At 61.5% G+C, this 83,863-nt stretch carries 78 protein-coding genes and 4 pseudogenes; 37 read left to right on the forward strand and 45 right to left on the reverse strand.

The window, feature by feature from the left end; genetic code table 11:
- Positions 1-104: 104 nt before the first annotated feature.
- Positions 105-1,184, forward strand: a complete 1,080-nt coding sequence (locus IVB27_RS26400; RefSeq protein ID WP_345946920.1) for an efflux RND transporter permease subunit — start codon at positions 105-107, stop codon at positions 1,182-1,184.
- A 126-nt stretch (positions 1,185-1,310) separates the two neighbouring features.
- Here the strand turns inward: IVB27_RS26400 and IVB27_RS26405 are convergent.
- The 5 genes and pseudogenes from IVB27_RS26405 to IVB27_RS26420 all read right to left on the reverse strand — a co-directional run.
- Positions 1,311-1,688 (reverse strand): annotated as a pseudogene (locus IVB27_RS26405) (NAD(P)/FAD-dependent oxidoreductase); the annotation flags it as partial.
- Positions 1,689-1,731: 43 nt separating this feature from the next.
- Positions 1,732-1,899: pseudogene (locus IVB27_RS43705) on the reverse strand (bile acid:sodium symporter); the annotation flags it as partial.
- A gap of 30 nt (positions 1,900-1,929) precedes the next feature.
- Positions 1,930-2,106 (reverse strand): hypothetical protein, encoded by a 177-nt coding sequence (locus tag IVB27_RS43710; RefSeq protein ID WP_524536507.1) that lies wholly within the window; start codon positions 2,104-2,106, stop codon positions 1,930-1,932.
- A 149-nt stretch (positions 2,107-2,255) separates the two neighbouring features.
- Complete coding sequence (locus IVB27_RS26415) at positions 2,256-2,597, reverse strand: CidA/LrgA family protein (protein WP_247446027.1); 342 nt, start codon at positions 2,595-2,597, stop codon at positions 2,256-2,258.
- A gap of 115 nt (positions 2,598-2,712) precedes the next feature.
- On the reverse strand, positions 2,713-2,904 hold the full coding sequence (locus tag IVB27_RS26420; RefSeq protein ID WP_247446028.1) for a hypothetical protein: 192 nt from the start codon (positions 2,902-2,904) through the stop codon (positions 2,713-2,715).
- A 395-nt stretch (positions 2,905-3,299) separates the two neighbouring features.
- Here IVB27_RS26420 and IVB27_RS26425 point away from each other — a divergent pair, with 395 nt between their 5' ends.
- Positions 3,300-3,542: a hypothetical protein gene (locus IVB27_RS26425; RefSeq protein WP_247446029.1), complete on the forward strand. Its 243-nt coding sequence runs from the start codon at positions 3,300-3,302 to the stop codon at positions 3,540-3,542.
- A 1,714-nt stretch (positions 3,543-5,256) separates the two neighbouring features.
- Here the strand turns inward: IVB27_RS26425 and IVB27_RS26430 are convergent.
- The 3 genes from IVB27_RS26430 to IVB27_RS26440 all read right to left on the reverse strand — a co-directional run bounded on the left by IVB27_RS26430 (position 5,257) and on the right by IVB27_RS26440 (position 6,457).
- The gene (locus tag IVB27_RS26430) at positions 5,257-5,430 is read right to left on the reverse strand and encodes a hypothetical protein (RefSeq protein ID WP_247446030.1); all 174 of its coding nucleotides are present in this window, start codon (positions 5,428-5,430) and stop codon (positions 5,257-5,259) included.
- A gap of 317 nt (positions 5,431-5,747) precedes the next feature.
- Positions 5,748-6,164, reverse strand: a complete 417-nt coding sequence (locus IVB27_RS26435; protein WP_247446097.1) for an efflux RND transporter periplasmic adaptor subunit — start codon at positions 6,162-6,164, stop codon at positions 5,748-5,750.
- Entirely contained in the window at positions 6,062-6,457 is a 396-nt protein-coding gene (locus IVB27_RS26440) for an efflux RND transporter periplasmic adaptor subunit (RefSeq protein ID WP_247446031.1), read from the reverse strand. Before IVB27_RS26440 ends, IVB27_RS26435 begins: the two co-directional genes overlap by 103 nt.
- A 295-nt stretch (positions 6,458-6,752) precedes the next feature.
- Here IVB27_RS26440 and IVB27_RS26445 point away from each other — a divergent pair, with 295 nt between their 5' ends.
- Both IVB27_RS26445 and IVB27_RS26450 read left to right on the forward strand, forming a co-directional pair.
- Positions 6,753-6,941, forward strand: coding sequence for a hypothetical protein (locus IVB27_RS26445; protein ID WP_247446032.1), 189 nt, complete (start codon positions 6,753-6,755; stop codon positions 6,939-6,941).
- A gap of 96 nt (positions 6,942-7,037) precedes the next feature.
- Positions 7,038-7,415 carry a hypothetical protein gene (locus tag IVB27_RS26450; protein ID WP_247446033.1) on the forward strand — a complete coding sequence of 126 codons (378 nt, stop codon included), beginning with the start codon at positions 7,038-7,040 and terminating at the stop codon, positions 7,413-7,415.
- A 155-nt stretch (positions 7,416-7,570) separates the two neighbouring features.
- On the opposite strand, the gene IVB27_RS26455 is transcribed toward IVB27_RS26450, so the two are convergent.
- From IVB27_RS26455 to IVB27_RS26470, 5 genes are all read right to left on the reverse strand, one after another.
- Positions 7,571-8,842: an efflux RND transporter periplasmic adaptor subunit gene (locus IVB27_RS26455; RefSeq protein ID WP_524536509.1), complete on the reverse strand. Its 1,272-nt coding sequence runs from the start codon at positions 8,840-8,842 to the stop codon at positions 7,571-7,573.
- Positions 8,843-8,847: 5 nt separating this feature from the next.
- Positions 8,848-12,036 (reverse strand): efflux RND transporter permease subunit, encoded by a 3,189-nt coding sequence (locus IVB27_RS26460; protein ID WP_247446035.1) that lies wholly within the window; start codon positions 12,034-12,036, stop codon positions 8,848-8,850.
- Positions 12,037-12,709: 673 nt separating this feature from the next.
- Positions 12,710-12,904 carry a hypothetical protein gene (locus tag IVB27_RS26465; RefSeq protein WP_247446036.1) on the reverse strand — a complete coding sequence of 65 codons (195 nt, stop codon included), beginning with the start codon at positions 12,902-12,904 and terminating at the stop codon, positions 12,710-12,712.
- 385 nt (positions 12,905-13,289) lie between these two features.
- Positions 13,290-13,457: a BA14K family protein gene (locus IVB27_RS43715; protein ID WP_354049459.1), complete on the reverse strand. Its 168-nt coding sequence runs from the start codon at positions 13,455-13,457 to the stop codon at positions 13,290-13,292.
- 213 nt (positions 13,458-13,670) lie between these two features.
- A complete protein-coding gene (locus IVB27_RS26470) occupies positions 13,671-13,916 on the reverse strand; it encodes a hypothetical protein (RefSeq protein ID WP_247446037.1) in 246 nt (81 codons plus the stop codon).
- Between the two features lie 888 nt (positions 13,917-14,804).
- Between IVB27_RS26470 and IVB27_RS26480 the strand changes: the two genes are divergently transcribed.
- Positions 14,805-15,059: a DUF3551 domain-containing protein gene (locus IVB27_RS26480; RefSeq protein ID WP_247446038.1), complete on the forward strand. Its 255-nt coding sequence runs from the start codon at positions 14,805-14,807 to the stop codon at positions 15,057-15,059.
- 760 nt (positions 15,060-15,819) lie between these two features.
- Here IVB27_RS26480 and IVB27_RS43720 read toward each other — a convergent pair.
- From IVB27_RS43720 to IVB27_RS26535, 11 genes are all read right to left on the reverse strand, one after another.
- A complete protein-coding gene (locus IVB27_RS43720) occupies positions 15,820-16,746 on the reverse strand; it encodes an N-acyl homoserine lactonase family protein (protein WP_524536508.1) in 927 nt (308 codons plus the stop codon).
- Entirely contained in the window at positions 16,724-17,650 is a 927-nt protein-coding gene (citG, locus tag IVB27_RS26490) for a triphosphoribosyl-dephospho-CoA synthase CitG (RefSeq protein ID WP_247446040.1), read from the reverse strand. The genes IVB27_RS43720 and citG overlap by 23 nt, the downstream gene beginning before the upstream one ends.
- Entirely contained in the window at positions 17,622-18,173 is a 552-nt protein-coding gene (gene citX / locus IVB27_RS26495) for a citrate lyase holo-[acyl-carrier protein] synthase (protein ID WP_247446041.1), read from the reverse strand. Before citX ends, citG begins: the two co-directional genes overlap by 29 nt.
- 2 nt (positions 18,174-18,175) lie before the next feature.
- Positions 18,176-19,696, reverse strand: a complete 1,521-nt coding sequence (citF, locus tag IVB27_RS26500) for a citrate lyase subunit alpha (RefSeq protein ID WP_247446042.1) — start codon at positions 19,694-19,696, stop codon at positions 18,176-18,178.
- 31 nt (positions 19,697-19,727) lie between these two features.
- Entirely contained in the window at positions 19,728-20,594 is an 867-nt protein-coding gene (locus IVB27_RS26505; RefSeq protein ID WP_247446043.1) for an aldolase/citrate lyase family protein, read from the reverse strand.
- Complete coding sequence (citD, locus tag IVB27_RS26510; RefSeq protein ID WP_247446044.1) at positions 20,591-20,887, reverse strand: citrate lyase acyl carrier protein; 297 nt, start codon at positions 20,885-20,887, stop codon at positions 20,591-20,593. Before citD ends, IVB27_RS26505 begins: the two co-directional genes overlap by 4 nt.
- The gene (citC, locus tag IVB27_RS26515) at positions 20,884-21,939 is read right to left on the reverse strand and encodes a [citrate (pro-3S)-lyase] ligase (protein WP_247446045.1); all 1,056 of its coding nucleotides are present in this window, start codon (positions 21,937-21,939) and stop codon (positions 20,884-20,886) included. Before citC ends, citD begins: the two co-directional genes overlap by 4 nt.
- 14 nt (positions 21,940-21,953) lie before the next feature.
- The gene (locus IVB27_RS26520; RefSeq protein WP_247446046.1) at positions 21,954-22,901 is read right to left on the reverse strand and encodes an AEC family transporter; all 948 of its coding nucleotides are present in this window, start codon (positions 22,899-22,901) and stop codon (positions 21,954-21,956) included.
- Between the two features lie 34 nt (positions 22,902-22,935).
- Entirely contained in the window at positions 22,936-23,883 is a 948-nt protein-coding gene (locus IVB27_RS26525) for an HpcH/HpaI aldolase/citrate lyase family protein (protein WP_247446047.1), read from the reverse strand.
- A gap of 947 nt (positions 23,884-24,830) precedes the next feature.
- A complete protein-coding gene (locus tag IVB27_RS26530) occupies positions 24,831-25,094 on the reverse strand; it encodes a hypothetical protein (protein WP_247446048.1) in 264 nt (87 codons plus the stop codon).
- A 57-nt stretch (positions 25,095-25,151) separates the two neighbouring features.
- Positions 25,152-25,640, reverse strand: a complete 489-nt coding sequence (locus IVB27_RS26535) for a DUF305 domain-containing protein (protein ID WP_247446049.1) — start codon at positions 25,638-25,640, stop codon at positions 25,152-25,154.
- Between the two features lie 333 nt (positions 25,641-25,973).
- Between IVB27_RS26535 and poxB the strand changes: the two genes are divergently transcribed.
- From poxB to IVB27_RS26560, 5 genes are all read left to right on the forward strand, one after another.
- Positions 25,974-27,707 (forward strand): ubiquinone-dependent pyruvate dehydrogenase, encoded by a 1,734-nt coding sequence (gene poxB, locus IVB27_RS26540; RefSeq protein ID WP_247446050.1) that lies wholly within the window; start codon positions 25,974-25,976, stop codon positions 27,705-27,707.
- A gap of 25 nt (positions 27,708-27,732) precedes the next feature.
- A complete protein-coding gene (locus IVB27_RS26545) occupies positions 27,733-28,341 on the forward strand; it encodes an FUSC family protein (RefSeq protein WP_247446051.1) in 609 nt (202 codons plus the stop codon).
- A gap of 64 nt (positions 28,342-28,405) precedes the next feature.
- Entirely contained in the window at positions 28,406-30,034 is a 1,629-nt protein-coding gene (locus tag IVB27_RS26550) for an NAD-dependent malic enzyme (RefSeq protein WP_247446052.1), read from the forward strand.
- Positions 30,035-30,211: 177 nt separating this feature from the next.
- A complete protein-coding gene (locus IVB27_RS26555; RefSeq protein WP_247446053.1) occupies positions 30,212-30,889 on the forward strand; it encodes a response regulator transcription factor in 678 nt (225 codons plus the stop codon).
- A complete protein-coding gene (locus tag IVB27_RS26560) occupies positions 30,876-32,249 on the forward strand; it encodes a sensor histidine kinase (protein WP_247446054.1) in 1,374 nt (457 codons plus the stop codon). The genes IVB27_RS26555 and IVB27_RS26560 overlap by 14 nt, the downstream gene beginning before the upstream one ends.
- A gap of 370 nt (positions 32,250-32,619) precedes the next feature.
- Here the strand turns inward: IVB27_RS26560 and IVB27_RS26565 are convergent, their stop codons facing one another.
- A complete protein-coding gene (locus IVB27_RS26565; RefSeq protein ID WP_247446055.1) occupies positions 32,620-33,129 on the reverse strand; it encodes a hypothetical protein in 510 nt (169 codons plus the stop codon).
- A gap of 45 nt (positions 33,130-33,174) precedes the next feature.
- Here IVB27_RS26565 and IVB27_RS26570 point away from each other — a divergent pair, with 45 nt between their 5' ends.
- The 8 genes from IVB27_RS26570 (at position 33,175) to IVB27_RS26605 (ending at position 41,842) form a co-directional block, all read left to right on the forward strand.
- Positions 33,175-34,344, forward strand: a complete 1,170-nt coding sequence (locus IVB27_RS26570) for an efflux RND transporter periplasmic adaptor subunit (protein WP_247446056.1) — start codon at positions 33,175-33,177, stop codon at positions 34,342-34,344.
- Positions 34,341-37,442: an efflux RND transporter permease subunit gene (locus tag IVB27_RS26575; RefSeq protein WP_247446057.1), complete on the forward strand. Its 3,102-nt coding sequence runs from the start codon at positions 34,341-34,343 to the stop codon at positions 37,440-37,442. Before IVB27_RS26570 ends, IVB27_RS26575 begins: the two co-directional genes overlap by 4 nt.
- A gap of 59 nt (positions 37,443-37,501) precedes the next feature.
- A complete protein-coding gene (locus tag IVB27_RS26580; RefSeq protein ID WP_247446059.1) occupies positions 37,502-37,669 on the forward strand; it encodes a hypothetical protein in 168 nt (55 codons plus the stop codon).
- Positions 37,656-38,594 carry an RNA polymerase factor sigma-32 gene (locus IVB27_RS26585; protein WP_247446060.1) on the forward strand — a complete coding sequence of 313 codons (939 nt, stop codon included), beginning with the start codon at positions 37,656-37,658 and terminating at the stop codon, positions 38,592-38,594. The genes IVB27_RS26580 and IVB27_RS26585 overlap by 14 nt, the downstream gene beginning before the upstream one ends.
- Positions 38,582-40,012: a cytochrome ubiquinol oxidase subunit I gene (locus IVB27_RS26590; protein WP_247446061.1), complete on the forward strand. Its 1,431-nt coding sequence runs from the start codon at positions 38,582-38,584 to the stop codon at positions 40,010-40,012. The genes IVB27_RS26585 and IVB27_RS26590 overlap by 13 nt, the downstream gene beginning before the upstream one ends.
- 10 nt (positions 40,013-40,022) lie before the next feature.
- Positions 40,023-41,030, forward strand: coding sequence for a cytochrome d ubiquinol oxidase subunit II (gene cydB / locus IVB27_RS26595; protein ID WP_247446062.1), 1,008 nt, complete (start codon positions 40,023-40,025; stop codon positions 41,028-41,030).
- Positions 41,030-41,170, forward strand: a complete 141-nt coding sequence (locus tag IVB27_RS26600; protein ID WP_247446063.1) for a DUF2474 domain-containing protein — start codon at positions 41,030-41,032, stop codon at positions 41,168-41,170. Before cydB ends, IVB27_RS26600 begins: the two co-directional genes overlap by 1 nt.
- Before the next feature lie 159 nt (positions 41,171-41,329).
- On the forward strand, positions 41,330-41,842 hold the full coding sequence (locus IVB27_RS26605) for a hypothetical protein (RefSeq protein WP_247446064.1): 513 nt from the start codon (positions 41,330-41,332) through the stop codon (positions 41,840-41,842).
- Positions 41,843-42,086: 244 nt separating this feature from the next.
- Here the strand turns inward: IVB27_RS26605 and IVB27_RS26610 are convergent, their stop codons facing one another.
- From IVB27_RS26610 to IVB27_RS26675, 14 genes and pseudogenes are all read right to left on the reverse strand, one after another.
- Complete coding sequence (locus IVB27_RS26610) at positions 42,087-43,265, reverse strand: LPD7 domain-containing protein (protein ID WP_247446065.1); 1,179 nt, start codon at positions 43,263-43,265, stop codon at positions 42,087-42,089.
- Positions 43,249-45,195 carry a type IV secretory system conjugative DNA transfer family protein gene (locus IVB27_RS26615; RefSeq protein WP_247446066.1) on the reverse strand — a complete coding sequence of 649 codons (1,947 nt, stop codon included), beginning with the start codon at positions 45,193-45,195 and terminating at the stop codon, positions 43,249-43,251. The genes IVB27_RS26610 and IVB27_RS26615 overlap by 17 nt, the downstream gene beginning before the upstream one ends.
- Entirely contained in the window at positions 45,161-46,174 is a 1,014-nt protein-coding gene (gene virB11 / locus IVB27_RS26620; protein ID WP_247446098.1) for a P-type DNA transfer ATPase VirB11, read from the reverse strand. The genes IVB27_RS26615 and virB11 overlap by 35 nt, the downstream gene beginning before the upstream one ends.
- Positions 46,175-46,188: 14 nt before the next feature.
- Positions 46,189-47,334: a type IV secretion system protein VirB10 gene (virB10, locus tag IVB27_RS26625; protein WP_247446067.1), complete on the reverse strand. Its 1,146-nt coding sequence runs from the start codon at positions 47,332-47,334 to the stop codon at positions 46,189-46,191.
- Positions 47,335-47,345: 11 nt separating this feature from the next.
- On the reverse strand, positions 47,346-48,197 hold the full coding sequence (gene virB9, locus IVB27_RS26630; RefSeq protein WP_247446068.1) for a P-type conjugative transfer protein VirB9: 852 nt from the start codon (positions 48,195-48,197) through the stop codon (positions 47,346-47,348).
- On the reverse strand, positions 48,194-48,865 hold the full coding sequence (locus IVB27_RS26635; protein ID WP_247446069.1) for a VirB8 family type IV secretion system protein: 672 nt from the start codon (positions 48,863-48,865) through the stop codon (positions 48,194-48,196). Before IVB27_RS26635 ends, virB9 begins: the two co-directional genes overlap by 4 nt.
- Positions 48,866-49,214: 349 nt before the next feature.
- Positions 49,215-50,174 carry a TrbL/VirB6 family protein gene (locus tag IVB27_RS26640; protein WP_247446070.1) on the reverse strand — a complete coding sequence of 320 codons (960 nt, stop codon included), beginning with the start codon at positions 50,172-50,174 and terminating at the stop codon, positions 49,215-49,217.
- Positions 50,175-50,212: 38 nt separating this feature from the next.
- On the reverse strand, positions 50,213-50,440 hold the full coding sequence (locus IVB27_RS26645; RefSeq protein WP_247446071.1) for an EexN family lipoprotein: 228 nt from the start codon (positions 50,438-50,440) through the stop codon (positions 50,213-50,215).
- Between the two features lie 14 nt (positions 50,441-50,454).
- Positions 50,455-51,177 (reverse strand): P-type DNA transfer protein VirB5, encoded by a 723-nt coding sequence (gene virB5 / locus IVB27_RS26650; RefSeq protein ID WP_247446072.1) that lies wholly within the window; start codon positions 51,175-51,177, stop codon positions 50,455-50,457.
- Positions 51,174-53,540: a VirB4 family type IV secretion/conjugal transfer ATPase gene (locus IVB27_RS26655; protein ID WP_247446073.1), complete on the reverse strand. Its 2,367-nt coding sequence runs from the start codon at positions 53,538-53,540 to the stop codon at positions 51,174-51,176. Before IVB27_RS26655 ends, virB5 begins: the two co-directional genes overlap by 4 nt.
- Complete coding sequence (locus tag IVB27_RS26660) at positions 53,533-53,871, reverse strand: VirB3 family type IV secretion system protein (RefSeq protein WP_247446074.1); 339 nt, start codon at positions 53,869-53,871, stop codon at positions 53,533-53,535. Before IVB27_RS26660 ends, IVB27_RS26655 begins: the two co-directional genes overlap by 8 nt.
- Positions 53,871-54,166: pseudogene (locus tag IVB27_RS26665) on the reverse strand (TrbC/VirB2 family protein). The gene IVB27_RS26660 and the pseudogene IVB27_RS26665 overlap by 1 nt, the downstream one beginning before the upstream one ends.
- Before the next feature lie 77 nt (positions 54,167-54,243).
- Positions 54,244-54,813, reverse strand: a complete 570-nt coding sequence (locus IVB27_RS26670) for a lysozyme family protein (RefSeq protein ID WP_247446075.1) — start codon at positions 54,811-54,813, stop codon at positions 54,244-54,246.
- Between the two features lie 38 nt (positions 54,814-54,851).
- Positions 54,852-55,487, reverse strand: a complete 636-nt coding sequence (locus IVB27_RS26675; RefSeq protein ID WP_247446076.1) for an acyl-homoserine-lactone synthase — start codon at positions 55,485-55,487, stop codon at positions 54,852-54,854.
- A gap of 425 nt (positions 55,488-55,912) precedes the next feature.
- Between IVB27_RS26675 and IVB27_RS26680 the strand changes: the two genes are divergently transcribed.
- From IVB27_RS26680 to IVB27_RS26755, 15 genes are all read left to right on the forward strand, one after another.
- Positions 55,913-56,638, forward strand: a complete 726-nt coding sequence (locus IVB27_RS26680; RefSeq protein WP_247446077.1) for a LuxR family transcriptional regulator — start codon at positions 55,913-55,915, stop codon at positions 56,636-56,638.
- A gap of 742 nt (positions 56,639-57,380) precedes the next feature.
- Positions 57,381-57,557 carry a hypothetical protein gene (locus tag IVB27_RS26685; protein WP_247446078.1) on the forward strand — a complete coding sequence of 59 codons (177 nt, stop codon included), beginning with the start codon at positions 57,381-57,383 and terminating at the stop codon, positions 57,555-57,557.
- A 203-nt stretch (positions 57,558-57,760) separates the two neighbouring features.
- Positions 57,761-58,660: a DUF3991 and toprim domain-containing protein gene (locus IVB27_RS26690; protein ID WP_247446099.1), complete on the forward strand. Its 900-nt coding sequence runs from the start codon at positions 57,761-57,763 to the stop codon at positions 58,658-58,660.
- A gap of 303 nt (positions 58,661-58,963) precedes the next feature.
- The gene (locus IVB27_RS26695; RefSeq protein WP_247446079.1) at positions 58,964-59,569 is read left to right on the forward strand and encodes a DUF1419 domain-containing protein; all 606 of its coding nucleotides are present in this window, start codon (positions 58,964-58,966) and stop codon (positions 59,567-59,569) included.
- Between the two features lie 135 nt (positions 59,570-59,704).
- Positions 59,705-64,807: a helicase-like domain-containing protein gene (locus IVB27_RS26700; protein WP_247446080.1), complete on the forward strand. Its 5,103-nt coding sequence runs from the start codon at positions 59,705-59,707 to the stop codon at positions 64,805-64,807.
- 255 nt (positions 64,808-65,062) lie between these two features.
- Complete coding sequence (locus IVB27_RS26705; RefSeq protein ID WP_247446081.1) at positions 65,063-66,739, forward strand: ParB/RepB/Spo0J family partition protein; 1,677 nt, start codon at positions 65,063-65,065, stop codon at positions 66,737-66,739.
- A gap of 91 nt (positions 66,740-66,830) precedes the next feature.
- Positions 66,831-67,307: a UCP036055 family protein gene (locus IVB27_RS26710; protein WP_247446082.1), complete on the forward strand. Its 477-nt coding sequence runs from the start codon at positions 66,831-66,833 to the stop codon at positions 67,305-67,307.
- Positions 67,304-68,170 carry a DUF7007 domain-containing protein gene (locus IVB27_RS26715; protein ID WP_247446083.1) on the forward strand — a complete coding sequence of 289 codons (867 nt, stop codon included), beginning with the start codon at positions 67,304-67,306 and terminating at the stop codon, positions 68,168-68,170. Before IVB27_RS26710 ends, IVB27_RS26715 begins: the two co-directional genes overlap by 4 nt.
- A 193-nt stretch (positions 68,171-68,363) precedes the next feature.
- Entirely contained in the window at positions 68,364-68,615 is a 252-nt protein-coding gene (locus tag IVB27_RS26720) for a hypothetical protein (RefSeq protein WP_247446084.1), read from the forward strand.
- Between the two features lie 714 nt (positions 68,616-69,329).
- Positions 69,330-69,917: a hypothetical protein gene (locus IVB27_RS26730; RefSeq protein WP_247446085.1), complete on the forward strand. Its 588-nt coding sequence runs from the start codon at positions 69,330-69,332 to the stop codon at positions 69,915-69,917.
- Positions 69,918-70,208: 291 nt separating this feature from the next.
- Positions 70,209-71,135 carry an ArdC family protein gene (locus IVB27_RS26735; protein ID WP_247446100.1) on the forward strand — a complete coding sequence of 309 codons (927 nt, stop codon included), beginning with the start codon at positions 70,209-70,211 and terminating at the stop codon, positions 71,133-71,135.
- Positions 71,136-71,804: 669 nt separating this feature from the next.
- Entirely contained in the window at positions 71,805-72,116 is a 312-nt protein-coding gene (locus IVB27_RS26740; protein WP_247446086.1) for a DUF736 domain-containing protein, read from the forward strand.
- A 111-nt stretch (positions 72,117-72,227) separates the two neighbouring features.
- Entirely contained in the window at positions 72,228-72,530 is a 303-nt protein-coding gene (locus IVB27_RS26745) for a type II toxin-antitoxin system RelB/DinJ family antitoxin (protein ID WP_247446087.1), read from the forward strand.
- Between the two features lie 3 nt (positions 72,531-72,533).
- A complete protein-coding gene (locus IVB27_RS26750; RefSeq protein ID WP_247446088.1) occupies positions 72,534-72,830 on the forward strand; it encodes a type II toxin-antitoxin system RelE/ParE family toxin in 297 nt (98 codons plus the stop codon).
- Positions 72,831-73,315: 485 nt separating this feature from the next.
- On the forward strand, positions 73,316-73,627 hold the full coding sequence (locus IVB27_RS26755) for a DUF736 domain-containing protein (RefSeq protein WP_029083789.1): 312 nt from the start codon (positions 73,316-73,318) through the stop codon (positions 73,625-73,627).
- 144 nt (positions 73,628-73,771) lie between these two features.
- Here the strand turns inward: IVB27_RS26755 and IVB27_RS26760 are convergent, their stop codons facing one another.
- From IVB27_RS26760 to IVB27_RS26780, 5 genes and pseudogenes are all read right to left on the reverse strand, one after another.
- Positions 73,772-74,686, reverse strand: coding sequence for a nucleotidyl transferase AbiEii/AbiGii toxin family protein (locus IVB27_RS26760; protein WP_247446089.1), 915 nt, complete (start codon positions 74,684-74,686; stop codon positions 73,772-73,774).
- On the reverse strand, positions 74,683-75,420 hold the full coding sequence (locus tag IVB27_RS26765; protein ID WP_247446090.1) for a type IV toxin-antitoxin system AbiEi family antitoxin domain-containing protein: 738 nt from the start codon (positions 75,418-75,420) through the stop codon (positions 74,683-74,685). Before IVB27_RS26765 ends, IVB27_RS26760 begins: the two co-directional genes overlap by 4 nt.
- 204 nt (positions 75,421-75,624) lie before the next feature.
- Positions 75,625-76,800 carry an RHE_PE00001 family protein gene (locus IVB27_RS26770; protein WP_247446091.1) on the reverse strand — a complete coding sequence of 392 codons (1,176 nt, stop codon included), beginning with the start codon at positions 76,798-76,800 and terminating at the stop codon, positions 75,625-75,627.
- 234 nt (positions 76,801-77,034) lie between these two features.
- A pseudogene (locus IVB27_RS26775) lies at positions 77,035-77,351 on the reverse strand (type II toxin-antitoxin system VapC family toxin).
- Positions 77,348-77,593 (reverse strand): type II toxin-antitoxin system VapB family antitoxin, encoded by a 246-nt coding sequence (locus IVB27_RS26780; protein ID WP_247446092.1) that lies wholly within the window; start codon positions 77,591-77,593, stop codon positions 77,348-77,350. The pseudogene IVB27_RS26775 and the gene IVB27_RS26780 overlap by 4 nt, the downstream one beginning before the upstream one ends.
- Positions 77,594-79,385: 1,792 nt before the next feature.
- On the opposite strand from IVB27_RS26780, the gene repA reads away from it, so the two are divergent.
- From repA to IVB27_RS26800, 4 genes are all read left to right on the forward strand, one after another.
- The gene (gene repA / locus IVB27_RS26785) at positions 79,386-80,600 is read left to right on the forward strand and encodes a plasmid partitioning protein RepA (protein ID WP_247446093.1); all 1,215 of its coding nucleotides are present in this window, start codon (positions 79,386-79,388) and stop codon (positions 80,598-80,600) included.
- Positions 80,597-81,616, forward strand: a complete 1,020-nt coding sequence (repB, locus tag IVB27_RS26790; protein WP_247446094.1) for a plasmid partitioning protein RepB — start codon at positions 80,597-80,599, stop codon at positions 81,614-81,616. Before repA ends, repB begins: the two co-directional genes overlap by 4 nt.
- 198 nt (positions 81,617-81,814) lie before the next feature.
- Positions 81,815-83,047 (forward strand): plasmid replication protein RepC, encoded by a 1,233-nt coding sequence (gene repC, locus IVB27_RS26795; protein ID WP_247446095.1) that lies wholly within the window; start codon positions 81,815-81,817, stop codon positions 83,045-83,047.
- A 104-nt stretch (positions 83,048-83,151) separates the two neighbouring features.
- Positions 83,152-83,571, forward strand: a complete 420-nt coding sequence (locus IVB27_RS26800) for a hypothetical protein (RefSeq protein ID WP_247446096.1) — start codon at positions 83,152-83,154, stop codon at positions 83,569-83,571.
- A 147-nt stretch (positions 83,572-83,718) separates the two neighbouring features.
- Here IVB27_RS26800 and IVB27_RS26805 read toward each other — a convergent pair.
- A partial coding sequence (locus tag IVB27_RS26805) for a transposase (protein ID WP_247442991.1) occupies positions 83,719-83,863 on the reverse strand: 145 nt, incomplete at its 5' end.

The raw sequence follows: 83,863 nt of genomic DNA on the forward strand, positions 1-83,863 counted from the left end.
GCGCGGATGGAACATGCTCGAAACATTGTCCCGATGCCCCACACAACTCATCCACAAACTCAGCGTCGCCTAACCGAGCAAACGGACCTGGGCAGTTACCCGAATTGTATCAATGGGCCGAGACCATGGCGGCTGAGCTGCGCAAGCTGCCTGAGATTCGCGATGTCGCGAGCGATCTTCAGTCGGCCGCCCCCCACGCTAGCATCGTGATCGACCGTGACACGGCCGCCCGTCTCGGCGTCACCCCACAGGCGATCGACGATACACTGTACGATGCGTTTGGTCAGCGGCAAGTCGCGACCATCTTCACCCAGCTCGACCAGCACAAAATCGTGATGGAGGTCGATCCCAGGTTCAAGGTCGATACCGGCGCGCTCGATAACATCTACATCGGAAACAATGCCGGCAAGCAGATCCCGCTCAGCACGTTCGCGACGGTGGGCACGTCCGTTGCGCCGCTCGCGATCAACCATCAGGGCCTGTTCCCGTCCGTTACGCTCAGCTTCAATCTCGCTCCCAACGTAGCGCTTGGAGACGCGGTAACAGCCGTGAACGCGATGAAGACCCGGATCGGCATGCCCGCTACTATTCAGACCGGATTCCAGGGGACCGCCCAAGCGTTTCAAGCCTCGTTGGCCACACAGCCCGTGCTGATTCTCGCCGCCTTGGTGGCGGTCTACATCGTGCTCGGCGTACTTTATGAGAGCCTGGTGCATCCAATCACGATCCTCTCGACGCTCCCCTCGGCCGGCGTCGGCGCTCTGGCAGCCCTCATTCTGATGGGGGGACAACTCGATGTCATGGGTCTCGTCGGCATCATTCTCTTGATCGGAATCGTCAAGAAGAATGCCATCATGATGATCGATTTCGCGCTCACGGCGGAGCGAGGTGGGATGTCGCCGAGGCAAGCCATCATCCAAGCCTGCATCCTGCGGTTCAGGCCCATCACCATGACAACGCTCTGTGCGTTGCTCGGTGCCCTGCCTCTGGCACTCGGCACCGGTGTCGGATCGGAACTGCGGCGTCCGCTCGGCATCGCGATCGTCGGCGGTCTCTGCGTCTCACAATTGTTGACGCTGTACACAACGCCGGTGGTCTATCTCTACATGGAACGGATCGCCAACTTCATGGCTACGATCAGGACCAAGGCGTTCAAGCTGAAACAACCATTGCCGACGGAATGACAACGCTCCACCTCAAATGGCCTCCCATAGTGTTGTGAAAGGCCTTCGCCATTCATGAACTCCGATCTGCACAAAGAGGCGAACCAATGACGGTCCGCCCCTGTCTCTTGCATCAGATCGGGCCGATCAGCCGAGGTGATGCACCTTCTGAAGGCCGTACACCGGCGTCGGAATGCCTTCCATTCGCGCCTTGAGCGGGAGCGAGAGAAACTGCGAATAATGGCGTGATTGATGCAGATTTCCGCCATGGAACCGGAGCGCCTCCTGCTGCGTCGGCTTCCACATAGTTCGTTGCTCGCATGCCAGGGCCCAGGGTCCTTGGTTGTATTCGAGCCGAGCCCAGACTTTGCCGACTTTGTTAGCGACCTCATTCGAGATCAGGTCGGCCGCCCAGCCGTTCATGGAACCGTAACCCGTGGCGTAGACGACCAGATCCGCCGGAAGCTCTGTCCCGTCGCTCACGATGACCAAATGCTCGGTGAGCTTCGAGCGGTGTGACGGAGATGCCGATGATGCTCGAAGCCGACGCGCTGCAAATCGCCGCCGGAACGTTGCCCTTCGCGATGGCGGTGAAGGCGATCGAGGATTGGACCGTGGACGGCAGGGCACAGAGAAACAAGATGCCGGCGTAGAGCGTCGGAGTCACAAGCGGCGACAGGATCGGCCTGAACGCCAGGCCCAATAGCGGAAACAGCACGAACGTCGTCAGCAGCACCAGTGCATGCCAGTGACTTGCCTGCCGCGATCACAGCTTCGCGCGACAGCTTTGCTCCATGCAGGAAAAACAGCAGGCAATGGCAAAGTCGGTGAGACGATCAACCGCCAGCGCCGCCGCGCCGCGGCAAGGCAGGATACTCGCCGCGACAACGGTCGCGACCAGCGCCAGGGTGAAATTCTCAGGCAGAAACTTGGGTTGGGACATGCTGGTGGTCCGTTCGCCAAGTCAGCGCGCTCTTCGACGCACTGGAAACATGCCCCAGTGAGAACAACTGACCCACTCATCGCGCTCGTTCGCGTATGCAGATGCGGATGTCATAGAGGTCATGGTCGTTTCCTACATTGTATGAACGATCAAGAAGTAGGAAGCGGCCGACCTTTCACCACTAAAACTCGATTTAGGGATCGTGACGGCAGACATGCTTCCCAGGCAGCAAAGCGCCCAGACCCGCTGGCCGCGACCAATCCGGTGACAGCCAGGCTCAGCAACGTCGATCCGATGAGGCCCGCAACAATCGGCAACCATTGCGACCGCAATACTGCGATCTCCGCAATGATACCTACACCAGCCGGCACGAACAGAAGCCCCATGTGACGGATCAAGGTTTCAGCGGTGCGCTCCAGGCCATCGGTGATCGCCCGTTTCGCAGTCGACCCTTCCCCTCTGAAGACCAGCGCGGCGGCCAGAATTGACATACCGGTCCGGGTACGGGGAGTGCAAGGATTAGGCGAAGCAAATCGCCGGCGAGTTCACACGCCAGCAAAGCAAGAAAAGAGGGTATCATCATTTGGCCCGGCGACGTGCGCGAGTTCAACATCCGCGACAGATCGACCCTTCCAGCAACTTTTCAACCCGCGCATCCTCCTTGTCGATAGCGGCGTTCGTGCCGAGCAGCGGACCTTTCATCGCGTGGCCGCCTGTACCGGATGATGGCAGCGCGGTGCCCAGGGAATTCGTTCCTGGTGCGGCAGCACTCGTTCCGAGCGCGCCACCCATCGACATGTGCGATCCCATGGATCCCATGCCGCCACGGGCAAATGCCGCGGTGGCAGAGAGGACGAAGCAAATTGCAAAGCAAAACAGTGATAACGGCCTCATGATTCATGCTCCACGCGCTGAGGTGGTCTTAACCAGAATCTAGGTGTCTGGCGCGCGCCGGCCGGGCACGATCGCGAGAGCGATCGTAACAACGAATACAGAATCGGCCTTTGCAGAGATCCAAGCTCTCCAGGCGTTTCGCCGTCTCGCAAGAGTGATCCGCAACAACGCACGATCCCGTGCGGAAATGCCTACATCTGTCTCGTTCGAGAAAATTCCATTCGGGAAACGCCACCGACAGAGCAGCAGTGATCGCGAGGCGCGAATTCTCCGCACGAGTGAAACAACGGAGAATGATGATGACTGTATTCAAGACACTGGTTGCTGCGGCGCTGATCTCGACGGCGACAATCCCGTCTGCGTTTGCAGCGTGGTCCTTCGCGGACCAGGAGCCCGCGGCCTTCGCGTCGATGTATCCCAACCGAGACGTCCTGAATGGCGGCGCCTTGACGCCGGCGGGCAGGATGGGCCTCGAGCGTGCCGGCGGCGCGGCTCCCGTGTTCGCGGGCAGCAACGTCCATAACGGGGCAAGGCATCGTTGAGCACAGGCCCTGCAAAGCGTCATACGGGGTGCTGCCGCGGCCTGCGGTGCACCCTGTTTGCCGTTTGATCGCTCACTGCAACGTCAGATCCCGCCGCAATTGCAGCAACCGAGAGTGCTTCCCTCTGGACTGAGACGGCACATATTTGCCGCCGAGGCGAACGAACGTTTGTACACAGCTGGTGCTTTCACAATGTTCGGGCGCTTTCGGACACTGGAGGAGTGAATAGTCGAGCCGAACGACGTTTGAGGTCGTCGTATGTTGCAAAGTAGTGGCCGGCCTCCGCACTGGCGCCACACCTCGCCAGAACAATCCTCCTGAGCTCGGACGGGGACTGAGCAATCCTTTCGGCGCTCATTGGAGGATCAGAGGGTACGACCGGTACCGCGTAGCCTGGCGACCAACAGCCGGAGATTGCCATGCACATCAGTGTGAATGTGGTTCGTCACATCTTGTACCTCTTCAGACAGCAGCTCCTCCAGGAGGCATTCCCGGCGATCACAGATTTTGATTGGATCGGCGTAGCCTGAATCTAGGCTTTGGGAGCGCTCCAGCCGCTATAGTGACAACGAATTGACAATCACTGTATCAAGAGCCTGCGATGCCACAAAATTCTAAACTCAGGATCCATCCGCGGATCACGTGCGCCATTGACACCAGGCCGCCTGGCGCAATCAAGCTCCACTCTCGAAAGTGAATTGGACTTGCCGGCCCACGGCTTACGTTTCACCTCGACGATCGAACGTCGGAGAGTTGAATGCGTATACACGTCTGTGCGGCGGCCGCGCTCCTGCTGAGCAGTGGCGCCTGTCCGGCGCAAGTCTCGACCATGGGCACGACGGCCATGGCGATACCGATAGCACCCGGCGCTGTTGTGTCGTCTCCACTGGCCGGACCGGGCCGTTTACGAGCCTTTTCTCGGCCACAACCGTTCCAGGTGCGCCAGCAACCACTCTGGCTTCACCTCCGCTGGCGCAAGACCCGACACTTCCAGGAACGAGCGTGAGTTGCGCGCCGACCGAGGTGGCGCTTTCGCCTTCCGTGGAGAGCATCACCTCCACAACCACCAGTGTTTCTGCCAGTCCCACTTCGGCGTTGAGCGCCTTCGGCACGATCCGCAGCATGTCAGGGCCGGCCGCGCCGACGAGTTCAAGCCTGTCGCCGACCTTGCCGACGGCCACGCCCGTGACCATCGTGTGCACGGTACCGGCAGCACGACAGGCACGATCGCACCGGCGCCGGTGCTCGGCAGCTCGACACCACCGGGAAGCTCGTGCACGTCGGCACCTGGAAACACGCTGGCCAAAGCTGCGGCCTTGCCGGCCTCCACGCCCGATGTCCCGCAGGGCCCTCCACCCGGAACCATTCAGTCGCCGACGGTCGACGCCGACACGCTCAACACCAGCATCAGCCCCGCGCCGAGCGTGATGCCGACTCCGAACACGGCTGCATGTAGCGAAAGCATTTTCGATGGACCTCGCCAATCCGGCAGCGGCGGATTCCAGCACGAGTGGCAGTGCTGCCGCCATGCAGGTCGCGTCGCCGGCTACGGGATGCTAAGGAGACTGTTCTCGCTCGAACGAACGTTTTGGGACAGCTCGCTCAGCCGTCTTCCTGCTGATCATCGACGCGCCCGCCGACCCGGACAGGCCTTCAGGTTCGCTAGCGGCCCTGAACGCATGCCGGGTCGATCGCGCATCGGGCGACAAGCTCCTCAGCATATCTGCGGATTGTCGCCATGGTCACAGATGCCGCCCGGCTGCTCCGAGGGCGTCGTGGAATAGGCGCCGACGGGGGGTCCAGACATCCAGGGATGGCGGTCGAATTCATCGGCGAAGGGCGAGATGCTCCCAGGATGGGCGTGCTCCACGGCGTGCCGTTTATGCATGGGGTTCTCATATGCACTCGCAGCCGTCGTCAACATCGTGGTGGCGATCAGTGCAGCCGATAAGATCTTCAACATTGTCATCAACCTTCTCCATTCAAACACAAAGAGCATTTACTCTGTGAATGAGGTGCGGATTGATGCGGGAGATCCGAATGCAAGACTTGCTCACAGCCCGTCAATCCGCTGTGACCCGCTTAGGATACTACCTGATCCGCAGCGGCGTGCTCGCGAGCCCAAATTGGAGACGGCTATTCACCAAGCCGCGCCGCTGATCGGCCTCTCCTCGAGCTCGGAGCACCCGGGGCCTACCGCATCGATTAGCTCGTCTGCGGCCCGCGAACAGAGACCCGGCTTCCTTCCACCACGTTCAGCATCGGGTTGAGGATCACCTGATCGCCCGGCTTGACACCCTGGTGCACCTCGACCTGCGTGCCAAAATCACGCGCAATCGAGAGCTTGTGCATGTGAACCACACCGTTCTCCACGACTGCGACATGCAGGCCATTCTCATCGAACACGGCGGCGTCCGCAGGTATCACCATTGACGACGACTTGCGTGGAATGAATAGCTCAACAGTGCAATAGATGCCCGGCTGAAGCGCACCATCCGGATTGGGCACGTCGATCTCGGTCAGCAGCGTGCGACTGCCGGGCTGCAACGCGGTGGCGATCCGCGTGACCTTTCCTGGAAACGCTCGCCCGGGAAGCTCCGGGACCCGGACGACTGCATCGATACCGACTGAACACCCAACGCCTCGTCCTGGGGCACGAACACCTGTGTGCGGATGACATCCGCATGCATCAGCGTGAACATGAATGTCGAACCGGCCTGCACCAGGCTGCCGTTATCGATGTTGCGCTGGGTTGTCACGCCGTCGAATGGAGCGACCACGCGCTGATAGGCCTTGTCCTGCTCCAGAACCTTGATCTGAGCTTGCTGGACCGCGATGTTCGACTTCGCCACTGCCTCCGCCGCCTGCTGCGCGCGCAGTGTCAGGAGGTCATTGTCGCCCTGCTGGGCGGTCAACCATCCCTGCTTGACCAGCCGCTGTCGCGCGCACTGGTGACCTCTGCGAGCTCGCGGCTCGCCTGTGTCTGCTGCAGGCTTCCCCGGCTCTGCGCCAACGTGGCCTGGGCTTTGTAAGGGACAGAAAACGCCGGGATCGTGGGACATGTCGGATAGACCCAGAACGGACTGCAAATCCGATTGACAAGTCGCCGTAACCAAACATGACGTGACCTCAAGGTCCACCCCCAACTTTCCTGAATTGGAGCTATCAGTTGCAAAGCCAATCTGGGTTCCAATTCGGGAAAGCCCCGTTTTGCCAGGTCAGCAACCTGGTGGCGATGCAGGCGATACGCCCGGCGTTGCCGCGGAGGCTGGTGCCATCGTTCCCGGCGTTGCCAGATTCATCGTCGTGCTCTCGGCGCAAGCCGACGTATTCGGCGTCGGCACTACGATCATCGTCGGATCGATGCTGGTGCCGGCAAGCTCCGCGACCGTGGATTGAATCGTGCCAAGCGGGGGGCTGCTCGGCACTTCGGGGGTCGAGAGCGGCAAAGCCGCACCATTGGTCGGCGGACCTCCCGGCGTCGAGCTGCATACGGTGGTCGATGAGCTGCCGAGCGGGGACACCGGCGAAATGGTCCCGGTCGTGCTGCCGGTGATTGACGTTGGAATGGTCCCCAACGGGTTCGCGGGCATTTCTGCGGTTGCGTTACCAGTTGTGGACGTGGCAGAGGTAGGCGGTACTGCCGATATGGTCGATGGCGTGGAAACTGATGGCGTCGTTCCGGTTGTGCTGCCAATTGCCAACATGGAAGTAACTGGCACCGACGGAGTTCCAGGCGCGATTTGCCCTATTGGTGTGAAGCAGATGACGACGGTTCCCGGCGTAGCAGGATCAGAAGCCAGAGGCACCGGCGCCAGCGTCGTGTCAGGAGCGCCCGGCTCGGTCGTCGCCGAAAACGGGCTCGGGCCATAGAGCGGGGACGTCACGATCGTAGCCGGTGTCGATGGAAGGCCCATGGCTGTGGTGCCCATGGTGGAGATCTGCGCCAGGCAGGCGTTGCAGCCTGCTAGCAGGATGGACGTTGTGAATAGCAAGCGTCGCATCGCAATTCCTTCCTCCGCGGCGGTTTAGCTTGTTTGCGCTTTGCGTACTGTGCGCACCGCGACCTTGCTGCCCTCCGCCAGGTTCACCATCGGATTGAGGATGACCTGATCGCCCGGCTTGACGCCGTCGTGCACTTCGACTTCCGTGCCGAAGTCACGCGCGATCGTGATCTTTTGCAGACGGGCGGTGCCGTTCTCGACCACCGCGACATGCAGGCCATTCTGATCGAATACAACCGCGTCGGCCGGTACGATCATCGAAGGCGTCCTGCGCGGAATAAATAATTCGACGGTGCAATAAATCCCGGGACTGAGCGCGCCGTCTGGATTGAGAATGTCGATCTCGGTCAGTAGCGTCCGGCTGCCGGGTTGCAACGCGGTAGCGATTCGCGTGACCTTGCCGGGAAAGGTGCGATCCGGAATCTCGGGGACACGGACCACTGCCTCGACGCCGGGCCCAAGCCCGAAAGCCTCGTCTTGGGGAACGAACACCTGGGTCCGGATCACATTGGGGTGCATTAGCGTGAACATGAAGGTCGATCCGGACTGCACCAGGCTCCCGTTGTCTATGTTGCGCTGTGTGATGACGCCGTCGAACGGCGCCACGACGCGCTGGTAGGCCTTCTCCTGCTCGAGTATTCGAATCTGGGCTTCCTGGGCGGCAATATTCGACTGAGCCACTCCCATCGCTGCTTGCTGCGCCTGCAGGGTCAGGCGATCGTTGTCGCCCTGCTGAAGCGTGAGCCATCCCTGCTTGACCAGATTGCTGTCGCGCGCATTGGTGAGCTGGGCGAGATCGCGACTTGCCTGGGTCTGCCGCAATGTCGCCTGGTCTTGGGCCAGCGTCGCCTTGGCCTGCGCAATCTGGTGGTCAAGCTCGGGGGCGGTAATGTCCGCCAACGGGGCGCCGGCCTTGACCCTATCACCGATGTCGACGTAGCGCTTTTCAATATAGCCGCTGGTGCGCGCAAAAATATTGGCCGCCTCGAATGCCGTGGTGGTCGCCGGCAAACTGACCGTAATCTTGCTGTCGCTGGCGCGGACCGCCGCGACGCGAACGTCGGGGACAAAAGTCCTGCTCTGTTGCGTGGTGGCCGCGACCTCGAGGCCGGCCTGGTAGTGGCGCAAGCCCCCTATTCCAAGGGCGCCCAGCAATAGCAGCAGCGCGCTTCCGCCGAACAGCACTCCTCCGTAACGACGTCGCCCCTCGCGCCCCCCATCGGGCAGCTCGACAACCCGATAGGTTTCCGGATCAACGCGATCCTCGACATTTTCACTTTTCGGCTGCACACGAATCTCGGTCACTCCGGAATCTCCTCGAATACGCCATGGTGAGGCTTTCCATCGTTACCCTTGCGCAGCATGGCGAACAGGTAAGGCACGATCAGCAATGTTGTCGGCGTCGCGAACAGCAGGCCGCCGATCACGGCGCGCGCGAGCGCAGCGTTCTGTTCCTCGCCGGCGCCGCCGATCGCCATCGGGATCATACCGACGATCATCGCGGCCGCCGTCATCAGCACGGGGCGGATTCGGGTGTGACCGGCGCTCAGCGCGGCCTCAAAGGCGGAGTGACCTTTCAACTGCTGCTCGCGCGCGAAGGTCACGAGCAGAATCGAGTTCGCCGAAGCAACGCCGACCGCCATGATCGCCCCCATCAGCGAGGGTACGTTCAATGTGGTACCGGTGATGAACAGCATCGTGACGATGCCGCAGAGCGTCGTCGGCAGGGCCAGGATCACCACGAATGGATCGCCGAAGGTCTGATAGTTCACGACCATCAGCAGATAGACGAAGACCGCGGCGAACAGCAGGCCGATGCCCAGATTCCGGAACGCGGCGTTCATGCTCTGAATCTGGCCAACCACCTGAATTGCATTGCCTGGCTTCAGCTTCTTCTGCAGCTCCTTTGTAACCTTGTTGATGTCGGCCGCCACGCTGCCGAGATCGCGGCCCTGCACACTGGCATAGATGTCAAACACCGGCTGGATATTGGTCTGGTTAGAATTGGTGGCGACCTTGTCCCGCTTGAACGTCGCGACATTGGTGAGCATGCCCGGAACCGTTTGGCCGAGTCTCGTCGCCAGAGACGCGGAAACCGGCGTGTTTCCTAGCGCATTCAGCGAGTTGACTTTGTATTCCGGTGTTTGCACGGCAAGATAATACGGAATCCCCGAGGTCGGATCGGTCCAGAAGTTGGGCGATACCTGCTCCGACGAACTGAGGCTGACATTGATATTGGTGGCCACCGTGCTTGCATTGAGGCCAAGCTGCGCCGCGCGGGTCCGGTCGATGTGGGCGAAGAACGCCGGCGCGTCGACTTCTTGCTGCAGATGGGCGTCGACGATACCGGGTATGGCCGCAAGCCGCTGCCGGAGCTCCCTTGCAACCGAAAGATTGTTCTTGTCGTAGCCCACCGTCCGAACGTCGATCTGAGCCGGCAGTCCGAAGTTCAGAATCTGCGTTACCATATCGGCCGCCTGGAAATAGAATGTGTCCTCCGGGAATGCGGCCGGCAGTACCTCACGCAATTTTTTGACGTAATCAGCGGTCGGCTTGTGGCCCTCCTTGAGCGCCACCTGGATGACACCATCATTGGTTCCGATCGTCGAACCGTCGGCGAATGCCAGATTATAGGCTCGCGCCGGCAGTCCGATATTGTCGACGATAAGGGACCGATCGTTTTCCGGAACGATCTCGCGAATCTTGTCCTCAACCGCCTGGAAGATCGCCTCGGTGCTTTCGATGCGGGTGCCGGCGGGAGCGCGAACGTGAAGCTGGATCTGGCCACCGTCGATGAGCGGGAAAAAGTCCCGGCCAACGAACACCAACATCACCGCACCGAGACCGAGCATCAACACGGCGACGATCGGCACGATGAATCGCCGGCGAAGCAGAGTCGCCAGGAATGTCGAATATCCGTCACGCAGGCGCTCGAAGCCGCGCTCGAATGCGGCGGAAATCCGCGAGAAAATGCCCCCGGGGGGAGTGCTTTCGTCCGTGTGATGACGTTCGCTCCTGAGCAGCAACCCGATCGTGATCGGAGTCAGGGTCCGCGACAATCCATAGGAAGCCAGCATCGCAAATACGACGGCAAGTCCGAGCGGCGTGAACAAGTACTTGGCCGGTCCGTCGAGGAACACCACCGATGTGAACACGCAACTGATAGCAAGCGTCGAAACCAGCGTCGGGACCGCGATTTCCGCAGCACCGTGCAGGGTCGCGTCGGCAAGCGGCATACCCTCTTCGGTCCATAGACGGTGGGTGTTCTCGATGGTCACGGTCGAATCATCCACCAATATGCCGACCGCCAGCGCAAGACCGCCCAGCGTCATGGTGTTCAGCGTTTCGCCCAGAAAGTACAGCACGATGAGCGACGACAGGATCGCCAGCGGAATCGAAATCATTACCACCAGGGTCGACCGCCAGGAGCCTAAGAAAATCAGGATCATCAGCGCGGTGAGAGCAGCCGCGATGGCGCCTTCGCGCAGTACGCCATTGACAGAGTTCGTGACGAACACCGACTGGTCGAACAGCTGGCTGACCTTAAGTCCGGCCGGCGCGGCGGCGCGGATCGCCTGCAGAGCGTTCTTCACGCCGTTGACGACCGCCAGCGTCGAGGCATTGCCGTTCTTGATCACGCTAAGCAAAACCGAGCGGCGGCCATCCTCGCGCACGATGTTCTGTTGTACTAGTGATCCGTCACGGACCTGTGCCACGTCCTTCAAGAGGATGGTGGCGCCGTTGGCGAACTTGACCGGGATCATGTCGAGATCATTGATCGTCGCCGGCGTCGCATTCGTTCGCACCGTATACTGGGTGTCTCCGATCTTCGCCGTTCCCGATGGCAGCGTCAGGTTCTGCGTATTGACTGCGTTCACGATGTCGAGGGGGGTCAGCCCCCGCGACAGCAGCTTGTCCGGGTCGATATCCACCATAATCTGACGATATTTGCCGCCGGCCGGCGTCGGCAGAGTGACGCCAGGTACCGGCGCCAATTGTTGCCGAATGCGGTACATGCCGAAATCGTAAAGCTGTTGCTCGTTCAGGCTGTCCGAACTGAGACTGAGCTGCAGGACCGGGACGCTCGACGCATTGAACTGCACGACAATCGGCGGCTGGATGCCAGGGGGCATCAGAGCGCGAATCGAATTGGTGGCGGAAACGATCTGCGCGATAGCGAGGTCAACATTGACATTCGGCTGAAAGTAGATCTTTTGGATCGACAGACCATTGAGGGTCTGCGCTTCCATGTTCTTGATGCCGTTGACGCTAGAGCTGATGGAATATTGGCTGTAAGTGGTGACGCGCTGCTCCATTTCCGGCGTGGTGAGACCGGTGTATTGCCAAATGACCGTCACCACGGGGATGCGGATTTCTGGAAAGATATCCGTCGGCATTGACCTGACGGCGGCAACGCCAAGAAACACAATCAGCGCTGCCAACACATAGAAGGTGTGCGGAAATCGGAGAGCGAAACGAACGATGCCCATTATCTTTCCTTGCTGCGTGCCCGGTTATTCCATTTGCCAACCGGCTCCGTCCGCTATTTTGATTGTATCTGCACAACCGGACCGAGCATGTCGGCATGCCAGTCTGTCGGGTAAAGGCGCGTGAGGAACAAGATCATGTTTTACCTCCGAGATAGCTGGCCCTTGCGTGCGCAGACTCTTCGATGTCCGTGCCTGTCTCGTTTTCGAAATATCTCCGTGCAAGGCTGATCCAACAAAGCTCTCATCAGAGCAGCGAAAGCTCCGGTTACCCGAAACATGACCGCCATGCGCAACGATCCCAATTAAACTCCAATTTATGTTTCTGAATTGATCCCAGTCATCAATGTACGCATGTCGGCGGCCAAAACGAGATAGACACCCTCTCATCCACTCACGCGGGATTGGAACAAACAACTCCTCAGCAGCAGGCGCCGCTGCAAGCGCGGTTCGATGGGATGTCAGACGGGCTGGACGCAAATATCAGCCTCCGAAAGCAACGGATCTTCGCCGGCTTGCGCACGTAGGCGCCCGCTACGTTTGGGCCATTAATCGCGCGGGCACGACCGCCCTCCAGCGCCGGAGCATTTACTCCTCCCACCAGCGCAGCACTGGCAATTCGATGGGCGGGGCTTCGGTAGGCGCGCTGCGCTTACCTGTGTCCCGATAGACGTACTTATTTCTTGACGAAGATTTCGCCGATGGACGCTATCGACGTTGGATGGGTTGCCGCCCATTGTTCGATTTCCGCGATCTCCAGATAGTACTTGGCCATCCTCAGCAAGCGCTGACGCGTTCCTGGGTCGTCTTCGTGGTCAGCAAGTTCGGTCAATTCGGAAGCGCGTCGGGTCAGGTCTGATGGATCTATCATGTTTAGGTACCTCGCGGCTCGTGACCGTGACTTCCGCAGGCCATCTCATGCCGCGCGCTTTATTGCCACGCTGCATCGCCAATGTTGCGCTGGGTTGGCCATCCACGAAGGGCAAAGCGGTTCACGTCAGCGGTATATTTGATCGCGCTGCGTCATGGCAATTCTGACTTGGTCTCCATCGTCGTACGGGCAGCGGCGAACCAAGCGTCGCCAGCCGCGCAGCAATCCGTGCAAAACTTAAATTCGGGAGTTACGATGTCTTGACCCGTGGCCGACGCTGAAACGTGCGATGTTATAGCGGACGTTCTCCCATGGTCAGCCTTTGACCCCGAGCGAAACGGGTCAGTCGCTCGTCCTGTGTTCTGGTTCACCTTGTGACTCTCATTCACCGACATGGATGGTGGCGACCATAATAGCCGAGGAAGGTGTCCGGTGCGGAGTCGTAAGAGTGGTAGCGCTGGGCGCGGAATGTGGGACTAGCGCGGCCCATTCCCGCATAAGCACTGTTTGCCGGATAAACACTGGCCGCGCCACCAGGTAGCTCCGAGCCCATAGCGATTCTCCATTTTCCTCTTCTGCGCGAAAATTCGCGCTAGCGACTGCTGCTCTCGCGGGCGCTCCCCCCAGATTTTTCTACACAACGACTATCTCGGCATTGCAGGTGAAAACACATGCAGCATGAAGATCACTGTTCGCCGAATGCGCAAATGGTTCCCCAGAGATGCGCCTAATTTAGCCGGGCCGATCCATTCTCTGCGCAGCTTTTTCAGCATACACGCGGGTTATCGCCGACGTCGCAATTTTCCCCGTCCGGGGGCGCCGTAGAAAATGCACCGATGCGCGGTGCTGTAATGCCGACACGGCCGTCATTATAGCGGGCGGTCGGGGAGGCGTTCGCATTGGCGTCCTCTGCGAGGTGCCGCGAGGTTACATGGCTCGTGCGAGCCATGGCGGGCGTTGCGAGCATGGCGGCAGCGATCAATCCAGCCGAAAAGAGCTTGATTGTGGTCATTGAACTTCTCCTTTGGATGCAGCAAGCCAAAGTCGTTTGGCTTCTCCAAGTGACATGTGGGCAGATACGAATTTCTGAACGCAACACTAGCTCACAATCGTTCAACGCGCCGTGAGCCTCTTGCACGATGATCAGCCACTCGATTGAGAGACGGCCAGAATGACTGGCTCGAATTTTGGAGCTATGGACCGCGTTTTGGAATGCGCACGAGTTGCCGATCAGCGGAGTCGTTTTGCATCGGCCACGGATTGGCAGACAATCCTCTTTCTCACGCGTTATCATCATGCGATGCGCGAACTCGCGCTATTTTGAAAAGACGTGAGAAAGTTTTGGCTGTGAGGACTCGTAACCCTTCCCACTTCGATAGCGAGGCCAAAACGTTGGTCTCTCGTATCCAATGGAGAAACTGAAATGACCAAATTTAAGCTCTTATCGGCGGGATTAATCACCGCCGCTATGCTGGCAAGTCCGGCCATGGCTCGCGAGAATCATATCACTTCGCACCGGGATAACGTCGACGTTGCTGCCACTGGGCATTACGCTGACGGACGCGTCTGTCAACTAGCTCCCCGCGTCGGCTCATTTGCGGGCGAGCCCTGGGACAACGGCCCGCCTTGTGAACCCGAGACAGGTTTCTGATCTGTCCTGATCGCAGAGCGCCGGCGCAACAACGAAGCAGACTGATGTTGTGTGGGCCCGAGGCCGGCAGCCGCGACCGCGAAAATGTTGGGCCGGAGAACAATGCTCCGGCCCGACTTCTTGCATGAACATCACTTCTGCATTGGCCCAGGTGCGACGCCACTCCCAGCAAACATGAAGGTTTTTATAATCGATTTCATCCACGTCAGATCTCACTTCAATGAAGGCAACTGATGATGGAGGGTCAATATGAAATCGATTCCAATACTCGTACTCGTCTCGGCAACTGCGCTGTCCGCACTTGCCTTGTCCGGCTCCGCCGCGACGGCGGGGCCCATTGTCCCGCCCGGACACTACTGCATATCCTATGACGAAGGCGGCACGGATTGCAGCTTCACGAGCTATGCACAGTGCCTGGAGACCGCGTCTGGAATTGCCGCGGAATGCTATGGCAAGACCGCTCGCGACGACGAAAATGATCGGGCTTATATCCCGCATTGGTAGCGGTCCTATTTTCCGACACCGCTTCACAAGAGAAGGAACGTCACGATGAGACGAATTATGACAATGCTGGTGACCACCATGCTCGCCGCAAGCATGCTTGCGGCTAGAGCAGAAGCGCGTGGTGGCGGTGCCCACATCGGCGGCTTCGGGGGGGGGGCCGCGTCAGCTTCGGTGACCACGTGGCCTACGGCTCAGGCTTCCGTCACTCCGCAACGCACCGTTTCGGGGGTATCTGGCCTGGCTATGGTGGCCTGTTTGACTATGGCCTGGACTGTTACAATCCCCACTACCAATATCCGCCATATCACCGGCCGCCCTACTGCGGTTGATCCTCTGGTGCAGCGGGCTTTGACGGCGCAGATTCGAAAGTCGGTGCTTGAGTGATCCGTCGTCCCTCCGGTACTTCGGCATGGGAAATCCACGTCAACTGCTTAAGCGCGATAACTCGCGGGTGAAAGCACAGTGGCGAACTCGTCGCGACCGATTCAGCCGCTTTCCTTGCGCTTTCCTTGGCGTGTTCGGCAACGACCGAAAGCGCGCCGAAGCAATATCCCTTCACCCCCCGGCATAGGTTACTGCTGTCACCTGCCAAAATGATGCCGGCCCGAACGATTTCGCGCCGGAGTTTTTGGCTGAAATTTGTTAGGCTTCATCCGCTGGCGTTGCGTGCAGTACAACGAACCACCGCGAGTTAATCATGCTCAGCGTGTCATCCGGCGCGGTCTCTCCCCAAGTTCAGTCGCTCTGCGCGGCCTGATGCTTACGATAGACCTACCAGCTGTCTGTTTGCGAGGCGAACAGCGGATTGGGGATCGTGCGTCGGCAGATATACCGTCGGATGGACTTGGGCGAAAACTCTAATCGAGTCCAACGTTGCGCAGGAAATGCCCTCGTGCGCACTGACGCCGTCCACCCTGCCGGCGAGCATCAGGCGCTCATTGTAGGAGGTATCGCCAGCAAGAAAATGCGTTGTGCCGTCCTCCTGGCGTACTAGTACGGAGGCATGATCCGCAGTGTGACCTGGAGTGGTCACCGCGACAATGTCCCCGGCATGTGTCAATCGTCGGCTGCGAGCGAAGGGCCCAAACGGTTCCGCGGCGAGTTCAAGCGCTGTTGGATCAAACCAGGAGGGCCAACGATGAGGAAGGTATCCGCGTATTCGCCCCGCCCATCCACTTGCCGTGCGAAGTTCGCCGGAGGCAACAAGGATTTCACTATTTTGGAAATGTGCCAGGCCGCCATCATGGTCCATGTGCAAATGAGTGAGAACGACCTGTTTTACATCACGTGGTCCAATGCCCAGCGCACGCAGTTGCGGACCGATTTCTTCTTCCCTATCGATTCGAAAAGCGACTTCCCATCGGGCAAAGGGATGATACGACGCTCCGGTTTCGAGCAAATGCGCTCCCTGGCCAGTATCGACTACGATAACACCTTCCTTGTGCTCGATCGCCCAAGCGTACGTCGGCAACCACTCGGTCCAGTTCCGGTCGGTGAAAATGGCAAGCCGTCGTGCCAACCCGTGTCCGTGTCCTTCGACCTGCGCACGTTTTATTTTAACGAAGCCGGTTTGGATTGCATGAATTCGCATGGCTGCTTCCGCCCTCCGTGTCATCAAAAAAATTGTCCGATGTGATTTGACGTGGCTTCTGTTTCGTTCTGTATCATTGTGCTTCCACCGCTTCATGGATGGGAAACCGCGCCAAGAACCAGGTGATCCCTATCAAATCTGCTGTCCCTCCCGGACTTAAGTGGCGCGCGATCAGCGCATCATCAAACGCGGCCATCTTGCGCAATCCGTCCGGCGCCAGAACGCCACCCTCCTCGAGGAGCCTTCTGGCGTAGGCGCGGACATAGTCCCGGCCGGCGCCACCGCCGCGTGACAGAAGATTGGTGTCATTATTGACGGCGAGCAGATTCAATAGCACTTGCAGGAGCATCAGCTCCTCGTTGGTACCGCTCGACCGCAATTGGTCGTAGACCGGTAGCGCGGCCTCGCGCACCGTCGCATATCCCGAAGCGGCCTCGCCCCTTGCGCCGACGACCCCATAGCGCCGGAAGACGCGTTCGCCCGCCGTACGCGCCTCTCCCCTGGCCTTCAGCTCGCGATCCACTAGCCCGACGCAGATACTGGCAACCTCATCGCACAGACGCTCGCGCGTTATGGAGATCCCACGCCCTAAAAGACGACCAGCCCCGAAACAGAGCAAGCCAAGCGAAAAGATGCCGCCCTTGTGCGTGTTAACGCCGTCGGTCGCCCGCAGCATCGCTTGTTCGCAGAGCACGCCGACCGGACGTACCAGCGAGAGCGATGCACTCGCGGCGATATAGGCACAAGAATTACCGATCTCCACAAAACGCGGCCACCAAGGTGCAATGGCGCGCGCGCTGGCCAGGAACGTGTGCATGTCCATGTCATGGTGAGCGCCGCAATTTCGTCGATCGACCAATCCGGGTTTGGGCGTGAGCATCAACTCTGTGAGCAATGCCCGATCCGCATACGCGGCGAGCGCGCTGGCAGTCCTCTCCAGAGGCTCGTACCCCGCCGATGATGTCAGCGGACTAATTGACTGAGCGCAGATCATAGTCATGAACGATCCTGGCTATCGTGCTCAGTAGTTCTTCGAGCGGATGCAAGCGCGAGCGGCCGCAGGCATGGGCAGGCTGCCCGCATAACAGGCAGCTGCGCGGCGAAAAGCTCAGCTCCCGACGGGACAGCGGGCCACTTCCAGGCGCGATAACGTCGAGATCCCAAAGACGCCCGATCGGGTGACAGTCTTCCAGAGCGACGGTGACCGACTTGACGATCCGCGCTTCCGCATCAATGACGTAGAGCGCTTCGGGACCGGTCTCCCGCCACAAGACCTCGCGCGACAATACGTGCCACCCGCGCTTATCTGAGATGGCCTCCAACTGCTTGAGCGCCTCGCTCAGTACCCGTCGGGGCAACCAGCCATCCTTCACCGGGCCGGGCATCACCACAGTCATGGATACGAGCGGTTTGCTAAAGCACGCCAAGGCAGCGGCTTGACGCGCGGCTCGCTGCTCTCGAGCCGCCAGCATCTGTTCGAGGCTGACGGCGCGCGCGACGGCGGTCTCGGTCAGCGCACACATGATCAGTTCCTCACCTGCCGCACGACATCGATCACGCTACCGTCGCGATAGCGGATGACACCGACAACGCGCTCGGTGAATTCGAGGGGCTCGGGCTCGCCCGTTAGCGCCACAGCTTTCTGGCGCAGCTCCTCGATTTTCATGACGGGCAAGCGGGCGTCACGCAGCCGCTGCTCGACTTCCGGACGCTTGGGGTTGACTGCGATGCCATGATCGGTCACCAGGACGTCGACCGATTCACCTGGTGTCAGAAGCGTGGTGACCCGGCGCACCACCGTCGGGATACGACTGCGCACGAGTGGGGCAACGACGATGGTCAAATCGGCCGCCGCCGCGACGTCGCAGTGTCCTCCGGATGCGCCGCGCATCACGCCGTCGGAGCCAGTGATCACGTTGACGTTGAAGTCGACATCGATCTCCAGCGCACTTAGAATAACCACATTGACCCGGTCGACGTAGGCTGCCTTCGACGTGGGATTGGCATATTCGTTGGCCGAGATTTCGATATGCGCGTTCGAGCTACGCAGCGATTCCGCGGCATCGGCGTCGAATGACTGGACATCGACCAGCGCCTTGATCAGCCCCTTCTTGTGCAACTCGGCAATGCTTCCGGTGATCCCGCCCAGTGCAAAGCTGGCCTTGATGTCCCTGCCTGTCATGCGCTCTTCGAGAAAGCGGGTGGCGGCGGTGGATGATGCTCCAGAGCCCGTCTGAAGGGAAAAGCCATCCGTGAAGTAACCGGAGTGCTCGATGACGTCCGCGGCGTGGCGAGCGATCAGCAGATCCCGCGGATTATTGGTGACGCGCGCCGCGCCGACACTGATCAGCGCGGGATCGCCGACTTGATCGACCTTGACGATGAGATCGACCCGATCCTGCGAAATGCTCGCCGGATGGTTCGGAAACTCGACCAATTCCTGGGTCAGCAGCACCACCTGTCGAGCATATTCGGCATCGACCTTCGCATAACCGAGCGAACCGCAGCTCAAACTGCCGTGCGAGCCGTTGGCGTTGCCGAACTCATCACAACTGGCCACGCCCAGGAACGCGACATCGATCTTCAATTCCCCTGTCTGCAGAAGATGAACCCGGCCCCCGTGCGAGTGGATCTGCACCGGTCGCTGCATCAACCCGTTCGAAACCGCTTCGGCAAGCCGGCCGCGCATCCCGGACGTATAGATTTCTGTGATGACGCCGTTCTTGATGTGCTCCACCAGAGGGTCGTGGCAATTCAGAAGCGAGCTCGAGGCGAGTGTGAGGTTCTTGAAGCCGAGCCGGGCCAGAGTCTCGACAACCTTGTTCACCACCTTGTCGCCTTCCCTGAAGGCGTGATGGAACGAGATTGTCATCCCGTCCTTGAGTCCAGATCGCTGGATGGATTCTTCGAGCGAGCCGCAGAGCTTGCGGTGCAACTTGGTGTCGAGGGCTGAGAGATAGGGAGTCTGGGCGTTCGCTCCTGCAAACGGCGCCAATTTCGCGAGCGAGGCGTCCTGTGTAGCCAGGTTCTTTGATGCGGTGTTCATGACATCGTCCTTCGTATTATTGTGGTTTTAGTCAGGATGCCTCGGCAAGTTGCAGCGCCATTTCAGCCTCTTCGATCACAGGCGGGTCGACCATCTTCCCATCGAGTGACACGACTCCAAGCCCCTTGCGCCGCGCCTCCGCCGCCGCTGCAATGACGCGCTTCGCATGACTCACTTCCTCCTCGGTCGGCGCGTAAGCTCGATGCAGAAGCTCGATCTGCTTCGGATGGATCAGGGACTTCCCATTGAACCCGAGCCGTTTGGCGATCTTGACTTCGCGCAAGAAGCCAGCGTCATCGTTCACGTTGCCGTACACGACATCAAACGCGTCGATCCGCGCCGCGCGTGCGGCATGCAGCACCGCAGCCCGGGCGTAGAACAGCTCAGGCTGCCAACCCTTGCTGCGCTTCGTGTGCATGTCGACGAGGTAATCAAATCCGGCAAGCGCGATTGCGATCATGCGCGGCGAAGCCGTCGCAATCGATACGGCGTTGACGACGCCGGAGGCCGACTCGATGGCTGCCACGATCTTGGTATCCCCGACCGGGCGGCCACAGGTACTCTCAATCCGCGCCACGTGAGCCTCGAGATCGTGAATCTCCTTTGCATTCTCGGTCTTGGGCAGGCGCACGACATCCGCGCCACCTCTGACCGCGGCCTCCAGATCCTTGAGGCCGAACTCGGTGGCAAGCGAATTGACACGTACGACAGTTTCAATGTCGCGATAGGCCGGATGATGCAGCGCCTGAAACACCAACAGTCGCGCAGAGTCCTTCTCTCGCGGCGAGACGGCGTCTTCCAGATCGAACATGATCGAATCGGGCTTGTATACGAAAGAGGTGCTCAGCATCGCCGCGTTGTCGCCGGGGACGAAGAGCATGCTACGCCGTAGTTTCATGACAGCCTCCGCCAATCCAGTTCTGGCGCCTCACAGCCGCGCAATACCGCCGCCTGAACTCGTGCACGGATCACGCAATCGAGCGCGCCCTTGTCCTCGATGGATATCGCTCCGGCGCTCACCGAAAGGCTGTCGAGCGTATCGATGACGACCAGCATGATCTGCTTGCCGAACTGCTTCATCACCTCGCTCTTGAGGACAACCTCGCGAGTTTCCTTGTCGCTTGGTGCAACCTTGACCAGCACGTCGCTGGATTCCAGGGTGCCGGCGATCGCTTCCTTGATGACTTTCATCGCGTTTGGACCTCCAACTGTGTGATGTATTCGACGGGATATTTTCGCCTCAAGAACTGCAAGGTCGTCATGGGAACGAGTTCCTCGATGAGGGAGAAGTCGCGCCGCGACAGCAATCCTCTGACCTGGGATGCAGAAATCGGCACGCCGCGGACGGACGCCCTAGGCAGCTCGGCGACCGCAATCGGCGGGGCCGCAGAGGCTGCATACTGCAGCCAGTGCTTCATCTCGGCGTTGTAGCTGCTGGTAACGGGATCGAAGGGCTCGGTTCCCACGTAACGGTGCGTGATGTTCAGCGCCGGCGCGATATATTCACGGAACATGAGCACGTCGATCGCGGCCCGGCTGCTGTCGATCAACGCCTTTTCCTTCAGAAAATAGCCGGGAAAGGTAGCGCGGGAGATGATGTAGTCGGAGCCGGGATGGAGCGTCAGGTTGTCGATGTGCCTTACGCCTGCCGCCACGAGCGCGAAGCGATCGTCATAAGACAATAGCGACGCGTCTTCTCCGACCACGAACACATGGAGCCAATCACACGCGTGCGCGGCCTGCTCGACCAAATAGCGATGGCCGAGCGTAAAGGGGTTGGCGTTCAGGACGACGGCGCCGATCCTGCGCCCCGGCCGACGCCGCTCACGTAATCCGTCGCAATATCTTTGAATCGCGACTGGACTGTTCTCCATCAGGATGACCAGCCGCGGCACCTCGACCAGCGGATAAAAGCCCCAACCGCGAAAAAACGGCAGATTGTGAGGCGGAGAGTACAGGAAGAGATGAAACTGTCCTCGCTCAGCTGCCAGTTTTACAACCGCACTGCCGAGCCGCAGGCTGAGTGACTCCCCGCGAAGATGTTGGGCGATGGCGACACACTTGATCGTATAGTGGTCCAGACCGGCACAGGCGACAACATGTCCTTCTCGTCGATACACGACGAATAGCTCGACCTGGCCATCCAGTTCGAGATTGTTTGCAGCAAGCAGCGTTTGGACCTCTTTCATCTCGTGAGGCGCATCCGTCGGGTCTACCGTGTAGAAGTCCGCTTCGATATTCATAGGTGCAGCCTCTTTCACGCGGTCATCAGATGGTGGGTCGCCACGATCATGATCGGGATGGTTGCGAAGGCGAGCACCCTCGTCACCAAGATCGTGGTGGAAGATTCGGATTGGAGAAGGCCGTATTCTTCAGCAAACATGGTCGTGATCACGGCTGAGGGAAGAGCCGCAAGCAGAATTGCTTCCTGCGCGACCACGCCAGCGACCCCGAACGCCAGGACAGTCAGGAGCATGGCGACGGGGTGCACGAGGTTCTTGATGAGAGCGTCTACTGCCACCGTCTTCGTGAGCTCAACTTTCTCCTCAGCAATGATGAGGCCTGCCACGAAGAGCGAAATTCCTGTCGTTGCACTGCCAATGAGGTGCAACGAGCTGATGACGAACTTGGGCATGTGAAAATCGAGAATGACCGCCACGATCCCAAGGAAAGGCACCCAAACACGCGGTTCACGCATTGCCTTGACGAGCGTTTTCGTGAATGCCGCCAGACCGCGGCTCTTCCCGTTGTCCGAACCAAGCTCGAGCAATACCGTTGTGAGGGGAAGGATGATCAGCGACGGAACGAGGTTTGCGATGAGGATCGGATACAGGCTCGATGGGCCAAACAACTGCCCGAGGATCGGAACGCCCATGAATACCATATCGGGGAAAGCGAGCAGGCTCGCCTTCAATGTCGACGTACGCAGGTCGTAACGCCAGACGAACCGGCAGCCGAGCAGCACCACGAGGTATGGGACCATGAGTCCCACGACGAACAGCAACGGTATTCGGTAGTCAACCAGGTCGGCTCGGGGCGTTTGCAGAATCCCAGCGAGCAGCAACGGCGGCAACAGCCAAGCGAGAACCAGCCGCGTCAGCAAGGCCCGGTCAGTACTCCCGAAGAACTTCAGTCGACCGGCGCGGTAGCCGAGATAGATGACGAAAGCGACGGGTACGAGGGTGGCGGCGATGGTGTTTAGCATGCGCTGCTCCGATAATTAGACTGAGCGCCGACCCTCACGCATTCGCGCCGTCTTCGCGTGATCGTTCTCGTTCGGATGCCTGCGCGCCGATGCCGAACCTGTTTGCGATCGCGAGCACCCGCTCGGCCTCTCGCTCCATCGCCGGCTCGACGACATGTCCGGCGATCACGGGCGTGCTCGTGCCGGCTGCGGCCCGAGCGGCGGCGACGGAGCGAGCGCGGGTCACGGCATCCGCTGAAGGCGTAAAGATGGTGTTGATGGCGGCGAGCTGTTCTGCCTGGAGAGCCGACTTTCCTGTCATGCCGAGCTTCCGGCTCGCCATCGCTTCTCGCCGCAAGCCGGCGGCATCCCCTTTGAAATAAGGTACGTCGATGGCCGCGATGCCCGCCGTAGCGGCGGCCGCGACGACCACGGATCTCGCGAACAGGAGACTCTGCCAGGAACCCTCCGCGCCAAGGTCGGCCGCCAAGTCACCCCCGCCCAGAAAAAGCCCGTAGACACGGTCGTGCGCCTGCGCTATCCGATCGGCGACGAATACAGCCTGCGCTAGCTCGATCATCGGGATGACGCCGACGCTCGACAGCGGACCATCCAGGATGTCGATCACGAGTCCGGTCTCGTCGGCGGACTGGCACTTCGGGATGATAAGCGCGTCGGGTCTGGCGTTGGCTTCCTTTAGCGCAAGCAAGTCATGAAGCCCGGTCACCGAGCGCGGGCTGTTAATACGCAGGATACGTACGAAGTCCGCTTCGGCTGGCTGACCCAGAAAGGCAAATGCGGCCTCTCGCGCCTGCCGCTTGTTGTCGGGAGCGACGGTCGACTCGAGATCCACGATGATGGAGTCGGCACCGGCGGCGCGGGCGCCGTGAAGGGAGTCGGGCCGAGAGCCGGGCGTGAGCAGGAAGCTGCGGCATGCCCGGACCTGGCTGCGAAGCGAAGCGGTGGATTTCTGCGTGGTTGGCACAACAACGTTGATTGTCATATAGGCTCCTTTTCCGACTGCTGGGGCAGGCTCGAGGGCGCGGCCCGGTTCACTCAGCGATCGATAGGATGAAGGTAAGCTGCGCACGGATTTGGACGATTAAAATGGCTGCTCAGGTGACTAAATTTGCGTTTAAGGCTGAGAACCACGCGAGTATGCATTCGGAGACGCCGGCATATTGCGCCACGGCGGTTTGCGGTCTCGCGGGATAAAGGCGAACGGGCGACCGACACGCAAGTCACCAATCCGGCGTCTTGCCGCCGACTTACAAGCCCCGCGCCCACCAGAACCGCGCGCCGCGGCAGCCTATTTCGGGCATCGCGCCATTCATCGCGAGCGCCGTTACTCAAACACAGATCTTCTTTATCTTTTTCGGTGATGCACGTTCGCCGGCGCTCACGTTTCATTGTGCCGAGACGCTCACAGCGGTGGGTGCGATGATGCTGCGCGGGGGCTTCACCGTTTTCCATCGCCGCATAGGTTTCGCAAACGGCTGGAGGCTGCGACGCCAAGGCGGCTTCCGGGGTGGGCGCGCCTCCGTTCAGGACGTCGGCGTTCGGATGGTAGAAGGCGAAAGCGCCCGGCTCTTGAATTGCCGCCCTGTGCGAAGACAGGTGTTGCTGCCGCCCCGAACAAAAGGACGGCTGCGGTGAGAGTTTTGAATAAGGTCATGATGATGTTCTCCGATCGCGACCGAAGCGAGGGTTCGTGGAGAGCACCCGAAGCTCAGTCACGCTCCGGTCAACGCGCGCATTGTCGGGCGACACGAACTTCTTGCTTTCGGTCGCATCCGAACTCTTCGGATGCTTCGAGCCGGATGTAGGATGGCAGCGGCACGGACCCATTAAATTGCCATTCACAAAGCTCACTTCAGCTTGAGACGACCACGTCAGCCGAATTGTCCTTAAAGAGCGCCCTGAGATGATTTGGCGCGGCACCCGGCAAGGTCAGCAACGGAAGATATTGAGACTTCTATCGAGTTCTCTGTCCAATCCCTGTTGCTTGGCATTGAAACTCGTAATACTTGTCTGCTCGGCCTGATCTGCGGACGAACCAGGTGAAAACTGCGGCGCATGAGGTTGCAAGTGGCCGATCGGGGCATTGCCAAACGCGGTGATCCCGCGATCTCCAGGAGGACTACCGAGCGCGGCTTCTCCGCTCCAGATCAACGCGGCGCTGAGACCCGCGACGATGATGAGACTGGATCGCATTCGATTTGCTCCATCAACACTATCGGAAACATCTGGAGGCGGGCGCCTCTGGCAGTGTCAGTTCAGTTTCGTTGTATTTGTCGCAGCCGACGAGCGCTTCGAATCTGACTCCGTGCTGGGTTGCGGCGCCGGCGGTTCGCCGGACTGCGTGGCCGGCGCTTCTCCGACTGCATGACGCATCACCGCAATCTCATGCTGCTGTTGCGTGATGATGTTCTCCGCAAGGCGCCTGAGCTCATCGTTGTGACCGTATTTGAGCTCGGCGCGCGCCATGTCGATCGCACCTTGATGGAGAGGTATCATAATCACCACGAAATCTCGATCGATATCCCCCGTCGGCTTGACGAGCATCTCCCTGGTAATGTTGCTCATCGCCAGATCATTCTCGAACATGAACCGTTGTTCGTTGACGTCGGAGGCTGCTGCGTCGACATGTTGAGAACTTGCTGTATCCCGTGCGAAGGCAAACGAGGTCGCCGATACCGTTAACGCCGCCGCCAACGAGATGACTCGCGTACGAACAAATGAGCGCGACAACAGAGCCATATTGACCTCCAACGGAATCGATTGCGCAGGTGGATTGCTGCCGCAGCGAAGCGGCGATTTCCTTCGAACTGGTGGGGCGAGGTGACGTTCTCAACTAAAAATAAAGTTAGGATTGAATAACCATCTTGCGAGCAGATATCTCTTTGTCCTGAACCCAGATTGCTTTCCTGAGTACGTTTTGGCCCGCGCGCTGCTTAGCCTTAGATCCAAGCGTGGCGGGCTATCCAAAACATCCTGAATTCTGACAAATAATATATTGGGAAAGTACCCACTCCATTCCTAGGTCCAAGCTCAGAAACGACGACGTGATGTCGTCACTTGAAGGAGCGGACCATGCCGACTACCGTCGCTGATCAATTCGCCGAGACGCTGGCGGCGTCAGGCGTAAAACGAATTTACGGAATCGTTGGCGACAGTCTGAACGGATTGACCGACGCAATCCGCCGCCAGGGCAAGATTGAATGGGTGCACGTGCGCCACGAGGAAGTCGCCGCTTTTGCGGCCGGTGCCGAGGCGCATCTTACCGAAAGTATCGCGGTTTGTGCCGGGAGCTGCGGACCCGGCAACCTGCATCTCATCAATGGTCTCTTCGACTGCCACCGCTCGCGCGTGCCGGTGCTGGCGATCGCGGCTCATATTCCCTCGGCCGAAATCGGTTTCGGCTATTTCCAGGAGACCCATCCGGAGAACCTATTTCGCGAATGCAGCCATTACTGCGAGCTCGTCTCCAATGCGAACCAGATGCCGCGCGCTGTAGAGATCGGGATCCGTGAAGCCCTGGGCAAGCGCGGGGTTTCCGTCATCGTGATCCCCGGTGACGTCGCGCTTCAGCCTGCGGCAGAGACGACCAAAGTCCCCCAGCTCGATCTCGTGCCGCGGCAGCCCACGGTGGTGCCCAGGCCCGATGACATCCGGGCGCTGGCGGACCTTCTAAACGGTGCAAAGCGCGTCACGCTGCTTTGCGGCTCGGGCTGCGCCAAAGCCCATGACGAACTGATCGCGCTCGGCGAGAGGCTGAAATCGCCGATGGTACACACCATGCGCGGTAAGGAGCACGTCGAATGGAACAATCCCCATGACGTCGGAATGACCGGGCTGATCGGCTTCGCTTCGGGCTATTACGCGATGAATGATTGCGATGCGCTGCTGCTGCTCGGCGCCGATTTCCCCTATCGTCAGTTTTACCCGCAAGGAGGGGCGCGCATCGCCCAAATCGATATTCGCGCTGAGAATCTCGGTCGCCGCACGCCGATCGAACTCGGTCTGGTCGGCGACGTCGGCACGACTTTGCGCGCCCTGCTTCCCCTGCTTGAGGACAAGGAGGACCGCCGTCATCTCGATCGGTCGCTGACGCATTATGCCAAGAGCCGCACCTCGCTCGATGAGCTTGCGACCGGCACGCCCGGGCGCACGCCGGTGCATCCGCAGCAAATCGCGAAGGCGCTGAGCGATCTGGCCGCTGAGGATGCTATTTTCACCTGCGACGTCGGCCTGCCAACGGTTTGGGCGGCGCGCTATCTCACGATGAACGGCAAGCGGCGCTTGTTGGGATCGTTCTGGCATGGCTCAATGGCCAACGCGATGGCGCAGGCGATTGGCGCGCAGGCAGCCTTTCCAAAACGCCAGGTTATTTCGCTGTCGGGCGACGGCGGTTTCACCATGCTGATGGGCGACTTTCTGACCCTGGCCCAGCTCGGCATGCCGGTAAAGGTCGTCGTCTTCAATAATGGCTCGCTCGGCTTCATTGAGCTTGAGCAGAAATCGACCGGCATCCTCGGCTTTGGGACGGAGCTGAAAAATCCCAACTTCGCCGCGATGGCCGAAGCGGCGGGCATAGTTGGCCTCCGGATCGAAGATCCAGCCGATGTCGAGCCCGCCCTCCGTGCTGCTCTTGCGCATAACGGCCCGGTCCTGGTGGATGCCGTGGTGAACCGCCAGGAATTGGCGATCCCACCCAAGATCACGGCCGAAATGGCGAAGGGGTTCACCCTCTACATGATCAAGGCTGTGCTCAGCGGCCGAACGGATGAGGTCGTCGAGCTCGCGCGTACCAACCTGTGGCGATGATTGCGCCGAAAGGAGGAGATGGGCTATGGCCGTCCCGATACGGTTTCTCGCCTTGGGAACACACGCGTTTGACCGATGGTTCAGCAGCGTCGGCGCCTTAAAGCAGGGTGCCATTTGTGCAGCCGACCGAAGTCGCTTTGTCATCCGCTGCGCGACGGCTGCCTCACTCGCGTACGAATTGGCCAGGCTTGTCGGACTACAACATCCGGTCTGGGCACCGATCTCCGCCCTGATCGTATCCCAGGAGAGCGTGACGGCAACGCTTGACTCGATCCATGGGCGCTTCTTGGGCACGTTCATCGGACTAGCCGTTGCGCTGCTGGTCAACTCGGTTGGCCGCAGGATCGGAATTCCTCTGGTGCTACAGATCGGCATCGGCGTGGCCCTGTGCGCGAGCGCGGCAATGGGTCGGCCGCTGATCCGGGTCTGCCTATGGACCTGCCCTCTCATCCTCGTGGCAGCGGCCCCCGGTCCCGCGCCGGCGCTTGTTGCGGTCATAAGGGCATCGGAAGTGGTGCTGGGCGCCCTGGTCGGCGGCGTGACGCACATCGTCGAGGAGAGGATCGGAACCTCTGCCAACGCACGCACACCCGGCAAGCCGGAAACAGAGCCTGACGAGGGATCGGCCCCCTGAATTCTGCGCATTCGCCCTCGCTTCCCCTCTTCGTTTGTTGAAACAGTTCAACAAGGTTAGCATCATGTCCTTCGAAGTCGCCGATGCCGGTTACGAGCTTCTCCGCAACCCGCATTTGAACAGGGGTACGGCCTTCACACTCGCCGACCGGCGCGAGCATCGTCTGGAAGGACTACTGCCGCCTGTGCCGAGCACGCTTGAGCTGCAGGTCGCGCGTATTCATTCCGAACTCGCAAGCCTCGATGACGACCTGCAGAAGTACCTTCTGCTGTCCGACCTGCAGTCTCGAAACGAGACATTGTTCTATGCCGTGCTGATGTCGGATCCGGCAAGCTTCATGCCGGTCGTCTATACGCCGACGGTCGGAGAGGCTTGCCAGAAGTTCGACCACATCTTCAGGGCACCAAGAGGCGTCTATCTCCCCATCATCGCCCAGGGTCGGTTGAAGCGACTGCTTGCCAACTGGCCGGAGAAGGATGTCCGCTTTATCGTTGTCACCGACGGCGAGCGCATCCTGGGTCTCGGCGATCTCGGCATCGGCGGCATGGGCATTCCGATCGGCAAGCTCGCGCTTTACACCGCCTGCGCCGGCGTCCCGCCGCAATATTGCCTGCCGGTGACGCTCGACGTCGGCACCAACAACCAGGATTTGCTTGATGACCCGCTTTACCTTGGGCTGCGTCAGCACCGTGTACGCGGCGAAGACTACACAGCTTTCGTCGATGAATTCGTGGACGCTGTACGGTCTCTCTATCCGAGGTGCTGCATCCAATGGGAGGATTTTGCCAACATCAACGCAGTCCCGCTGCTTGCTCGTTATCGCAACTCAGTTTGTACCTTCAACGATGACATCCAGGGTACGGCAGCGGTTGCCCTTGCGGGCATCTACGCAGCGCTACGCATATCCGGGCGGCCGCTTCGAGAACAGCGCTTTCTATTTCTGGGCGCCGGCTCGGCGGCAACCGGGATCGCCGAGCTGATCAGCCGGGCAATGGTGCCTGAGAGCATGAGCATCGCCGAGGCCCGGTCCCGCAATGCGCTGTTCGACGTCAACGGTCTTTTGGTCGCGTCGCGCAGCGACCTCGCTGATTTCCAGAAGCCGTTCGCCCTGGATCATGCGCCTATCTCGAGCTTCGCTGAGGCGGTGAAGGCGCTGCGGCCGACCGGCATCTTCGGCGTCAGCACCGTGCCGAAGCTGTTCAATCAGCAGGTCATCGAAACCATGGCCGCGATCAATGAACGGCCGATCATCTTCCCCTTTTCCAACCCGACCTCACGCTCGGAATGCACGGCGGAAGAAGCCTACCGCTGGAGCAACGGTCGAGCGATTTTCGCGAGCGGTAGCCCTTTTCCACCGGTCGACATTGACCGAAAGACCTTCATGCCGAGCCAAGGCAATAATGTCTACATCTTCCCTGCAGTTGGCATGGCCATATTCGCAACCGAAGCGACCCGCGTTAACGATGAAATGTTCATCGTCGCAGCGAAGGCCGTCGCAGAGCAAGTGACCGATGAGAACCTTGCAACCGGGCTGATCTATCCGCCGCGCGGCCAGATCTTCGCCGCCTCTCTTCACGTCGCGACGCGTATCGCCGAGTACATTTTCGAAAACAATCTTACGCGAAAAGAGCGTCCCAAGGACGTCGGCGCGCTGGTCCGTTCGCAAGTCTATCGGCCGGTCTATGCGGCTTGAAGTTAAGAGCTGCGGCACGCTATAGCCAAATTCCCAGATTAAACGGTAATTTAATGGCGGCCTGCCATGTGGTAGAAGTACTTCGTCTTGTAGCGAATGCCTGCGAGAGGCCTCAGGCAGGATGGCTCCTGCCTCCCGACGGCAACGCAATACGCTTAGAGCGCCAGGAAACCTGCGATGCCGAAGGTGCTGCTGATTGAGGATCATAACGAGACGGCCAGCCAGATCATGGCCGAGCTGGTCAATCGCGGATTCGACGTTGACTGGGCGGCCACGGGGGTCGAGGGTCTCGACAAGGCACGCACGTGCGAGGCCGACGTGATGATCGTAGACCGGCTTTTGCCCGGCATTGATGGTCTGACCATCATTGAGGTTGCCCGCCAGGAGCAGGTTCAGACTCCCGTTCTGGTGTTGAGCGCTCTTGGCGCGGTGGATGACAGGGTGCGCGGATTGCGGGCCGGCGGCGACGATTATCTTACGAAACCGTTCGCGATCGTCGAGCTGATTGCAAGGATCGAAGCTCTGCTGCGCAGGCCCGGTGACAGCCGCGAAACCGTGTTGCACGTGGGCCCCCTAGAACTCGACCTCCTTCAGCGGACTGCCAAACGCGACAAGCGCACCCTCGAGTTGCTTCCGCGCGAGTGTCGTCTACTCGAATACATGATGCGTCGGGAGGACCAGTTGCTCACGCGAGCAATGTTGTTCGAGGAAGTCTGGAACTACAAGTTCGTGCCACAGAGCAATCTCGTCGATGTGCATATGGGACGCCTGCGTCGAAAGGTTGACGCGCCCGGTGAGCCGCCGATGCTTCTAAACATTCGTGGAGAAGGATTTATCTTGCGTGCGCCTTCCTGAGTTTGCCCGTACGAGAACGTTTCGCTGGACACTCCTTCGCGGCATCGTCGTTGCAGCGGGCGCGTTCGCAATCTGCGTGGGATTGATGATCGGCTTTATCTATTGGCCGAACTCGACCTATGTGATCGACAGCGTGGACCGCCTGATTACCGATCGCGCCGACACCTTCTCCGCTCTTCCATCGGAACAGCGGCTGCAGGCGCTTCAGTGGCATATCGACCAGGATCCCCGTCGTGTAAAGCTCGTTGCCTTGTTCGATCCGCATGGCAATCGGATCATGGGCAATATCGAGAGCCTGCCGCATGGTCTTGAGTTGGGCGCTCGTCCGCGCGAAACATCAATCGTGCGAATTGATGCCCTCGGACGGGAGAAGGAGAGCGTTCGTGCCACAGCACGCCGGCTTGCTGACGGACAAATCCTTGTCGTAGGGCGGAATGTCGATGAGGTGGCGCAGATGGGAAATTCGGTGGAACGAGTCCTGGCGTGGGGCATCATTCCGGCTCTGTGCCTCGGGCTTGCCGTCGGAGCCTATTTGAGCATCAGGACACAACGACGGATCGACGAGGTAAACCAGCTGGTTCAGCGGATCGTCGCGGGTGAACTGCGCGAACGCCTGCCGGTGCAAGGCACCAATGCCCCCTTCGACGAACTCGCAACGCTCATCAACGGAATGCTGGACGAGATAGAAGTTCTCCTCCGGAGCGTGGCTGGCGTCGGAGACGATATTGCCCACGACTTACGAACTCCGCTAACCAACGTCAGGATGACGCTCGAGCGTGGCCGGCACAATGCGACCAAATTCGATCAACTGCAGGCGTCCGTGGATCAGGCGATCATGGGCCTTGACCAATCGTTGACAATGATTACGGCGCTACTCCGTATCGCCGAGATCGAGCACAGCCGTCGGCTCGTTGGCTTCCGCGATGTCGAGCTGGCGGAGCTCGTACGCGACGTCGCAGAGCTTTATGAGCCAATCGCCAAAGACAAGGGCGTGGCTTTGACGGTGGAAGCCAAGGAGGAAATCGTCACGCGGGGAGACCGTGACCTCCTGTTCGAGGCGGTGGCGAATCTGGTCGATAACGCCGTGAAGTTCACCCCCGAGTGCGGCCAGATCGAACTTAAGCTGAGCCTGACTGAGGACGGCGGCACCGTACGCGTTAGCGATACCGGGCGCGGAATTCCGGCAAGCGAACGCGATCTCGTCACCCGGCGTTTCTATCGGTCAGACAAGAGCCGCGGAGAGCCCGGACTGGGATTGGGTCTCAGCCTGGTCACCGCAATCGTAAAGCTGCACGGCTTTCGCTTCACTCTCTCTCCGGCACCCGGCGGCCCGGGCTGCATTGCGCAAATCGCGTTCTGATCGACTGCGCGGCAATGGTACCGGCCCGGCATTCCTATTCCGGCGATGCTCGCTGCTTTCCGGCACGACATCGGCTCTCGTTGCTGAGCGACGGTGGCTTGTTGCCTAACCGTCGTCTGGTTCCCTAAATTCAAATTTAGACTCGTGCCGGGCCAATTTAGTGGCCTCGGAGCGCCGGCCTCGTATGTTTGATACGAAGATACGGTCGGCCACGTCTCCCGGAATTCAAAGAATCAGGATTTCGTACCGACACTTCTGGTGAAGCCCTGGGAGCGGGAGGAACCGTCTGCCAGACGACAGCGGGAGATTACATGCGAAAAGGATTGGCGATAGCGGCGCTCGCAATGCTTTGGAGTTGCGCGGTTCAAGCTCAAACCTCCGTCAGCCCCTCGGCGATAGGAGCGACTTCTCCACTCGGTGTGTTGGGCACGAATGGAACGAGCGGAACGACTGTCTCCGGGAGCCCGCTTGGATCAACAGAGATCGATCCGGGCGGCCTTAGCCCAGCACCTACTCCGTCCTGCGGCGCCAGTGGCTCGACCGGTTCGCAGTCCTCTGGAACGAACAATACGACATCAATGACAGCTGCCGGCACGACCTTCGACGGCGGTGGATTGGATATGACCTCCGGCTGCACTTCGTCGTCCGCGGGCGCGACTGGTTCGTCAACACCGGGAGCGAGTTCGAGCGGGTCGGTCATAGGAAGCTCGATCCCGCTCGGCGCCACGGAGACAGGTAGCACCGGCGTGAGCCCGTTGGTTACGGTCCCGCTGCCCAGCACCTCCACAATGACGTACGGCTCGACCATACCGGGGACGACGTCGCCATGTTTGAGCTCGACGACGAGTGACTCCTCTTCGACCGCGGGCACCAGCGCCAACGCGGTTACACCGGCATCCGGCTGCTAAAGGAATCGGAGGGGCGCATGCGCAAACTATGGATCGCACTTGTCGTCGGCTTGATTGGTGCCGGCGGCGCCGCTTTCGCCGCGCGACAATTCCGTCAACCTGCGACAACGCAGCTGAGTGCCATCCCGCAAGCTGTGCCGGTCGTTGCGGCAACGGTACTCAGCCACGACGTGCCGATCTACATGCGTGGCGTAGGTACGGTGATTGCCCACAACAACGTAATCATGCGCAGCCAGATCACCGGACAGCTCGTCAAGATCAGCTTCAAGCAAGGCCAGACCGTCAAGAAAGGCGACGTACTCGCCGAGATCGACCCGCGGCCGTACCAGGCGCAGCTTGATCAGGCGATCGCAAATCGCGACCGGGATCAGGCACAGGTCGTCAATGCCCAGGCTAACCTGAACCGATACGAACCACTTGCTCAAAACGGCTGGGCAAGTACCCAGCTGGTCGATACCACAAAGGCTCAGCTGGCCCAGCTTCAGGCGATGGTGAAGTCAGATGAGGGAGTTATTGCGCAGGCAAACACGAACCTAAGCTACACGCAATTGACTTCGCCGATCGATGGCGTGACCGGCATTCGCCAAGTCGACAACGGAAACATCATCCATCCAACTGACGCAAATGGCCTCGTCGATGTCACGCAAATCCAGCCGATCTCGCTGATCTTCTCGCTCCCGCAGACGGATTTCGTAGAAATCCAGCGCCAGATGACGAACCGGCCGCTCAAGGTGCTTGCCTACAGCCAGGACGACAGTACTGAACTCGATGAAGGCAAACTTGACCTAATCGACAACCAAATCGTCCAGACGACCGGGACGATAAGGCTGCGGGCGGAATTTCCGAACGCCAAGCGCTTGCTCTGGCCAGGCGAACTTGTCAACGCACGGCTGCTTCTCGAAACCCGCCACAACGGGCTGACAATCCCGGCCTTCGCAATCCAGCAGGGACCGCAGGGCTCCTTTGTCTGGGTCATCGGACCCGACGATTCCGTGGCAACGCGTTCCGTCAAGGTTGCCTCGATCAGCGATGGCGACGCGCTGATCGATTCGGGCCTTCAGGCCAACGAGAGGGTCGTGGTTGACGGTCAATATCGTCTTCAGGCCGGTACACATGTGACGGAGCTGGTCGGCGCGGCTGCGCAAGGAGCCAATCTGCAGAGCTCCGTCGAGCAGGAAATCCCATGAACATTTCCGCACCATTCATTCAGCGGCCAATCGCGACCGCGCTGCTCATGATAGCCCTCCTGCTCAGTGGGCTTGTCACCTACCGACTGCTTCCTGTCGCTTCTCTGCCGAACGTCAATTTTCCGACGATTCAGGTACAGGCACAGCTGTCGGGCGCCGATCCGCAAACCATGGCGTCCTCCGTCGCAACGCCGCTTGAGCAGCAATTCTCGCAGATTCCCGGAGTGATCCAGCTCACCTCCGCAAGCGTGCTCGGGGCCACCCAACTTACCGTGCAATTTGACCTTAGCCGCGACATAGACAGCGCTGCTACCGACGTTCTTGCGGCGATCAATGCCGCAAGTCCGTATCTGCCCCAAGGCATTCCCTACCCACCGACGATCCGGAAAGTAAACCCCGCGGACACGCCGATCCTGGTGCTTGGCCTGACATCCGAAACCTTGCCGCTGACGACCGTCGATGCCTATGCCGAGAACATTCTATTGCCGAAGATTTCGCAAATCGCGGGCGTGGGCATCGTAGGCATCGGCGGCCAGCAGAAACCCGCCATCCGCGTTCAAGTGGATCCCCAGGCGCTCGCCAATCGCGGCATCGGCCTGGAAGACGTCCGCAACGTCCTTACGCAAGCAAATGTCGATCAGCCAAAGGGCACGCTGACCGGTCCGCGGCAAAGCTTTACGCTCGGCAGCAACGATCAGCTACTCAAGCCCGACGCTTACAAGGATCTCATCGTCGCCTACCGGAACGGCTCGCCGGTGTTTATACGTGACATCGGCAACGTCATTGAGGCCGCAGAGAACAATCTGGTCGCCGGCTGGTTCAACAAGCAGCGCGCGATCATCCTGTCTGTTCAACGTCAGCCCGGCGCCAACGTTATCGCGACGGTCGACCGCATCAAATCGCTTTTGCCGCAGCTGCAGGCATCGCTCCCGCCAGCGATCAAGGTGAATGTCATCTCCGATCGGACGCAGACGATCCGCGCGTCCGTTGCCGACGTGCAATTCACGCTGCTGCTGACGGTTGCGCTGGTCGTGATGGTAATCTTCATATTCTTGCGCAACTTCTGGGCGACCGTCATTCCGGCCGTCACCGTGCCACTATCGTTGATCGGCACTTTCGCGGTGCTCTACGAAATGGGCTACAGTCTCGACAACCTGTCCCTGATGGCGCTTTCGATCGCCATTGGCTTCGTGGTGGACGACGCCGTCGTCGAAATCGAGAACATCACACGCCATATCGAGGGGGGTCTCTCGCCGTACGATGCGGCGATGATGGGGTCCGGCGAGATCGGCTTCACTGTGATGGCGATCACGTTCTCGCTCATCGCCGTGTTCATTCCCCTGTTCCTTATGGGGGGCTATGTCGGATTGCTGTTCCGCGAGTTCGCGATAACGGTAAGCGTTTCTCTCGTTCTCTCGCTGGTGATCTCGCGGACGCTCACGCCGATGATGTGCGCATACCTCCTCAAGCCGCAGAGCCATGAGCACGGCTGGCTCTACAGATTATCTGAGCGTGGCTTCGATGGCCTGCTCTCGGTGTATGAGCGCGGACTAAAGGTAGCGCTGCGGCATCGCCTCATCACGCTGATGACGCTGTTTTTCGCCATTGGCCTCACCGGTTATCTCTATACGGTGATTCCAAAGGGCTTTTTTCCGCAGCAAGATACCGGCATGATCGCGGGGATTGCGGAAGCTGCACAGGACATCTCTTATCCGGCAATGGTTGAGCGCATGCAAGCTGTGATCGACACCGTTCTGAAGGATCCCGCCATCGCCTCTGTCGGCGCCCAGATCGGAGGCACCACCACTCTCAACCAGGGACGGATGTTTATTGCACTCAAGCCTCAGGACCAGCGCAAGGCAAACGCGAACCAGGTGATCGCCCGACTCCGCACCAAGCTTGCGGCCGTGCAGGGCATCACCCTGTACATGCAGGCCGCACAGGACATCACCGTGGGCGCGCGACTGTCCAAGACCCAGTATCAATATACTTTGACCGATGCCGATTCCAACGAGCTCAATCACTGGTCAGCCATTTTCCTGGAAAAACTCAGGAACATTCCCGGAATTATAGACGTAACCACCGACCAGCAGAACGCTGGACCACGCTTGAACGCGACCGTCAACCGTCGGGTCGCGTCGAGCTTCGGCATCTTGCCCGCGAGCGTGGATAACACGCTCGATGACGCCTTCGGTCAACGCATCGTCTCCACGATGTTCACCGCGCTTAACCAGTACCATGTCGTGTTGGAGGTACTCCCGCGCTTCCGAGCCAGCCCCACTGCGCTTCAGCAGATCTATCTCAACTCTTCTAGCGGGCAGCAGGTCCCGCTGAGCACGCTTACCAACAGCACGATCACCGCAGCGCCGATCGTGATCAATCACCAGGGAATGTTTCCATCGACCACCATCTCGTTCAACCTGAAGCCTGGCGTGGCGCTGGGAGACGCGGTGGCAGCCATCCAGCAGTTCGAGCAGCACAGCGGCAAGCCGGCTTCGCTAACCGCTACATTCCAAGGCAACGCGAACGCGTTCCAGGCGGCGCTGGGTGGGGAGTTGGTTCTGGTGCTGGCGGCGTTGGTGGTGATCTACATCATACTGGGTGTGCTGTATGAAAGCCTTGTTCATCCGATCACAATTCTCTCCACCCTGCCCTCGGCCGGCATCGGAGCACTGCTCTTGCTGATGGCGGCCCATATGGATCTGAGCGTGATCGCCATCATCGGGATCATTCTCCTGATCGGCATCGTTAAAAAGAACGGCATCATGCTGGTTGACTTCGCGCTTGAGGTCGAGCGTAACGAGGGCGCAAGTTCAGAGGAATCCATCTACCGGGCCTGTATGCTACGCTTCAGGCCGATCCTGATGACGACGATGGCAGCAATCTTGGGCGGCGTACCATTGATGCTCGGCACCGGCGCCGGATCCGAGATACGACAGCCGCTCGGCTATACGATCGTTGGCGGCCTCATTCTTTCTCAAGTCCTGACGCTGTTCACGACGCCAGTCGTGTACCTCTACCTTGATCGGTTGCAGCAGTTCATCGCCAGCAGGCGCAGCCGCGAGCCGCAGGCTGCTCCGACCGTTCACACGACGTGATTAGCAGAGTGCTATGAGCCCCTGCTGCGCCTTGCAATGAGCCGAGGCGGAGAACGTCGATGATTGTGATGGCGCAAGAGTATCTGGCCAACATTAAAGGCAAAGTTAATCTGCCAAATTCCTATTTAGTGGCACCTCCCCTGCGCTCGTTCCTACAGTCCATTTGCCGGGCTGAAACTATCGGAGCAAAGTATGCAGGAGAGCAGCATAGCTATGGCGCCCAATGAGTTTGAAATCAACGGAATAGCGCGCAGCAATTCGAACGGATACACCGCGGCGATCAAGCGATACGACCTGCTTGAGGAAGAGCAAGAGCAACAGCTTGCACGTCGCTGGCAGGATCTGGGTGATCGCGCGGCAGCGGACGCTCTCGTCACCAGTCACCTGCGGCTCGCGGCAAGCGTGGCACGGCGCTACAGGCGATATGGTCTTCCCCTCGCGGATATCATCTCTGAAGCAAACCTCGGTTTGGTTCTTGCCGCGCAGCGTTTCAAGCCTGAGCGCGGCTCGCGTTTTTCGACCTATGCACTCTGGTGGATAAAAGCCAGCATACACGACTACATTCTGCGCTCCTGGTCGCTGGTCAAGATTGGAACAACAGCTGCACAGAAGAAGCTGTTCTTCCGTCTCCGAACGGAAATGAACAAGCTTGCGAGCGGGACAACCGAACTGTCTACGCAGGCAGCTGAAGTCATTGCTCGGCGGTTGACAGTCGACGCCACTGAAGTAATCGAGATGGACCGTCGCCTGCGCGGCGACCTGTCGTTGAACTCGCCTGTCAATGACGGCGAGGGTAGCGCCGAATGGCAGGATCTTCTGATTGATCATTCGTCGAACGCGGAGTTGATCCTGGCGCAGCATGACGAAGGCGCCCGGCAAGCCGGCGCGCTTCGGGCAGCGCTCGATCTCCTGACCAAGCGCGAACGACGAATATTTGAGGCGCGGCGCCTGAGCGAGAACCCTCCCTCGCTCGAGGAGCTTGCGCGGGAGTTGTCGATTTCCAGCGAGCGCGTGCGCCAAATCGAGATTAGTGCGTTTGGCAAGGTCAGGAGCGCAGCCAGGAAATGTTTCAAAGGGGAGAACCCGGCACCGCGCTATCGCCCGCGGCCCGCCCTGGGAGTTACGGAGGGAGTGCTCGCATGTTCGCGATAACTCCACTGCAGCTTGCGCGCATCCAGTTCGGGTTCACGGTTTCCTTCCATATCATCTTCCCGGCGATCACCATCGGGCTTGCGAGCTATCTCGTTGTTCTCGAGGCGCTATGGTTATGGCGGAAGGACGAGGTGTACCGCACGCTCTATCATTTCTGGTCTAGAATCTTCGCGGTGAACTTCGCGATGGGCGTGGTTTCCGGCCTCGTCATGGCCTACGAGTTTGGTACGAACTGGAGCCATTTTTCGGCTGCAGCCGGCAGCATTACCGGTCCGCTGCTCGCCTATGAAGTGCTCACCGCCTTCTTTCTGGAAGCCGGATTTCTCGGCGTCATGTTGTTTGGCTGGAACAAGGTGGGACCCGGCCTGCATTTCTTCGCAAGTCTCATGGTGGCGATCGGCACGCTCATCTCGGCGACCTGGATTCTTGCATCGAACAGCTGGATGCAGACGCCTCAGGGCTTTGAGATCGTCAACGGCCGGTTCGTGCCTGTCGATTGGCTGAAAATCATTTTCAATCCGTCGTTTCCTTTCCGGCTCGCCCACATGACCGTGGCCGCTTATCTCGCCACCGCCCTCTTCGTAGGCGCGGCGGGCGCATGGCACGTGCTGCAGGGCCGTTCGAGCCGGGCTATCCGCACCATGCTGTCGATGGCGATGTGGATGGTGCTGATCGTGGCGCCCCTCCAGATCGTGCTTGGCGATGCGCACGGGCTCAACACGCTGAAATACCAGCCTGCCAAGATCGCGGCGTTGGAAGGTCATTGGGAAAACACCCCCGGCCAGAGCGTTCCACTTACCCTGTTCGGGTTGCCGGACATGAAGGCCGAGACGACCCGCTACGCCGTACAGGTACCCTATCTCGGAAGTCTCATTCTTACCCATAGCCTGCATGGGCAGGTGCCGGGCTTGAAGCAGTTCGCGCCGGAAGACCGCCCCAATTCGACAATCGTGTTCTGGACCTTCCGCGTTATGGTCGGACTCGGCCTGCTAATGGTCCTGCTCGGCGTCTGGAGCCTGTGGCTGCGTTGGCGCCGGCGCCTGTTCAAGTCGAGCTTGTTCCTGCGCTTTGCCTTGCTCATGGGACCGACAGGGCTGATTGCGATTCTTGCCGGCTGGATGACGACGGAAATCGGGCGCCAGCCCTGGGTCGTCTACGGACTGCTGCGCACGAAAGATGCCGTATCGAACCATTCTGTCCTGGCCCTTTCACTAACTTTGATCGTCTTCGTCGTCATGTACTTCGCCGTGTTCGGCGCAGGCATCAGCTACATGCTGAAGCTGGTCGCTAAGGGGCCTGACGAAGCGGAAGCCGGAGGTGCGCCGCACCGGCGCGGGCAGTCGCTGCGTCCAGCACGGCCCCTCTCGGCGGCTCCCGACGATGTCGATCTTGCGATTGAACCCCCTAAACAGAAATAGGTCTAGCGAGATGGGCATCGATCTTCCCCTTCTTTGGGCACTGATTATCGGCTTTGGCCTGATGATGTATGTCGTGATGGACGGATTCGATCTGGGTATCGGCATTCTCTTTCCGTTCATTCCTGATCGCGAGCATCGCGACGTGATGGTCAATACGGTCGCGCCAGTCTGGGACGGCAACGAGACGTGGCTGGTTCTGGGCGGCGCGGCGATGATGGCGGCCTTCCCGCTCGCCTATTCGGTCATCCTGAGTGCCCTCTACCTTCCACTGATGTTCATGCTCGCTGGCCTAATCTGGCGTGGAGTCGGGTTCGAATTCCGCTTCAAGGCGGACGCATCCCATCGACCGTTTTGGGACAAGGCTTTCGCCTTTGGCTCGTACCTCGCCACCTTCTGCCAAGGCGTTGCGTTGGGCGCCTTCATCAACGGCATTGCCGTCACGGACGGCTCCTATGCCGGCGGCACGTTCGATTGGGTCACACCATTCAGCCTGTTCACCGGGTTTGGCCTCCTGGTGGCCTACGCGCTGCTTGGCTCGACCTGGCTGATCATGAAAACCGAAGGCGCGTTACAGCGTCGCATGAAGGTTCTCGCTAGAGCCGCAACACTTGTCCTGTTGCTCACGATAGCCATCGTCAGCCTTTGGACGCCGCTCTCACATCCTGATGTGGCGGCGCGATGGTTCAAGTTACCGAACTTCCTGTTCTTCTCACCCGTTCCGCTCCTCGTGTTGCTTGTGGCGTGGGCGATCTTCCATACGCTGAAACGCGACACTCATGCTACGCCCTTTCTGCTGGCGCTGCTCCTGCTCTTTCTCGGCTACAGCGGGCTCGCCATCAGTCTGTGGCCGCACATCATCCCGCCGGCGATTTCCATCTGGGACGCCGCATCGCCGCCCCAAAGCATGGGTTTCGCCCTGCTAGGTGCGCTGTTCGTTATTCCCTTCATCCTCGGGTACACGGCTTGGGCCTACTACGTGTTCCGCGGCAAGGTGAGGATCGGCGAGGGTTATCACTGATGGAGCGGCGAACTTCCTTGCCAACCTGGCCGTGGCGGATCGGCTGGCTGGACCTGATCTGGACGGCGAGTGTCGTAAGCTTGGCGATCTTGTCGATCGCATTTCGCATGTTGATGAACCTTGCCGGGCTAACGGGATGACCGCTGTTCGAGCCCGCTCATTTAGCCCGCATGCCAGATGCACAGGTGTGATCTCGACAATGGTCTACTTGTGGATGCCGAAAAATGTTGAATTTCGTAGAGATTTGCAGAGAATTAGGCTGCTTCCTATCTCTTGTTGACCGTGGTGAGGGATTGAGGATGGTCAGTAACAAAGACTTGGAAGCCGGGCAAAAGGCAATGGCTGAGGATTTCCATCTTCCTGGAGGAGGGCGGAAGAAGCTCTCGCAACTGGTCGCCGGACACTTACACTGGTTTGACGCTGCGGAGCGCCGCGGCATGGGCTGGCGGGACATGATCAGGGCTTTGACCACCGCCGGCGTGACCGGCAAAACCGGAAAGCCTTTGAGCGTCGGCACGCTGTCTGCAACGGTCTGGCGCAAGCGCGCGGAAGCCGAGGCGGGGAAGATCGACGCCTTCGTGCGACTGATGAACGCGAAGCTGGATGCGGGCGACACTAACACCTGCAAAGGCTATATCCGCTCAATCATCGACGCGGTCGAGATCGACGACCAAGCCATCCGGATTATTGGCAGCAAGGACATCCTCCAGGCGGCCATTGCCGGCAAACAGACCGAGAACGGAAATGTTCGTGGTTTTGTACGCAAATGGCGCGCCCGAAGAGATTCGAACTCCTGCTCCACAAATCGATAGCCCCTCCTTTTTTACTGAGGGCGCGAGGGAGTGGCTTCTTGGGGCGCCTACGCCGCGCGAAGAAGTCCTCCGCACTTCATTCTGGATGCACCGGGAAGCGCTGCGCGACTGAACCGGCTCCCTCGCCCGGTTGCTTTATAAGATCAGTCCCGGCGGTTAGACCAGGACGTGAGTGATTATAACAAAAGTGGTCGCGGGGAGAGGAGTTGAACCGACCACTTCACGCGGGAGAAAACCCTCGCCATCAGCGCTCTCGTTGCGAATTTCTTACGCGTTCGCTGTTCCGGGTTTGCAAAGCATCACCTTTATCGCCTACCGATTGATGACGGTCCTGTGCTGGTTCCATAACGATTGCTCGGCCGAATGAGTGTCCCTGCCCAAGATGATGCGCAATGCGTTCTCTCGCCGCTTCGATGATGCTGTGACGCGCGCGTACATCCTTGGGAAACGCACGTTCTAGCGCCTTCTCAATAATCACCATTTGCGATTGCGCCGCGACCAGATCGGCATCACGCGCCGCGGTCTGCCGATCGGCTGAGCGAAACTTCTCCGCCGTTACTCGCCAACGGTTGCGTGGCACCTGCCGCCGTTCGATACGCGCACTCCCGCTTGCTGCATCTATGATCTTGATCTCTTTGGTGACGCGTTCGACGCCATCCCTGCGCACCTGGATGCGATCGCCAGGCCTTGCCTTACTATCGGCGGTCGCCTTTTCAAGACCGACGCCCCAAACCTGATGCTGTCGACCGTTGTCGAGCTCGATGGCCACATAGGTGGATGGCTCGGCATCGTTCCGATTGCCATAGGGTGCCCGGCCGACCTCGATCAAGCGACCTGAGACACCCTTGTCGTAGTCAAGTCGTTCCGCGCGCCTGTCCCCGTCAGGAATCGGACGGACCTCCACCTCATGCGTGCGGGGATGTGTTCGGTTCCAGACTTCCTGCCGATCGGCAAGTGCCTGCCGATCGAGATCCGTTGGCCGATAGCCATGAACTTCGATGCCGCGGGCGCCGGCCTCAAGCCAGGCCTCGCGCCGGAATTCCGCGGAGCCGCGGACCTGGAGTGCGTCCCACCCTCGATGTCGCGCCACGCTGACCATGTCACGGATCACCTCGGCCGCGGTCAGCCGCGTGACCAGACGAACTTCGGTGATCTTGAAGGCGAGATACTCGCCGCGCTCGTCGGCGTAAAGGCGCACTTCGCCGTTTGGCCCGTCTCTTTCAGACTCATTGGCCACAACGTAGTATTTGGCGCGGATACGATCGGGCAGCGCCTTGCCGTCGACCGTCGCGGAGAATGACTTGTCGGCCGACACCGACTTCGCGTCGATATCCTCGCCCCGCCTATCGATCCTCGGATCGCGCCCGGTGCGATCCTGCCGTATGAGGCTGAACTCTTCGCTATCGTCAGGCACGCCGTTCATGCTGTCGTCCGTTCTGCTTGCGGCTGGAACGCCGGGCCGGGGGGATAGCCTGGGCGTCGATGTAATTCAGGGTCCAGGCTTTCATGTCGTCCTCCGAAAGGCCTTCCAGATTGACGTCCACGTCACCGAAATCGAAGGAGGCGTCGGCGGGAATTGTGGTGGGATCGGCCACCTCCTCATCGGTCATCGGGCGAGACCGAAATACCGCACGCAGCTCAGCGACCTCGGAGCGAAGCTCCTTGATCTCGGCGTCAAGCAGCGCGGTCGAGCGGCCCCTGGGCATCTCCGGGACAGGTGCCGGTAGCAGACGCCTCCGGAACCCCTTGTCTTCGTAGTATACGATCTTGTCAGCGATAACCGGAGGAATTCCGGTGCCCAGGATAAATGCCTTCGACTTTGGAAGAAGCTTCAGCTCTTGCGGGAGCATCAGGGCACGCCGATGTTCGGAGATCGTCTCGCTGGTCGAGCGCATCGCCAGCCCTTTCGGTCCGCTGCGGCTGCGCGCTTTCACGGTGTCGTAACCGATGCGCTCCGAGAGCTCATTTGCGACGTCCTGTTCCTTTGGGGCGAAGACGACCTCGACGGCATGGTTGGTCATGAAGTTGCGGGCGGCGTCGATCCCGTAGATCGCGCGGAGTTGAGCCGGGCTCTGAACCACGGTAAGCAGGCGGATGCCGTAACCGGCAATGAATGCCACGGATTTCGCGAGTACGTTGACATTGCCCAGCGCCGGAAATTCATCGAGCAACAGCAGCACCTTGCAATTGAGTCTGGGATTTTGTTCCGGCAGCTCGCGAGTATTGAGATCGACCACCTGCTGAAAGAACAGATTGAGAAGCGGCGCCATGCGGTCGAGATTGTCAGGGGTCACGCCGAGATAGATCGACATCGGCCGTTGCCGCAGCTGCCGCAGGTCGAAATCGTTGGTTGCGGTTGCCGCGTCGATGCGGGGATTGAGCCAAAGGCCAAGCCTCGCGGTCACGGTCTTACGAACCGAGTTCATGGTGTTTTCGGAAGCGGCGAGGAAGTCGTTTAACGCCGTGATGCAATGCCGCGACAGTGGCGAAGGGCCGGACTTGCGCGCGGCGATGAGTTTCTCAAAATGTGCCTTGAGGTCACTGGCCACTGACAGCTGATGCAGGATCTCACCGATCGTCAATGGCAAGCCAGGCGTTTCCGCGACATACCCGCCGATTGCCACAAAGGCCGAGCGTGCTGCCTCGAACCAGAACGGATCGCCGCGGCTTTCGGCCGGAAACAGCATGACGGAGATGCGTTGCAGATCGTCATAGAGGTCCGCAGGATCGCTGCGCACATAGCCCAGCGGATTATAGCGCGCCGTGCGACCGTTCTCCTCAAGCGGGTCGAACAGATAGACCTCCTGCCCATGGGCTGCCCGAAATCCGGCGGAGCGGTCCCAGTTCTCCTTCTTCACATCCAACACCACGACTGAATCCGGCCAATTGAGCAGGTTCGGAATGACGTAGCCGACGCCCTTTCCGGCGCGGGTTGGAGCGTAGACCAGGACGTGTTCCGATCCGCCGAAGCAGAGCAGTGCACCGTCCTTGCGGCCGAGAAGCACGCCATCCTTGGATCGCAGGCCAGCGGCCTTGATTTCGCGCTCGGACGCGAACCGAGCGCTGCCGTGCAGCGGGAGAGGACGGTGCCGGAAGATAGCGCCGAGCAGGCCAAAGACCACAACCGCGCCGGCGAGAGTCGAGAGGGTCAGCCAGCGGTCGAAACGTGGGTCGGCACCGTAACGGGGCCAGCCCGTGGCGATCTCCGACCAGTGCAGGCCGCCATCGTGAAGCCTGAGCCCCAGCAGCAAGACATTGGAGGCAACCAATAGGAATAGCGCGGAAGCCGCGAGCGCGATCGCAAGGCCTTGCGCCGCCCTAACGGAGGTGGTCGCGTTTGCGAACGGGGTCATAGTAGATCTCCGAAATGCGGTAGCGACCGTCCCGCTTCTGCATCTGGATGACGACGTCGACGAGAAGCAGCAGCAGCGACCGGATGTCGTCGCGATGTAGGTCTCGGCCTTCCGCACTTTCCTTCACCAACAACGTCAATTGCTCGAAAGCGAGCCGGGCGCTGTCGGCATGAACCGTCGTGATCGATCCTGGATGACCCGAGTTCACATTCCTCAGATAGAAGAATGCCGTTCCATCCCGCAGCTCCTGCAGCAGGATACGATCTGGCCGCATCCGCAGGCAGGACTCCAGAAGTTCGCGCGGACCAATTTTGGCGACGCCCTGCCCGTCCTTGGCGTACAGCAGCCGCACGCAATTCTGATGCGGGATGACAAACTCGGCGGTGTCCTCGATGGTGATGAGCCGCTCGTGTGCCGGGATCGCCGCGATCAACGCCTTGGACAGCGTCGTCTTTCCCGAACCAGTCGCCCCGGAAATGATGATATTGCGGCGGGTCGAGACGGCAAGCTGGAGGAAGTCGCGCCAGGCGCCCGCTTCTTTCAGGGCCAGAAGACGATTCTCGTCGGGAGTGAGTTCGTCATCGGCGATACGGACCTCATCGAACAGTTTTGTCCGCTCAAAGGCCTCCAGTGTCATCGTCAAAGCCGACGGCTTGCGGATCGTGAGACTGACCGTGCCGGCTGGCACGGCCGGCGGGGCCACGATCTGGCAGCGCTCCTCGCCAGTCAAGGTCGTCGACACCACTGGATGCTCCGGACCGATGTCCTGGCGGGTGTGACCGGCGGCCGCGGTCGCAAGATGCAGAAGGTAAGCATGGGTGAGTGCTGGTGCTTCATGGCGGGTCCAACCGTCAGGTCCTTCCACGAAAATCTCGCCGGGGCGGTTGACGACGATTTCGGTCAGGGAGTTGTCTGCCAGAAATGGAGCCAGCGGCTCCAGATAGCGCGCCAGCACGAGCCGGCTGCCATCGCGTTCCATGGCGTGTACGGCGCTCACTTTGTCACCACGGCCGGGGCCGCGATGCCCCCGGGGATGGTGCGGTCCAAAATCTGCGTGCGGGTCTCGGTCCGCCGGAGTTGATAGACCGAGGAGAAATCGACATCGCGAGCGACAAAGATATTGACCAGTTCGCCCTGATTTTTGTTGAGCGTCGGCGGAATGTTGATCGACTGCTCGACAGCGATACCGGCGGCGGTGTTGGTGGCGCCGGTGGTGTTGTTGATCTGGATGGAGCTGTCCTGCAGCTGCTGACGTCCGATCGAGGAGGCATCGCTAACGATCGACAGCAACAGCGCCGAGCCGAACCGTTCGAAGAAGTGGGTGTCGATGTCGCCGTCGAAGCCCGCGCGGCCCAGCGCATCGGTGGCCGGCGAGGCCAATGCCGCAATGACGCCGGTCGGCGTCTTGGCGCGGGTCCACAGCACGAACAGGCGTTTTGAGCCGCGTCGCACGTTGCCGCGATATTCACCGACCACTTGCGTGCCCTTTTCCATCAGCACCACGTTGCCGGAATCCGACATCACGTCGCGCACCACGACGCAGGAGACGAAACCCGCCACGTCTGAGGACATCGCCGTCTCCAGCACGCACGGGATCGAGGTGCCCTGGGTGATGAGCAGATTGCGGTTGGGAAGCCGCGCTGCGCGCACGCCCTCGATCGGCGTGGGCTTCAGCTTGTCGGCAAGGTCGTTGCGCGGCTCCCCCCGGCCAAATCCATAGGGGTCGGTGACGACACTTCCGGTTACGCTGTCGTGGGCCGCGCGTCCTGCAGAATTCGGCCGGTTATAGGCCAGCACGGGCGCGCGCCGGGCGCTCTCCAGAAGCTGGTCCGAGGCGGGCGCAGGTGCCGCCGGCGTGGCTGCGACCGGCGCGGCTCCAATTGAGGCCGTGGTAACAGGTGCGGCCGGCGCTTCCGGGATCGGCTCGAACGCTGCCGCCTGGCGGATCACCAGCCTGCGGGCGGAATCGCTGACCGGCTTATCGCCTTTCCAGGTCCCCCAGATGATCAGAGCGGCAAATGCGGTGAGCGCCAGCGCTCCGAAGCCGCGTTTGAGCATCGCCGCGCGAGCGTTGTCCCCTCCTCCCACAGGCGTAATGCCGCGGTCGCCGGCGATCGTCTCATCGTGATGTTCGGTCATATCGCGCTCGCCTATCGTGGCCTTAGGGTTGGTGGTGATTTCTTCGCTCGCCGTTCGATCGAAGGGCTTGTGGTGTTGGTACCCGGGTTAATCCCCACCGGGTCGAACGCTTCGTTGAAAATGCAGAGCACGGTATCGCCTTTGCGCAGCCGAAATTCCCGGGCCGTGGCGTGAACAACCACGAGCTCGCCGCGGACATCCTTGGGCACCAGGCTTTCCGAGCCGTCCGAGTTGATCAGATAGATCGCGGGGATTTCGCGGTTGCCCGCAAAGCGGAACGTGGTCTCTTTGCCATCGTCGAAAACGGCTTCGGGCTCGAGGTCGACCGAGCCCTGCGCGGAGAAGCGCCAGTTGCGCGCGCCATAGGCATGATGCAGGTCAAAAGTTTGTTCGATCAGCGCGCCTTCCCGCTCGGCGCCGCGGGCGGCTGCTTCAGTGCGCCGACGCTCGATCTCGTCGCCGGGATAGGTGAAGCGGACGACAAAGTAGCTGTCCGCAAGCGTCGTCTCGGCGATCGATAACTCGAATTGATACGAGCGCTTGCGGCCATCGGGGCGCGTGGTAACGACCTGTAGGTTGGTCGGTGGATGTTTTTCCCGCGGCTTGAGGAACAGGATTGAGCCTGCTGGTGCGACCTCCCATGCAATCGAATCGCCGATCGCGACATGCGCGACCTCTTCGTCATCGGCAAACAACACCTGGGTCGACGCCCGTATTACGCCATTGACCCGGACGACGTTGGCTGGATCGTAGGTCACGGTTCGCACGCGCGCATCATGTTGTCCCGGTGACGGCTGTTGCAAGGCCAGCACCGGCTCCGCGAATCCCAGGGCGAACGTCATCAAGAGAACGAAAGCTTTCATGGCACGACCTCCGGATCGGCGCGATATTCCGAGACCAGGAAGCCGAGAGGATTGATGAGACGGTCGGCGGAGGACATTGGCGCATTGGCGTAGGAAAACGTCAGGGTGGAGACCCAATGGGTCACGCGGGTTTCCTCGCCCTTGCGGCTTTCTTTCATGAAGCGCACGGAGGCGACATTATCGGCCAGGAGCGAAATCGCCTTGATCCGCACCGTGGCGACCCCGAAACGGCCCTGAACGACTTGCGGGCTTTCGGGATTGGAGCCGCGGTACCATGCCGCGAAGCGGGCCTGTTCGCCCTGCGCCGAGAGCAAGGAAATAGTGCGGAAATTGGTCTCGGCCTCCGGAAAGCTGTAACCTTCACGCGCGCGAACGTAGCGTCCGAGAAAATACTTGGTGACGGCTTCGTCATAGCGCGCCGGCGTCGAGGTGAGGGCGGAGACGGTGTCCACAGTGCCGGTGGAATTATCGACCCGGATGACGAACGGCTCGACCGTCTTCAGGGGAGCTAGGGCCGCGACTGCACTGAGCGAGGCAACCGCCAATACGCAGGCAACCGCGGCAATCACCCATGCCGTTCGCCGCGAACGATGCGCAGATAGCAGCAGATCCTGTTCCCATCGACGCGCATTGGCGAAATAGGCTTTGAGGTCATGATGTCCGACCATCTCACGCCTCCTTGCCGCAGGCGCGGTAAGAGGCTGCGATGGTGGCCTCGTGGCCTGATGCGGCGAGTTGGGCCGAGGTGGCTGCCGGGCCGGTCTCGCCTTTGCGGATGACTGGTGCCGCCGCGGATGGCGGAGGTGCTGACTCCGGCGTGGCCAATGGCGTACCCGTCTCCCAATCCCACAGCGAGCGATTGAGCGGCCGCCGAGCCTGGCCATCGCACGATGGTGGCCCCTTTGACCAGTTCGCGCACCCGCCAAGTTGAACTGCGATGACGCAGATGATGAATAGTCGACGCCACATCGTTCTGATGCCCCTTTGTCTTTGTCGCCTGCTGCCGACGATGATTGCCTACGCCGCCGTGGTCCCCGGCGATCGGGTGCGCCGCATACTGCCGCCCTGCCGGCTGGCTCTTATGGCGGCGAGACCGCGGTTGGCTGACCAGCGGGCTCCAGCATAAGCGCCGCCGGCTGCGGCCGTCGCGTTGGCGATCATTGGGCTCGTGACCAGCCGGCTTGCGAGCGAAGCGCCACCCCCCGCGAGACCGCCTGCGATGATCGGCAGTTGAAGCGCGATGTATCCGGACAGACCGAGCACCGCGCTGATCGCGACCGCGGCCACCACCATCTCTCCGGCCGTGCCTGCGTTTGCTGCGAACCTGTCGATGAAGCCGCTGACGGTGGTCAACATCAGCCCGACCAGCGCCACCACCAGCACCAGCAGGATCACGAAGTTCGCGACCTGCCGAAGCCAGGCTTCCGTAAAGGGCCGCGTGGCCTCAAATAATCCAAGTGCAATGAAGAGCGGCCCAAGCGCGATCACGACGCCGAGACCAACTTTGGCATAGAGCAGGATGGCGAACTGCAAGAAGGAGCCAACGGCGACAAAAATCAGGAGAATGGCGGCAATCAGTGCCGGAGCCACGTCGGTTATTCCTGCTTGATCGTAGATCTTATTGGCGACGTCAATTCCCTTGGACAGAAGCTGATCGAAAGGAGCTCCTGAACTCGTGTTCAGCCCGGAGCCCGCTAACGCGTTACCGATCTCCCTCGGCAAGGAATCAAAGAAAATGCCCGTGACGTACTGCTGGAACGCGCCTGAATTGGTCGCGAGCATAACCACGACAACAATCCGCATCGCCCGCCAGGCAAATTCCATGACGGGCTCGGAGATTGCGCCCCTCATCACTGCAAAGCCGTAGAGAATCACATAGAGCATCACGGCCGTGCGGAGCGGACCATCAATGTAGGAGGCAAGATTCGATACCGAGGTCGACACGAATGTCGTGATCGGCTGCTCGAACTCCTTCAAGAAGCTGTCAAAGACGTCTATGGCCATCGCCGCGATCCTTACTTCAGGGCGTCTTTCATCTCTTGGACGGTGATCTTCTTGCGAGCTTCGTTGGCGTTGATGCAGTCGGCCGTATTCCCGCGTTCGCCTGGGTTATCGCGGCACGCCTTGAGCGTTGCCTGAAGCTCATCCCGATGATTAAAGAACCAGCTGACGGTCTTCGTCGACTGTGCATTGTCGGAATCCTTGCAGCCGGTAAGAGCAGCCGCAACAGCGATCGCCAGCATAGATGCCTTCATTGTCATTGTAGGGCCGCCTTCATTTCGTCGACCAATTGGTGCCGCTTCTCGCGCTCCCGCTGGCCATCCATGTCCGTGCGGGCTTGCTGGATCATCGCGAGCCCCTGCATCCGGAGCACATCATTCTGCAGCAGAGCCTGTTCGGCTTGCAGCCGCGCCGAGAGATCGAGTGTCTCCTTGACATCGGTCGCCGAGCTGATGCGCGTTCTCAACTTTTCGAGTGCATCGATACGCTGCGAGGCCGTGTCGTAGACCGCCTGGCCCATGGAGTGCTTGGCGCCGGTCTGCCGCGCGATCCGGTCGAGCTCGCTCTGGTAATAGGAATTGCCGCTGTTACCTGCATAGGCGCGGTTCTGCGAAAGATAATGGTTCATCGCGTCGGCGAAGTTGCCGCCACCCTGCCCCGCCACGAGACGTTCGATGTCAGAGAATTGTTGGGGCAGGACTTTCCGGAGCTGGGGCGTGTTTAGCAGCGCGCCGATGTCGTTGGCGTTGGTCCGCTTGTTGAAACTGTCGTAGAGCTGCTTGGCCTGGTTCAATTGATCCTGCGCCACCCTGAGCTGGGACGTCAGGGTATCGACCTGCTTCTTCAGCTCCGTTAGTTGCTCGAATTGCCGGGCATAGACGCTGGGATCGAACACGATCTCCGCTTCTGCGGGAAATGGCGTCAGGAGGGCCACGATAGATACGCAGGTGAAGATCGCCGGGATACGCTGAACCATCATCGGACGTCGCTCCGCTCCGCGTGAAATACCGGAAGCCATTGAACCGGATCGTCGCCGACCTCCGCCCGGACGCGGTCGAGCAGTTCGACCGTTTCCGTTCGTCCTGACAGGACGGCGAGCGCATCGTCGAAGCCGCCGAGATCAAGCTCCGCCACCACCGAATTGTGGCCTTGCTTGACGAGGAAACGTCGGCTTTCGGGCGCGATCTCCTCTTTGATCAGACGGAATTCAGTGTCGGTCAGATGGAAACCGTCGACATAGTCCGAGCGCGTCCCCCGCGCATTCGGCAGGAAGATTTGCGTCGGGCATTGCTCGACGATGGTGTGTGCGATCGGAGAGGCCAGCGCGTCGCGCGGTGACTGCGTCCCGAACACCATGACGCCGTTCTGTTTGCGGATGGTTTTGAGCTTGTTGTTGGCGAGATCACGGAATGCCTCGTCGCCAAGCGCTTTCCAGAACTCATCGATGTCGATGATCAGGCGTCGGCCGTCGATCAGGCGCTCGACCCGGTGGAACAGATACATCATGAGCGGCGTGCGAACGGCCGGATGATCCAGCAGATCGGTCATGTCGAAGCCGATGAACCGGGCCTCCAACCCGATGGCATCCTGCTCGCCATCCAGCACCCAGCCGAAGGGAGCGCCCCGGCACCATCGCTCCAACCGTGCGCCGATCCCTTCGCGATCCTGTTGGCCGAGAAAGGCCCGCAGCGCCCCGAACGAGCGCTCCGGCTGCCGAAGTTGGGCGAGGGCCCGCAATCCGGAATCGATCCGCTCCTCCTCGGTCACGGTCAGCGGGCGGTTTTCCGGTGTGACAAGCTTCCGGACGAGTTCACCCAGGAAAGAAAGATTGCTCGGCGTCAGCTCCAGCGCCTTGAGCGGCGCGCAGCCGGTTGCGACGCCATTGCGGAGTGTCAGATAGGTGCCGCCGGCGGCGCGAACGAATATCTCGGCACCGCGGTCCTTGTCGAAGAAGACGTAGGTGGCGCCGAGCCGCTCGGCCTGCGATAGCAGGAAGTTTTGAACGACGGTCTTTCCGGAGCCCGACGGGCCGCAGATGAAGGTGTTGCCGAGGTCGCCGTGATGGAACGAGAAGTAGAACGGCGAGCCGGAGGCGGTTTTGAGCATCGCGACCGCGGGTCCCCAATGGTTGCCGGCAGGCTGTCCGGTGGGATAGGTGTGGAACGGGGAGAATGCTGCGAAATTGCGTGAGCTGATCGCCCCAGTCCGTGCCCGATACTTGAACAGCCCGGGGAGTTGCGCCCAATAAGCCGCTTCAAGTCCGAGATCTTCGCGCGCCACCACGGCACCCGCATCCGCCAGGGCGCGTCGCGCCACGCTCATGTGATCCTGCAGTTGCGAAGGCGTCTCGGCATAGATCAGTAGCGAAAGGTGATGATCTCCAAGCGCGAACCTGTTGGATTCGAGATCGTCGAGCGCGTCAGCGAGTTCGTCGATCTGCGAGGCCGCCGGATCCTGAGCCGAGACCAGTTGGTTCTGCTTACGCGTCAGGACCGTCTTGGCGTCGGCTTTCGACAAGAACGCGAAGGATTGCGTGAGGATAATCTCGAAAGGCGCCGAAAGCAGCGCGTTCAGCAGGCCGGGCCTGGTGGACGCCGGATATTCCTTGAGTCCAAACATGCCAGCGAAGCGCGATCCACCGGCGCCTCGGATTTCGATGGCTTCTCGGCCGAAGATGACGCGGTTTGAATAGAGCGCAGGACCAATCGGGCCTTGCGGCAATGGCATGGGCATCCACTCGCCGGAGGCGACGGCGTGGAGCAATTCCATTGGCTCCGAGAACACGATGCCATCGCGCTCAGCCAATCCGAGGGCATGAGCGCCGTAACGCTCCAATGCCGCGACCATATCCCGCCTGGCATCGTTGAGCCGCTTCAAGGCGTGGCTGTCGACCTCGAGGGAAGCCGCAGCGCTCCGGCCAAGCCGTTTGAAGAACGCAGCTGCGGCGTCAGCGGGGGCGCGGCCGGGATGCCAAACCAGCGTCAGATAGAGATCGTTGCGAAATAGCGCTGCCTCGCAAAGCCGGTCGCGATATTCCGCGTCGAGGGAGGCTGCAAATGTCGATCGGAACGCACCGTCCGGATAGTCCGACGTCCGGTGCCGTACTAGATGGGTCCAGAGGGCCAGCCGCGGATCCGCAACATTGCGCAGCGTGAGGTTCAGCTTGGCGTGAAGTCCGTTCAGATCAGCCGTCTCGGCGGTCTCGAACGAGGTGCCGTCGAGCCGGATCACCGTGAGCAGGGCCCGTGTTGTAAGACTAATCACCGTATCGGTGACATGCCGGCCGAACGGCAGGTAGACATCGGGCCCGATCTCTCGGGTTTTAAGCGCTGCGTCACGCATAACGAAGGTCTCGTGTTTGATATCGCCGAACGAGCTTGAGCGGCGTACAGGACGATCCGCCCCAGAATGACGCGTTGCGCGTGCGCCCGCGGGTTTCGATCCAGGCGAGCAGAATCCGGAACATATTGGGATCGTGCCGGCAGATGATGCGGCAAAGACCATGGATCGGAATCGCGACCAGGCCGTAGATGATGCTTCCGGCCACCAGGAACAGGATGCAGGAAAACATCACGTTGAGCGCCATGGCTTCCATGGTAACGCCGGCAATCATGGCCGGACGCGTGCAGGCGAGGAACAGGGTATCCTCCGTAAGACGCGCGGCCTCGATCATCAGCGACCTCCGGTCAAGGTCGAGACCACCTCGGAGGCGCCGAACGTGATGGCGACACCGAGCACGACTAGGCGGCCTTGCGCAGGTCGAGATAGCCGAACATCCAGGCGATGCCGACGATGATGACCGCCAGCGTCGCCAGCAGGCGCGCGACATTGCCGGTTAACATGTTGACGATGTTTTGCAGCACGCCCTCGATGTTCGCGGTCTGCGCGAGGGCAGGCTCGACCAAGGCGATGCTGAGAACGGTCGCCATGCAGAGGAGTGCGGCGGAGTTCTTAAGCGAAGAGGTCATGACACGGCTCCGATTAGCAGTGCAGCCGGACCAGCCCGGACCGCGGTGTTGGGTTGAGACAAAAGAAAAGAGGTCCTTCAGCGTTCATAGACAAAGGCTGACGAGCCTAGTCCCGAGCGATAGACGTCCCAGGGCCGGCGCTCGCTGGCAGAGGCGGTGGGGTGATTGATTGTCGTATCACCGGTGGGGCGATCACGCCCGGTGGTCGCCATCGGCTCTATACGGGGCTCCGAGACTTGACCGGAAGCCTTGGGCGCGAAGCTCGCGACAACCTTGGCAATCGCCTGGTCGTGATCTGTGCTTTTCATGCGCGCCGCTTGCAACCGCGCATCGAACAATCTGCCAAGGCCAGCAATGTGCTGGCACGCATCGAACGTGGTGCCGGCCGTCAGCCCGGCCCTCTTTGTTTCCTCAGCATCAAGTTGAGCGAGACCGGTCCGAACCTGCTGGCCGGCGGCGATGGCCTCCGTCGTGAGCTGGATGGCTTCGTCACGATCGGTGGCCTGAATTGGAATCGGTTTGCTCCCTTCGATCGTGATGAGCAGCGGCTCGAACGAACTCGCCTGCCGCACGATTGCCGTTAGCGGGCGGACCATTGTCGTCGGGGCGCATCGCTCGACAAGAGCCGCGAATGCAGCTGGATCCATGTTGAGAGCCTTTTTGTGAGGAGCTGAGACGTTCGATGCTAGGCGGCGATCGTCAGGTTCGACGGCGCGTCAATTGCTCCCCCTGAAATCTGCCCGGCCGCTCGGATCGCGCCGAGCGCCTCCTCGCTGATCGGCAGCAATCCAGCGATGGCGTTGGTCGTCCCGATTTGACGAGGCGTGCCGAGGCGATCGAGACGCCATCCGGCCCGGCGCAGGATGCGTTCCATACGCAGATCAGTGACCGTTGCGATGGCCTGAAGGTCGCGCTGCTGAGCCCACTCGATCATTGCTGCAAATAGCAGGAACGTTGCTTTGCGCAGACCGTTCTCCGCCGTAGCCGCAACAGTCTTTGTGTCAACGCAAAAGCGTGAGCTCTCCCAAATTCTGGCAGCCCTCGGCGCCGGGTTGCCATCTAGCAACACCGGAAACGTATCCGCCAGCATGTTGCGCCCGGTGGTTGGCAGCAGGCGAACACAACCAGCAACGTCGCTCTGCTCAACGGCGAGGAGATACGTCGGATTAAATGTGTCGTACTGATCGATCTCCAATCCGTCGGAGACAGGGACGTCCCAGTCAAGCCGTTCCTTGAACACGCGACCTCGCAGGCGATGCATTCCCGTTGTCAGTTCAGAATCTTGCAGGAGCGCTGTACGGGGACGCACAATGACTTTCATTCTTAACCTCCGGCTTACGAATCAGTAGCTTCGAGATCAAGAAAGCAGGCGCGGTCGCGGCGTTGCGCTGTCAGTTCTGACAGGACGTTATGGTCCTGTTGGGGTCGCGAACCGGATTTGCAGGCGTGGCCATCCGCGCGCACTTTGGAAACTCTATAAGTTCGCGACGCGCGGATCTGACAGCGCAGGGAATGGAATTCCTAAACCTCTAGAAACGGAGAAAAATAGTTGCTTTGAGTGGCCGCAGTCCAGAGGTTGTTTCTCCTCCGTCAATGTTCGCGTTGCTGCTGTAGTTTTGACAGGGCGATATGGAATTGTTCTTGCCGCAAAGCTGCCGCAACGCCGCAATACACGCTCACACGCAGCGCGCGAATCAAGCGCGTTGTTCGCGTAATGGACCTCAGGACAGTTCAAAAAGGGGCACAATGAAAGGTGTCAAAAGAGCATGCGATGAATTTGTCGATTGTCTTCACTCTGCCCATACGGAAGATGATTTTCGGCGAGTCGCGGAACGAACTGCGCATGGGTTGGGATTCCGCTGGTTCGCCTATTTTGGCCACCGCGCGAACGGCCCCAAACTGATCTCTTCCTATCCGAAAAATTGGACAAGTCACTATTTTCGCGAAGGGTACGACAACATCGACCCCGTTCTTCAGGAACCGCGAAACACAAGCCGGATGCTGCTGTGGGATGGCCGTGAGGCGCGAAGCGCAAAGTCGCCGAAGGAACGCCGTCTGTTTGACGATGCGCTTAGTTTCAAGATCAGGACCGGCCTTACCGTTCGCATTCCCTCGAGCCAAAACCAGTTCGCGGCATTCACTTTGGCGGTGGACGACCGCAGCCTTGGACTCGATCGTTTCATCGAGACCTCACAAGACATGTTGGAAACGGTGGGTCTCAACTTCCATGCCCACGTGAGTGCCAAGATAGGACGTACGTCATCAGGCGGGATAGGAAGCCCACTAACCCAGCGCGAGCGGCAGTGTCTCGCGTGGATCTCTGACGGCAAGACGATGCAGGACATTGCGGAGCTTCTTGACGTCACGCCGCGAGGCGTGAAGTTTCATCTGGACAATGCCAGGCGAAATCTTGCCGCACTAACCCTTCCACACGCTGTGGCCCTCGCGCTTCGGCAGGGATTGCTGCCGTAATGTGTAGAGCAACCGTGCGGGTCAGCAAGCGCGGCCCCAAGCTCGGCGGTTAACGGAGAGTGAGCTTGCCAAGGAGGTGCAACGGTCTCGTCAACTGAGCTCGGCGCCATCATTTGCAGTATTCAGCTAAGAGCGGATCGCTGCTCGCAATTCATCGTACCCATGTCTTCGCGGAATCTTCCAGCGCGGAATTGGGCGTCGCCCTGCGGGCCCGGGCTATTGGCTACGCTGAAGCCCCGCAAGCGGGTCTTCCCCCTTGCGGGCGGCCATCCCTGACGCAAACGGCCCGAATCCCTGAACAACCGTACCGGCTGATCGATCGGAAGCAGCTTCACGCCTGCTCGGATCGGGCGCTAATCCCTAAGTGCGCGCAATGCTGATGGCCTTGAGTACGTCGAATGGAAACGACGCTTTCGCGACGCTGCCGCCGTGTGGTCGGCAAACAGCTTTCGTTGATGCCGAGGTTCAGGACGACGTCGCTCTGGCTGTCGATCAAGGCAGCAAAGGCCGCGCGGACGAAAGACGTGCACTTGACACACCATGCTTCCGGTAAAGGACCAACCCCGCTCTCGAATCGGCTTTCCTTGGTTCAGGTTCGGCCTTCTACGATCAACCCGCAAGGGGTTCGCTACGCAAGCGTGCGACCTCTTCGGCTTCGCCTGCGAGGTGACCGCAGCCGCCCCCGAACACGTCGGCGCCTGTCGAGCGGGGATGGTCCCCGCCGCAAGACGGGAGCCTTTCAATGTCGCACAATCTCACTCTCGCTCAGAACTATGCCTTCGATCTGGCTCGCACGCTCATGGTGCCGGTCATTCTTTTCCAGGCTGACAACGAATTCGGCGTGATGGTCTCCAGCGAGTACGACGGCGATCAAGACGCCATCGTTCATGAGTATGACCCCTGGAGCCCGGCTCATTGAGCCGGGTGACCGGCTGCCGCTGGCGCCATGCCGGCTGCAAGGGAGGCTTCGCCGCGCCTGACGATGCGACGACTGACCGTTGGTCAGCGCGCCCTTGCATTCGGCAGGCTTCGCGGCCGGTCGGGGATGTTCCGCATGGCGAGAAACAAGAGAGACTAACAGAAGAAGGGGCGGACCCGCCTGCGCGAGTCCGGTGCAAGCAAATGGACAAGAGAGAAATCGAAGAGCTGCGCCAAAAGGTCGGCTGCGCGGCCCTGCTGGAGAAAGACGGCTGGAAGGTCGACGTCAAGGAAAGCACCCGACGCGCGATCAAATATCGCCGTCACAGCAATATCATCATCGTCATCCACGAAGGCCGCGGCTGGTTCGACCCGTTGTCGCCGGCGAAAGGGGACGTATTTTCGCTCGCCGAACATCTTGGATCTGTCGGTTTCTCTGACTCATGCGACCGTGTTGCGGATGCGGTTGGCTTCCTTCCCAGCACACCTGTGTGGCAGCGTCCGGCAAGGCCCAAGGCGCTTGGGTCTATTGCTGAGCGGTGGGGACATCGTGTCACGCCGCGCCCGGGCTCGCCAGCCTGGCGCTATCTCACCGATGATCGCGGGCTGCCGGCCGACATTGTGAAGCAGGCGGCCGCCTGCAATCGTTTGCGTGAGGGGCCAAAGGGCAGCATGTGGGCGGCACATAGCGATTCTGCTGGAGCGCTCACGGGCTGGGAGGAGCGTGGGCCGGCATGGCGCGGCTTCGCCAGTGACGGCGCCAAGGAGCTGTTTCGCTTCGGACCGGCCAGGTCCGAGCGGATTTGCATCACTGAGGCGGCCATTGATGCCATGAGCCTTGCCGCGATCGAGATCCACCGCTCCGACACCCTCTATGTCAGCACCGGAGGCGGCTGGTCCCCGGCGACGGATCATACCATCCGCAATCTGGCCAAGCGCGCCAACGTCCGCCTCGTGGCGGCGACCGACAACAATCGGCAGGGTGACGTCTATGCCGATCGCATTCGTGCCATCGCCGGGGACGCCCGCGCGGAGTATGCGCGATCGCGATCGCGCACCGACGATTGGAATGATGATCTGAAGGCCCTGATTGCGACATCTTGATGCGGCCCGCGAAGGTGACGCGCAGGCCGCGAGCGCCGCTAGGATCGCCGCATGGGTGTGGATCTGATGCTGCCGAGAGTGGGAGGGGAGGAGATCGCATGAGGAGGGACAATGAAATGGGAATGAAGCGCTGCCGCATGCCCGGCCAGCGCGTCAAGGGTGAAGCTTCGCCCGCGTTCCGCGGCCCTTGACCCGCCGGACCTTCGATGCGGCCGGCGAGGAGGTGTGATGAAGGACTGAAGTGACGAAGAGATCAGGCGGATCGCTCGCGCTTCAGTCCGGCCAGGCCGAAAGGAGCCGCCAATGCACACCTCACCCACCATCCGCAAAGTCTTCGAAGGCGTCGCGACGCGCCCCGAGATGCACCGTATGTTCAACCGCCATCGCGGCAATCCGGCCATGGCCGAGGGGGAGGCATGGCACCTCTTCGCCGGCGAGTGGTTCGAGATCGCGGAGTTCGAGTATGATTACATGCTCGAAATCCTGCCGCCGCTATGGATGCGCGCCGACATGTTCGCGATGCGCGAATTCATGACGGCAAGCGTGACAAGCGTTTTCCTGTCACTTTTGATTGACGGCCAGATGCGCTGGTTCCACGGCTACTGCGACCTGTCGGACGGAGCGTCGCCGGAGCGGATGAAGGCCGCGATCGTCGAGCGCGAATCTCGTCCTGTCCGCGCGATGACGCGCGAAGAGCGGCTCGAGCACATCTGGTCGAGCACGCACGACGACTACCGCGGCTATGCCGGCGAGCGCTGGCCCGCCGCCGTGCGCGGCCGCCGCACCGTGATCGTCTACGCCGGCCAGCATGGCACCGCGCTGAAGCTGCTGGACGACCTCACCGAAGCGGAGATCGCAGCGAAACTGCCGGTGCAGCTCCGCCACCTGCCGGAGGCGGTCGCGGCCTAGCGGGCCGCCCGCCCTCCTTGACCTGCAAGCAGCCCGGCCTCCCGCCGGCCCTCCCCTCAACCCGAAACGCCGTGCCGTCCGCCAAAGCCCGCTCGGGTGCGCGGTCGCGCGCGCCCAGCAGAAAGGACATTTCCAATGGCTCAGGACGACCCTTTCACGATCGACCTCCTCGGCGACACCGCCCTCTCCTCGGGCCTCGGCCTCGGCGTCACCGCCTTCGCCTCCGATTTGGATGGCGACGACCACGACGGCGACCCGCTGCCGTCGGCCCCGGCCCCGGCCCCGGTCGTGCCGGCGCTCGCCCCCGTGCGGCCTTGCGCGCCGCGGACTCGCACGCGCGGCGACAACTTCCACCTCGCCGGCGACCGCCGCCTGGCAAAGGGCTGGAATCAGCGCGCCCGCGACAGCGTCGCGGCCATTCGACTGGCTGCGCAGATCGAGGCGGAGCAGCGGCCCGCCTCGCCGGACGAGCAGCGGCAGTTGATCCGCTTCACGGGCTTCGGCGCCTCCGAGCTCGCCAACGGCGTCTTCCGCAGGCCGGGCGAATCCGAGTTCGCGCTGGGCTGGGGGGAGATCGGCACCGACCTCGAGGACGCGGTCGACGACGCCGGCTACGCCTCGCTAGCGCGATGCACCCAGTACGCCCACTTCACGCCCGAGTTCATTGTCCGCGAAATCTGGTCAGGCCTGCAGCGCCTCGGCTGGCGCGGCGGCCGCGTGCTCGAGCCCGGCATCGGCACCGGGCTGTTTCCGGCGCTGATGCCGGAGGAACTACGCGAGACCTCCCACGTCACGGGCGTCGAGCTCGACCCCGTGACCGCACGCATCGCCCGGCTGCTGCAGCCGCGGGCGCGGATCGTCACAGGCGATTTCGCACGCACCGAGCTGCCGGCCAGCTTTGATCTCGCCGTCGGCAATCCGCCGTTCTCGGACCGGACCGTGCGCTCGGATCGCGCGTACAGGTCGATGGGCCTGCGGCTGCACGACTACTTCATCGCGCGAGCAATCGACCTCCTGAAGCCCGGTGCTCTCGCCGCCTTCGTCACGAGCACCGGCACGATGGACAAGGCGGACGCCTCGGCGCGTGAGCACATCGCGAAGTCGGCCGACCTGATCGCAGCCATTCGCCTGCCCGCGGGCAGCTTCCGCGCCAGCGCCGGCACCGACGTCGTCGTCGACATTCTGTTCTTCCGCAAGCGCAAGATTGGCGACGCAGAAGGCGACCTGTCGTGGCTCGACATTGACGAGGTTCGGCCGGCGGCGGAAGACGAGAGCGCGATCCGCGTGAACCGATGGTTCGCGCAGCGCCCGGACTTCGTGCTCGGCGCGCACGCGCTCGCGTCCGGTCCCTTCGGCGAGGCCTACACCTGCCTGTTGCGCGAAGACGAGGATCTCGAAGCGAGGCTCAAAGCCGCGATCGGCCTCCTTCCGGAAGCCGTCTACGACGGCGAGCCCGAGGTAATCGATCCCGACCTGGAAGAAGCCGGCGATCCATCTGACGTCGATTGGCCTGTCGATCGCCATGTGCGCGAGGGCAGCTACTTCTTCGACAAGGCCCACGGCTTGATGCAGGTCGTCGACGGCGAGCCCGTCGCGGTGAAAACGCGCCAGAGCCGCAGCGCCGACGTCATCCCGGAAAAGCACGTGCGCATCATCAGGAAGCTGGTTCCGGTCCGCGACGCCGTTCGCGAGGTGTTGAAAGCGCAGGAGCTCGACCGGCCGTGGAGGGACGCGCAGGTCAGGCTCCGTATCGCCTGGTCGAACTTCGTCCGCGACTTCGGCCCGATCAACTTCACGACCGTCTCCATGACGGAGGACGAAGAGAGCGGCGAGGTGCGCGAGACGCACCGCCGGCCGAATATCCAGCCCTTCCTCGACGACCCCGACTGCTGGCTGGTCGCCTCGATCGAGGACTACGACCTCGAGACCAACACCGCGAAGCCCGGGCCGATCTTCACCGAGCGGGTGATCGCGCCGCCGGCGGCCCCGGAAATCACCAGCGCGGCAGACGCGCTCGCCGTCGTCCTCAACGAGCGCGGCCGCGTCGACATCGACCACATCGCCGAGCTGCTGCACCGGGACCGCGACGACGTCGTCGCCGAACTCGGCAGCGCCGTCTTCCGCGACCCCGCGAACGGCTCGTGGCAGACGGCGGACTCGTACCTGTCGGGACACGTGCGCGAGAAGCTGAAGGCTGCTGCTGCGGCGGCCGCGCTCGACCCCTCCTACGAGCGCAACGTCACCGCGCTGCAAGCCGTGCAGCCCGCAGACCTCAAGCCCTCCGACATCACCGCGCGTCTGGGCGCGCCGTGGATTCCGGCAGTCGACGTCGTCGCCTTCGTCAAGGCGACAATGGACGCCGACATCAAGATCCATCACATGCCCGAACTCGCCTCCTGGACCGTGGAGGCACGTCAGCTGGGCTGGATGGCGGCCGGCACGTCGGACTGGGGCACCGACCGCCGGCACGCCGGCGAACTTCTCGCCGACGCGCTAAACAGCCGCGTCCCGCAGATCTTCGACACGGTCAAGGATGGCGACAGCGAGCGCCGCGTCCTCAATATCGTCGACACCGAAGCCGCCAAGACGAAGTTGCAAAAGATCAAGGACGCGTTCCAGCACTGGATCTGGTCCGATCCCGACCGCACTGACCGCCTTGCGCGGGTCTACAACGACCGCTTCAACAATATTGCGTCGAGAGCTTTCGATGGCTCGCACCTGAAGCTCCCGGGCGCCTCTGGCGCTTTCGTTCTTTTTGGACACCAGAAGCGCGGCATTTGGCGAATCGTCTCGGCCGGCTCGACCTACTTGGCGCACGCGGTGGGTGCCGGCAAGACCATGACGATGGCCGCCGCCGTCATGGAGCAGCGCCGGCTCGGCCTCGTCGCCAAGGCGATGCTGGTCGTTCCGGGGCACTGTCTTGCGCAAGCCGCACGCGAGTTTCTCGCGCTCTACCCGAATGCCCGCATCCTCGTCGCCGACGAGACCAACTTCATCAAGGACAAGCGGCACCGCTTCCTGTCGCGTGCTGCGACCGCGACCTGGGATGCGATCATCATCACGTACAGCGCCTTCCGCTTCATCGCGGTGCCGTCGGCGTTCGAGCAGCAGATGATCCAGGACGAGCTCGAACTCTACGAGACCCTGCTGACCAAGGTCGAGAGCGACGACCGGGTCTCGCGCAAGCGCCTCGAGCGATTGAAGGAAGGCCTGAAGGAGCGGTTGGAATCGCTCGCGACGCGCAAGGACGATCTGCTGACGATCTCCGAGATCGGCGTCGACCAGATCATCGTCGACGAGGCGCAGGAGTTCAGGAAACTCTCCTTCGCGACCAACATGTCGACCTTGAAGGGCGTCGACCCGAACGGTTCGCAGCGCGCATGGGACCTCTACGTCAAGTCGCGCTTCATCGAGACGAAGAACCCGGGCCGTGCGCTCGTGCTCGCCTCCGGCACGCCGATCACCAACACGCTCGGCGAGATGTTCTCGGTGCAGCGCTATCTCGGCTACGCGGCGCTCCTTGAGCGCGGGCTGCACGAGTTCGACGCCTGGGGGAGTACATTCGGCGATGTCACGACCGAACTTGAGCTGCAGTCTTCCGGCAAATACAAGCCGGTGACGCGCTTCGCTACCTTCGTCAACGTGCCGGAGCTCATCGCCATGTTCCGTTCTTTCGCGGACGTGGTGATGCCGGAGGACCTGCGTCAGTACGTGAAGGTGCCGGCGATCTCGACCGGAAAGCGCCAGATACTCACCGCAAAGCCGTCGCCGGCGTTCAAGCGCTACCAGACCCTGCTCGGCGAGCGCATCAAGGCGATCGAGGAGCGCGACCGCGCACCGGAGCCCGGCGACGACATCCTGCTGTCAGTCATCACCGACGGCCGCCACGCCGCAATCGACCTGCGTCTGGTGGATCCGGATAGCGACAACGAGGCCGACAACAAGCTGAACCTGCTGGTCGGCAACGCCTTCCGCATCTGGAGCGAGACAGCCGAGAGCAGCTACACGCGCACGGACGGCAAACCCTTCGAGTTGACTGGCGCCGCGCAGATGATCTTCTCCGATCTCGGCACCATCAGCGTCGAGAAGAGCCGCGGCTTCTCCGCCTACCGCTGGATCCGCGACGAGCTGGTCCGCCTCGGCGTGCCACCGGGCGAGATCGCCTTCATGCAGGACTACAAGAAGTCGGAGGCGAAGCAGCGCCTGTTCGGCGACGTGCGCGCCGGCAAGGTCCGCTTCCTGATCGGCTCCTCTGATACGATGGGCACCGGCGTCAATGCGCAGCTTCGTCTGAAGGCATTGCACCACCTCGACGTGCCCTGGCTTCCGTCGCAGATCGAGCAGCGGGAGGGCCGCATCGTGCGGCAGGGCAACCAGCACGACGAGATAGACATCTTCGCCTATGCGACCGAAGGCAGCCTCGATGCGCAGATGTGGCAGAACAACGAGCGCAAAGCCCGCTTCATCGCTGCCGCGCTCTCCGGCGACACCTCGATCCGTCGGCTTGAGGACATGGGAGAGAGCCAGGCCAACCAGTTCGCCATGGCAAAGGCCATCGCGTCGGGCGACCCGCGCTTGATGCAGAAAGCCGGCCTCGAAGCCGACATCGCGCGGCTCGAGCGGCTGCGGGCTGCGCACATCGACGATCAGCACGCGGTACGGCGGCAGATGCGCGACGCCGAACGGGACATCGAGCTTTCCGTCCGTCGCATCGGCGAGATCGGCCGGGACATCGAGCGTCGTATCCCGACCGCCGGTGACGTCTTCACCATGGCGGTGACGGGAGATCCTCACGTCGAGCGCAAGCTCGCCGGCCGCGCGCTGATGAAGGAGATCCTGACGCTGGTGCAGCTTCAGCACGAGGGCGAGACCGTCATTGCCTCGATCGGTGGTTTCGACATCAAGTTCAGCGGCGAGCGAGGCCGGGACGGCTATCGCTACACCACGATGCTGCTGCGGACCGGCGCCGAATACGAGATCGAGTTGCCGGTGACGGTCACGCCGATCGGCGCGATCGCCCGTATCGAGCACGCGGTGGCCGAGTTCGAGGGCGAACGGGAGCGCTACCGCCAGCGCCTCGCCGACGCCCGCGGACGGCTTGCGTCTTACGAGTCCCGCGATGGCGGGGACTTCGCCTTTGCCACCGAGCTTGCCGAAAAGCGGCGGCAGTTGGCCGAGGTGGAGAAGGCCTTGGCGGAGGACAGCGAAAGCGCTGGTGAGCTGGCCACGGCCGCATGATAAAAAGGGAGGAGAGAGGAAGGGAGAAGGCCCGCTCGCAGACCGGGCGGGCCGCCGACGCTGGCGCTCAACTGCCGCCTGCGCGATCCCAGCCCGTCGTCCTGCGCAGGGCTTTGCCCCGCTGGCCCTGCCGGCCAGGGATGCTCAACCGCAGTTGCACCGGCCCGTCCGCTCCGCAGGGCCCAGGGGTGTCTTCGGGAAGAAGACGAGCAAGGGCCGGCGGCGCCGATCCGCAACCCCAAAAGGAGCTTTTCCATGCAACTCATCAAGGTCGATCCGCGCGCGCTGAAAGAGAACCCCGACCGCATGCGTCAGACGAAATCGACTCCCCAGGCCGACGCTCTACTGCTGGCCACGATCAAGGCCGTCGGCATCGTCCAGCCGCCAGTCATCACGCCTGAGACAGGCGGCGGCAACGGCTACGTCATCAATGCCGGCCACCGCCGCGTGAAGCAGGCGATCGCCGCCGGCTTCGAGGAGATCGACGTGCTCGTCGACGAGGCGGCGAACGACAACGGCGCCATGCGCTCGATGGTCGAGAATATCGCCCGCGAGGCGCTGAACCCGGTGGACCAGTGGCGCGCAATCGAGCGTCTGGTCGCGCTAGCTTGGACGGAGGAGGCGATCGGCGTCGCGCTCGCGCTGCCGGTGCGTCAGATCAGGAAACTACGTTTGCTGGCTAACGTGCTGCCGGCGATGCTCGACCACATGGCCAAGGGCGACATGCCCGACGAGCGCCAGCTCCGCACGGTCGCTGCCGCATCGCTCGACGAGCAGAAGGAGGTCTGGAAGAAGCACAAGCCGTCGAAGGCCGATCCGCAGGTCTCCTGGTGGAGCGTCGCCCAGGCGTTGCTGAAGACCCGGATGTTTGCTCGTCACGCCAGCTTCGGCGACGACCTCGCGAAGGCCTACGGCATTCATTGGGTCGAGGATCTCTTCGCTCCCGCCGACGAAGACAGCCGCTACACCACAGACGTCGAGGCGTTCCTCGGCGCGCAGCAGGAGTGGATGACGGCCAACCTGCCGAAGAAAGGCATTATCGCCGAGACCACCAACTACGGCGAGGTGAAGCTGCCGCCGAAGGCTGAGCGCGTCGACGGCAAGCCGGCGAAGTCGGACTGCACGGCGATGTATCTCGACCGCGACGGCCGCGTGCAGACGGTGCACTACCGCATGCCAGCGGCGAAGAATCCGAAGGGTAAGACCGGCTCAGGTTCTGACAGCGGTCCGGACGATGTTGGCGAAGTCTCGAAGCCACGTCCCGACGTGACGCGCAAGGGCGTCGAGATGATCGGCGATTACCGCACCGACGCGCTACGCGAGGCGCTCGGCCGCGCGCCGATCGAGGACGATACGCTGATGGCGCTGCTGATCCTGGCCTTCGCGGGCCAAAACGTGTCCGTGACGACGGGAAGCGGTAGGACCTATTGCGGCCACAGCCGGCTTGCGAAGAACGCAGCGGCACTGTTCGACGGCGCCGGCAAGCTCTCCTTCGACATGGACACGCTTCGTGTCGCGGCGCGCACCATGCTGGTCGACGTATTCTCGTGCCGGGAGAACGCTACCAATAGCGGCATCGTCGCCCGCGTCGCGGGCGAGGTGATCGGCGCGGACACTTTCCTGCCGAATATGGGCACGGAGGACTTTCTCTCCTGCCTGTCGCGCACAGCGCTCGAGGCCTCGTGCAAGGACACGCCCGTTTTGCCGCGCCAGCGCGTGAAGGACACGCGCGCCGCCCTCGTTGAGCATTTCAAGGAGGGCCACTTCGTCCATCCCGCAGCGCTCTTCGCGCCGGACGACATGAAGCTTTCGCAATGGTTGTCGTCGAGCGAGACGACGGCAGACGCCGACGAAGCTGAAGAGGACGCCGCCGGCATGGGGGATGACCTCGCTGACGAAGAAACCGAGGCATTCAGGGAGGCGGCCGAATAGAGGGTCGCGCCTTTTCTTCCGAACGATCCACCGCCGCCGGCCCAGCCGGCGGCGGCTTGGTTTCCACGCACACGCAAATAAGGAGGACACGATGTCCGCGCACACGATCTTCGACAACGCACCCATCGGCTCGATCGTCGCCTGGTCCAACGGAACGCCGCAGCCGCCGACGCGCTTCAGGAAGAAGCTCGCCGCTTGGCAGTCCAGCAACAGCAGGGGCCGCCTGATCCGAAAGCGGGGCGGACGAGGCGTAGGCAATGTCTCGCTGTCGGCCTGTTTCACCCTGCACGAGGTCGACTATGGCGCCGGCGGCGTCATCGCCATCCGCGTCCATCGGACGTTCTCGCTGGAGTCGATGCTGCACTTCACCATCGTGGAACGTCCGGCCGCCGGCTCGGTCTGCGTGCTCGACCGCCCCGGCGACGACGCCGAGCTGGTCTATCTCGCGACCAACGAGGCCGACGCGAAGGAATGGCTGACCCGCCACGGCTATCCGCACGCCGTGCTGGAAGAAGTGACGGCCGACGAGGCAGGCGCCGGCCTCATCGAGGGGAGGACCGCGGCATGAATGCGTCATCTCGCGCGCCCGACGAAGCCCCTGAAACCCCGGGGATCTCGTTTGGCCGCAGCGCTGACGGCCTTCTCGTCGCGCTTGTCGGCGAGAAGGCCTTCGCCTTGGCTCCGGCCCAGGAAGGCCGGCATTTTCTCGTCACAGCTTGGCGCATCTCCTCCCCGATGGACGAATGGACGCGCGGCGATTTCTACGGACATTCCGGCGAGCTCGCCGACGAGGCGGCGTTTCGCAGCGCCGTGCTCGAAAACGCCGAGCATCAACGCGAGCGCAGGATGCTCGGTCGCGTCGAAGTCCATTCGCGCGACCACACGCCTTGGGGCGCCTCGCAGGGCGCGACCGTCTACGCTGAAGGCGTTACGGCGCATTCTACGGCTGGGCATGGCGGTTTCAAGCTCTCGGCCGAGCAAAACCGCAAGGTCCACCCCCTGCTGCGCTCGAAAGCTGGCTGGTACGAGGAAGATGCCGAATGGGCGATCGTGGCGATCACCTTCCCGCAACTCTTCACTGCGTTCGAACGCCGCTGCGCCGAGAGAACGATCAAGGACAGTTGGCCGGACGCCTGGGAAACGATCTTCGGCGCGATCCTCAAGCCGGGCGAGTCCAACGAAAAGGACCGCCGTGCCTTCGAGCAGGCGCACGCGCGGGACTGGATCGTCGTTTCGGCGATCACCTCGAAGCACGCGCCCGGCTTCGTCGAAACCGTCGCCACGCCGGGCGGCAAGCGCGGGCCGGGGACTGAGGAGCGTCGCTTCCTCGTCCCTTCCGACGAATATCAGGTGGGCCGCTTCGGCTTCGTGATCGACGAGGCGCGCCACCAGGTCTACGGCGGCCCCTCCGACTTCGTCGGCTGGAGGTGACCCATGCCCTGGCGCCTCATTGCCAAAGCCTTCGGCTGGCGCGCGGCCACTGACGAGGACGGCGAAACGCCGGTCCTCGTCGTCTGGCATCCGCGGCTCAGACGGCATTTCACCGGCACCGACGCTTGGAGGCGCGCCGTGTGCATATCCATCCACGCGCCGAACCTGACGTCGACAGAAAGGAGATCTAGACATGAAGGCCTACCTCTGCACCGTCAATCTCCTCGTGCACGCGCACGATCATCCCGAGAGCGCCATCGCCGACGACCTCGGCGGCATCCTCGCGCCTGACATGCGCAAGCACGCCGGCGCCAATTCGGCGCTCATCGACGAGGCGGTCTCCGGCGACGACATCGCCTCATCCATCGCCGCTGTCTCTCTCCCGGACGACTGCATGCCGGACGAGTCCGCCTCCCCCTTGTGGCCTGTGGGGACGGAGCGATGATCGAGCCCCAGGATCGACGTCTCCTGCTCACGCGCTTGGAAGCCGCGCAAGCCGAGACGCAGCGCCATCTCGGCGTCATCGAACGCCAGATCGCGGCGCCCGCCGAAGGCTGACGATCACCGACCGGGCGAAGCGACGGCAGCACGGCCGGAGCGCGTCGAGCTGGACGAATGCGGATGAGCGGCTGTTTCAGCAGCATGTCGCGGAGCTCGCCTTGGCCCGTCGCGGCGAGATCGACTCTCTCACGCGCAAGCTCGATCGGCACGAGACGGCGATCGCCGAGTTTCGGACGCGTCATCGCGTTTCCGCTGCGTGGCGGTGAGAGGCGAAGGACCCACCGATTGGAACGCGAGCGGCGCGCGCGAACATTTCATGTCGAGGCGGAGAGTTCAGCGGGTTTGGTCCAACCTCTCACGGTTTCGGCGGCGTGCTGACCCTTGGCCGTCACTCCCTCGGTTTGTGCTGCGGTCTGAACCGGCCGCGATCCGCTTCAAGGGCAAGTCGCGAGGCGATCGGCGGCCGCCGTCTCGCGATGGGGGCCGCGTTCTTCGCAGGCCTGAAGGCCCGCTCGCCCGCAACCCACCCATGCTCACCTTGGCAGCCACCGCCCCCTGAAGCGGCCCGCTGAAGCCGGGTTCTGGTCGACCGCACCCGAGGGAGCGACGGACAAGGGCCCGATCGCTTCCCAAGGCGAAACCGAGAAAGGATCTCATGATGACCAAGACCGCCCGCTCCCCCCGCTCCTCCGCCCGTGTCATCCCGCTCCGCCGCGGCACGACGCTCGAAATGGTCCGCCTCGTCTGCCCCGACTCCGCACAGACACTGCGCATCTCCGAGAGCTTCGGCCTCGCGGTCCTCGACAGCGACGGCATCCGCGACTTGCACGAGCGGCTCATCATCGAGACCGCCGACGCACTCAAGGATGGCCTGAGTGAACGCGCAATGCAGATCCACCTGCAACGGATCGTCGGTGCTTATGTCGGTTCGGCCCACGGCGCCGGCCAGTTCTACACCCGAGCAGTCACTGAAGCGCGAGATGCGACCGCCAAGCTCGCCAACGACAGCCGCGATGAGGATCTCGATGGTCCGGTTGGCTTCGATAGCCAAGCACAGCGCAAGCGTGAATTCGCCGCCGACATGGGCGCGCAGGCTCACGCGCTTCGCATGGCCGCCGAAGGCGCCGTCGCCGCCTACGAACAGGTCGTCGGCGAGACCTGGAAGCCTTTCGAGCGTCCCGTCGACAACACGACCGACACCGTCGGCCGGAAAGCGGCCAAGGCGCAGATGTCGGCGTTCGACTGACCGCCGGCGTGGGGCCTCGGCCCCTCGCCTCTTCCACTGCTGCCACCTGAAGGGCCGGTCCGCGAGACCGGCCCTTCTTCGTGTCGCTTGCAACAAAGGGAGCCGCCCGTGCTGCTCGCCATCGTCGACCCCTCCCGGTCCGTGGTCCTGCGCCTGACCCGATGTCCGCGCAACGGCTTCGCCATCCTTCGCGCTGCTTCGGCCCTTCGGGTGCGCGGACTTCGAGCCCGGCGGTGGCGGACCCCGCGAGGGGCCGCGATGGGCGCGGCCTCCCGAACGGAGGTTATTATAATGAGCAGGAATGGAGAAAAGTCGCGAAGCGACCTGTACACCCGCATCACGGACCGCATTATCGCCGAGCTCGAACGCGGCGTGCGCCCCTGGGTTCAACCCTGGACCGCCACGAATATGGCGGGCCGCATCACCCGACCGCTGCGACACAACGGCCAGCCCTATACGGGCATCAACGTCTTGCTGCTTTGGTCAGAAGCCATCGCGCGCGGCTTCTGCTCGCCGATCTGGATGACGTTCAAGCAAGCCAGTGAACTTGGCGCGCATGTCCGTAAGGGTGAGACCGGCAGCACCGTGGTGTATGCGAGCCGCTTCACCAAGACGGAGACCGACGCTCACGGCGACGAAATCGAACGGGATATCCCGTTCCTCAAAGCTTATAACGTCTTCTGCGTCGATCAAATCGATAGCTTGCCCGCGCATTACTACGGTCGTCCGCCCGCCGTCGCATCAACGATCGAGCGCAACGCGCACGCCGACGCCTTCTTTGCCAACACCGGGGCGATCGTTCGGCACGGCGGCTCGATGGCGTTTTACGCGCCTTCGTCCGATCATATTCAGATGCCGCCGATCGAAAGTTTTCGCGACACGGGCTCCTATGTTGCCGTCAGAGCCCATGAGTCCGTGCATTGGACCGCTCCCGCTCACCGGGTCAATCGCGATCTCAGCCGTTACGGCAAGGATCGGAGCGAGCGCGCGCGCGAAGAATTGATTGCCGAACTGGGGAGCTGCTTCCTCTGCGCGGATCTCGGGATATCTCCCGAACTCGACCCGCGTCCGGATCATGCAAGCTACCTCGCGTCGTGGTTGGAGGTCTTGTCCAGTGAGAAACGCTTTATCTTCTCGGCTGCCGCGCATGCGCAACGCGCCGTCGCCTATCTGCACGACCAGCAGCCGAAGGCAGCAGACGTCAAGGAGGCAGCATGATGAGCGCACCGTGGATGGCGCCGGCGCTACCGGACGTTTACTTATCCGGCGCTCAGCCGCAAGACTGCAGCCCCTTGCTTGGGCGCTCGACGGCCAGCGCCGTTTTATTCCTCGTGCGGGATATCGCGAGCTGACGGTGATCTTGCTTGCTTTCCTTCGAGGGGGACGTTTCGGCTCTTGCAGGGGTCGTCGCTTTGCCGAGCAAATTTCGCTCGTGGCCTGCGGGGGCACTTTGCGGGCCGCGTGACTCTCGACGGCCGAGCAGCGCGCTTACCTTCTCGGTTCGGACCTCGACAGGCGAGCCTTGAGGAATTGCCAGATGTGTGCGGTGGCGGCGATGGGTTCTTTGCTCCGTCGAGATTTCGATGATCGCAGTTCGTGTTCTCGGCCGTTTCTTCTGGCCCACCCACGTCGTCCTCGATTGGGCATGTCTGACCGAAGGGCGTCGTCGCTTAAGCGTCGCCTCGCTCTTACCCCCGCAACAGCCGGTTACGACTTTCTTCCCCTTGGCCGCTGCGCGTCCATTCCTCGCGCAAGACAAGAAAGTCGTGCCCTGGCTGCCCTCTACTGCGTGCCGGCCCTTCGGGGTGCGGGTCGACCGCCTCCGGTCTGTCGCCAGCCATCGAGGCCGCGATGGGCGCGGCCCGGGAAACTGAAAAGGACACGACAATGGCGACCATCGGCACCTTCACCTCGACCGGCAACGGCTTCACCGGCACGGTTCGCACCCTCGCTCTCAATGCCAAAGCCAAGTTGGTTCGGGTCGAGAACCCCTCCGACAAGGGACCGCACTTCCGCATCTTCGCCGGTAATGTCGAACTGGGAGCGGCTTGGCAGAAGACCGCTAGGGACACCGAGCGCGACTACCTCTCGGTCAAGCTGGACGATCCGAGCTTCCCGGCTCCGATCTACGCCACCCTGATCGAGGTGGAAGGCCAGGAAGGTCTCCAGCTCATCTGGTCCCGCCCCAGGCGAGATTGAGGGCGCCGAGCCAGCGGCCCCCGCCGACAAGCGGGGCCGTTTCGGGGCTGTGAGGCCTCTGGCGTATGTCATTCACATGCATTACATTAGCCGCGAACCAAGGAGATCGCTATGGCTTCGAATGCCCTTGTCCAAACCCGAATCGATGCGGACGTAAAGGAAAAGGCCACCGCGGTTCTGGAAAACATGGGTCTCACGGTATCCGACGCCGTGCGGATACTGCTGACACGCACGGCCAACGAAGGGATGCTTCCGCTGGAGCTCGTGAGCAACAGCCAAGCTTACGATAGCTGGTTTCGTGAGAAGGTGCGCCAGGCGCTGGCGGATACCCGGCCTAATCTCGATGATTCCGAGGTCGAAGCGCATTTCGCGCAACGCCGCGCCGCTGCGCTTCGAAAAAGCGGCGGAGCATGAACGGTGAAACTCGTCTGGTCGCGCTTCGCGTTGTCCGATCGCGACGGCATTTTCAGCTACATCGAAGCCGAGAATCCCCGTGCGGCGGTTCATGTTGACGAACAGATCGCCGATGCCGCGCGGCGCCTGCTCGACTTTCCTGACAGTGGCCGCCCTGGGCGTGTCGCTGGCACGCGCGAGTTGATCATCCCGCGCACACCTTATGTCGCAGCCTATCTGGTCGACGGTGAAACCGTTCGCATCTTGCGCGTGCTTCATGGCGCGCAGATGTGGCCCGACGAACTTACCAATGACGATTGAGGCCGGCTCCGTACAGTAGAGTCCTGCGACCGGCGCTGGATCCTTTTATGCGGCTACTCGCACTCCAAATGCTGCTGTTGATCAAGCGCGGCCTTAACGAAGGCTCGACACGGATTTTCAGCGCCGGCCTTAGGGCACTGTTGGTCCGGAATGCATGATCAGTTGCAACGTCATGGGAAGCGCTGTCCTCCGTCGTGTCCCTAGGCCGTTTCTTCTGGCCCACCCACGTCGTCCTCGATTGGGCATGTCTGACCGAAGGGCGTCGTCGCTTAAGCGCCACCTCGTTCTTACCCCCGCAACAGCCGGTTACGACTTTCTTCCCCTGGCCGCTGCGCGTCCATTCCTCGCGCAAGACAAGAAAGTCGTGCCCTGGCTGCCCTCTACTGCGTGCCGGCCCTTCGGGGTGCGGGTCGACCGCCTCCGGTCTGTCGCCAGCCATCGAGGCCGCGATGGGCGCGGCCCGGGAAACTGAAAAGGACACGACAATGGCGACCATCGGCACCTTCACCTCGACCGGCAACGGCTTCACCGGCACGGTTCGCACCCTCGCCCTCAATGCCAAGGCCAAGCTGGTTCGGGTCGAGAACCCCTCCGACAAGGGACCGCACTTCCGCATCTTCGCCGGCAATGTCGAACTGGGAGCGGCTTGGCAGAAGACCGCTAGGGACACCGAGCGCGACTACCTCTCGGTCAAGCTGGACGATCCGAGTTTCCCGGCTCCGATCTACGCCACCCTGATCGAGGTGGAAGGCCAGGAAGGTCTCCAGCTCATCTGGTCCCGCCCCAGCCGGGACTGAACCTCGACCTCGCAGGCCCCGCCGTCCCGGCGGGGCCTCTCCTCCTCCGACTCCCGGCGCGATTCTTCGTCAAGCGGAGCGGTGCATGACCCATCGAAGCCTTTGGCCGGAATCGTCTGCCGGGTCGCAATTCAGTCCCACCACTCATCCGAATAGTCGCGCCAGTGTGTCCGATTGTTCGGCGAATTTTCGGGCGTTGGCCTTCCGAAGACGTTCCAGGTTCTGCAGCTTCCAGCGCGGGCCGGGAAGCTGCTCCAGGTGGGGCACGCCCAGTAGCGACCATTCGGGCTCTGCGGCGACCAGCGACAGCAGGAAGCGGCGCTCATCGGCACTCAGACCTTGCTGCAGTTCGCACACCATGCGCTCGCGCGCTGCCAAGAGCGCATCGAGCTTAACAGGCTCGGCGGTCATGCCCGAGAAGTTGTTCTCGAACTCCTGGCGGATATCCCGCAGCGATGGAAACAGGACCTCATGCACCGGCCGATTATGGCTCGCGAGATAGACGACGAAAGTCCGGCGAATGCCGGCCGTGATTCCCTCGTGCGCGAAGAGCTGCATGACGTCGAACAGATCGCGGGGATGCTGGCGGTCCATCGCCGCGACCAGCTTGCCGCCATACACGTCTTCGAGCGACGCCACCGGGATTTCGAGATCCGCCAGCAGCGTCTCGCGTGCATTCGGCGTCAGCGAGGCCGTGCGGACCGGATGGACGACGCCGCGCGTGACGAAGTTGACCTCGATCTTGACCTCGATGCCGCCACGCCGCACCAGCAGCTTGGTCTCCCCAGATTCTGCAATGGCCGGCGCGTGGGTCTGGAAGCCCAGCCTCTGCAGGCGCGCGGCGCTTTTGCGGATGGCTTCGTTGATGCGTTCAAGCGCCTGCTCGCGCGGCAGGGTATGGTCGGGAGACACTAGGTCGAGATCAACCGAGAGCCGCGGCATGTCGCGCACGAACAGGTTGATCGCCGTGCCGCCCTTGAGCGCGAACGTATTGTCAACGAGCACCAGCGGCGCAACCCGCGCCAGCAGCCGCGCGCTGTCGAGGTAGAGCTGGTTCATGGCTTCAACACCAGTAGCCCGTCAGCCGAGCGCGATACCCACGGCCGGTCGCTACCCTTGGGCAATTGGGACGGATCGAGCTTGCCGACCCAAGGCTGGGAAAGCTCGCGACCGAGTTGCAGGCAGAGGCGCACGGTCTTGACGCTCGTGCATCGCTTGAGCAGGTCGCGCAGCACGTCGGCACGCAGGCTGTAAGTGCTCTCGACCAGCTCGTGCGCTTCTTGCAGCGACTGCCGGACGCCAACCTCGCTTAACACCTCCAGCAGTGCGCGCTCAGGCGCGGAGACGAGTGGGCCGCCCTTGCGGTTCTCGAAAGGCCGGACATGAAGCAGCGCGCCGGGCTCTTCCTTGAAGAGCCGCTTGCGGTGGTACTCGGCCGGGAAGCGCTGGGTGAACCACTCAGGGAGCCGCCCCGCTCTCCAACCGTACAGATGAAGGACGGGCCGTTGGGAGACGTAGTGGCGGATTCCATGCCAGTCGAGGGCGGACTTGCCGCCGACATGCAATCCCTCGAAGCTCCGCTGCAGCAGGATGAGGCTCGGATGTAAGGCGGGCGGATCGTTCGGCCGGCAATAGATACCGCGTGCCAGCCGCTGCAGCCAGCCGGCGCGGACATAGTGGACGGCCAGGTCGGCCGATATCCCGAGGGCGGCGAGGTCATCGGAAGTCAGCGGCGTCGCGGGCGCCGAATGGGTATAAAGCCTATTTAGCTTGTTCCTGTGAGTCGTAGCCATGCTACGATATTATAAATAATTCCAAAATCCCGCAAGCTTGATTTGAATGTCTAAATCGTAGTCAGACTACGATAACTAACACTAATCTAAGAGAGCCCCGCGGCCGAATTAGGTCTCGACTGAACCTGCGAGGGGCCCCCGGGACGCCCCAAGAGTGAGAGTCACATAGGCGCTGCTTGCGGGCTCAATGGGCCGCGCCGTGCTCTACAGGATTCCCCATGCCCGATAGCGTCCCCGGCCGGTCGTCTCGCGCAGGTCGAGCTCGGCGACGAGGTTTTGGGCCGCACGGGGCGTGATCCCGAGCTCCGCCGCGATCATGCCGGCCGAGACGATCGGCCGGGTCAACACGTAGTCAAGGAGAGCTGGCAGTTTTGAAGTGGCGCGCCGGCCGGCGAGTTTGCGGGCGAGCAGGTTTCTGGTCATCAGCCAGCGGTCGTGGTCCTTGCGGCCGGCCTCAGCGGCGGCCGTCATCGCCTCGAGCTGCACGACAAGCCGCGCTGCGCCGTCGCGTGGCCGCCGGCGCTCACGCGGAATGCCCTTCAGCCCGGCATGCAGGCACGGCAGATGCCAGCGTGTCTTGCTGCGGTCGCGCAATACGCTAGCTGCGAGCAGGCGGCCTAGCCAGGGCGAGTGCTCGAGCGGTTCGATCGCGTCCCAGGCATCCGCGGCGATCGCCGCCGCTAGGGTCGGCGGCAGCGTGCGGGTCTCGTCGACGACGGCGCGCCAGTCGTCGAGGCGGCCGTCCTCGTCCCAGTCGGGATCGTAGACGAGGGAATCCCGCTCCGGCCGCGACCGAGTCTTATCGGCGAGCGTGCGCTCTGCCCTGGCGTTCGCGGCGTCGACCGCGGCGAAGGCGGCGGCCAGATGGGGATCGGTAGCGCCAAGCGGTCCTTCGAAACCCACCTCCTCCCGCTCCGCGTCCTCGTCGACCCCGAGACTTCCCCCAACTTCCTTCCGGTTGCCCGTCCCCTCCTCTCGCTCGCCCCGGCCCAGGAGGTCAGCTAGTCCGGCAGCTGACAGCGCCCAATCGGACTTCGCCTCGGCGATGCGCCGACGGACGCGCAACACGGCATGGGCCCGGGTCAGCTCGTGGGTGGGGGTGCGGACATCCATGCCGGCGTCGTGGAGCACCAAGTCGTCGAGGTGGACAAGTTCGCCCTCAAGCCACAGACTGGCGCAGGCGTCGGCGAAGTGCATCCGGCTGATTGTGCCGTCGCGGATTAGGCTTTTGGCTAGCCGCTCGTCGAACCGGGCGACAGTATCCTCGGCGGCCGAGAGCGGACCGACGAGTTGAGCCCAGGGCAGCGGATCGGGGATTTTGTAGCTTGTCGGCAAGATATTGATAACCTTAACGAGAATGGACGAAACGGAAGCTAACATAGCATTGGATTCCGTCATAGCGGCGCGGGTTCCTGTCACCCTCACTATCGATAACTCCTCCTTATCGATTGGGTTGGTCGTCACTGCGTAATCAACGATTCCGAGCCCGCAGCCCGGTAAAATCATCGCCGCCTAGCTTCAGATCGCCCACAAAACCGCCCTCCGTGCCAACCCCGGCCCTACTCCGGACAAGCCGCTTCCTTTCCGGATGCCGCGGCCGCCCGGCCGGGTCGCTTAGGCGGCTTCGATATCGGTTTGCGGAAAGTCGCCACCCTTGAACATCAAGAGTCGCCCAGATGCCGGGCGTAAGCGTAGGCAAAACAGCCCCCGAAATTGAGGCTCGCCGGATGCCGGCCCTTGCCGAAGCGGTCGAAGGCATCGAGCGCGAGCCCGAGCCGTGCCGTCTCAGGCGCCACCGCGACCGTCGCCTCCCACTCCGCCAACGGTGACGTCAGACGCGCTCCGGTCCGTTGCAGGCGGGCCAAAAGCTCGCGTGCCTCGTCCTCGTCGGTCAGGAGCGCGGTCAAGGCCAAAATGTCAATGAGCGTCAGGCGTCCTCATACAGACCGTCGCGGAACGCCTTGTCGGCGGGCTGCGCCCGGTGCGGATTGCCCCTGGCGCGCAGATCCCGGCAAAACTGAACGGCGAGTTCGACCAAAGACAGCTTACCCTGCTCGCGTGCGAGTTCATGGGCGAGTGCCGCGTGCACTGCTTCGGTAAGGCCGATTTTTTTCACCGCCGCCGCCTTGCGGGCGAGCGCGTCGGTCTTCGGCTTCTTGATATGGAGGGCCATGCGCGCTCCTCCAGTCCTCATCGTGTATCCCTCAATACCTCCACGGATACACTGAAGGAAGGACCGGCCTCACCGGTGGCAGGTTTGTCAGGATCTTAGGCCTCGCTGATCTTGGCCCACTCAGGTCAACGGTGCTGGCAGTCCCCGATCGGTGCTTCGATCCAGGGGTTATCCCCGGCAGTCCCGCCAAGACGCGCGGCCTTCGCGGCGTGTGAGGTCAATCATTATGGTTAATTGTCTGTGAACGCCTCCCTCTCCGTCTCCCGGACGCTGTCTCCCCCTGAGGCCGTCCTGGTAGATTATCCGGGCTGACGACGACCTCGTCCCGGCCCTCGCCCGCGCCTTTCCCGGGTTTGAATTCCGCGGGGCGCCGATCGACGGCGACTACTGATGCGATACCGTCGTGTCTCGGCGAGTTGGAGCCACGGATGGCCGGAGGGCACAAATTGTTGTCAGCTGACAACATCCATCCCCTTGGGAAGGCCATTGTTGTCAGCTGACAACAATGCTCACCGGGTGGTTGGTGGCACCATAGCGCGAATCGGCGTTCCGCATGTCAGGTCGGCTTCAAGTGTCACGCAGGTATTCGCGACAGCGCCCACCATCGGGAAGCGCGTATTCGCTCGACGGCCTTGCTGCTCGCCAAGGGAGTACTGCTCCTACGACGGACGCCTCGGATACCTCCTGATAGGACTGAGGCAGCCGACCGGGAGGCCGGCGTGCTCTTCAGCTGGCTCTTCCGGATGACGCACGGTTATGGCTCCGCCCGATGTCGGCCTGTGATCGACCAAGATCCGGCAGCGGGTTCGCCTGCCCTCACCTCGGCTTCCAGCATCATGAGTTGGATCCGGCCCCGCGCAAGATTGATCCGCAACCCGTCATGCCGGTCGAGGTGACGGCCCCGACTGCACGTTGCCGTTCCTTCGCCGGATCGCACGAGCCCCGATGGAGCGGTGGTTGGCGGGCGGTGGCACCTTGCATCCTGGCAAGGGCAGGAGGGTCTCTTTGCAGCGCCGAGCCTGAGATCGACGTCGCGACTGGTGGTCCGTCGGTGTGCTCACGGCAGCGCGGAGGGAGAGCAAGAGCGGATGACCTGGGGTGTGCTTGGTCGGTTGCCCGCGAGCTATTCGTCCAACCGGTTGGTGGACCCCTGCGACCGTGCGGTTCTGCTGCTCGTCATTTCGGGCGAGCGGCGACGCCGCGAAGTGACGCGGCAGCCCCTCGATAGCCACCGAGACGGTCCGGCGCGCCGCAGAACCGCAGCGAGCCGACATCGCCACTTTAACCTGCCTCGCCATCCAGCTCGGGAGCCTCAGGCCAGTGTCGTAGACGAGGCGGGGAGGGCGCTCCTCGTGGGACCGGGGGGCGCGGCGTCGGGCGAATGGCAGGGGGAACCGACGCCACAAGGTGGCGCGATTCTCTGGAGTCTGCAGGACATGGTTTGAGATTGAGCACTCGACGGAGGCTGCGCCGCGAAGTGCGTCCCGCTGCTCGAGCTCCAGCGGCGGCACCGTTCAGCGCAGCAGTTGGTGAGCTACGAAATGAAGCTTGGAGACTCGTGAAGGCCGGCCGACTCACATCATAGTGGAGGTTCGCCCGACTCGCTGAAGCCGTTGTTGTCAGCTGACAACAGCAAGGCGGTGGGTCAAAAGGGCCCTGCTCGCCGTGGGGCGCGCCATCGAGCGTTAATAAGTCATTAACCCTTTAATTCTTGCTCAAATCATAGAATCGTGGCCATCTCTCAAGACGGAGATTAGGCGTCTGACGCGCAGAAACCGTCTTGAGAAAGCAAATGCCGAGCTTAGCGGAAGATACCCTTACCATGAGTGAGACGGCGTCTGCCCGGATCACCCGGCACGCCGGCATCCTTTCCGGCCAGCTTCGCTCGCTAGCTACAACGCTTTTCCCGCCTTCAGCCAGTAAGTCTCTCCGCTCGTTCACCTCCGGGGAGGTTGCGCGAATTGCCCGCGTCTCCGATGGGTATCTCCGACAGCTCTCGCTCGACGGACTTGGACCGAACCCGGCGACGGGTCCCGGGGGGCGCCGCTCTTACACTCTGGCCCAGATTCATGAGTTGCGCGGGTACCTAGCCAGCGCGCGCCCTCGAGAAGCGTTGGAATTTCTCCCGCGCCGCCAGCCGGGCGACAAGCTTCAAATTATCACCGTAGCGAACTTCAAGGGCGGCTCCGCCAAGACGACGACGGCACTATATCTTTCACAATATCTCGCCCTTGCCGGCTTTCGGGTCCTTGCGATTGACCTCGATCCGCAAGCTTCGCTTTCCGCGATGTTTGGGTACCAGCCCGAGTTTGATATTGGGGCGAATGAAACCCTCTATGGTGCCATCCGATATGACGAGCACCGCCGGCCGATGCGCGAGATCGTCCGGAAGACCTACTTTGACGGGATAGGTCTCGTTCCAGGCAATCTCGAGCTTATGGAGTTCGAGCACCATACGCCTCGCGCAATGATCGAGCGGCGTGAACGCGGACACGACTTGTTCTTTCGCCGCGTCGCCAGCGCCATCGACCAAGTTGCCGACGACTACGACGTCGTTGTTATCGACTGCCCGCCCCAACTTGGTTACTTGACCATGGGCGCGCTAAACGCGGCCACCGCGATGCTCGTGACCATCCATCCGCAGATGGTCGATGTCGCATCCATGAGCCAATTTCTCCTCATGACGTCGGATCTCATGTCCGTCATCGAGGAAGCTGGCGGCCGACTGGATCACGATTTCATCCGGTATGTCATCACGCGTCACGATCCCAACGACGTGCCCGAAGCTCAAATCGTGGCCCTCCTTCGTAATCTCTTTGGATCGGATGTGCTCCAGGCCACCGTTTGGAAATCAACTGCAATCGCCAATGCCGGTCTCACCAAGCAGTCACTTTATGAGCTGGAGCGCGGCACGGTAGGGCGAGGCGCCTACGACCGGGCACTGGAATCAGTCGACGCGGTCAATGCCGAAGTTGCGCAACTTCTCAAGAAGGTGTGGGGTCGATGAGCAAACGTACTGACACCATCAAGAGCCTTTTCACGGCACCGCAATCTAGCCCGTTGTCAGCTGACAACATGCCCGGCGCCTTGCCGCGGGTCTCGTCGGGCTCGGTCCGCTCGTTGAAGGATTCTTTTTCCGAAGTCGAGAAGGAGAACGAGGAGCTTCGCGAAAGAATTGCAGCCGGTGCTTTGATAGTTGAAATCGACCCCTCGCTTATCGATCCATCACCGCTCGCCGACAGGTTCCGCGACAGTGATGATAGCTCGTTCGAGGCACTTAAACAGTCAATCGCACAACGTGGCCAAGAGGTGCCCGTTCTCGTTCGGGAGCATCCCGAAGCAAAAGGGCGCTACCAGAGCGCCTATGGTCATCGCCGCGTCCGCGCCACACGTGAGCTGGGCATTCCCGTCAAAGCTATCCTGCGATCCCTGTCAGATGAAGCGCTTGTCGTGGCGCAAGGACTCGAGAACGCACCGCGCGAAGATTTGAGTTTCATCGAGCGCGCCAGCTTCGCGATGCATATTGAAGATGCCGGGCATAGCCGGTCAGTTGTGCAGGATGCGTTGTCGATCGATCGAGCGGAGGCCTCGAAACTTCTCGCCGTCGCTCGATCGGTTCCAACCGACGTTATCCAAGCGATCGGGAAGGCTCCGAAAGTTGGCCGCGGCCGCTGGCAGTCGTTCGCTGAACTAATCAAGGATGCCGCGGCGCTCAAACGTGTGAGGGCGGCGATCGTTGAACCGAAATTTGCAGAGCGGGAAACCGACGCGCGATTTCTAGCAGCATTTTCGGCCGCGAGCCGTCCATCCTCCCCGAGGACATCGAAGCCACCAGAAGAGAAGCCAGTTTTGTCTGCATCCGGCGAGGAGATTGCGCACGTCCGTCACGCCGAGCGCGAACTGAAGCTCACTGTTGCCAAGAATGTTCCGGCGGAATTCGCTGCATTTCTTGTGGACCAACTTCCGACCCTGTTCGACGCCTTTTCCAAGACGAGCGGCGGTCAGGAAACTACCGAGGCCTAATCGCCTCGTCCCGTAAACCCGAACCAGGAGCAGACAAGGGAAAAGAAAAAAGGCCCCCGAAACGGAGTTCCGGAAGCCTTCTCTTCAAGTTTGGCGACTGACAGAGAATCACTTTCGCGAATCGCAGTCAAGAGTTTCTACGCGATTTTAATCGCCGTTTCGGCGAGCAGGTTTTCTTTGCCCAGCTGAGGCAAAGACATGCAGTCACACTCCCCAACGACGCCCTTTGGGCGGCGATCGTTGACGCTTGCCCATGTGGCAAGCCAGATGGTCGCAACCGAACGCCCTCCCGAAAAGATCGTGCATAAGTGGAAGATCTTCCACGCCATCTGCACGGCACGGCCGCGCCTTGGCGTGTCGGAGCGCGCGCTGTCGGTGTTAAACGCGCTGCTGACCTTCCATCCTGAGACGGCGCTCACAGGGGAGGATGATCTGATTGTTTTTCCGTCAAACCATCAACTCGCCCGGCGGGCGCACGGCATGCCGGCATCGACACTTCGTCGTCACCTTGCTGTGCTGGTCGACGCGGGCCTGATCGTTCGGCGCGACAGTCCGAATGGCAAGCGATATGCGCGGAAGGACAATGCCGGCGATATCGAGCTCGCCTTCGGCTTCGATCTGTCGCCGCTGGTCGTGCGCTCGGAGGAGTTCGAGAGCCTGGCGGCCGATATCGAAGCCGAGGCCCGCGCACTCAAACTCGTACGAGAGCGCATCACGCTGTGCCGGCGCGACATCGCGAAGATGATTGCAACTGGCATCGAGGAAGCCGTTCCGACGCGAAGGGGAGGGCAGGGGCCTGCCGATTGGCAGGTTGTCCACGCCGCCTTCCGCGCGATCGTCGATCAGATTCCGCGCACGGCCACGCGCCAGGAGCTCGAGCCGATCGCCGACGAGCTGTCTCAGCTTGCCGACGACGTACTCAATCTTCTGGAAACACACATCAAATCAAACAATCCGAGCGCCAATGAGTCCCATTCTGAGCGCCACATACAGAATTCAAAAACAGACGCCCCTATTGATCTTGAACCTGCCGTTCGAGAAGGCAGGGCGGCGGGAGCTGAGCCCAAACCTCAACCCTCGCGAGTCGGGGAGGGGGCGTATCCGTTAGGAATGGTCCTGAGTGCGTGCCCCGACATCGTCGATTATGCGAAGGGTGGCGTTTCGAACTGGCGCGATTTCCTGGCGACAGCGGCCGTTGTGCGATCGATGCTAGGCATCAGCCCGAGCGCCTGGGAGGAGGCTCAAAAGGTTATGGGCGAGGTCCCCGCAGCCATCGTCGTCGCGTGCATCCTGCAGCGCGGGACGGCGATCAATTCCGCCGGCGGGTATCTGCGCGGTTTGACGCGAAAAGCCGAGGTCGGCGAATTTTCGCTTGGCCCGATCCTGATGGCGCAGATCAATTCTCGCCGGCGAGACAAGCAGCGGGCGTAAGGCGATGAGGCGCCGTTCCCAGGTTGCCTTTTTCGTGTGATCAAATTACCCGCGCTAATCCGGCTGCTGCGCCGGGTCGACGCAAATCGTTCGGAGAGATCGTCATGGCAAAACACCCTCCAATCATCCTCACGCCGTTCTTCCAGCCTCGTGATGAAGGCGCCGCGGAGCAGCGGATGTACGTGGCGGGGTTCGCGGACGAGGCGGGCGAGGCCTGGGGGACGCTGATTCCGTTGGATGCGGAGATGGTCGAGCACGCTGTTCTGGGACTTCAGACATTCACAGTCTGGTGCAACTCCGACGGTCGCATCCAACCGCAGCCGAGCAGCGACAGTCTGTTTGAAGAGCTCTTGGAGAAAGGCCAATTGGAGGAGACGCCTCTCGATGAGCTCGTCGCCGAAGCCATCGAGCAGGGCAAGAATGAACCCAATGATGACATCCTCGATATGTTCGAGACCCTACATGAACGACTGGTGCGGGCGGAGGGCATGGTCGCCGACGAGATCGCGCGGCGCAGGCGATGACCGTTCGCGGCGCGCGTGCGCGGCTCAGTGCTGTAGGGCCAGCTTGTACTAACGCGAGCACCGCGACCGCGGGCGGCCGACATCCGGACCGGTCGATGAAAACATAGAAAACCGACGACCGGGCCGCGCTCCGACTAGGGTTCAGACTCAATTGATCCAATAAGCGACGAGAGCGGCGAGGTGGACGGCGGCCAAGAAGTTTCTGGCAAGTTTGTCGTAGCGAGTAGCAACACGCCTGAAATCCTTGAGCCGGCAGAAACAGCGCTCGATAACATTGCGCCCTTTATAGAGG

It is taken from the genome of Bradyrhizobium sp. 197, assembly GCF_023073375.1.
Classification (GTDB): domain Bacteria; phylum Pseudomonadota; class Alphaproteobacteria; order Rhizobiales; family Xanthobacteraceae; genus Bradyrhizobium.

Excerpts from the sequence above, each read along its gene's own strand:
- IVB27_RS43710 (WP_524536507.1), bottom strand. The coding sequence starts at position 2,106 with ATGTCCCAACCCAAGTTTCTGCCTGAGAATTTCACCCTGGCGCTGGTC.
- IVB27_RS26415 (WP_247446027.1), bottom strand. The coding sequence starts at position 2,597 with ATGTCAATTCTGGCCGCCGCGCTGGTCTTCAGAGGGGAAGGGTCGACT.
- IVB27_RS26420 (WP_247446028.1), bottom strand. The coding sequence starts at position 2,904 with ATGTCGATGGGTGGCGCGCTCGGAACGAGTGCTGCCGCACCAGGAACG.
- IVB27_RS26425 (WP_247446029.1), top strand. The coding sequence starts at position 3,300 with ATGACTGTATTCAAGACACTGGTTGCTGCGGCGCTGATCTCGACGGCG.
- IVB27_RS26430 (WP_247446030.1), bottom strand. The coding sequence starts at position 5,430 with ATGCATAAACGGCACGCCGTGGAGCACGCCCATCCTGGGAGCATCTCG.
- IVB27_RS26460 (WP_247446035.1), bottom strand. The coding sequence starts at position 12,036 with ATGGGCATCGTTCGTTTCGCTCTCCGATTTCCGCACACCTTCTATGTG.
- IVB27_RS26465 (WP_247446036.1), bottom strand. The coding sequence starts at position 12,904 with ATGATAGATCCATCAGACCTGACCCGACGCGCTTCCGAATTGACCGAA.
- IVB27_RS43715 (WP_354049459.1), bottom strand. The coding sequence starts at position 13,457 with ATGGGCTCGGAGCTACCTGGTGGCGCGGCCAGTGTTTATCCGGCAAAC.
- IVB27_RS26470 (WP_247446037.1), bottom strand. The coding sequence starts at position 13,916 with ATGACCACAATCAAGCTCTTTTCGGCTGGATTGATCGCTGCCGCCATG.
- IVB27_RS26480 (WP_247446038.1), top strand. The coding sequence starts at position 14,805 with ATGAAATCGATTCCAATACTCGTACTCGTCTCGGCAACTGCGCTGTCC.
- IVB27_RS43720 (WP_524536508.1), bottom strand. The coding sequence starts at position 16,746 with ATGAAGCGGTGGAAGCACAATGATACAGAACGAAACAGAAGCCACGTC.
- citG (WP_247446040.1), bottom strand. The coding sequence starts at position 17,650 with ATGACTATGATCTGCGCTCAGTCAATTAGTCCGCTGACATCATCGGCG.
- citX (WP_247446041.1), bottom strand. The coding sequence starts at position 18,173 with ATGTGTGCGCTGACCGAGACCGCCGTCGCGCGCGCCGTCAGCCTCGAA.
- citF (WP_247446042.1), bottom strand. The coding sequence starts at position 19,696 with ATGAACACCGCATCAAAGAACCTGGCTACACAGGACGCCTCGCTCGCG.
- IVB27_RS26505 (WP_247446043.1), bottom strand. The coding sequence starts at position 20,594 with ATGAAACTACGGCGTAGCATGCTCTTCGTCCCCGGCGACAACGCGGCG.
- citD (WP_247446044.1), bottom strand. The coding sequence starts at position 20,887 with ATGAAAGTCATCAAGGAAGCGATCGCCGGCACCCTGGAATCCAGCGAC.
- citC (WP_247446045.1), bottom strand. The coding sequence starts at position 21,939 with ATGAATATCGAAGCGGACTTCTACACGGTAGACCCGACGGATGCGCCT.
- IVB27_RS26520 (WP_247446046.1), bottom strand. The coding sequence starts at position 22,901 with ATGCTAAACACCATCGCCGCCACCCTCGTACCCGTCGCTTTCGTCATC.
- IVB27_RS26525 (WP_247446047.1), bottom strand. The coding sequence starts at position 23,883 with ATGACAATCAACGTTGTTGTGCCAACCACGCAGAAATCCACCGCTTCG.
- IVB27_RS26530 (WP_247446048.1), bottom strand. The coding sequence starts at position 25,094 with ATGCGATCCAGTCTCATCATCGTCGCGGGTCTCAGCGCCGCGTTGATC.
- IVB27_RS26535 (WP_247446049.1), bottom strand. The coding sequence starts at position 25,640 with ATGGCTCTGTTGTCGCGCTCATTTGTTCGTACGCGAGTCATCTCGTTG.
- poxB (WP_247446050.1), top strand. The coding sequence starts at position 25,974 with ATGCCGACTACCGTCGCTGATCAATTCGCCGAGACGCTGGCGGCGTCA.
- IVB27_RS26545 (WP_247446051.1), top strand. The coding sequence starts at position 27,733 with ATGGCCGTCCCGATACGGTTTCTCGCCTTGGGAACACACGCGTTTGAC.
- IVB27_RS26550 (WP_247446052.1), top strand. The coding sequence starts at position 28,406 with ATGTCCTTCGAAGTCGCCGATGCCGGTTACGAGCTTCTCCGCAACCCG.
- IVB27_RS26555 (WP_247446053.1), top strand. The coding sequence starts at position 30,212 with ATGCCGAAGGTGCTGCTGATTGAGGATCATAACGAGACGGCCAGCCAG.
- IVB27_RS26570 (WP_247446056.1), top strand. The coding sequence starts at position 33,175 with ATGCGCAAACTATGGATCGCACTTGTCGTCGGCTTGATTGGTGCCGGC.
- IVB27_RS26575 (WP_247446057.1), top strand. The coding sequence starts at position 34,341 with ATGAACATTTCCGCACCATTCATTCAGCGGCCAATCGCGACCGCGCTG.
- IVB27_RS26580 (WP_247446059.1), top strand. The coding sequence starts at position 37,502 with ATGATTGTGATGGCGCAAGAGTATCTGGCCAACATTAAAGGCAAAGTT.
- IVB27_RS26585 (WP_247446060.1), top strand. The coding sequence starts at position 37,656 with ATGGCGCCCAATGAGTTTGAAATCAACGGAATAGCGCGCAGCAATTCG.
- IVB27_RS26590 (WP_247446061.1), top strand. The coding sequence starts at position 38,582 with ATGTTCGCGATAACTCCACTGCAGCTTGCGCGCATCCAGTTCGGGTTC.
- cydB (WP_247446062.1), top strand. The coding sequence starts at position 40,023 with ATGGGCATCGATCTTCCCCTTCTTTGGGCACTGATTATCGGCTTTGGC.
- IVB27_RS26600 (WP_247446063.1), top strand. The coding sequence starts at position 41,030 with ATGGAGCGGCGAACTTCCTTGCCAACCTGGCCGTGGCGGATCGGCTGG.
- IVB27_RS26605 (WP_247446064.1), top strand. The coding sequence starts at position 41,330 with ATGGTCAGTAACAAAGACTTGGAAGCCGGGCAAAAGGCAATGGCTGAG.
- IVB27_RS26610 (WP_247446065.1), bottom strand. The coding sequence starts at position 43,265 with ATGAACGGCGTGCCTGACGATAGCGAAGAGTTCAGCCTCATACGGCAG.
- IVB27_RS26615 (WP_247446066.1), bottom strand. The coding sequence starts at position 45,195 with ATGACCCCGTTCGCAAACGCGACCACCTCCGTTAGGGCGGCGCAAGGC.
- virB11 (WP_247446098.1), bottom strand. The coding sequence starts at position 46,174 with ATGGAACGCGATGGCAGCCGGCTCGTGCTGGCGCGCTATCTGGAGCCG.
- virB10 (WP_247446067.1), bottom strand. The coding sequence starts at position 47,334 with ATGACCGAACATCACGATGAGACGATCGCCGGCGACCGCGGCATTACG.
- virB9 (WP_247446068.1), bottom strand. The coding sequence starts at position 48,197 with ATGAAAGCTTTCGTTCTCTTGATGACGTTCGCCCTGGGATTCGCGGAG.
- IVB27_RS26635 (WP_247446069.1), bottom strand. The coding sequence starts at position 48,865 with ATGGTCGGACATCATGACCTCAAAGCCTATTTCGCCAATGCGCGTCGA.
- IVB27_RS26645 (WP_247446071.1), bottom strand. The coding sequence starts at position 50,440 with ATGCTGGCGATCGCTGTTGCGGCTGCTCTTACCGGCTGCAAGGATTCC.
- virB5 (WP_247446072.1), bottom strand. The coding sequence starts at position 51,177 with ATGATGGTTCAGCGTATCCCGGCGATCTTCACCTGCGTATCTATCGTG.
- IVB27_RS26655 (WP_247446073.1), bottom strand. The coding sequence starts at position 53,540 with ATGCGTGACGCAGCGCTTAAAACCCGAGAGATCGGGCCCGATGTCTAC.
- IVB27_RS26660 (WP_247446074.1), bottom strand. The coding sequence starts at position 53,871 with ATGATCGAGGCCGCGCGTCTTACGGAGGATACCCTGTTCCTCGCCTGC.
- IVB27_RS26670 (WP_247446075.1), bottom strand. The coding sequence starts at position 54,813 with ATGGATCCAGCTGCATTCGCGGCTCTTGTCGAGCGATGCGCCCCGACG.
- IVB27_RS26675 (WP_247446076.1), bottom strand. The coding sequence starts at position 55,487 with ATGAAAGTCATTGTGCGTCCCCGTACAGCGCTCCTGCAAGATTCTGAA.
- IVB27_RS26680 (WP_247446077.1), top strand. The coding sequence starts at position 55,913 with ATGAAAGGTGTCAAAAGAGCATGCGATGAATTTGTCGATTGTCTTCAC.
- IVB27_RS26685 (WP_247446078.1), top strand. The coding sequence starts at position 57,381 with ATGTCGCACAATCTCACTCTCGCTCAGAACTATGCCTTCGATCTGGCT.
- IVB27_RS26690 (WP_247446099.1), top strand. The coding sequence starts at position 57,761 with ATGGACAAGAGAGAAATCGAAGAGCTGCGCCAAAAGGTCGGCTGCGCG.
- IVB27_RS26695 (WP_247446079.1), top strand. The coding sequence starts at position 58,964 with ATGCACACCTCACCCACCATCCGCAAAGTCTTCGAAGGCGTCGCGACG.
- IVB27_RS26700 (WP_247446080.1), top strand. The coding sequence starts at position 59,705 with ATGGCTCAGGACGACCCTTTCACGATCGACCTCCTCGGCGACACCGCC.
- IVB27_RS26705 (WP_247446081.1), top strand. The coding sequence starts at position 65,063 with ATGCAACTCATCAAGGTCGATCCGCGCGCGCTGAAAGAGAACCCCGAC.
- IVB27_RS26710 (WP_247446082.1), top strand. The coding sequence starts at position 66,831 with ATGTCCGCGCACACGATCTTCGACAACGCACCCATCGGCTCGATCGTC.
- IVB27_RS26715 (WP_247446083.1), top strand. The coding sequence starts at position 67,304 with ATGAATGCGTCATCTCGCGCGCCCGACGAAGCCCCTGAAACCCCGGGG.
- IVB27_RS26720 (WP_247446084.1), top strand. The coding sequence starts at position 68,364 with ATGAAGGCCTACCTCTGCACCGTCAATCTCCTCGTGCACGCGCACGAT.
- IVB27_RS26730 (WP_247446085.1), top strand. The coding sequence starts at position 69,330 with ATGACCAAGACCGCCCGCTCCCCCCGCTCCTCCGCCCGTGTCATCCCG.
- IVB27_RS26735 (WP_247446100.1), top strand. The coding sequence starts at position 70,209 with ATGAGCAGGAATGGAGAAAAGTCGCGAAGCGACCTGTACACCCGCATC.
- IVB27_RS26740 (WP_247446086.1), top strand. The coding sequence starts at position 71,805 with ATGGCGACCATCGGCACCTTCACCTCGACCGGCAACGGCTTCACCGGC.
- IVB27_RS26745 (WP_247446087.1), top strand. The coding sequence starts at position 72,228 with ATGGCTTCGAATGCCCTTGTCCAAACCCGAATCGATGCGGACGTAAAG.
- IVB27_RS26755 (WP_029083789.1), top strand. The coding sequence starts at position 73,316 with ATGGCGACCATCGGCACCTTCACCTCGACCGGCAACGGCTTCACCGGC.
- IVB27_RS26760 (WP_247446089.1), bottom strand. The coding sequence starts at position 74,686 with ATGAACCAGCTCTACCTCGACAGCGCGCGGCTGCTGGCGCGGGTTGCG.
- IVB27_RS26765 (WP_247446090.1), bottom strand. The coding sequence starts at position 75,420 with ATGGCTACGACTCACAGGAACAAGCTAAATAGGCTTTATACCCATTCG.
- IVB27_RS26770 (WP_247446091.1), bottom strand. The coding sequence starts at position 76,800 with ATGTTAGCTTCCGTTTCGTCCATTCTCGTTAAGGTTATCAATATCTTG.
- IVB27_RS26780 (WP_247446092.1), bottom strand. The coding sequence starts at position 77,593 with ATGGCCCTCCATATCAAGAAGCCGAAGACCGACGCGCTCGCCCGCAAG.
- repA (WP_247446093.1), top strand. The coding sequence starts at position 79,386 with ATGCCGAGCTTAGCGGAAGATACCCTTACCATGAGTGAGACGGCGTCT.
- repB (WP_247446094.1), top strand. The coding sequence starts at position 80,597 with ATGAGCAAACGTACTGACACCATCAAGAGCCTTTTCACGGCACCGCAA.
- repC (WP_247446095.1), top strand. The coding sequence starts at position 81,815 with ATGCAGTCACACTCCCCAACGACGCCCTTTGGGCGGCGATCGTTGACG.
- IVB27_RS26800 (WP_247446096.1), top strand. The coding sequence starts at position 83,152 with ATGGCAAAACACCCTCCAATCATCCTCACGCCGTTCTTCCAGCCTCGT.